This is a genomic window from Bradyrhizobium sp. CCBAU 11430 (assembly GCF_028128855.1).
GTDB lineage: Bacteria > Pseudomonadota > Alphaproteobacteria > Rhizobiales > Xanthobacteraceae > Bradyrhizobium > Bradyrhizobium ottawaense.
Window position 1 is genome coordinate 1 of the sequence record NZ_LBJV01000003.1, and the last position, 115,343, is coordinate 115,343.

A 115,343-nucleotide genomic window follows, 5' to 3' on the forward strand; every position below is an offset into this window, starting at 1 on the left:
GCCGGCAGCGGCGCGCATGACGAGCTCACTGCGGGCCAGCAGGTGCAGGACCAGTTTACGGTGACCAGCCAGGACGGCACCGCGAGCGGCGTCGTGACGGTGACCGTCACCGGCAGCAATGATGCGCCGGTGCTGAACGCCAATGGCGGTTCACTGTCCTATGCCGAGGGTCAGGCCGCGACCGCGATCGACACGGCGCTGATCCTGTCGGACGTTGACAGCACGAATCTGACCGGCGCGACGGTCGCGATCACAGGAAACTTCGCCTCCGGCCAGGATGTGCTCGGTTTTTCCAATCAGAACGGCATCACCGGCAGCTATAACGCCAGCACTGGGGTGCTGACCCTGACGGGTTCGTCGAGCGTGGCGAACTACCAGGCGGCCCTGCGCTCCGTGACGTATTCGAACTCGGGTGACAATCCGTCGGGCGCGACCCGCACCATCAGCTACCAAGTTGACGACGGCCAGACGGCCAGCCACGCCAGCAATATCGTGAGCTCGACAGTCGCGGTCATCCCGGTCAACGACGCGCCCGTGAATACGGTTCCGGGAGCACAGACGACGAACGTCAACGCGACAAAGGCGATCACGGGACTTGGCATCTCCGATGCCGACGCGGACGGCGCCAGCGAAACGGTCACGTTGTCGGTAACCAACGGCACCTTGAGCGTTTCAGGAGGTACCGCAGGGATCACCGGCAGCGGAACGTCGACGGTGACGCTGACCGGAACAGTCAGCGCCATCAATTCTACCCTGGCCTCGACGGTCAACTACGTTCCAACATCAAATTTTGCCGGAACTAGCACTCTGACCATGACGACAAGCGACAATGGCCACACTGGAGCGGGTGGGGCATTGACCGATGTCGATACGGTGACCATTTCGGTCACGAGCCCCAGTCCCTTCGCTCTCACGACCGGCACCGATACAGTCATCTATGTATCGGGCTCCAATACTGTGACCGGCAGCCAATCTCCCCTAACGCTAAACAACGGTGACATGCTGACTGGCGGAAGCGGTACGGACACTCTCGCTGTCAGTGGCGGTGGTCTGGGGCCATTCACCTTCGGCGATGGTGCTGGAAGCATTGGCCTGACAAATTTCGAAACGATTAGTTTAAGTGACGGCAACAGCGGAAATCACACTGACACCCTGACATTCCTTTCGACATTCCAAAATGGAGGAACGCTCACAATTGACGGATCCGGCATCACGGGTAACGGCGACCTGGTCGTGGACGCTAGCGCAGTCACGTCTGGATCGTTTGTCATCATGGGCAGCTCAGGAAACGGCGGTGATGATATCCTCAAGGGCGGTTCAAGTAACGACACGATCAACGGCGGCGCAGGCACTGGCGCGGACAGGATCGTGGGTGGTGGTGGCGCAGATACGCTGACTGGTGGTGGCGGGAACGATACGTTCGCCTATCTCGCTGTCACCGATGCGGGTGACCACATCACCGACTTCAACACCTCAGGGGATAAGCTGGAATTCACGGTAACCGCCGGGCGGTTCGTCATTGGTGATGTGGATACGACCGTTGAAAACGTCAGAACGGGCAACAACGCTGCGTTAAATCTCGCCAACACGGAGGTCGGCATCAAAACAGACGCATCCGTGACGACAGCGACAGTTCAATCAACGATCAATAGTTACTCCAATATCACCACAGGAGCCCTGTTCGTATTCCACAATTCGACAGTCGGCCACGCGCAGGTTTACTACGATCCCAATGCAAGCATCGCAGGCGGCGCAACACTCGTCGCCGATCTGGACAACCTGACCACTCTGGCGAGCATAACCGGTACTTTCAGCGCGGCGGACTTTGCGTTTGGAACGGCGCTTGCTCCTGCGGGCGTGTCGGGGCAGCCCATCAATCTCGGTCTGACGGACTCGTCCGCCAATCAGGGGCAAATCGCCACGGTCACTGTTGCCAGCATGCCCGCCGGCTGGACACTAAATGGTGGGATGCTGCTCCCCGATGGCAACTGGACGATCGAGACGACTGACGTCAGCTCGCTAATGGTGACATCGCCAGTCGATTTCGCCGGAGCATTGCATCTCGACGTGACCGTGACCTGGATGCAGCCGGATGGCTCGGCTGTAATCGAGACATTCGCCGACAATGTTGAAGCTTTTGCAGCGGGCTCCGCCATCATCGCCATTTCCGGCGACGACTATCTCACAGCGTCAAGTGGCAGCGATCTGCTCGTATTCTCCCAGCCGATCGGCCACGACGTCATCTATAATTTCGAGATTGCGCATGATCAGATCGACCTGATTGGCTACGCCGGCTTCAAGACCTTCGCGGACGTCCAGGCGCATCTGTCTGCCAACAACGACGGCAACGCCGTCATTGCGCTGGCCGACGGTCAAACGATCACTCTGGATGGCGTCGATGCCGGCTCGCTCGCAGCGGACGACTTCGTATTCGACTTCAAGCCCATGGTCGACAATTCAGGCACAATGACAATCGGCAACGGCGCATTGCTGCCGTTATCCGGTAACATCCACAATACGGGCACGATCTCGTTGAACTCGACGGGCGCCGAGACCGACCTCCAACTCGTCGGGCACGGAATTTTGCTCGAAGGTGGCGGTCAGGTGCTGTTGTCCGACAACAGCGAGAACACGGTCAGTGGAACTGTTTCCGACGTCACGCTGACCAACATCGACAACACCATTTCGGGAGCCGGACAGCTTGGCGGGGGGACATTGCTCCTTGTCAACCAAGGTACAATCGACGCGACGGGCACCAACGCGCTCGAGATCGACACCGGTAGCAACACCGTCGTCAATTCCGGAACGATTGCGGCCAGCGGCAGCGGCGGACTGGTCATCGACAGCAACGTGGATAATTCAGGGCTGCTGTGGGCGCATGGAGCCAACATCACTCTCAATGGCAGTGTAAGCGGCAGCGGCACCGCGCTGATGGATGGCGTGGCTACGGTCGAGTTCGGAGCGGCTTCATCTGCGCATGTCGCGCTCGATGCCGCAGCGACCGGGACAATCGTGCTCCGTGACTCCTTCGACTTCAGCGGAGTCGTGTCCGGGTTTGACGGAGATGACCACCTGGATCTCCTCGACGTCGCATTCGGGGACGGCACGACCGCTAGTTATGTCGCAAATCAGGCCGGCACTGGAGGAATCCTTTCGGTGACTGACGGAGTTCATACCGCCAATATCAGCCTGTTCGGCCAGTACGATCCCGCGAGCTTCCAGACTGAGGCAGACAAGAACATGGGAACGCTTATCAGCTACCACGAGTATCTCGTCTGACGCGCTGCGAGGAGGTGGCCAAAGGCGCTGACTGCGAAGTCGGTACTTGGTTCGCATGGACAGATGTACCACCGTCGCGCCTCCGCACTTCGCGAAATCTGCTCCAGGCGCGCCGGCCTGGTCGCAGCATCCACTCGATTATATGTGCGTGGATTAATCGGTCGACGCGGCACCACAGTTCAATGCCATCACATAATTCCTGTATCTCCGATAAATAAAATTATGTCGCCTGATTTATCCGTATAATTCCGGTGATTTCCCGTCGACCCAGCCGTAGCTCAGTCTGGGATTCGATTATGGCGGTCAGCTAACGTCTTTTTATCACGACGTTTTCTCTGATTGTGATCTCCATCTTTGATTTTCACGAGCTCGTTCCGGTAGGGTTAATTCAAAATACATTATATATTAAATGTTGACGATAATAAACATTTAATGGATAGTTTATCGCTGGCGGGGCCGGACATAAATCCGCGGCCGCTGGAAGTTGCCGAGGCGTCTGCAAATTCATCTTGAAAGAAGGGATTCTTCCTATGTTGCATCATTTCATCGAGACCAAGGAAGCGTTGAAGCGTCTGCGAACGGACCAGGATGGCGTGGTGTCATTCGAGTACATCATCGTCGCGGTTTGCATCGTCGGCGCAGTGGGTGCCGTGTTCGGTGGCGGAGCCGGCGGGCAGATCGGGGCGGCGCTGACGACCGGGATCACCGCAATCACCACCGCTTTCACGACCGCGATCGCTGGTTGATACCGCCATTTTGGCGCCAGAGGGGGGCAATCCAAGCTGCCCCCCTCCTGCAGAAGTGCTCCCACCAGTTTGCCTTCCACCTTTTTTGAAACGTGCATTTCATGAGTTGGATTGCTCCCACAGCCTCGATCCTGGAAATCCTGTTGTTGCTCTATGTCGCAACGATGGACGTCGCGACGCGCTTGATCCGAAACGAATTTTGTCTTGCGCTGGCGCTCCTCGGGATCGCCGGTCAATTGCCCAGCCCGATTCAAGTCGCTGTGTCGCTGATCGCAGCCGCGATCCTCTTTCTGCTACTTTTTGTCCTGTACGCGCGCGGAGGAATTGGTGGCGGCGATGTCAAGCTGCTGGTTGCCCTGGCGGTTGGTCTCCCGCCGAGCGGCGTGATGCAGTTGCTCACCGTCACCGTGCTGGCCGGCGGCGTTCTTGCCTTGGTGCATCTGATGATGCGTCACCTGCCATATCCCAGACTGGCACCCGCCGGATCGTCGCTCGCGCGCCGGATCTACGCGATCGAGCGTTGGCGCCATTTGCGACACGCCCCACTGCCTTACGGAGCCGCTATCGCCTGCGGCGGTATCTGGACCATTTTGAGCAAAGGATCGTGAAATGTCATCCGCGCTGCGTCTGTCGATCATCGTGGTGCTTTTGCTTGCAACCACAGCGTTCGGACTGATCGCCTACAGCATGAACCTGCCGAAGGCGCAGCCTCCGGTCCCGGTACAGGTGACAGAGGCGCCCCTCGCGCCGGCGGCGCCGACGACCGCCGGATACTTCGTCGCGGCACGGCCATTGCCGAGGGGGACGTTGGCCCGCGAAGAGGATTTCGCCGTCCGCTCGGTGCCGCCGGAGCGCGTTCCCCAAGGGGCTATCCTTGAAACCCCCGAGTCCAAGGCCGGACTTGCCGGTTCACTCATCCGCAACTTCGTCGAAGCGGGCAGTCCCGTTACGTTGCAGGATATCCTGCGTCCGCGGGACCGGGGTTTCCTCGCCAGTGTCCTGGCGCCAGACAGCCGTGCCATCAGCATTAAGGTTGACGAGGAGGCCGGTGTCTCGGGTCTCATCAGGCCAGGCGATCACGTGGACGTCGTGTTGACCCAGGTCTTCGAGAAAGTCGATACCGCGCGCCGCGCCCTCAGCGAAACCGTTCTGCGTAACGTTCGAGTCATCGCGATTGATCAGGAGATCGTGCAGGGCGCGCGACCCATCAGCGGGATGGCAGGTAAGCAAACGCAGACCGTGTCACTGGAGCTTACGCAGGTGCAGGTCAAGAAAGTCACCGTCGCAAAGCAGCTCGGGACGCTCTCGTTCGCCGTGCGCGCAGCAGTCGATCAGTGGGACAAGGCAGACACCGGCGCGATGTCGAGCTGTGACGTGTCGCCTGAACTTGCCCGCCAGTATGCAATTTCCGCACAGAGAACGGCAGTGTTCGTTCATTCAGGCGGTGAGGTCAAGCAATACACGGTCAGGAAGCAAGAGGAAGACGCTCTCGTCAGCTGCGACGGTGCATCGGAAGCCGTGCGCCCGACTGCGACGGCGGCGGGTTACGATAACAGGTTGTCGGAGAAACGTTGATGAGCATCGCCATAGCCACTCCGCCTGAAGAAACGACGTCGATCGTTACGCGCAACCGCATCGTCGGTTTCGTAAACGATGAGCTCAGCGCTGCGGCGTTGCGCAAGGGGCTCGAAGGCGCCAATCTCTCGATCAGACGCGGCACGATCCGCAACGCCATACGGATGCTCGAAACCGACACGGACCTGTTCGCGCTGGTGGTAGACATCAGTGGCGTCGATGATCCCTTTACTGAGCTGGAAAGGCTGGCCGGCGTCTGTCCACCCGATGTCCGCGTAGCCGTGATCGGCGACAACAGGGAGATCACGTTCTACCGTGAGCTCCTGGAGCTCGGCTTGACCGAGTATCTGCCGCGGCCGCTCACGCGCGATCTGGTGCTGGACAAGCTGCGCCCCAAGCTTCTCGGCGACGTCGCAGCCAACCAGATCGATCGTGGCGGGCACGTGGTCTCGATCTGCGGGGCGCAGGGCGGCGCCGGCGCCACGAGCATTGCGATCAATCTGGCGCTGCAACTTGCCGAGACGACCAAGGCCAAGGTGGCGCTGCTTGATCTTCATCTGCAGGGCGGCGAGGCCGCCGTGATGTTGGGTGTTCGTCCCGGGCCAGGGCTGCGTATCGCTCTGGAAAATCCGATGCGGGCGGACACACTCTTCCTCGAGCGCGCGGCAATCGAAGTCAACGAAAGGGTTTGCCTGGTCTCGGCCGACGAGGACCTCGATGCGCAGCTTGAAATTACGGAGGCTGGCGTACGACACGTGCTTGGTCTGCTGCGTCAACGGTTCAACTACATCGTCGTCGATGTACCCGTCCCGTTTCCGCCGTCGATCTATCCCGTGATTGCGCTTTCCCGTCATGTGATGGTGCTGCTCGAATCCGAGGTGACCGGACTTCGCAATGCCCATGCGCTACGCACCGCAGTGATCAACATCGCGGGCAAGGACCGGGTCTTTACCTTGCTCAACCGGGCCGGTCGTCCCGGGGGCCTTCCGAGGGCGGCGGTTGTCAAGGCGTTGGGTGCAGAGCCCGACATCGTCGTTCCCGATCTCGGCAAGGGCATGACTGAGGCGCTCAATCTTGGAATTCCAGCTCTGAAGCACGTCAGGAAATTGCGGCGTCACCTGGCGCCGATCGTACGGGAGATCAGCGGTGTCGCTGCCGAGCGGGGTAGCTGGTGGAGGAGGGTGCTCACAGCACATCTGCGATGAAGAAGTTTGGTAGGCGCGAAGACGACGCACCAGCTCACGTATTGGCGGCAGGCGTCCCTGCATCTGCGATAGGCTTGCCGTTGCCGTCGGCCGGCGCGACTGCAGCCGCACCGAACGTGCCGTCACCTGCGCCAAGGCGCGACGAACCTGCGATCCACCAACCCATCATTCCACCTTCGCTGCGTGAACGGGTGATTGAGCAGATCGAACCCGCGGTGGCCGCAACCGTCTCGCGGGAGGTTCTCCGGCGGCAGATTGAAGAGATCATCCATCATATTGCCAACCAGGAACGGCTCGAGCTGTCGGGCCGCGAGCAGCTGCAGCTCGCGGACGAAATTGCCGACGACATGACGGGCTACGGGCCGCTCCGTCCGCTGCTGCTGGACCAGTCGATCAGCGATATCATGGTGAACGGCCCAAGCAATATCTACGTGGAGCGAAGCGGCAGGCTGGAACGAGTGGCGGTGCGTTTCCGCGACAATGATCACATCGCCTCCGTCGCTCAGAAGATTGCCGCGCAGGTCGGTCGGCGCGTCGACGAATCCAGTCCGATGGTGGATTGTCGCCTGCTGGATGGCAGCCGGGTCAACATCATCCTCCCGCCGCTGGCGATCCATAGTCCGTGCATTTCCATCCGCAAATTTCCAAGCCGTCGTTTGGACATCGCCGGATTGATCGAAAACGGCTCGATGACCCCGGCCATCGGACAATTGCTGGAGATCGCCGCCCGCTCGCGGCTCAATGTTCTGGTCTCCGGCGGCACCGGATCCGGCAAGACGACGCTCCTGAACGCGATGAGTCAGTTCATCGATCACACCGAACGTATTGTCACGATCGAGGACGCGGCGGAGCTGCAGCTTCAGCAGCCCCACGTGATCAGCCTGGAGACCCGGCCTCCCAGCCTCGAAGGCACAGGGCAGGTGACACAACGCGATCTGCTGGTGAATGCCCTGCGCATGCGTCCCGACCGGATCGTCGTCGGCGAGGTGCGCAGTTCCGAAGCATTCGACATGCTGCAGGCGATGAACACCGGCCATGATGGTTCGATCTCCACGGTACACGCGAATAGTACCCGGGATGCCCTGACTCGCATCGAAAACATGGTGCAGATGGGACAGGTCAATCTACCGTCGCGCGCCATTCGAAGTCAGATCGTCGCTGCGCTGGATCTCATTGTGCAGGTCGAACGCATGCGGGACGGACAGCGCCGCATCGTTCAGATCAGCGAGGTGATCGGCCTTGAAGGGGAGGTGATCACCACCAATGACATCGCAGCCTTCGAGTATCAGGAGGAGGATGTGAACGGGCGGATATCGGGCAGCTACAAGTCCAACCTTGCAACCCCGAAGTTCAAGAGCCGGCTTGTCTATTTCGGGCTGGATGGTGCTTGGGCCGAGGCCATGAGGCAAATATGACGCTGGAGTCCGTGATCGTCACTGTTCTGGCGCTCGCGATGTGCGCAGCAGCCGTTTCGTTGTGGCTCGACGCTCGGGAAAGACGCATCAATCGTCGGTTGGCGGTTGCTTTGCCAACGTCGCATCCGGCTAACCTGCCATCCATTCGCCGCTTGGAGGCCGGGTCTCAGGATCAGTTTCTCAATCGGCTGTCCAACTACAATCCCGATATACCTTACACGTTGCGTCCCGCCTACGTGCTGCTTGCCGGTGCATTCGGAGCAGCGGCGATCCTTTATGCGAACAGCCAGCTGGGATATTCCATTGTCTACGCGTCCATTGTCGCGGCAATCGCGGCCCTCATTGTGATACGAGGCCTGTTCGGATGGCAGCAACGTCGCTTCGCTCTTCAGCTTTTTCGACAGCTGCCTGATGCGATCCAGCTGGTGACAAGTACAGTGCGATCGGGTCTGCCTGTGCACGAGGCATTTCGTGCCCTCGCGCGGGATATGCCGCAGCCAACGGCCGGGCAGTTTGCCATCGTATGCAGCGAAGTGAATCTGGGAAGACCTGCAGAGGAAGCGGTTCAAGCTGTCTATCGGCGAACGCAGGTGGCAGAGTATGCGATCTTTGCGGTGACACTTGCCGTGCAGTTGAAGTCCGGTGGCAGCCTGGCCGAGACCTTGCAGAACCTGGGAGACACTGTCAGGCAACGTGTTGCGCTGGCTGCCCGCGCCAAGGCGCTGGCAGGAGAGGTGATCTTTTCCTCACGGGCGCTGACAGTCTCGCCCTTGATCGCAGGTGGGGTCCTGTACGCAGCCAATCCGCAAACGGTCGATCTGTTGTTCACCGATCCGGTTGGAAACAAGCTGCTGGCTTACGCAGTCCTTTCGGTGCTTGTCGGAGCCCTGGTGATAAGCTGGATGGTCAGAAGGGAAACAGAACTATGACTTCTGGTCTCAGTCTGGTGGCCCTTGCAGTCGTGGCTGCGACTGCGTCCTGCATGTTGATCATCCGCGAAATACACATTCGTACATTGGACGCCCGGGTATCAAACGCCGTGATGGGCGTTGCTGGCCGGTCTGCGCCCTTCCAGGACGTGACCGGTTGGTTTTCGTCACTCGGCATGCGCTACCGTCGCTTCTATGCCGAGGAAAATCTGGATCAGCTACGAACCATCCTTCAATCGTCGGGTTTCAATCATCATCGAGCCTTGCCGACCTGGATCGGTGTCAAAGCCGTCAGCATGGCGCTATGCCCGATCATCGCCGGGGGTGCCGCTCAGCTTCTCGGGAAGCCGCTGCTTGATGTACTGGTCTTCACACTTATTGGCGTGGCGATCGGGATTTTAGCGCCGCGATTGATACTGGCGGTGCTGAAGCGGCGGTTTGATGCCGCCATTCGACTGGGCACGCCGGACATGATCGATTTGCTGGTTGTGTGCAGCGAATCGGGAATGGGACTGGAAAGCGGGCTGGCACGCGTAGCGCAAGAAATGCAAGAGACCAATCCCGCCATAGCCAGGGTCATGACCGGACTTCTTGATGATCTCCGGATCCTGCCAAGCCGCAGCGACGCATTCGAGAAACTGGGAGCTACATCGGATGGGCTTCGCCGATTCGGAATCATGGTCGGCCAAAGCCTGCAATACGGAACTCCGGTGGGCCAGGCGCTGCGGAGTATCGCTGTCGACCTCCGGCGCGAACGAATTACCAAGCTTGAAGAAAGAGCACACAAGTTGGGCGCCAAGCTGACCATTCCGATGGTGTTGTTCCTGCTTCCAGCCATGTTCGTCATTTTGGGAGGAAGTCCCATTCTGCATCTCGTGCGTTCGTTCGCCAGCTTCGGTAAGTAGCCATGAGCACGATTGCCCTGTCGAAAACGTCCTCTTACGATCGAACAATGCAACTGTTCGGCGGCATGTGGTTCATGTTGCTGGCGCTTGGCGTGGCCATCAAGATCGGATCATCGGCTCATGATCCTTGGCCGTCGCTCCTGTCAAGTGTTTGCCTCGCTGTCTTCTACGTGCTCCTGGCGCTGTTGATCGTCACGCGGCCCCCGGCGAAGGCGCAAGCGAAGGGCCGTCTCCCAAGGATAGCGGCGTTCGTCGGCACCTATATGCCGTGGACGATCGCTTTCTTCGGCGAAACCGACAAGGCGTTGCCAAACCTGGCCTCCACTGCGTGCGTGTTGATCGGCATGATCATGATGCTGGTCACCATCCGACATCTTGGCAGGTCCTTCAGTCTGGTGCCACAGGCGCGCAACGTGGTGCAAACGGGGCCGTATCGGTGGATCAAGCACCCGCTCTACCTCGCGGAAGAAATCGCGGTGCTGGGCGTGGTGCTGAGAAGCCCGACGCCGCTGACAGCGGTGTTGCTCGTCTTGCATATCGGCATCCAGGTTTGCCGGATTCATTACGAAGAGGACCTGCTTCGGCGCAACTGCCCTGAATATTCCGCTTACGAAGCATCGCGCTGGAGAGTGATCCCTTACGTTTGGTGAGTGCTGTTCCGGTCGACGACCGGAAGGGTGAGTATTGGTCGAGGTCAACTCATGAGCCGCAAGAAGTCGTTCATCGGGGATCAAGGCGGCGCCGTCGCGTTTGAGACATTGATCGTCTACCCAGTTTTGGTGGCGTTCCTGCTCATGCCGCTCGCCGACCTGGCTGCTGCGGGATTCCAGTTTATCTCAGCGTGGAGCGCATTGCGCTCCTTCGGGCAGTATGTGCAGTACGCCAATCCGCTCGCCCCTGACGGCACGGTGAGCTGGAAGACAGGGCTACAGACGACAGTCGCTGGTCATGCGATCAGCAACCTTCAGGTTTTGTGCGGAGACGCAGGGGCCACCTGTTCGCCAGGCAATCTAGCTTCTCCCAAGTACATTACATTCTCGACAACCATCACCTTGGCTCCAATTGTCTGGAGAGGGGTGCTGTGTCCCACCACCTGTACCTACACGCTGCCTTACTCAGAACGCTTCCAGTAGGGGGCTTAAATGCGTAGTCTACTCCGTTCCCAACGAGGCTCCGTCGCATTCGCAACAGTCATCGCTCTCGTGCCGCTCATCGGAGTAGTTGCACTCGGGGCGGAGGCCGGATCGTGGTACGTCACCCGCCAGCATGCGCAGAACGCCGCCGACTCGGCGGCCTATTCGGGCGCATTGCGGCTTTCATGTACGATGGCCGGTGCGGCCTGCGACACGCAGTCCGTGGATTATCGCGGCAAGGAATTCGCGGCACAGAACGGGTTTTGCAACTCAAGTCCCAACGACGCTACCGGCTATCCGGGCAGAAGCTGTCCGACGAGCCTACCGACCAGAATCTCGCGGGCCGTGCAGATCGATATCGGCAACTACAATGCCGGCACGTTCACAACGCCACCTGCAGGCACCGGCAATGCCGTTCGCGCCAGGGTCAGCCAGCAACAACCGGCGTACTTGGCGGCAGTGCTGGGTTTGACCAACATCAACATCCCCGCCCAAGCCATTGCAGTGGTCCAGCAGCCGACCAAGGCCTGCGTCCTGGCGCTTGGACCTGATTTAGGCGCACTCAAGCTTGCTGGTAACCTCAGCAACAACGGAACTGGCTGCGCCTTGATGTCGGATACCAGTGTTCAACTTGCCAGCACTCCAACGTTCACCGGCTCGGGATGGGCCGTTTATGGTGTAAGTGGCTGCACCCCCTCAGGCAGCTGCAGTAATGTTAGCGTGCCGCACAATTATTTTATGACGTACGCTAGCAATCCGCTCAGCAAACTGGACACCGCATCGTTCAACAGCAGGACGGGCAATACAAATATGCCATGCACCCTTCAGGCGGACGGGTGGAAGCATTGCGCGCCGAATAGCGCGGGGACTGGAGCTTACGGCAGTTTCACGGTGCAGAACGGCGACAAGTACGTTTTGGACCCGGGAACATATGTCTTCTACAAAGCAAATATAAAGATGACCGGCGGACAACTGAAAGGCGCAGGCGTAACCCTCGTCTTGCTCGGAGACTCGCAGCTCACCATCAACGGGGGTACGGCTGATCTCTCCGCACCTGCCACTAACACCTTCTCCTCTGATCTAAATGGCGTCCTGATTGATGATCAGGCCCCGAGCAAGACCAGCAACAAGGTCACCATAAACGGTGGCGGCCAGGTTAGCCTGGGCGGGGCTATCTACTTTCCCAATGTCGACGTTAGCTGGGCCGGTACGACTTCAAGTGCGAATACGACCTGTTCGCAAGTGATCGCCAAAACGATCGACATGAGCGGTGGCGGCTACCTCAGCACGGAAGGCTGTGCGCCGGCCACCATCGTATACACCCAGGTTGTCGCTTTGGTGCAATGATGAGAAAGCTCGACAATCGCGGTATGGCGCCGTTTGAATTTATCATGGTGTCCGTGGCGCTTTTCACGTTGATGTTCGCCATCTTCGATCTTGGGCGCTATGCCATCACGATGCAATCCTTGCGGACGCTCGCGAGTGCCGGCGCCCGTGCGGTCATGATCAGCTGCTATACGCCTGCCTTGCTTCAAAGCCCGCCGCAGTCGCCGGCCGGCTGCATCGGGGATCCCCTGTCCACCGCCGCCAAGCAGACCGCGGCGCCCTTCCTGTTTTTTGGAGGTCTCACGCCAACGCTGACCGTGGGGGCCAACAGCAACAGCTTGAGTGTTACAGCTTCCCAGGCAAACTTTACGATGCTGATGCCCATATGGGGCACAACGCTCAACGCGCCGAGCGCCTCCAACCAGATTCCCTTCTAGCGCAAATATGGCAGCACGCCTGACATGTTTCGCTCGACAGCGCTGCGGGGCCGCGGCGGGCGGGCCAAGCGCGCGGGTGCGGAATTACTGGGACAAGCGAATCGCCAAGCGTGCCACCGACTGTCCTTCGATAGCAAAGCCGCGACGGGAGCGCGCGCCAAGAGCGGTCGTGCTGCGGGATAGTTCCCCACAACCAGTGAGAATGATGCGCGCTGGCAACATCGAAGGGTTTTCTTTCTGCTTGCGGCGCTGCGGTAAGTATCTCGTCTTGCAAGCTGCCTGCATGAAGGAGGATGATCTTGGAAACACGAAGTAACGAATTGTAGTGGGACAGATTGTAAACTCTGCGACGTGGTGCGCAGAGGGGAAATGTTGAGGACGTCGAGCACGTAGATTTGCGGGGATCTTCGTGGATCGCAGTGGGGGGACTCGGATGAGTGGCGGTCGCGTTTCGGGTAACAGGGTCGGGAGGCTTCTCGCCTTCGGCGTGATGGGTCTGGGCGCGGCGCTCGCCTCCTCTGGGGTCACGGAGCGCGCGACGGCTGCAGACCGGCGCGGCTCCTCCGGCGGCGTCATCGTCAGCGAGATGAATGACGTCCAGCGGGTCAAGCTCGTCGTCAACAAGTCACGTACCTTCAAGGTCGACACGGCCTTTGCGACGATCGTGGCGGGTTCGTCTGACATCGTCGACGTGAAGTCGCTGAGCGATCATCTCATCTACGTGCAGGGCAAGCAGACCGGCACCACCAACGTCATCCTGTTCGACAGCTCGATGAAGCAGATCGGGATCCTCGACGTCGAGGTCGTGATCGATACCGGCAATCTGCAGCAGAACATCCGGACCAGCACCGGCGGGCAGGGTATCCGCGTGTCGGCTTCCGAGGGCCAGGTGGTGCTCAGCGGGGTCGCCGCCGACGCAGTTACGGCCGAGCGGGCCATGGCGATCGCCACCAGCACGGTCGCGAAAGGAGGCGTCGTCGTCAACGCGATGAGCGTCGCGGCGCCGCAACAGGTGATGCTCGAGGTGCGCTTTCTAGAGGTGAGCCGGGAGGCTGGACGCAACTTGGGCGTCAATCTGTATGCGGCTAATGCTAACGGCACCAATGTGGGCAATAGCGGACTTGGTTCGACGACGGCCGTCGGGCGGGCACCCATCGGTGGCATCAATAGTCTCACGAGGGTACCCACCACCGGCGGCACTAGCAACCTTAGTCCCAGCAGTACTCCTGTTGGCGCCAATCCTGCTGGCAGCCTTCCGATACTCGGAACTCTTGGGACGCTGGCCGGTACTGCTGGAGGCATTGCGCCGGCGCCGTTCGGAAGCTTGTTGACCAGCATTATCAGGACCAGCAGCGGGGGCTCGGTGGACCTGTTGATCTCGGCGCTGGAAACCAAAGGATTGGCACGCCGGCTGGCGGAACCAAATCTGACCACGCTGTCCGGCGATGCTGCCCGCTTTCTCGCCGGCGGTGAATTTCCAGTGCCGATCCCGACCCAGACGCAGAACGGCTTTCCCACCATCACAATTGACTACAAGAAGTTCGGTGTTGAGCTCGCCTTCGTCCCCACCGTGCTCTCGCGCGGTGTGATCAATCTTCGGGTCGAGCCGTCGGTCAGCGAACTTGATTTCGCCAACGCGGTGACGATCCAGGGGACGACCGTTCCTGCGCTGACCCGCCGCGACGCGCGAACCACAGTTGAGTTGCGCGATGGCCAGAGCTTTGCCATCGCCGGCCTGTTGCAGACCCGCAATCGCCAGGACGTCTCGCAACTGCCCTGGATCGGCTCGGTGCCGGTGATTGGAAGCCTGTTCAGCAGCAAATCGTATCAGCAGGAGGAAACCGATCTGGTGATCATCGTGACGCCGCGCCTGGTCGCGCCGGCGGCACCCGGTCAGCAACTGGCATCGCCACTCGACTCCCGCCTGCCGGCCAACGACGTCGATTTCTTCCTCAATGGTCAGATGGAAGTCCGCAAGCGGTACAATGACTACGTCAATTCCGGAGGCGAGGTGAAGGGACCGTATGGCCACATCATCGCGCCTGAAGTCCGGACCCCCGTCGTCGTCCCGGCCGCGAGTGCCGATCAGACGGTCGTCAAAACTCTAAACTAGAGGACGCGCGAGATGACGATCAGGTATCTGGCTCTGTTTGCGCCCTTACTGCTCGGGGGATGTTACGGCGTCGCCGGTCATGACGAGGTGGACCGCTACTTTCAGCGTTCCGACAGCATCACGATGACCGCCGGCGATGCCAAGCAGGTCAACGCCGTGACTCATACAATTCATCCATGGCCGCGATACGTCGGTGATCGCCGGATCGCATACGATGCTCGACGTGTGGGCTCGGCCGTGACGCGTTACGGCAACCAGCAACAGCCGGTGGATCAGCTTCCCGACATGGGCGATCCGACGAAACTCATCGGCCAGCGGCCTCCGGTCACGCAGAATGTCAACGTAACTGGATTGGGTGCGGGAGCATCGGCGGGAGTATCGGTGCCGGTCGGCGGGGCAGGGGGCAGGTAGCGGCTTCTGGTAATTGAGTTGAGGGACGGGACATTTGAGTGCGGTGCAGTGCGTCCGCTGGGCCGGGCGGGGGACAAGATTATGCGACGTGCCATTCTACTGTTGACCTGTTGCTGGCTGGCGCCAGGCCTTGCGGCATGTGACTATACCACGAGGGAGGCTGCCATCGTGGCTCCGGTCGAGCCACCGGGTGGGGACCCGGTGCAGGAGCCGACCGACGTCAAGTACTACCCGTCGGACGAGCCTGTGCGGCTGGGCCTGGAGCATTACAATCGCGGCAGTTACGGACTCTCGCAGCGCTATTTCAAGGACGCCGTCGAGAAATCACCCAAGGACGTCACGGCCTGGATTGGCCTCGCAGCGAGCTACGACAAGCTGCGTCGTTTCGACCTGGCCGATCAGGCCTATGCCCAAGCGATCCGGCTGGGAGGCGAAACCGTTCAGATCCTGAATGACCAGGGATATTCGTACATGCTGCGCGGCAATCTGAATGCGGCGCGACGGAAGTTCGAGAAGGCTTATTCGCTCGATCCGGGTAATCCGGTCATCGCCAATAACCTCGAGCTTCTCAATGGCAGCCGGCGGTTCATTGAAAGACCACCCAACAACCAGCCATAAGTGCTCGACCGGCTACCGCGATCGCGGCCAGTTCTCGTCAATTTGGCCCAATCACAGCATCAGCGTGACGGCTGCCGCTGCGGATGATGACAACAAGGCCATTGCGAACGGTAAATCGCGCGCCGAGCAGTTTCCGCACCTTCTCCGTGATCGGAGAGGGAAAGGGAACGGTCTCTCCCGCGACGGGATCGCCGACTTTTATCGTCTCAGTCGCGGGGCCTGCAACTGGTGCAGGCTTGATATAGTCTCGGATAAGCTGAATCTCTTCACGTGACAGGATGAACGGAGCCGGGTCAGGCTGGGTCTCCGACGGCGGCTTGGGTGTTCCACTGCTTGCCTTTTCACGTATCTCATTGGTGCTTGCGATCTGATCGAGCCTGGCTACGCGTAGCTTGAGCGCGATGATGTCACGTTGCAGTGCTGCGATCTCCAGTTTGCGCGCGTTGACCTGCATGAAGACAATGATCGCGCAAACGCAGCTCACGACGAGGCCGACGCTCAGCAGTGCGATCAACCACCGCTCAAAGTTTCCCATCGACCCTCCGGTCGTCCGGGGGAGTCGATCGCGCTGGAGATGGCGCCGCCAGATGCGACGTCCTCGATCGATCCAATCGGTAGAGCCCGTTCCGCCGGTCGCCGCCTGGCCCGACCCAAAATGCGCGGGCGACGAGGTGGCTTCCTCTCGGTCCGGATCAACTGACGACGCCGTATCGACTTGCTCAAGCCCTAGATTCTCGGGGACGCGATCCCCCGTAGCCAGATGAGCGGCAGGGTGGAAGGGATCCATCTGCTTATCGAGCCGGCCCATCTCCGCTCTCCATGCCGCCATCTATCAACGCAGTTCCGCCGACGCGGCTAGAACAGGGTACCCGAGGATTCGATCAATCGGAACGGAAAAGGCTCCAGGCCCCCGGCGTGAGCCGCTCTAAGGGTAGCTTCAAGAGATCGGGCACCAACTGGATGCCAAGGTTCACCCGCGCGGATGCCGACCACGAGGACGGTAGCCGGTGAGGCGAGGATTGCCGGATGCAAGGGACACCTCCGAAGCCTGCCTAGACTGCATTGCGGTCGGGCGAATTCGGCTGACGGCTTGACTTGAAGGCTGCCTTCGCACGCTCACGCAGGCGCTGGAAAACCACGTAGAGCATCGGCACCATGAATATTCCGATCGAGCTTGCGGCCAGCATGCCGGCGAAGACGGCCGTGCCGACGGCGCGCCGGCTGAGGGCGGCTGCGCCGGTCGCGATCACGAGCGGCAAGAGGCCCAGGATGAAGGCCGCCGAGGTCATCATGACGGCGCGAAAGCGCATATGTGCGCCCTGGATCGCGGCCTCGTCGAGCGGCACACCGGCCTCGCGTTGCTCCTTGGCGAACTCGACGATCAGGATGCCGTTCTTGGCGGCAAGCGCGATCAGGACGACGAGGCCGATCTGGCCGTAGAGGTCGAGATTGAGGCCAGCGATCTTGATGCCGAGATAGGATCCGAGCACGCCGACGACGACCGAGAGCAGCACGGGGATCGGGATCACGGTGCTTTCATAGAGCGCGACCAGGAACAGATAGGCGAAGAGGACGGCGAGCATGAGCACGATGCCGGTCTGGCCGGCCGCCTGCTGTTCCTGGTAGGCGGTGCCGGTCCACGCGAAACCGTAACCCGACGGCAGAACATCCTCCGAGATCTGCGTCATGGCGGCGATCGCGGCCCCGGAGGAGATGCCCGATGCCGGGCTGCCGTTGACGGTCACCGAACGATAGTTGTTGTAGCGGGTGATGACCTGCGGCCCGGTCACGATCTTGAGGCCGGCGAGGGATCGCAGCGGCACCATCTCGCCCGAGTTGTTACGCACATGGATGCGCCAGACATCGGACGTATCGCCGCGATCGAGTGCTTCACCCTGCAGATTGACCTGCCAGGTGCGACCGAACAGGTTGAAGTTGTTGACGTAGATGCCGCCAAGCGTGGCCTGGAGCGCAGTGAAGATGTCGTTGACCGTGACGCCCAGCGCCTGGGCCTTGCGGCGGTCAATATCGAGATAGAGCGATGGATTGGTCGCCGTGAATGTCGAGAACACGCGCGCGAGCCGAGGATCGGCATTGGCCGCGCCGATCAACGCGTTCGTGACGCTGGAGATCGCGGCCGGAGCCTGACCTTCCAGGGCCTGCAATTGATATTCGAAGCCACCGCCGGTGGAGAGCCCGATGATCGGCGGCAGGTTGAACGGCAGCACGTTGGCTTGCCGGATCTGCGCGCCGGCGGCGAAGGTCTTGGCGATCAGCGCCTGTGCGGAATCCGTTGCCGTCTTGCGGTCGGCGAACGGCTTCAGTCGCGCCACCACCAGCGCACTGTTCGGCTCGGAAGCTCCGTCGAGTAGCGAAAAGCCGATCACCGCGAGGACGTGATCGACGGCCGGCATCTGTTTCAAGATGTCCTCGATCTGCCGGGTGATCTTGCTGGTCCGAGCTACCGATGCGCCGTCCGGCAGCTGAACCGAGGTGAAGAAGGCGCCCTGGTCCTCCTCGGGCAGGAAGCCCGTCGGGGTCACCAGCGACAGGCCGAAGATTGCTGCGGCAAAGGCGGCCACCAGGAGAAGCGACAAGGCTGCCATGCGCACGAGCCGGCGGACCGCGCCGCTGTAACGATCCCGCACCCAGTCGATGCCGGTGAGGATGCGGCCGATGATGCCGCGACGCCGTCCTGTGTGACGCAGCAACAGCGCGCAGAGGGCCGGCGACAGCGTCAGGGCATTCAATGCCGAGATCATCATGGCGGCGCTGATCGTCACCGCGAATTGGCGGAACAGCGTGCCCGAGATGCCGGGAATGAAAGCGATCGGCACGAACACCGAGAGCAGCACCAGCGTGATCGCGACGATCGGCGCGGTGATCTGGCTCATGGCTTTCTTGCTGGCCGCGGCCGAAGACAGATCAGGCTCCTCCGCCATGACACGCTCGACATTCTCGACCACGACAATGGCGTCGTCGACCACGATGCCGATCGCGAGCACCATTGCGAGCAGGGATACGGTGTTGGCGGAATAGCCGAGCGCGAGCAGAACGGCGAAGGTGCCTACGAGGCTTACCGGGACTGCGACGGCCGGAATCGCGGTGGCCCGCATGTTTCCGAGAAACAGATAGACCACGATCACAACCAGGACGAAGGCCTCGCCCAAAGTCCACAGCACCTCCGTGATCGTGTCCCGGACGAAGGTCGTGGAGTCGTATTGCACGAGATAACCGAGCCCTGCCGGAAACCGGCCGGACAGCCGCTGCATCGTGTCCGCGACCGCGCGCGCGGTGGTCACCGCGTTGGCGCCGGGGGCGAGGTAGATCGCAATCGGAACGGCAGCTCGCCCGTCGATCCGGGCTTCGCTGTCGAGATTTTGCGCGCCCAGCTCGACGCGGGAGACGTCCCTGACCAGCAGCGAGGATCCGTCCCGATCGGCGCGCAGCACGATGTTGGCGAATTGATCGGCGGTGGCGAGGCGGCCCATCGTCTGCACGTTGAACTGGAACTGCTGATCGTCGCTGATCGGCCGCGCGCCAATGCGGCCGACGGGAGCCTGGACGCTCTGTGCGCGAATGGCGGCGACACGTCCGAGGGGGTCAGGTTGAGGCTGGTGAGGCGCTGCGTATCGAACCAGATCCGCATCGAATAATTCATCTTGGCGAACAGATTGGCCTGGCCGACGCCCGGCGTGCTCGCAATCGCGTCCAGCACGTTGATGATGGCGTAATTGGTGATGAAGAGCGGGTCCTGCCGACCATCTGCACTGTAGAGCACCAGGAACTGCAGGATCGAAGAGGATCGCTTCTGGACGGTCACGCCCTGCTGTTGCACTTCCGTGGGCAATTGCGACAATGCGCTCTGGACGCGATTATTGACGTTGACCGTGTTGATGTCGGGATTGGTGCCGAGCGCGAACGAAACCGTCAGCGTGTAGCTGCCGTCGTTGCCGCTGGTCGACTTCATATAGAGCGCGCGGTCGACGCCGACCACCTGCGCCTCCAACGGCTGTGCGACGCTGCTCTCCACGACCTCGGCGGAGGCGCCGGGAAAGTTCGCGGCTACGGTGACTTGCGGCGGCACGATATCGGGAAACTGCGCCACCGGGATCTGCGTGAGCGCCAGTGCGCCGGCGATGGTGATGACAAAGGCGATCACCATCGAAAGACGCGGCCGGTCGACGAAGACGCTCGATATCATTGGCTGCCGCCCCTGGGGGTTCGGGGCAGGGGAGCGCGCCCCTCTTGCGGAGCCGCCTCGCCGGTTGAATCCTTCATGCTCGACAAGATCAGTGGACTTGCCGGCTCTGGAGAGATGGTTTGTCCGGCGCGAACCCGCTGCAAACCTTCCGCGATCACCTTGTCACCGGCCGTCAATCCGCTGATGACGGCAGCGATCGTGGGAGTCGATTGCCCGAGCTGAATGCGCCGCTGCTCCGCCTTGTCGTTTGCGCCGACGACGAGAACGTAGTCGCCGCGCTGGTCGGACAGCACTGCTGAGCGCGGGATCGCCAGCACCTCGATAGGCTGGACTCCTTCGAGGACGACGGTGACGAATTCGCCGTTGGTGAGCTCGTGGACGGTAACGCCCGCCGCCGAGGGAGCGCGCAGGATCGGGTTGGCGATCTCTCCGCGCACCGTGATCGTGTCGGTGTTCTGCGCGATGGTGTTGTCGACGAAATTCAGCTTGCCGGATTGCCCATACATGCGCCCGTCGGGCAGCCGCAATCGGATCGTCACCGCTTCGAGGCCGCCTTGGGGGCCGTAGCGTTCGCGCAACTCGAGCCCCTGGCGCAGCGGCACCGGGAACGTGACATACATTGGATCCTGGCTGACGATCGTGGTCAGCACGCCCGAATTCGGACTGACGATGTTGCCTTCCGTCACGGCCGTGCGTCCGATCTTGCCGTCGATCGGCGCGCTGATGATGGTGTAGTCGAGGTTGATCTGCGAGGCCTGGACCTGCGCCTGTGCAGCTTTGACTTGAGCCTCGAGGCTGCGCTGGCTCGCGAGCGCGGCATCGTAGGTCGATTGCTGCCCGGCCGGTCCGCCAAGCAGGGTGCGGGCGCGCTCGGTGGTCAATTTGGCATTCTCGAGCGTCGCTTCGAGCTGTGCTACCTGCGCCTGCTTGGCGGCGACATCCGCCTCGAACGGGCCGCGTTCGAGCCGGTAAAGCTGCTCGCCTTTTCTGATTTCCGCGCCCTCGGTGAACAGCCGCTGCTCCAGAAAAGCGGTGACGCGAGCGGCAATATTAACCTGGTTGATGGCCTCGATCCGGCCGAGAAACTCACTGCTCTCGGTGATCGGCCGCTGCGCCGCTTCGACGACGCCGACGGCAGGTGCGGGTGGAGCTGGCTGCGGCCGCGCGGGTTCGCCGGCCAACAATGTCACGAGGCTCGCCGCCAGCAGTCCGAGCCGGACGTCAGCAAGGTTCATCGTCCGCTCCCTGCACCAGGCTCGGAACTGCCGGCGTCAAGCCTCCGCGATTCGACCAGCTGAGCTAGTCCCGCGCGGTTCGGTTACTGCGCGCCGGCTCGTCGTAGCCCTTGCGATGGCTATAGAACATCAGCGCGATCAGGCCGCAGCCGAGCACCAGAACGAGGATCGCAGCCGCCGCCAGCACGATGTTCCCGTATGGCGGCATCGAGGGCGTCGCCCTCCAGACTGACACGCAGAACCAGCTCGCGCCGAGGAAAAGCACTGCCAGCACGGCGACGAGGAGCCATTGGTTCTTGTTGCGTACCATTTCCTCATCCCCTTCGGACTACCAGCGCCATCCGCAATGACGGCGCCCACGATGCCACCAGCAAACCCAGCGGCGGCGTCGGCGCGGTCGCGGGCCCCAGCCAGGACGAGACGGGCCCCAGCCGGGTCGCGGCGGAGGTCCCCATTGCACCGGGATGGCGCGATCCTCCGGTGCCCGGCCGGCCCGAGAGAGATCGGGATCGACCGGCATTGCGTCCGCAACACCGATGAGGTGCGCGCCGGACGCTCCGATCGCGGCGGCGGCAATAGCGTTCATCGCAAGGCTGAGGAAGACGCGGCGACTGGGAGCATCCATGGTTGTTCTCTCCTCTGTTATCCGGTCGTTCGCACCGATTGCAGCGCATAGAGCAGCCATGCCAGGCCATGGGCAATCAGGTCGACGCCCAACAAGAAGCCGAGAGCCCAAGCGCTGATGGTGGGGAAGCCGAACAGGACCAGCACGCCGGCGATCACCGCGAAGACGCCCGAGATCAGCATCATCCATCCGTTCTGCCGCCAATAGGCAAAGCTCAGCACGCATCGAATGACACCCGAAGCGAACAGCACCGCGCCGAGGAAATAGGTCAGGATCAGCGCGCCCGAGACCGGCTGGGTGAGCAGCACGACACCGAAGGCGAGGTAGAGCGCGCCGAGCACGACTTGCCAAAGGAACCCGCCCCATCCCTTGGTCCAGAAGGCGTGGGCAATCTCGAATGCGCCGGCGGCGATCGCGATGAGCCCGATGAGCTTGACACTGACGACGGTGGCGAAGGCAAGGTCGCCGAGCGCGAGCAGGCCGGCGGCGATCAGGACGACGCCGAGGAGTGCACAAACCCACAGCGGCGGAGCAACCACGGCATCGAGACTCCCGCGACTGTCATACACTGTCATGCGATCCTCCTGGGCGGTTACGGCCCGATCGAGCATGCATCGGATCCTAACGTCGAACACCCGACGCCGACATCGGACGAAACCCTGAGCGGCGGGGCGGGAATGTTCTCATCCTCTCCCTGCGCGGACCGGCATCAAGAGCAGACCGAACCGCGGGACCGAGACGGCGGGATCAGAGACCGCCTCGCGGTCCCAATGTCAGATGAGTCACGCCAGCCGCGAGATTGAGCCCGATCGAGCGTTCGACCGAGATCGGCTGCAGCATCACGCTCCTCCGCGAGCCGCCGACCAGGACGTTGGCGCCGAGGCCGGGACCGAATGCAAAATTGCCGCTCGCGCCGACATAACTGCCGCGCAACGTGCCGGGGCCTATCCGCGAGTTCCTGGCGAAGACGGCCCAGGATAGCGCGCCGGCGCTGGTCACACCGATATCAACGCCGACGCGCCGTATCCGTCCCTCGTAGACGTACTGCCGGGGCGGGCGCAGCGCGTTGAACACGCAACGCAGCGCCTGCGTCGATCCAAGCACCAGTCCGACGCGTGGCTCCGAGGAGCACAGGAGCCTGCCGACCCTGAATCTCTCGGCTTGCGCGGGCGAGGTGACGGCGCAAAGAACGACGGATGCGCCGATGGCGGCAAGATATCTCAACGCTTGCATTCAATCCTCCCGTTGGCTCGTGATGTCTCTGGCGGCGCTCTGCGAGGGGCTGCCGTCCTGGCGCCACCAGAACGAGATGGCGAGGCCAATCAGCAGCACCGCCCCGAGCAGGAAGAAGAAGATGGATTGCTTCAGCCAGGATATCGCCGGAACGGCGGCGCCCATCGCAAGGCCAAGGAAGGCGATCTGCAACGACAGCAGGCTCAGGCCCGCAAGGAACGTGCCGAGCGCGAGCAACGTCAGCAGGACGAGTCCCGTTGCAGGGGTCGGAAGCAATTGCTGCACGCCGGAGACCAGCATGATGTTCATCGTGATCAGGACCGCGATCCAGTGCAGGGCCTGCGTCCAGATCAGCCGGATCTGGCCCTCCTTGCCCTCTATCTCCGGCCACTTGGTGACAACGCAGACCACGCCGATGGCGAGCGCCAGGAACTCCCAATAGCCGGTCAACGGCTGGTGCGAGACGTTGGTGTAGGCAACGCCGACGATGGCGAGCAGCAGCGCGACGACATAGGGAAGTTGCTGCCACAGGAAACGGGCCGTTGTCGAACGCGCCGGGGCATCATTCGAATGCGCTTCGAACTCGCTCATGGCTGCTCACTCGCAATCGATCGTGGCTTGGGTCCGCCACCCAGATAGTCCTCGACATAAAACCTGACGATCGCAACCCGACCGATCGCAACCAGCGGCATCGCGACCGCGACGCCCATGACGCCGAACTGAGCGCCGAGAAGGACGATCGCAACCAGCGTCCACGCCGGAGGGGTCTCGACCGCCTGGCGCTGGATCAGTGGGCCGATCACGTAGCCTTCGATCGACTGGATGATGGTGTACACGGCGACCGCCCAGATCAGGAGCGATGCGCCGAGCGGCATCGCGACGAGCGCGATCGGGATCGCGGCAACGATCGGCCCGAGATAGGGAATGAAGTTCGACAGGCCGGCTTGAAGTCCGAGCACGAAGGGACCGGGCAGCCCGATGAGATAGAGCGCGAGCCACACGCACAACGTCATCAGCATGATGCGGATCAATTGTCCGACGAACCACAGCCGCATGACGTTGCCCATCTCGTCCATCACGGCGCGCGCACGGGCGCGATGGGAATGCCTGACCAGCGCGATCACGCTTTCGCGGTGGCCGGTGGGATCGAAAGCGAAGAGAATGCCGAGGAACAGGATCACCAGCACGGCGGTCAAGAGGCTCGACGCTCCGCCGAGCAGAAACTGAGCGTGGCTGAAGAACCGGCCCTGATCGGCGAACAGCCATTGTGCAAAGTCGCGGCCCCATTCCGGGCCGAGCAGGTCCACGCCATACGACAGCAGGTGTTCCTGGAGCAGATCAACCTGCGCATCCATCACTTTCAGAAGCAGGCGTGTCTGTTCCGGCAACTTGCGCGCGCCCCAGGCGAGGCCGAAACAAGAGAGCGCGGACAGAAGCAAGACAACGAGCGTCAACCGCCAGGCTCGTTTGAGTGGAAGGACCGGCGCCAAAGCTCGCGCCAATGCGTCCAGAAAGGCGGCGAACAGCACCCCGGCAAAGACAATCAGAAGGCTGGAGACCATTTGCCAGATCAGGAATAAAGCGACGCCGGCGGCGAGGAGGGTGAGACCGACGGCTAGCAGGCTTGGCCGTCCGGCTTCTCCGGGCTCGTCGGCAGCGTTCTCATGCCGAGGGAGCTCTCGGTATTCTTCGGAGCGCATGCCGGAATCGCTGTCAGGTTGATCCATTGAAGGGGCCACTAGGATGTCTCAGGTGCGAAGGCGGCGGCTGCCATAATGCGGGTGTCTGCCGCCGCGATGACGCCAGTACCGGTGCTTTGTCGGGTTGGTGTTGGTGTTCGGGGGCGCCTCCTTTTTGGATGTGGCGGTCCCGATCTGCTTTGCCATCGCCGCGCTGTCGTCTTTCGATTGCGCGAGCGTGACGGTGGGCGGCGCCGCGACGGCCAGCAACCCGGCAAGGAGCAAGCTGCAACGCGTGATCGTCATGTTCATGTTCGCCTCCCTACAATCAAAGACGCTGGGTCAGATCGAAATGGCACCGACGGCGAGCCCATAGACTCCACCGGCCGCCGCGATTGCGACCGCCGCAAACAGGATGGCTTCGGTTCTCGTGAATGTGCTTTCCTTGCGCTCGCGTTTGGCCATCAGGAACAGCAAGGTTCCGGGCGCGTAGAGGATCGAGGACAGCAGGAGAAACTTTGGTCCGCCGGCGTAGATCATCGCGGCGGCGTAGAGCGTCGCAACGGCGGCGCGGATCCAATCGGTCGTGCGGGCGCGCTCGCCGGCGTAATAGGTCTCGCCGGTCGATGCGAGCTTGAGGCCGTAGGCCGCGACGAGAACGTAGGGAATCAGCGTCATCGCGCTCGTCATCTTCAGTGCGAGCGTGAAGGCATATTCGGCGAACCAGCTGACGAGCAGAAACGCCTGGATCACACAGTTGGTCAGCCAGAGCGCACCGACAGGAACCTTGTTCGCATTCTCACGCGCGAGAAAGGACGGCATCGTGTGGTGCATCGCCGCCGAATGCAGGATCTCCGCGGCGAGCAGCGACCAGGACAGATAGTTGCCGAGGATCGAGATCAACAGGGCCAGGCTGATGAACACGCTGCCCCAGCGCCCGACCATTGATTCCATCACGCCTGCCATCGACGGCGTCGAAAGATCCGCCAGCTCGCTCCGCGGCAACACGCCGTAGGACAGCAGCGTCACCAGGACGAGCAGGCAGAGAACGCTCAAGAAGCCCACCACCGTCGCAATGCCGATGTCGGCGCGATTCCTGGCGTAGCGCGAATAGACGCTCGCGCCCTCGACGCCGACGAACACGAATACGGTAAGCAGCATCGTAGAGCGCACCTGGCTCAGCACCTGCTGGAGATTGGGCGGCTCAGTTCCCCAGAAATTCTGCACCAACAGGTCGCGATCGAGGACGAACGCGGCCACGACGATGAACAGGAGTATCGGAACGATCTTTGCGAAGGTTGCAATCGTGTTGAGCCTGGCCGCGCCCCTGATGCCCCGCAGCACGAGAAAGTGCACACTCCACAAAAGCAGTGTCGCCGATGCAATGGCCGTCGGCGTCGTGCCGTCGCCAAAGATCGGAAAGAACTGCCCGAGTGTGGCCTTGATCAGAATGAGACAGGCGACGTCGGCAAGACAGCAGCCGATCCAGTAGCCGGCCGCCGACGCGAATCCGATGTAGTCGCCGAATCCGGCCTTGGCGTAGGCATAAATGCCGGCATCCAGCTCCGGTTTGCGCTGCGACAGCGACTGGAAAACGAGCGCCAGCATGAGCATGCCCGTCCCTGCGATGATCCATGCGATGATCGCACCGAAGGCGCCGGTGGCACGCCCGAAGGCCGCAGGCAGGGCGAAGATGCCGGATCCCACCATCGATCCGATCACAAGCGCGATCAACGCGTTGCGCGAAAGCTCTTGATTGGCCTCGTTCGACGAAGACGCCATGACGGAGAATGGTCTCCCAATCCGCAACGCGGCGATGGTCGCATCTGCCGACCGCCCCCTGCGGACGACCTTAGAAGTGTCTGCCACATGCGCACATCAGGGATTCTCTGTAGGTGGTGCGGGCAGAAAAATCAGCCGCCGCCCGGGGCTCCGCATGCCGTCTGCGGCGGGCTGGCCACAAGCACGACGCTGCCGCGGCAGAATTCACCGGCCTTGGCGAGCTCGGCGGCAAGGCGTCTGGCGTGCAGGATGGCTGCATCCTGATCTCGGCAGTCCTGTCCGATCCCGTCGGGAAAGAGGCCGTATCTGTCGGCGATGTGAAAGAAGAAGCGCATGGCATGGGTTAGATCGCGACCCGCGCCGGCTTCCAAGTGACAAAGCCGTAAGGAGCATACGCCAAAGGGCTTAGACGTCGTTCCAAGTTCTCGCATCGGTAATGTGCGGCATCCCTGCGATGCCTGCGACAGAGGGTAATTTCCACGGGCGGCATTCGGGTGATTGTCCGATGCCGTTCCGGAAGCCCGAGGATTAGCGTCGTCTCCCCGGCGAAGTCCAGAGGAGGCGGATGTGTCAAATTTCGATCAGAACCTGACTGCGGCAGAGCCGGCTGGCGGCGCGTCTGCGGTGGACGCTGGCCTGCATGAATACATGCTGCGCATCTACGCACACATGGCCGCGGGCGTCGGCTTGACCGCCGTCGTGGCCTGGCTGACCTATCAGCTCACCGGCCCGGCGCTGCTGCAGAGCCCATTGATGTGGGTCTTCATTCTGGCGCCGCTGGGGCTGGTTTTCTTCATCGGCTCGCGCATCAATACGCTGTCCGTGTCGACGGCGCGGCTGCTGTTCTTCCTCTACGCCGCCTTGGTCGGCGTATCGCTCTCGACGTTGTTCCACATCTACACGAACTCGTCGATTGCCCGGGTCTTCTTCATTGCGGCCGCGAGTTTCGGAGCGCTCAGCGCCTTCGGGTATACGACGCGACGCGATCTCTCCGGGCTGGGCACGTTCCTGTTCATGGGGTTGATCGGCGTCATCATCGCAAGCCTGATCAACATCTTTCTGTCCTCGAGCGCACTTGACTGGCTGATCTCGATCGTTGGCGTCGGCGTATTTGCCGGGCTTACGGCCTACGACACGCAGCGTATCAAGGCGATGTACGACAGCGCGGATGACCATACCGCTGCGGGTCGCAAGTCGGTCATCGCGGCGCTGTCGCTCTATCTGAACTTCATCAACCTCTTCATGATGCTGCTGCGGCTTGCGGGCGGCCGGCGCTGAGACAGGGAGGAACGGCGGCTTCAGGCCGCCGGCCGCTCTACTGCACTCGTCAGCGCATCGCGGAGGAGTTTTTCCTTCGTCTCGTCGAGTGACGTCTTGAGCACGACGCCGCCGGCGCTCTTGATCTCGTTGATCACCTTGTCCGCCGTCATGTGCTTGATCAGGACGAACAAGGCCGCGTTGCCGGGCTGGAGGCTGGTCGACAAGCTCTTCATGAAGGCGTCGTCGATGCCGAAGTCCGAGAGCGCGCCGCCGAGCGCGCCGGACGCGGCGCCCACCGCGACTCCGAGGATTGGGTTCAGGAACAGGACGCCGATGAGAAGGCCCCAGAAGCTTCCCGTCATTGCGCCCATCGCAGTGGTATTGACGAGTTGATTGAGCTTGATGCCGCCCGCGTCCGTCTTCACGGCAATCACGGCGTCGCTGATTGTGATCAGATATTCCTTCTGCAGCTTGAATAGCTGCTGGCGCACTTCTTCTGCCTTTGCTTCCGACGGATACACGATCGCGACAAGATCGGACATTGACACCTCCCGTTGATCCAAATGCGAACCGGAGCAGTCGAAGCTACCGTGCAAGGAGACCTGCCGCGATTGGAGGAAACCCCGGACGTTGGCGGAGGAATGTCCCGATGGGGCAGGGACGGTTGCGGCATTCAGGCCGAATCCGGGTGGCGTACGACAACCAACAGCGCGTCATTTACGCCGCCCGGCCGATATCGGACTGAGCGCTGCCGTCAGCGGCGGCGATTTTGCACGCAGGTGCCCTGCCGTCCGCTCACCGATGCGCGGCATTGGGAACGGGTCTCATACATGCAGTTGAGCATTCCCTTGATCTTCGAGCACCATGCCAGATCCTGCGCTTGTACGGGCGTCGACGGGCCCATCGCGCTGAGCGCAATGAAGATGGCGGCGGACAGCAAAGCCAGCTTTCTCATGTCGATCCTCCTAAGGTCGTGTGAATCATTCGGAGCCTGAGCGGCCGGTTCCCTTGCCACCTGCTGCTTTGGCGAGAGCGCCGCGGCGGGAGCAGGTGCAGCCTTAATGCACCGCTTGCGGCGTCCCCGGTATCGGGTGATTGCCTGACGTTGCCCTGGGAATCTTCTGACCGCTGCCGGAAGGTTCTCCGGACCACGATTGCATCGGTGATCGCTCAGTAGATTTACCGATGGAAGGGAGATGATCTATCGACAAGATCGTCGGTGGAGCAGTTGACCGATGATCATGTCATGCCGATGCGGCCGCTGAATATCGCGCTTGTCGCAGCGGTCGCCACGCTGCTGGTTGCCGCTTGTGAAAGGGACCCGGTGGAGGATACGTCCCCGGCGCCACGTCCGGTTCGCACGACCACCGTCGAGAAGCGCGAGCAGCTGACGCCGTTCACGTTCACCGGGCGCATCGAGGCGGAGGACGAGGTAAGCATTGCATTTCGAATCGGCGGGCGGCTGCTTTCGAACAGCACCCGGCTTGGTGATCGCGTCCAGGCCGGCCAGCTTCTGGCGCAACTGGAATCGCAGAACGAAGCGAACGCGCTACGCCAGGCGCAGGCGGCGCTTGCTGCTGCGCAAGGCCAGCTCATTCAGGCCCGCAATCATTTCGAGCGTCAGCAGACGCTGCTGGCGCAGGGCTGGACCACCCGCGCCAACTTCGAAGCCGCGACGCAGGCGCAGCAGACCGCCCAATCGCAGCTCGATATGGCCGAAGCCCAGTTGAGCGCCGCCCACGATCAAGTCGGCTTTACCGAGCTGCGCGCCGATGCGCCGGGCAAGGTCACCGAAACCGGCCCCGCCGCCGGCGAGGTCGTCCAGGCCGGACAGACGATCGCGAAGATCGCTCGCCAGGACGGTCGCGATGCGATCTTCGATGTGCCCGCCCAACTGGTGAGAGCGGCGCCTGCCGATCTGCAGGTCACGGTCGCGCTCACGGACGATCCGGCAGTGACAGCGCAAGGGCGCGTCCGGCAGGTCGCCGCCCAGGCCAACCCGGTCACGCGGACCTTCGAGGTCAAGGTGGGCCTTACCGATCCGCCGGCTGCGATGCGGCTCGGGGCGACCGTGGTCGGGCGCGCCGAGGCGAGCTCCGGACCGATGATCGGCATTCCCGCAACCGCGCTGACCAGGATGAATCAACAGCCGGCCGTCTGGGTCCTCGATCCCTCGGCCAATACGGTCTCAGCGCGGAACGTCGACGTGCTGCGGTTCGACCAGGCGCAGGTGATCGTCGCGCAAGGGCTTGATGCCGGCGAGATCGTCGTGACTGCAGGCGTTCAGGCACTTCATCCAGGCCAGAAGGTGCGCGTGCTCGGGTCGGGGCGATGAGTGGATTCAACCTTTCGGAATGGGCACTGGGGCGACGCTCGCTGGTCGTCTACCTCATGCTGATAGCGGTGGCCGCCGGCGTCCTGTCATATTTCCGGCTGGGCCGGAACGAGGATCCCGCCTTCACGATCCGGACCATGGTCGTTCATGCCGTCTGGCCAGGGGCGACGGCCGACGAGACGATGAAGCAGCTGACGGAGCGCCTCGAGCGCCAATTGCAGGAGACCCCGCATCTGGATTTCCTGCGCAGCTTCACCCGGCCGGGCCTCACGACCATCTTCGTGAACCTCAAGGGAAGCGCCAATGCGCGGGATGTCTCCGATACCTGGTACCACGTACGGAAGACGATCGGCGACATTCGCCATACGCTGCCTGCCGGTGTCGTCGGGCCGTTCTTCGACGACGATTTCGGCGACACCTTTGGCATCGTCTACGGCTTCACCAGCGACGGCTTTGCGCAACGCGAGCTGCGTGACCGGGTCGAGGCGATCCGTTCGCAGCTCCTGGCTGTACCGGATGTCGCGAAGATCGAGCTGCTGGGCGCACAGGAGGAAGTGATCTTCGTCGAGTTCTCCAAGCAGGAGCTTGCAAATCTCGGCGTCGATCGCACGGCCCTGATCGCGGCGTTGCGGGCGCAGAACATCGTGATGCCGGCGGGAACGATTCAGACCGGCACGGAGCGGATATCGCTGCGGGTGTCGGGCAGCTTCCTGTCCGAGCAGGACATTGCCGATATCAACTTCGCCGCCGGCGGTCGCATGCTGCGCCTGAGCGACCTTGCGATGGTGCGGCGGGGTTACGCCGATCCACCCCAGCCACTGTTCCGGATCAATGGCCGTCCGGCGATTGGGCTTGCCATTGCCATGCGCGATGGCGGCGACATCCTCGCGCTGGGCAGGAACGTCAAGGCGGAGATGGTGCGGATCACCGCTGATCTGCCGATCGGGATCGAGCCGAGCCTGGTGGCCGACCAGGCCGTCGTCGTGGGCAAGGCGGTCGGCGAGTTCATGACCTCGTTGTTGCAGGCGATCGCCATCATTCTGGTCGTGAGCTTCATCAGCCTCGGCGTTCGTCCGGGCCTGATCATCGCGCTGGCGATCCCGCTCACGCTTGCGATCGTGTTCCCGGTCATGGCGGTCCTTCAGATCGACATGCAGCGCATATCGCTCGGAGCCCTGATCATTGCGCTTGCCCTGCTGGTCGATGACGCCATGACGACAACGGACGCCACGCTCATTCGCCTGGCGTTGGGCGACAGCAAGGTCGAGGCCGCCAGCTACGCGTTTCGGACCCACGCGCTTGCCATGCTTGCGGGGACGCTCGTGACAATCGCGGGCTTCATTCCAGTCGGCTTTGCCGCCAGCGCCGCGAGCGAATACACGTTCTCGCTGTTCGCAGTGGTCGCGATCGCGCTGCTGGCGTCCTGGTTCGTCGCGGTGATCTTCGCGCCACTGCTCGGCGTTGCCATCCTTGTCCCGCCAACGCAGAAGGGCGCTACGACTCCCGGACGGGTGTTCCGGCTGTATCGACGATTCCTGATATCGGCGATCCGCGCCAAGTGGTTGACCCTCGGTGGGACGGCCGCGCTGTTCGCCGCCTCCGTGCTCGCGCTGCCGCTCGTTCCGCAACAGTTCTTTCCGTCCTCCGATCGGCCGGAACTGCTGGTCGATCTCAGCCTGCCGCAGAATGCATCGATTTTTGCCAGCGAAACCGCGGCAAAGCGTCTGGACAAGATGCTCACGGGCGATCCCGATGTCGCGCATTGGAGCACCAATGTCGGGCGCGGTGCGATCCGGTTCTATCTGCCGCTCAGCGTCGAATTGCCGAACGACTTCTTCACGCAGGCGGTCGTCGTCGCCAGAGACATGGGGGCGCGTGAGCGGCTCCACGGCAAGCTGGAACGATTCCTCGCCGACGAGTTTCCGAACGCGATCTCGTCGGTGTCTCCGCTCGGCCTCGGTCCCCCGGTCGGATGGCCACTGCAGTATCGCGTCAGCGGTCCGGACGTCGAGCGGGTGCGCGACATCGCGCTCGAGGTCGCACGGATCGTCGGGGCCGATCCGGCCGCCAAGAGCGTGAATTTCGACTGGATGGAGCCCGATCGCCAGGTGCGGATTCGCGTCAACCAGGACGAGGCCCGCCTTCTCGGCCTCAGTTCGCAGACGATTTCCACCGTTCTGAACACCGTGATATCCGGCACGCCGGTCACGCAGGTGCGGGACGATATCTACCTGGTCGATGTGGTGGTCCGCGCAACCGACGAACAGCGCGTCTCGCTGGCGAGCTTGCGCACGTTGCAGATGCCGATCGCGGGCGGGCGAACCGTTCCACTGAGCCAGTTTGCATCGTTCGAGTATGATCAGGAGTTTCCTCTGATCTGGCGACGAGATCGCGTGCACACGCTCACGGTTCGGGCCGCCATTGCCGACCGCGTGCTGCCGGAGACGGTCGTCAACAGGCAGGCCGCGGCCATGGCAAAGCTGAAGGCGGCGCTGCCGGCTTCATACCGCGTCGTGGTCGGCGGCACGGTGGAGGAAAGCCGGAATTCGCAGGCGTCCGTCATGGCGGTGGTGCCTGTGATGCTGTTCGTCATGTTCACGGTCCTGATGGCCCAGTTGCAGAGCTTTCCGCGATTGTTGATGGTCGTCAGTGTTGCGCCGCTCGGTCTGATCGGCGTCGTCGCAGCGCTGCTGTTGTCGGGCCGGCCGTTGGGCTTCGTCGCCATTCTCGGTGTGCTTGCGCTGCTCGGCATGATCAGCAAGAACGCGGTCATCCTGATCGGTCAGATCGAGGCGGAGCGTTCACTGGGGAAGGGGCCCTGGCTGGCCGCGGTGGACGCCAGCAGTTCCCGCTTTCGTCCAATCATGCTGACGGCCATCTCCACCGTTCTCGGCATGATCCCGATTGCTCCGACGGTGTTCTGGGGGCCAATGGCCTTTGCGATCATGGGCGGCCTGCTGGTTGCGACCGGTCTGACCCTGGTCTTCCTGCCGACACTGTATGTCGCCTGGTTCGACGGGAAGGAGCAGGCCGAAGCGTCCGGCTCTTCGTCCGCGGCCTGAGAGCGCGTGGGCGGTGAGGGTAATCCCGGACCTCGACTAGGTAATCACCTGATTGGCCATGCGTGCCCCACGGCGCATCGTCCGGGTCGCAGCGAGCGAAGCGGCCGCCGCGCCGACCATCCCTCGCGGTCCGAGGCTTTCACATGAGCGCGACGCCGTCGATCCAGAAGCTCTCGCTATTTGCTCTGACGGCCATGGTGGTCGGCTCCATGGTCGGTTCCGGCATCTTCTCACTGCCGCGCACATTCGGCATCGCAACCGGTCCATTCGGCGCCATCTTAGCCTGGTGCATCGCCGGCGGTGGCATGTACACGCTGGCGCGCGTGTTTCAGTCGTTGGCGGAGCGAAAGCCTGAACTCGATGCTGGTGTCTACGCCTATGCGAAAGCAGGTTTCGGCGATTATCCCGGCTTCTTGTCGGCGCTTGGATATTGGATGGGAAGCTGCATTGGCAACGTGTCGTATTGGGTCCTGATCAAGTCGACCTTGGGCGCGTTCTTTCCTGTGTTTGGTGACGGCAATACCGTCATCGCGATCATCGTTGCCTCGATCGGGATCTGGCTTTTCCACTTCATGATCCTGCGTGGCGTGCAACAGGCCGCCGCGATCAACACCATCGTGACCATCGCCAAGATCGTGCCGATCCTGGTCTTTATCGTCATCCTGATCTTCGCCTTCAAGGCCGACCAGTTCCGCGACAATTTCTGGGGCGGCGAGGGCATGCCGGACAAGGGCCTCTTCGAGCAGATCCGCGCGACCATGCTGGTCACGGTGTTCGTGTTCCTCGGGATCGAGGGCGCCAGCGTCTATTCCCGCTATGCCAAGGAGCGATCCCATGTCGGCGCGGCGACGATCATCGGCTTTGTGATGGTGACCAGCCTGATGGTGCTCGTCACCATGCTGCCCTACGCCGTGCTGCCGCGTCCCGACATCGCCGACATGCGTCAGCCGTCCATGGCAGCGGTGCTGGAGGCCGTGGTGGGACATTGGGGCGCGGTCTTCGTCAGCATCGGACTTCTGGTTTCGGTGCTCGGGGCGTATCTCGCCTGGAGCTTGATTTGCACCGAAGTTCTTTCGGCCGCGGGCCGCACCAGGGATATGCCGGCCCTGTTCGGCACCGAGAACGAGAACAAGGTCCCGGCGGCGGCGCTGTGGCTGACCAACATCGTCGTCCAGCTCTTCGTCATCAGCACCTACTGGTCGCGGGACGCCTTCTCGCTGATGCTCAATCTGACGAGCGTCATGAATTTGATCCCGTTTTTCCTGGTCGCGGCCTACGGGCTCCTGCTGGTCAAGCGGGGCGAGACCTATGAGAAGCGTCCGGACGAGCGTCGAAGCGGGCTGGTCTTTACCGGAATTGCGCTGATCTACACGCTCTTCCTGATCTATGCGGCCGGAATGAAATATCTGCTGCTGTCGGCCATCCTCTACGCGCCCGGCACGGCACTGTATTTGTGGGCACGCCTCGAGCAAAAGGCGAGAGTCTTCACCTTCGTCGAGTGGATCATCTTCATTGTCGTTGCGATCGGCGCGGTCATCGGCATTCATGGCCTGGCCACCGGCTACATCACGATCTGAACGGAGCGGTTCCGGAGATAGGCCCCATGACAAAGCAGACATCGGATGCAGGGATTTCCTTCGGTGTTCATTCGGAAGTCGGCCAGCTGCGCAAGGTGCTGGTCTGTTCGCCGGGGCGGGCTCATCAACGTCTGACGCCGACGAACTGCGACACCTTGCTGTTCGACGACGTCCTATGGGTCGACAATGCCAAGCGCGATCATTTCGATTTCGTGCAGAAGATGCGTGACCGCGGTATCGAAGTCGTCGAGATGCACAATCTCCTCGCCGACACGGTCGCCATTCCGGAGGCGAGGACGTGGATTCTCGACAACCAGGTAATCCCCAATCAGGTCGGCCTCGGCCTGATCGACGAGCTGCGCGGCTATTTGGAAAGTCTCAAGCCGCGCGAGCTGGCGGAGACGTTGATCGGCGGATTGTCGACCCAGGACTTTCCGGAAGCCCGCGGCGGCGAGACGCTCAGGCTCATCCGGGAAGCGGCCGGCATGACCGAGTATCTCCTGCCGCCGCTTCCCAACACCCTGTACACGCGCGATACGACCTGCTGGATCTACGGAGGGGTTACGCTGAATTCGCTGTTCTGGCCGGCGCGCCACGAAGAGCCTATCCTCGCCGCCGCGATCTATAAGTTCCATCCGGATTTCGCCGGCAAGGTCAATGTCTGGTGGGGCGATCCGACACAGGATCACGGTCTTGCGACGCTCGAGGGCGGCGACGTGATGCCGATCGGAAAGGGCAACGTGCTGATCGGATTGAGCGAGCGCACCTCGCGGCAGGCCATCAGCCAGCTCGCCGCCGCCCTGTTCAAGAAGAAGGCGGCCGAGCGCGTGATCGTGGCTGCCATGCCCAAGCTCCGAGCGGCGATGCATCTGGATACGGTCTTCACGTTCGCCGATCGCGATTGCGTGCTGCTTTATCCGGACATCGTCAACAATATCGCGGCATTTTCCTACCGTCCGGCCGACAGCTCCGCAGGCGTCGAACTGCGCAAGGATGAAAAGCCCTTCGTCGAGGTCGTCGCAGAGGCGCTTGGGCTGAAGAAGCTGCGCGTGGTCGAGACAGGCGGAAATGCCTATATGCGCGAGCGAACCCAGTGGGATAGCGGCGCCAATCTCGTCTGCGCATCCCCGGGCGTCGTGTTTGCCTATGACCGCAACACCTACACCAACACGCTGCTGCGCAAGGAGGGCATCGAGGTCATCACCATCGTTGGTGCGGAACTCGGACGTGGTCGCGGCGGCGGTCATTGCATGACCTGTCCGATCATCAGGGACGCAGTCGACTATTAGGCCCGCAGCAGCGGCCCTTGCGGCTGTTTGCGAAACGATGATCGATCTCATCAACCCATGATTTAATCGAATAACATTAACACGCCACAATCGTGTCGCAGCCTGACGCGAATCCCGATGCACGCGACAGCCATCGAGGGACGCCATGCGAAGGTCCAGAATTCTTCTGCCGATCTTTGGTCTGTTCGGCGCAAGCACCGCAGGTGCAGCCGACCTTGATGTCACCGAGTTCAAGACGATCGCGGCCCCTGTACCGTACACCTCCGCACCATCCTGGAGCGTCGTCGGTTCCATCGCGCCCACCTTCACCGACAACGCCCTGTTTACCCGGGACAACCGCAAGTCGGATGTTTACTACGTGCCCGACGTGAGCGTCCGGCTGGACGGGAACCTCAGCAATGACCTGTCGTACCGCCTCTATGCACGCGCGCAATATGAAGCGTTTTCGCGTGAGAAGGACGGCAACTTTGCCGTCGCGCGGATGGGCGGGCGCCTGACCCAAAACTGGGACGGCTGGCGTTTCTCCGCCATTTACGAGCATCGCTACGATTTTGACGGTATCTACCGCGACCTGGCCTTCACCTCGAACGATGTGATGGGCTCGGTTGCGCGTGACTTCCGCTTCGACAACGCGACGTTTTCGCCGTTGCTGCTCCTGACCTATCGATTTTCCGACCTGGCGGAGGCGCGCCGCTGGCGCTTCGACGCCGTGCTCGGTATCGAGGTCAAGCTCGATTCCAAATGGTCGATTGTCAGCACGCCACTGTTCGAGGCTTACTGGTTCACCGATGGGCTCAATAGCGGGCGGCGCGATCAGCTCTATTCGGCAGACGTCGGCCTGAAGTATAATTTTGCGAGCAATGTGTCGCTCACGACGACCGTGCTGTACGAGGCTCGAACGTCGAACGTACCGCTACGGCGATACAGGGACGTTCGCATCGGCCCTCGTCTGGATTTCGCATTCTGAGAGGTATCCGATCGATGCACGCAAGAGGCTTGTCGCTGTTGATCGGCATTGTTGTGGGCATAGCGGCGGTATCCCTTGCCGCCGCCGATCCACGCGATGCCGTCGATCGAAGCCAGCGTCTTGATACCGATGCGCTTCGGGACGATGCTGCGACGAACCGTTTGACGCTGCCATCGCATCCCCTGCAGATTGCGCCACCTCCGACGGCTCCGAAAGCAAGGACGGAACGCAGGAGGAGGTCCGGCGCAAATGGTGGCGGCAGCCGCTAGCGCCTCGCTACGTTGGTAGGCATGGCCGCCTATCGGCGCGGGAGTTCGCTGTCTCGGAATTCCGCATTTTTAATCTCTGTTGCGCCAAATTCGAGCGCTTGCGCAGGACACGAACTGCTTCGCCGCGCAGACGCCGCCTCGCGAATTCGAGATTTTAATCCTAAGGAAATGCTACCTCTTGTTGTGGGGCGATTCCAAGGTGTATAATTGGATCGGCTCCAAGGCGCCGCGGGCCGGCGAGGGGACATGTCCCCGAACAGGCGAGCGGACACAGGTGATGCTGTTGTCAGCGTCGCGATGTCGCCGGAGAAGAGTGAGTGCGTATCGTGAAGGTACATGTCTCCCCCGCCAGCGAGTCGCATCGAACCGGCCTCGGGAACTGGCTGCGGACAGGTTCGGAACAATCGATCGAAGCGCTCTATTGGACGTTTTCGACTGATCTCCTCTTCGTCGTGCGCCCGTCTCCTGAAGGGCGCTTCGTCTATGAGGCGATCAATCCGGAGTTCGGGTCCCGGCTCGGTCTCTCGCCGGAGGACGTTTACGACATGGATGTGTTCGATTGCATGAACGCAGACGACGCTAGAATCGTCTGCCAGGCGCTGGGGGCGTGCGTTGCGGAAGGAGCGGAAATCAGGATCCGGCAGCGTCTCGCGTTCGGCGGCTCGCCCCGGAACGTCGAAACGGTAGTAACTCCGGTCGTTCAATCTTCGTGTGGTGGTGCGGTTCGCTTGATCGGCAGCCACCGCGCCCTGCGCAGCCGCGCGTTCGAGAGCGGGGTCGGACAGGGCAACGGGCTTGACGTGAACCTCGGCCTGGTATCGATCCAGGAAGGCATCCAGCAGCGGATAGCGTCCGATCTCCACGATTCGACCTGCCAGCACCTGATTGCCGCGAGTCTCGGTCTCATGCGGATCCGAAGCAGCATCGGCGAACCGGATTTGGCCGAGCGGCTCTGCGACGAAATCGATGCATCGATCGATGAAGCCCTCCGGGAAATCCGCGCCTTTGCCTATCTGCTGCATCCCCGGAACCTCGCCGGTGAGGGCCTGAAGGCTGCGATCGAGCGGTACGCGGAGGGATTTGCGGCGCGCACGTCGTTGCGCGCGAGTGTCAACATCGTGCCGGATGTGGATCGGTTGCCTTACGAGACGAAACGAACGTTGCTACGGGTCGTCCAGGAAGCGCTGACGAACGTCTTCCGTCATGCGAACGCGACCGAGGTGGCCATCGTTATCGACACCGCGGACGGCCGGTTTCACCTGACGCTCAGCGACAATGGACGTGGGCTCCCGCCGGGTTTCGGCAGGAGCGCGGTCTCTGTTGGTGTCGGAATTCCGGCGATGCAAGCACGGCTGCACGAGATCGGGGGTACGCTCGATATCCAATCCAGTCGCGCGCCCCGGCATGCCGGCACGGTGCTGTGTGCAGTATTTCCGTATGCTCCCTCGGCGAACAGGGCCAATCGCCGCGGGGCCACGACAAATGCAAGGGCCCGCGCAGGCGCACAATCAGCGAAAAAACACTAACTGCGGGGCGGCGGGCCGGGGTCACGGCCCATCGCCGATGCGGATTCGGAGTGCTCTGCCATGAAGCGAATTCTCATCGCGGACGATCATGAGGCGGTACGGTCGGGCTTGCGGGCGGTGCTCGAGCAACGGGTGGATTGGGAGGTGGTCGCCGAGGTGAATGACGGCGGCATGGCGGTAGCAGCCGCGATCGAAAGCCGGCCCCATGTCGCCATCGTCGACTTCTCGATGCCGCGCATGACCGGTGTCGAGGTGGCGCGGCGGATCAGAGAGTATCCGCTGCAGACTGAGGTGCTGATCTTCACGGTGCACAATTCGGGCTTGCTTGCCCAGCAAGCATTCGAGGCGGGGGCGCGTGCATTCCTGGTGAAGTCCGACGCCAACAAGCTGCTTGTCGCAGCTGTCGAAGCCTTGTTGCTGCACCGGCCGTTCTGGCCCCGGAAGACCGAACTCGACCATGCGCCGCGGACCAACGGCGAGCGGCATCACGAACTCACGGCCCGCGAGCAACTGGTCGTCAAGCTGGTCGCGGAGGGATACAGCAACAAGGGCATCAGTGCGATCCTCGACCTCAGCGTCAAGACCACCGAGGCCCATCGGGCAGCAGCGATGCGCAAGCTGGAGGTGAACTCGACGGCGGGGCTGGTCCGGTACGCCGTTCGGACCGGGCTGGTCGAGGCGTGAAACGGCGATATTAGCGAGCAATACGGGCGTCGGTACCTTCGCCGGGAGATATCAGGGTTTTGTGGGATAACGATTCCAGCCACGCTCCCTATGATCGTTCGACTGTGCTGCCGGTTTGCTGCCGGTATCGGCCCGGAAGCGCAAGGGTCGGCCAACGGGAACGACACGGTGAAACGCATCTTGATTGCGGATGATCATGAAGTTGTGCGTTCCGGGCTGCGTGCAATCATCGAAGCGCATTCCAGCTGGATCGTGAGCGGCGTGGCGACCGATGGCGAGCAGGCGGTCGCGCTGGCGCTCGAGACCAGGCCGGACATCGTGATCGTTGACTACTCCATGCCGGTCATGAACGGGTTGGAGGTCAGTCGTCGCCTCAAGGCACTCCACCTTGGCGCGCAGGTCCTGATCCTGACCATGCACGAGAGCGAAGAGCTTCTGACCGAAGCCATTCTGGCCGGGGTGCGCGGCTTTCTGTTCAAGTCAGACGCGCGCAAGCACCTCATCTCCGCCATCGAGGCCCTGCTCGACGGCAGGCCCTACTTCACCAGCATCCTGCTGGAGAGGCTGCTGCACGACTACCAGGGCAACAAGGAGAATCGGGCCGACATGCTGCTGACTTCACGCGAGCAGAGCGTGGTCCAGCTGATCGCGGAGGGGCATACCAACAGGTCGATCAGCTCCATCCTGAAACTGAGTGTGAAGACCGTCGAGACCCATCGCGCCTCGGCCATGCGCAAGCTCAGGATGTCGTCCACCGCTGAGCTCGTCCGCTACGCGATCCGCAAGAAGTTGGTCTTGCCCTGAACAGATGCTGACGTCGGCAGTCGCGAAAGGCGCCGGAGTTTGCGCCTCGACAAAGTGGTCGTGACTGCAACCGCTTACCTTTTCGGGTGCTGACACGGGGTTTCGTGTTGCACGCGATGGGAAGCAGCCGTGATTGGAACCAGCCTCTGTAAATGGGCCATCAGCTACTTCGCGGTCGCAATCGTATGGCTGCTGCTCGCGGAAGTGCTTGTTGTCGCCGGGTTCGGCTTTCCGAACCACGACATCGGCGGGCCGGACACGCTCGTCATCGTGCACATGGTTAGCATTGGCTGGTTGAGCACGGTCCTGTGTGGCGCGCTGTTCCAGTTCGTGCCGGTGCTGGCCGCAAGGCCGCTCTATGCGGAGCGCTGGACACTGCCGGCTCTGGCGCTGCTGACGCTTGGGCTGACCATCCTGCTCGCGGGCTTCCTGACGCTTGGCGGGCACTTCAACGGGTCGCCCCGGCTGCTTCCGGTCGGCGCGAGCCTGCTGATTGCCGGCTTCGCGTTGGTCGTTGCCAATCTCGGCATGACGCTCTGGTCGGCCCGTCCGCTGCCGGGGCCGGCGCGCTTCGTCGCAGCCGGGCTGGGCTGCATCTGCGTCACGGCGGCATTCGGCGGCATGTTCTCTCTGGTGCTGTCCGGAACCGCTATCGGCGCGCAATGGCCGGACCTGCTGGTATCGGGCGTTCCGATCCACGCCATTGCCGGGATTGGTGGATGGCTGACCTTCACGGCCATGGGGGTCAGCTATCGCCTGCTGGCGATGTTCATGCTCGCGCCCGACAGCGACGCGCGGCTGGGCCGGCTGGCCTGGCTTGCCGGCATTGCCGCGCTGGCCGCCGGAGCTGTCGGCGGGGTGCTCGCACTCTGGCGTGCGACCGGGGTGAATTTGGCGCTTCTGCTGGCAGGAGCCGCGGCGCTGCTGTCGCTAATCGCCTACGGCCGCGATATGCTCGGCCTCTACAGAGCCCGCAAGCGTCGCGCGCTCGAGCTCAACACGCGCATGAGCCTCGTTGCGCTGGCGAGCCTCGTCGCAGTCGCAATCCTCGGCGCCGTGTTCCTTACGACCGGTTCTCTCCAGTCGCATGTCGGCGCGCTCGCGTTCCTGGTCGCGTTCGGCTGGCTCACTGGCCTCGTGCTCGCCAATCTCTACAAGATCGTCCCGTTCCTGACCTGGCTCGAGACCTACGGTCCGGTGATGGGCAGAGTGCCGACGCCCCGCGTGCAGGATCTCGTTGACGAGCGCCGCGCGTTGAAATGGTTCGTGCTGTTCTTTGCCGGAAGCTGGGCGGCAACGTTGATGCTCCTGGTCGACGAGGCACCCGGTTTCCGCGTCGCCGTCGCGGTCGTGACGCTTGCGACGCTCGGCCTGGGCGAGGAGCTCATCAGGGCAAGGCGGCTTGCGGACGTGTCGGAGCCGCTGCGCCTGCCGACGGGAGCAGTCGTGCCCCATCTGTTGGTCTCGCGAAACTGAAAGGAGACTGCAATGACCCAATTCATCGACGTCGATGTCCGGCCGATCCTGCGTGCAGGCGGCGAGCCGTTCTCGATCATCATGGCCGCGCTCGAGCGGCTCGAGCCCGGGGAGGGGCTGCGGCTCTATGCCCCCTTCAAACCGGTTCCCCTGTTCGACGTCATGGCGAGCAAGGGCTTTGCGCATCGGGAGGCCGAGCTCGAAGGCGGCGAATGGGAGATCCGGTTTCTGCCGGACGACGGCTCGTCCGATGCGGCTGAACCGGCGCCCGCGGCGGCGAGTGGTGGCGATTGGCCGGAGCCCGCGGTTCATCTCGACAACCGCGACCTCGATCCACCGGAGCCGATGGTCCGGATTCTGGCTGCAATGGAGCGGCTCGCCCCCGGGCAGACCCTCTTCGCCTTGCTCAGTCGTGAACCGGTCTTCCTGTTTCGGGAGCTGACCAAGCGCGGCCATCAATGGCGCGGCGGCTTCACACCGCAGAACGACACCTATCAACTGACCGTGAGGGTTTGCGCATGACGATCAACGACGACGATCTCGTGGCTCAGATAAGGCAGGCGCTGAAGGTCGTGATCGATCCGGAGCTCGGGCACAACATCGTCGACCTCGGCTTCGTCTATGACGTGTCGATCGACGACGGCGCCGCGCACATCACCATGACGGCGACGACGCCGGGTTGTCCCGCCGCATCCTTTCTCAAGGAGGGCGTCGCCAACAGCGCGTGCCTGGTTCCTGGCGTGGAATCGGTCGACGTCACCATGACGTTCGAGCCGCCCTGGCAGCCCTGGATGATCTCGCCAGGCGTCAAGGCGTCGCTCGGTTTTGCTGAGGTGAACTGATCCGGCGAGGCGGCCGGCTAGACGCCTTCGCCGCCCGGGCCGGACCAGGTCCTTGCGGGTGCGCGAAGCTTTGCCAGGTCGAGCAGGTTGATCGCCCGGGCGGCGATCTGGTCGATCACCTCATCCAGCGACTGTGGTTTCAGATAGAAGGCCGGCATCGGCGGGGCGATGATCGCGCCGATCTCGGTCGCTTGCAGCATCGCTCTGAGATGGCCGAGATGGAGCGGGCTCTCGCGGACCAGCAACACCAGCCGGCGCCGTTCCTTGAGCTGCACGTCGGCCGCGCGCGTCAGAAGGTTGTCGAGCTGCCCCCAGGCGATGGCCGAGAGCGTGCGGATCGAGCACGGTGCCACGATCATGCCCGCGACCGGATACGAGCCGCTGGCGATCGCGGCGCCGATGTCGGAATGAAGATAGTGGCGGAAGGCGAGGGCGCGCAGCCGCGCGAGCGCATCGCTCCCCACTTCTTCGCTCAGCGTACGCTCTGCCGCGGGCGAAACCACGAGATGAACCGCGTAGTTTGGATCATCGGCCAGCAGCTCGACGATGCGCAAGCCGATCGCGGCGCCCGAGGCGCCGCTGATGCCGACGATGATGCCTTGCCGCCCGCTCATGTGAGGACCGGTGCCGGCATGCCGGACAGGCCGAGGTTCGCCCACATCGCATCGACACGCGCGACCACGGCGGGATCCATGGCCAGCGGAACGCCCCATTCCCGATCCGTCTCCGGCGGAATCTTCGTGGTGGCGTCGATGCCGAGCTTGCCGCCGAGCCCTGATTTCGGCGAGGCAAAGTCGAGATAGTCGATCGGCGTGTCGGTGAGTGTCACGAGATCGCGCGAGGAATCGCTGCGCGTCGAGACCGCCCACATCACGGCACGCCAGTCGCGGATGTCGATGTCGTCGTCGACCACGATCAGCAGCTTGGTGTAGCTGAACTGCGGAAGCATCGACCACAGGCCGAGCATCAGCCGCCGCGCCTGGCCGGGATAGCGCTTTTTAATGGCCGCAATCGCGATGCGGTAGGAGCAGGCCTCCGGCGGCAGCCAGCAGTCGGTCACCTCAGGGAATTGCTGCCGGATCAACGGCACGAACAGCTGGTTGAGCGCCTCGCCGATCCGCGACGGCTCGTCCGGGGGCCGGCCCGTGAAGGTCGAGAGATAGACCGGCTGACGCCGGCTGGTGATCGCCGTCACGCGCATCACCGGAAACTGTTCGACGGAATTATAGTACCCGGTGTGATCGCCATAGGGTCCTTCGGGCGCGGTTTCGGTCGCGGAGACGAAGCCCTCAATGACGATTTCGGCCTCGGCCGGGATCGCGAGCGGGACGGTGAGGCATGGCGCGAGGTCAGGCCGCTCGCCGCGCAGGATGCCCGAGAAGCGCAGCTCGGACAGCGTCTCGGGCAGCGGCAGCACCGCGGCAAGGATCGTGGCCGGATCGGCGCCGATGACGATCGCGACCGGCATGTCACGCCCGATCGCCTTCCATTGCTGGTGATGCCGGGCGCCGCCGCGATGCGCGAGCCAGCGGATGATGGCGCGGTCAGGGCCGAGCACCTGCATGCGGTAGACGCCGACATTCTCCTCCTGGTCCGCCGTCGCGGATTCCGGCGGCACGGTGATCACGAGTGGCCAGGTGATCAGCGGTGCCGGCTCGCCGGGCCAGCAGATCTGGACCGGCAATCTTGCAAGATCGACGTCGGGCCCCATCGCGACGCAGTCCTGCACCGGGGCCGCCGCGCGTGTGCGCGGGCGCGTCGCCAGCGCAGCGCGCGCAAGCGGGATCTTCTCGAAAGCATCCCTGATGCCGTGCGGTGGTCGCGGCGCGCGGAGCTCGGCCATCAGCGCGCCGAGCTCTCCGAGACGGTTGGGCGTGATGCCCATGCCCCACGCGATCCGCTCGACCGTTCCAAACAGGTTGGTGAGGAGCGGCATCTCCGACGCGTTGCCATCGGCCCTGACGGGCTGCTCGAACAATAATGCCGGTCCGTGCGCACCGAGCACACGCCGGTGGATCTCCGTGATCTCGTGGACGACGGAGACCTTCTCGCGAATGCGTCGCAACTGCCCCCGGCTTTCGATGAAGCGCAGGAAGTCGGACAGGTCGCGAAAGCGCGGCACATCACGTTGCAACTGGGCGAGCTCCCAAAAAATCAGAGCTAGCCGGGTTGTTTTCGGTCTTCATTGTTCCGGCTCAAATACAGCGGCGTGCAATCCGTCCAGATGTGGGGCCATGAATGATCCGTCCGCCGCATCGCCCGGCCCGTTGCCGACGATTCCGCCCCTTGTCGCATTGGCCATGCGTCCCCTGCCTCTGCTGCCGCTGCAGCTCGTTCTCGCCGGCGTCCTGCAGGGGATCCACCGGCGCAACCCCGCAATATTCGACCGGCTCGGTGATCACGCGCGCGCGCGGTTCGGTATCAAGCCGATCGATCTGCCGTTCGCCTTCGTGGTCGAGGCCAGGCCGCCGCGCCTGTCCGTGGTGCGCGACTTGCCGCGAGGTCTGGATGCGCGGATCTCGGCCTCGCTCGCCAATCTGCTGGCGCTGCTCGAAGGCAAGGTCGATGGCGATGCCCTGATGTTCTCGCGCGAGCTCGTGGTCGAGGGCGATGTCGAGGCAGTGCTGGCGCTGCGCAATGCGATCGACGACGCCCAGCTCGATCTGGCCGAAGAGCTGTCCTCGCTGTTTGGCCCGCTGGGCGCGCCAGCGAGGCGCGCCTTCGAAGCCGCCCGTGGCCGCGTGATCGGCTCCTCAGGCCATGGCGAGCAATCGAGATGATGGAGCTGATCTGTCCTGCCGGCACGCCGGCGGCGTTGAAGAGCGCCATCGATGCCGGCGCCGATGCGATCTATTGCGGCTTCAACGACGAGACCAACGCGCGCAATTTTCCGGGGCTGAACTTCAGCCGCGACGAGCTGCGCAAGGGGATCGCGCTGGCGCATGGCCGCGGCGCGAAGATCCTGGTGGCCATCAACACCTTTCCGCGCGCCTCCGCCGTCGACATCTGGCATCGCGCGGTGGACGATGCGGCGAGTGCGGGGGCCGATGCGCTGATCCTCGCCGACATCGGATTGATGGACTATGCCGCAAGGCGCCATCCGAACCAGCGTCTGCACGTCTCGGTTCAGGCTGCGGCCGCCAATCCCGATGCCATCGCCTTCTACGCCGAGACTTTCGGGGCGCGGCGCGTCGTGCTGCCGCGTGTCCTGAGCGTGCCTGAGATCGCCGAGATCACCCGGGAGTCGGCCTGCGAGACCGAGGTCTTCGTGTTCGGCGGCCTCTGCGTCATGGCCGAAGGGCGCTGCTCGCTGTCGTCCTATGCGACCGGCAAGTCGCCGAACATGCAGGGCGTCTGTTCGCCGCCGAGTCATGTGACCTACGAACAGACCGCGGAGGGGACGAAGTCCAGTCTCGGTGGCTTCGCCATCAACCGGTTCGCCGTGAGCGAGCCCGCGGGCTATCCGACGCTGTGTAAGGGCCGCTTCTCGACCTCCCAGGGCTCCGGCTATATTTTCGAGGACCCGGTCAGCCTGGACGCCACGGCGTTGCTTAAAGGCATGCGCGATGCCGGCGTGACCGCGCTCAAGATCGAGGGCCGCCAGCGCGGCCGTGCCTATGTCGAGAGCGTGGTGCGCCACTTCCGCCAGGCGCTCGCCGCGCTCGAGACCGGCAGCGAGGCCGACATTGCGAGCCTGAAGCCGTTCACCGAAGGGCAGGCCTCGACGGTTGGCGCCTATCGCAAGACCTGGCGCTAATCCGTTCGACGATGTGAGATCCGAAAGATGCAACTCAGCCTCGGTCCAGTTCTGTACAATTGGGCGCCGGAACGCTGGCGCGACTTCTATTTCCGGATCGCCGATGAAGCGCCGGTTGACGTCGTGTCCGTCGGCGAGATCGTCTGCTCGAAGCGCTCGCCGTTCTTCGCAGATCACATCCCGGCCGTGGTCGAACGGCTGCAGAACGCGGGCAAGCAGGTGCTGCTGGGCTCGCTGATTCTGGTCTCGCTGCGCCGCGAGCGCCGCCAGACCGAGGAGCTCGCGGCGGTCGAGGGCGCCGTGGTCGAGGTCAACGATCTGACCTGTCTCAGGGCGCTTGCAGGCCGGCCGCACGCCATCGGTCCGTTCGTCAACATCTACAACGAAGCGAGCGCGGCCTTTCACGCCGCACGCGGGGCGAGGCGCATCTGCCTGCCGCCGGAATTGCCGCTGGCCTCGGTGGCCACGATCGCGAAGGCTGTTCCCGACGCCACGATCGAAGTGTTCGCGTTCGGCCGGGTGCCGCTGGCCATCTCCGCGCGGTGCTATCATGCGCGCCTTCACAAGCTCACCAAGGACAATTGCCGCTTCGTCTGCGAGAAGGACCCGGATGGACTTCTCCTCAACACGCTGGAGCAGCAAGACTTCCTGACCATCAACGGCGTGCAGACGCTGTCGCACACCTGTGCCAATCTGCTGGGTGAGGCCGGCCTCTTGCACGAGAGCAACGTCGGATCACTGCGCCTGTCGCCGCAGGATTGCGACATGGTCGTCGTCGCCAAGGCTTTTCGCGACGTGCTGGACGGTCGCGACGATGTCGAGGGTGGAAATCGCCGGCTTGCCGCGGCCTATCCGGGCGTGCCGTTCTCGAATGGCTTCCTGTGGGCCGAGCCGGGGCACGTCTACCGTCAGGCCCGATCAGGGGCTGCGCAAGGCGCGGCGCAGATCGGGACTCGCTAAACGGGGCGACGCTCCGAGCGCTCAGAAAGTCGCGGCCATTGCGGCCAGCCGTCGATGGGCCCTGTCCCGCGCGGCCTCGATCGGCTGTTGCGGTCCCGTGGTTGGCCCGATCGGCACGAAACGGACATTGTCGATACCGATGAAGCGCGGGATGTCGCGCAGGTAAGGCGTTGCCATGTCGATGCGGCCGCGGTTCATGCCGGTGGCGAAGTCGCTGCCACTGGCGAGAATCACCAGCGTCGGCCGGTCCTTGAGCAGTGGGAGATAGCCCTGTGACGGGTCGAACCGGAACGTCAGCCCGGGCTGGACGATGATGTCGAACCACTGCTTGAGCTTGTAGGGAATGCTGAAGTTCCACATCGGCGTCGAGATCAGCACGCGATCGGCCAACGAAAACCGCAGCGCCATTCGTTCGGCCTCGGCAAAGCTGTCGCGTTGCGCGTCGTTGAAGGCTTGCCCGTTCATCCGTGCATATTTGGCCTCGGCGATGGGGCCTGAGAATTCCGGCATCCGCTCCCGCCAGAGGTCCACGACGTCGAGGTCCCAGTCCGGCCGGGCCTGGCGAAAGCCGTCAAGAAAGACGCGCGCGCCGGCACTCGACTCGGAGTCAGGGCGCGGCGAGCAGGAGAGGTGCAAAATCTTTGCCACCGCTCATCCCAACGCCCTGATGACGGCATCCGCCCTCGTGACGATCGCCACGTTCTGCATGGCAAAATTAATCGACGCATTGTGCCAGTCGGCGTTCATGGTCGAGCAGCAATCTTCGGGAACGATCATGAAGTAGCCCTTGTCTGCCCCGGTGCGGGCGGTGTGCTCGACCGACATGTTGGTCCAGGCACCGGTGTTGATGATCATGTCGCGCCCGGTCGCCTTGAGGATTGTCTCCAGCCGCGTGCCCTCCCACGCGCTCATCCGCATCTTCTCGACGATGAAATCGCCGGGCCGGGGCTCGAGGCCGGAGACGGGCGCCGCGCCCCAGCTTCCACGCACCATCGCCTTGCTGTCGACGAGGCCTTCGAACAGCGGTGCGTTCAGCGTGACACCCGGCGCACCCGGCTCGACGACGAACCAGACGTGGATGATGGCGACGCCGCGGGCCCGCGCGGTCTCCGCGAGACGGCGGACATTCTCGACGACATGTTGCTGTTTCGCATGACCGGGAGCGCCGGACTCGGCGAACGCGCCGCCGTCCATGATGACGTCGTTCTGCAAATCCTGGATGATCATCGCGCATCGCTGCGGATCAAGCCGCATGTCGCCGTCAGCGAGGATAGGCGCCGCCGGCGAGGCGCTTGCCGCCTGGCCGCCGCCGCTTCGCCGGCCGGCCATATAGGGCTCGTGCCGCGGACCGACCTTGGTCGGAATGGCATAGACCGAATGTGTCGAGGTCAGATACAGCGTGCGGAAATCCGGCCCGCCCCAGGCGAGGTTGGCGACCATCTCGGGCGCGCGGACCTTGCCGAGCAGCTCGCCGCGCGGCGAATAGACCCAGACGCCGCCGGGCGCGGTGACCCAGATATTGCCGTGCTGATCGCACTTCATGCCGTCGGGCAGGCCGGCTTCGAGCTCGGAGCGGATGCCGCTTGCGAACACCCGCGCATTCGACAGCGAGCCGTCGGCGTTGACGTCGAAGACGCGGATCAGCGCCTGCACGGTGTCGTTGACATAGAGCAGCTTCTCGTCCGGCGAGAAGCACAGGCCGTTCGGCTGGTCGAACAGATTGCGCTCGACCACGAGCTTCGGTTCGCCGCCGGGCACGAGGCGATAGACGCCCTGGAAGCCGAGCTGGCGCGGCCGCTCCACGCCATAGACCGGCATCCGGCCGTACCAAGGGTCCGAGAAATAGATCGCGCCGGAGGAGTGCACGCAGACGTCGTTCGGGCTGTTCAGCTCCTGGCCCTGGAAGTGCGAAGCCAGCACCTCGCGCCGCCCGTCCGGCCGTTCGCGGATCAGCGACGAGGTCGCGTGCTCGCAGACGATCAGATTGAGCTCGGCATCATAGGTCATGCCGTTGCACTTGTTCGAGGGACGCTTGACCTCGGCCACGCCGCGCCGCGCATCCCAGCGCCGGCGCACGTCACCCGGCATGTCCGAGAACAGCAGATAGTGATCGACCGGATGCCAGATCGGTCCCTCCGTGAAGTCAAAGCCGGTGCCGACCTGCGCGACCGGCGCATAGGGGTCGATCAAAGTTTCGAATTCGCTTCGCAAGGTGACGTGCGTCATCGGTCGATCCCCAAGATCATCTCAAGCCGGGAACCAGTTGCGTGCGGGCAAGGACTGCACGATCGGTCCGGGGACCTGATCGTGCAGGCGCCCGACGACGTTGCCGCCTTCGATCTTGGCCGGGCGGTCGTGCACCGGCAGCAGATAGCGCGAATTGCTCAGCAGCTTCTTGATCGAGGCTTTCTCGGCGCGCTTGCTGGTGCCATGATTGCCCGTCGTGCGCGGCTCCCAATCGTGGATCTCGTTGAAGGGCGTCACGATCTGGTCGTTGAAATCGTAGATCACGTCGCCGCAGATGGTCGCAATCCCGTCGGCGGTCTCGACGATGACGTTCATCGAGCCCTCCGTATGCGCATTGGCCGCGTCGCAATAGACGCCGGGCATCAGCTCGATCGGGCCGGTGATCTCTAAGTCGAGGAAGCGCAGCGCGCTCTTGGTGTGCAGCCGGTCGATCAGGTGCTTGATGTCGGGCGCCGGATATTGCGGATGCATCAGGCCGGAGACGGAATACTCGAGTTCCTTGCGGTTGAGCACGACGGTCGTGTTCATCGGGAACAGATCGTCCTTGCCGGCGTGGTCGATGTGCAGATGGGTGTGGCAGACGAAGCGGACGTCGCCCATGCGCACGCCGTGGCGCGCGAGCTGGTTCTCGATCATGTTCTCGTGGTACTGCAGCCCGCGCATGCCCAGCGTCTCCATGATCTGGTTGGAGCGGTAGCCGGTGTCGACCACGACCGGATATTTCCCCCCGAGGATCAGGAAACCGAGGGTGAGGACGCGGCGGGTGCGACCGCAGTCGCGGCCGAGAACCAGAAAGCTCGATTCCAGCTCGATATCGCCATAGTCCAGGATCTTGATCTCCAGCGCCATTCGTTGCCCTCCCTCAACTGTTTCTTGTCTGTCAAAGCCGGTAGACGCGCGTCGCCGTCGTCTTGAAGATAGCGTCCTGCTGCTCCGCGCTGAACGGCGCCGCGGCGGTGCGAAAGGCGCCGACGAGCTCGCGATAGCTGGTCCACAATTTCTCGATGGGGAAATTGGAGCCGAACAGGCAGCGCTCGGCGCCGAAGATCGCGACGGTGTCGATGAGCACGGCGGCGATGTGCGCAGGATCGTTGCGATGGATGAAGGTGCCGAGCCCGGAGAGCTTTGAGACCACGTTCGCGCAGGCCGCGAGCCGGGCCATGCCGCTGCGCCAGGCGGCGCGGCCACCAGGAGAGAGATCCTCCAGCATGCCGGCATGCTGGAGGATGAAGGTCACGTCGGGGCAGGCTTCGGCCAGCGCTGCGGCGTTCGGCATCTGCGGGGTGAACACCTGCAGGTCGAAGCTCCAGCCATAGTCGGCGAGGCGCGCGACGTTGCGGCTGATCATCGGATCGGTGCAGAGATCCGGGCGGGCGGCAAAGCGATAGAGCGGGTTCTCGTGCCAGTGCAGCTGCATGCGCACGCCGCGCACCAGCTTGTAGCGCTTCAGGCGATCGAGCTGCGGACGCACGTCGTCCACGGCGAAATTGGCATAGGCGACGATCGCGTGCGGCCAGCCGTGTTCGTCCGCAGTCTGCTGCACCCACGCGGCCTCGTCCTCGAAGCGGTCGTTGGCCCAGTTGGTTTGCACATAGACCGAACGCGTGACGCCGGTATCCTTGAGGTCGTCGAGATATTCCTGGATCGGATAGTCGCGCCGGATCGGCTCATAGGGTCCGAAGATGCGCGGTTGCATGGGGCCGGTCAGCCAGGGCAGGTCGGCCTGCCGCCAGATGTGATGATGGCCGTCGACAATGTCGGTCACGCCGCTCTCCTTCGTCCCAGCGCCAGAATATGCGCGACGATCGACGCGCTCGAACCGCCATCCACGAGGTCGTCGACGAAGCGCTCGATGGCGATGAGCGCTTCGGTCTGCGGGCGGAAGTCGGGGCCCGTCGCCAGCGGCGTCAGCCAGCTCAGGCGCCAGGCCCGCCGCGACAATTTCGCGACGGCGTCGCGAAGCGCGTCGGTCTCGCCGCGCTCGAGTCCATCGGAGACGATCACCACGGCGGCTCCGCGCGCGTAGCCGCCGAAGCGGGGCACGGCGAGGAAGGCCTGGAGCGCATCGCCGATGCGGGTGCCGCCGTCCCAGTCGCTGACCAGATGCGCGGCGGCGTTCATGGCCTGCTCGCGGCGCTTCAGTCGCAGCGGGCGGGTGATGCGGGTCAGCCGCGTGCCGAAGGTGAAGACCTCGACACTGGGCGCGGCCTGCACCAGCGCATGCGCGAGCTTCATGTTCTCCTCGGTGCGGCCCTTCATCGAGCCGGAGACGTCGATCAGCAGGAGCATCTTGCGCGGACGCTGGCGCCGCTTCATGTGACCGAGCCGCAGAATCTCGCCGTCGCTGCGGACACTGTCGCGCAAGGTGCGGCGGAGATCGGCAAACGGTCCGCGGCGGGCGCGCATGCGGCGATGGCCGCGCCGTCGCGGCAGGCGCCGCGGTGCCTCCCGCGCCAGGCGGCGCAATGCGTCCGTGCTCGAGGCCGCCCTAAAGCGGCGCTCGACCAGCGCCTCGCTTCGGGTCGCGGTGAGGCCGGACTCATTGGCCTCGTCGGAGAGCAGGGGGGCCTCGTCGCCGCGGCCCTCTTCCTGGAGGCGGACTGTCTCGTCGTCCTCGTCCTCGTCGGCTCGCGCGATGGCCTCGCTGCCGCGGAAGTGGAGATCGAACAGCCGGTCGAAGGTCGCACGGCGCTCGGGCGGCGGCGCCAGCGTCGCGAGGGCGGCTTGCCTGACGTGCTCGATGTCGCGCGGGCCGAGCAGCTCGATCGCGGCGAGGAACGTGGTGGTTTGCTCCGGTGCGACGGCAAAGCCGTTCGCGCGCAGCAGCGGGACGAAGGCGACGAAGATGCGCGCGGCGCGCGGGAGCTGCGGTTCGGCGCTCATGCGGTCGCCTCCGCGAGCATGGCGTCGAGCCGCGGCGAGATGAAATGCAGATCCTCTTCGTCCTTCAGCGCCACGCCGATCGAGCGCTTGAACGCATCCGGCCAGCGGGCGCCGCCCTTGTGCAGCAGCGTCGCGGCCTCGGCCCAGTCGACGGCCTCGGCAATGCCGGGCGCCTTGCTCAGGGGCTCGCGCCGCAGCCTCTCCACGGCTGCGACGACGGCGCGGGCCGTGGCCTCGGCGACGCTGGAGGCGCGCATCATGATGATCCGCGCCTCGCGCTCCGCGGTCGGATAGTCGATCCAGTGATAGACGCAGCGGCGGCGCAAGGCCTCGTGCAGATCGCGCGTCCGGTTCGACGTCAGAACGACCACGGGGCGCTCCGCCGCGCGCACCGTGCCGCGCTCGGGAATCGAGATCTGGAAGTCGGAGAGGAATTCGAGCAGGAAGGCCTCGAACTCCTGATCGGCGCGGTCGATCTCGTCGATCAGCAGCACGGTGGAATCGGGCGCGCGGAGCGTGGCCAGCATCGGCCGCTCGATCAGAAACGTCTCGCCATAGATGTCGATGCTCTCGTCGCCGGCCTGGCGGATCGCCAGCATCTGGCGCGGATAGTTCCACTCATAGAGCGCGGCAGAGGCGTCGATGCCCTCGTAGCATTGCAGGCGGATCAGGCGCCGGCCGAGCACGGCGGCAATGGCTTTTGCGGCTTCCGTCTTGCCGACGCCGGGTGCGCCCTCGAGCAGCAGCGGCTTGCCGAGCGCGAGGCCGAGATAGGCGGCGGTCGCGAGACCCTCGTCGGCGAGATAATAGGCCGCGCGCAGCGCCTTCTCCAGCGCCTCGGGGCTGTCGATGCCGACGATGTTGCTGCGAACCGCCACGGCCGTTCCTCTAGCGCCGTGCCTGCGGCCGCGCGCCGCCCTGGGCCTTGATCGCGCGCAGCACCTTTTCAGGCGTGATCGGCAGGTCGTCGATGCGCACGCCGACGGCATTGAAGATCGCATTGGCGACGGCCGGCAGCACCGGGTTGGCGCACATCTCGCCGGGGCCCTTGGCACCAAAGGGACCATCGGGAGCGGGACGTTCCAGCACCGCGATATCGTGCGGGCAGATGTCGCCGGGGCCGGGCATCAGATATTCGACGAAGTCGCGGGGGCCGTGAATGGGATCGGGATAATAGGGCTCCGGGGTCTCATAGAGCGCGTGGCTGACGCCCATCCAGGCACCGCCGACCAGTTGCTGCTCGACCAGACGCGGGTTCAGCGCGCGACCGAGCTCATAGGCGGAATCCATCCGGACCATCGCGACATCGCCGGTCTCGTCGTCGACCTCGACCTCGGCGACGAGGCAGGCATGGGCGTAGCAGGTCGCCGGTGACATCTCGCCGGTCTCCGGATCGACGTTGGAAAGCGGAACCAGAAAGATGCCGCGGCCCGAAATGGTCTTGCCCTGCTTGAACTGCGCGGCAATCGCGACGTCCTTGGTCGAGATCGAACGGTGTGGCGCGCCCTTGACGTGAATATTGCCGCGGCCGTCGGTGTCGAGATCGGCGGCATTGACCTCGAGCTCTTCAGCCGCCGCTTCCATCATCACGCCGCGGGCCTCGCGCGCCGCGGCCATCACGGCATTGCCGACCCGATGGGTGCCGCGCGAGGCGAACGAGCCCATGCAGTGCGGGCCGGTGTCGGAATCCGCCGTGTCGACATAGACGTCCTCGACCGGCACGCCCAGCGTCTCGGCGCAGATCTGCCGCGTCACCGATTTCATGCCCTGGCCGAGGTCGATCGACGACAGCGCCACCGTGAACTTGCCGCTGGGATTGGAGTGAACCAGTGCCTGGCTCGGGTCGCCGCCAAGGTTCATGCCGATGGGGTAGTTGATCGACGCCATGCCGCGTCCGCGATGCCTGGTCATGTCAGCGTCTCCTGGTGCCGAACACCGACGAGAACCGCGTCGCGCCGTGCGATGGTGCGGCCGGGCGTGGTGGGGGAGGCGGCGGTGCCGGCGGGGGTGGATCGCGCGGCGGCTCCCGTGTCGTGGTTACGGGTGCACGGTCGTAGCTCGTGCGCTGCTGTGCAGGCGCAGCCGGACGTGCGCGGGACTCCGTTGCGGTCGGCGGGATCACCGCGCGGCTGCCGCCGCCGTCTTTGCGCGAGGAGGCGCGCTTGAACTCGTCGCGGATCGGCCATTTGGCCTTCTCGGCCGCGACCTGAACGCATTCGATCAGCGCGGTGTTCTTGGCCTCGCGCCGGTGCGCCTTCATGTCGCCGTCGCGATAGGCGTTCAGAATGCGAAACTCCATCGGGTCCATGCCGACGAGGTTTGCGAGCTTGTCCATCTGGCATTCGATCGCGAAGTCCATCGCGGTGACGCCGAAGCCGCGCATGGCGGTCGCGGGCGTGCGATTGGTGAAGACGCAATAGACGTCGCCATAGACGTTCGGGATGGTGTAGGGGCCTGGAAGATGGGCGGCGCACTTCACTGCGGCGTAGCTGGAGAGTCGCGTATAGGCGCCGCTGTCGAAAAAAGCGCGGATCTTGCGCGCGACGATGCGGCCGTCGCGCATCACGCCGTCCTTGATGTAGATGCGTTCGGCGCCGCGCGGCGGGCCGTACTGCATCTCCTCCTCGCGCCCGAACACGTAGCGGACGGGGCGTCCGGTCAGCATCGCGCCGAGGATCGCAAGTGGCTCGGTCAACGTGTCCACCTTGCCGCCGAAGCCGCCGCCAACGGTGCCGCCGATGAAGTGGAACGTATTGGAAGGCACGTCCAGAATCTTGGCGCAGGTGTCGACGGAGAAGAACAGCGCCTGGGTCGAGGTGTAGACGACGTAACGGCCGTTGGTGTCGGGTGCCGCAATGGCGCCGTTGGTCTCGGTCGGCGCGTGCTCGATCGGGGACATCTGGTAGCGCTGCTCCAGCACGTGGTCGGCGCTGGCGAGCGCCGCGTCCGCATCGCCGAAGCGCAGGCGCTGGTGATCGTAGACGTCGTGATAGATGAAGGCGTTCTTCGGATAGGTCTCGTTGACCACGGGCGCGCCGGGCTTCAGCGCGTCCTCGACATCGAACACAGTCGGGAGCGGCTCGTAGTCGACCTTGACCCTCGCGATGGCCTCGAACGCTTCGCGCTCGCTGTCGGCGACGATGGCGAGGATCGGCTCGCCCTTGTAGCGGACCTTGTCGACCGCCAGCGACGGCTCGTCATCCTTGCCGAAGTTGATCAGGCTGAGCAGCGTGTTGAGATTGACCGGCACGTCGGTGCCACGGATGATCCGGCGAACGCCGGCCGAACGTTCGGCCTCGGTGGTATCGATGCGACGGATCCTTGCATGGGCCTGGGTCGAGCGTACGACCTTCAGGTGCAGCATGCCTTGCAGCTTGTGATCGTTGAAGTAGCTCGACGTGCCCGTGACATGGCCGAGCATGTCCTGGCGCTGGGTGCCCTTGCCGATTTCCTTGAGGTTATCGTCGCGCTCGTCGGCGAAAATGTCCTTGCGCAGTTCCAGCATGGTTGACCTCAGGCGCTGACCCGGCCGCTCGCTGCGGCCAGGATGGCATTGATGATCGGCTCGTAGCCGGTGCAGCGGCAGATGTTGCCGGAGATGGCTTCAATGACCTCGTCGCGGCTCGGCGAGGGATTGCGGTCGAGCAGCGCCTTGGCGGCCATCAGCATGCCCGGCGTGCAATAGCCGCACTGGGCCGCGAAATGGTCCGCGAAGGCGCGCTGCAGCGGGTGCAGGTTCGGGCCCTGCTTCATGCCGTCGAGCGTCTCGATGGAACGGCCGGCCACCGTCTCCGCCAGCGTCAGGCAGGAGAGATGAAGCTCGCCGTCGATCTGCACACTGCACGTGCCGCAGCCGCCCTGGCCGCAGCCGAATTTCGGCGTCATGTCGCCGATCAACTCGCGCAGCGCCACCAGCAGATTGGTGCCGCCGTCGACGAAGATCGCGACATCGCGGCCGTTGTGACGAAATTGCAGGGGTATCTTGGACATGGCTCTATTCCTGGCCTGACAGCAGGCGCCGCAGATGGACGCCGACGATCTCGCGGCGATACCACGCGCTGCCGAGCGCGTTGTCGGATGGCGACGTTCCCTCGGTCGCCGCGGATGCGGCGGCCGCGATGGTTGCAGCGTCCAGCGAGCGGCCCTCCAGCGCGCGCTCGGCGGCGCGGGCGCGGATCTGGGTCGGCGCCATCGATCCCAGCGCGATCCGAGCGCCCGCGATCCGGCCGCCGCTGATCGGCAGATGCGCGGCAAGCGTGACGACCGAGCCGCCCTTCGGCTTGATGCGGGCGATCTTGCGATAGCGGAACGCGTCGCTGCTCGCCGGCCGGGTGCAAGAAACCGACAGCACCAGGGTTCCGGCCTGACGTTCGCGCGCCTGCAAGAACTCCTCGATCGGGATGTCGCGGGCACCAAAGCCGCCCGCGACGGCGACGGTCGCATCGAGCGCCAGCAGCGCCACGGTGAAATCGCCGTAGGGAGCTTGGGCAAAAAGATTGCCGCCGACCGTGCCCATGTTGCGCACGGCGGGACCGCCGATCGAGCGGGCGGGCGCGTGCAGGAAGGCGAGGTCCCGCTCAGCAAGGATGCGCGCGAAGGTGACGCCGGCGCCGAGCGTGATGCGCGGTCCCGAGGCGTCGATCCGGGTCAGCGCCTGATCGTTGGCGCGGACCACGATCGAGATCGCGACATCGCCCTCGTTCAATGCCCGCATCACCAGCGTGCCGCCGCCGAGATAGCGCGCGCTGCGGTCCGAGGACAATGCCCCCGCCGCCTCGCTGGCGCTTGCAAACGTCTTCACTGTCACGGCCATGACTATGCGGCCTCCCTCAGATGCCGGCGGATTGCCTCGAATCCAGCCTGGTAAATGTCTTCCGCGACCATGTGGGTGATGCGGTCCCGATCTTCCGGCTTGGTGGTGAAGCGGGATTCCCAGTGCCAGAAGGTGCGGTCGCCGTCGGTGACCGGCAGCAGCCTGACATGGGCGACGTAGTTGAACATCGGCACCGGCGTATCGAGCAGGCAATAGCTGAAGGACTGTTCCAGGTCCGACAGCGCCAGCAATTGCTCGCGCAGCTCGGAGCCGTCGTTGAGCTTGAACCGCCTGATGCAGCCGATCTTGTCGGAGGACTGCGCGCGCTCGATCGACGAGGTCGCGACAACCGGATGCCAGCGATCGTGCCCGTTGAAATCGCGCAGCACGGTCCACACCGTATCGGTCGGTGCGTCCAGGATCGTGCTCTTGACGACATGCGGCACGGTCAGCCTCCGAACACGCGCTTGAGCGCATCAAATCCGCCCTGGAACACGCCGCCGCCGATATTGCTGACGAGCTCGGTCTCCCGCTCCGGCGCGCAGTCGAATTCGGCGGTCCATTCCATGAAGGTCTGGTCGCCGTCGGTGACGGGCGTGAGCCGCAGGGTTGCGACGTAGTTCTCGACGCCCATCGGAGATTCCAGGATCGAATAGGTGCAGAACATGTCGTAGTCGGAGAGGCCGAGCAGCTTCTCGCGGATGCGGTCGCCGTTGCGCAGGCGAAAATCTCGCACACAACCGATCTTGTCGGCGGGCTCGCCGCCCTCGATGCGGCTTTCGGCGATCGCCGGATGCCAGTTCGGCAAGCCATTGAAATCGCGCACCCGCGCCCAGACGCGGTCGTTGCGGGCATTGACGACGGTGGAGACGTAGACGCGAGCCATGGCGCGACCTCAGCTCTTCTTCCGCGGCCCGCGCTCGGCCGGCGGTTCCCCACCTTCGGCCGAGGGGGCCGGCGAGGCCGCCGGCTTGTCGCCGCCACCTCCGCCTCCGCCGCTTTTGCGCGCGGACTCCTTGATCCCCTGCATGTCACGGGCTTCGCGGATCAGGCCCGGCATTTTGGAGAGACTGCCGCCTTCGACGCCGATGTCCGACAGGATCGAGTCGATCAGCGGCGCCTGGACGCGGTAGCGCAGGGCGGAGTCGATGACTTCGTCGGTGGCGCTGCGGCCGCCATTGCCGCCGTGGCCGTTGCCGTTGAGGCCATCGACCTGGAGAATGCGGATGCCCTCGATCTTCTCCATCGGCTTGACGCTCTCGCGGACGATGCCCTCGATCCGGTCGAGCAGCTTGCGGCGGAACAGCGAGTAGCGCGCCTGGTCGGTCAGCACGTTCTCGGCCTCGTTCAGCATCCGCTGCGCTTCGGCCTCGACGGCGGCGCGCACGCGCTCGGCCTCCGCGGCGATCCGGGTCTCCTCGGCCTGTTTCTCGGCGAGCAGCACCTCGACCGTCTTGCGTCGCTTGGCGATCTCGCTCTCGCGCGCGGTGATGACGCGCTCGGTGGCTTCGGTCGCGCGCATCCGCGCTTCCTCGGCCGACGCCTTGGCGGCGGACTCTTCGAGAGACTTCAGATGGATGGCGATGGCCTTCTCCATCAGGACGGTCTCGACCTCCTTCTCGCGGTTGACCTCGAGCTTGCGCAGCTCGCGCTCGCGGCCGACGCGGGCTTCGTCGAGGCCGCGGTCGGATGCGATGCGCGCGCGCTCGACCTCCTCGCGAGAGGCGATCTCGGCCTCCTGCAGCGACTGCACCCGGGCGACTTCGAGTTGCTCGATCGAGCGCCGCCGCTCGATGCGGGCCGCTTCCAGCGCCTGCTCGCGCGACACGTCCGTGGTCTCGACCTCCTTGCGCGCGACGATCTCGGCCTGCCGGACCTGGCGATCGGCATCGATCCGCTCGGACTTCTTGGTCGACAGTGCGATGACGCGGTCCTCGTCGGCGATCTCGATCGCCTTCTTCTGCTCGATGTTGAGCACCTCGCGCTTCTTGGAGGAATTGATGCGCTCGGCCTCCAGAGCCAGATCGACCGTGATGCGCTGGCGCTCGATGGCGTCGCGCCGCTTCAGCTCGGCCGCCTCCAGCACGCCGGTGCGCTCGATCTCGAGCGAACGCGTATCGCGCTCGGCCTGGATGCGCTCGGCCGCGACCGCCTTCTCCTGGGCGATGCGGGCCGCCTCGATTGCCTCGCGCGAGGCGATGTCGGCCTCCTCGACGGCGCGGTTGCGGGCGATCTCCAGCGAGCGCACGCGCTCCTCCTGGGCGATCCGGCTGGCCTCGGTGGTCTCGCGCGCCGCAATGCCGGCGACGTCGAGTGCCTGGTTGCGCTCGATCTCCAGCTGCCGCGTGTTCTGCTCGGCGGCGATGCGCTCGGCGGCGAGCGTCCGCTCGCGGGCGATGCGGGCGGCCTCGACCGCGCGCTGCGCCTCGATCTCGGCCTCCTGGATGGTGCGAACCTGCTGGATCTCCAGCGCGCGGGTGCGCTCGTCCGAGGAGATGCGCTCGACATTGACGATCAGCGTCTGGGCGATGCGGGCCTTCTCGGTGGCCTCGCGGGCGGCAATCTCGGCCTCGTCGACCGCGCGGGTGCGCTCGATCTCGCGGCGGCGCGTTTCCTCCTCGTTGGCGATGCGGGCATCGGTGACGACGCGGTCCTGCTGGATCCGCGCCTTCTCGATGGCTTCGCGCGCCGCGATCTCGGCTTCCTCGACCGTGCGCATCCGCTCGATCTCGCGCTGGCGCACCTCGCGCTCGGATGCGATCCGCGTGGTGTCGATCGAGCGCTGGTTGGCGATCCTCGTCTTCTCGATCTCCTCGCGTGCCAGCAGCTCCTTTTCCTCGATGGTGCGGGTCCGCTCGATCTCCTTCTGGCGGGTTTCGCGCTCGGAGGCGATGCGGGCTTCCGCAATCGCCTGGTCGTTGGCGATGCGGGCGCGCTCGATGGCTTCGCGCGCGGAGATCTGCGCCTGCTCGGCCTCGGTTTCGCGCAGCGCCCGTTCGCGGGCGACTTCCGTGCGCTGAAGCGCGCGGCGCATCTCGATGTCGCGTTCCTGCTCCAGCCGCGCGGTCTCGCTCTCGCGCTCGATCTCGAGCGCCTGCCGCTCGGCCTCCAGGTTGCGGGCGCGGATCTTGATCATCGAGTCCTGCTCGATGTCGTTGCGCAGCTTCCGCTTGGCCTCGATGTCCTGCATCAGCTGGGTCAGGCCTTCGGCGTCGAACCGGTTCGAGGGGTTGAAGAATTCGAGATCGGTCTGGTCGAGATCGGTGATGGCGACCGACTCCAGCTCGAGGCCGTTCTGAGCGAGGGCCTCCGCCGCGTTGGCCTTGACGCGGGCGACATACTCGCCGCGCTGCTCGTGCATCTGCTCGAGGGTCATTTCGGAGGCGATTGAACGGATCGCCGAGATGAACTTGCCGGCGAGGAGGGCATGCAGTTGCCCCGGCTCCATGGTGCGGCGGCCGAGGGTGGCGGCCGCGATGGACACCGCTTCGCGGGTCGCCTGGACGCGGACGTAGAAATCGGCCTCGATGTCGACGCGCATGCGGTCGCGGGTGATGACGGCGTCCTGCCGGGAGCGCACGATGCCCATCGGCAGCACGTTCATGTTGACCGGCGTGTAATCGTGGATGAACGGCAGCACGAACGCGCCGCCATTGATCACCACGCGCTCGCCGAGGAAACCGGTCCGGACGAACGATGTCTCCTTGGAGGAGCGGTGATAGAGCCAGTTCACGATATAGACGCCGACCACGATCACGACGATCGCGACGATCAGCCAGAGGATCAATTCACCGACGAGCATCCCCGACATCTTTTCCTCCCTCGAACCTTCAGGCGTTATCGCGCGCCGATCGCCTTGAATTGACGTACCTGCTCCGTCAGCGCCCGCTCCACGGGCAGCCGCTCCATCGAGGAGGCCCCGTAGAAGCCGTGGCAATGGCGGGTGTTCTTCATGATGAAATCGGCGTCGGCGGGATCCGCGATCGGGCCGCCATGCGCCAGCACCAGGATGTCGGGATTGACGCTGAGCGCGGCGGAGGCCCAGGTGTCGATCTGCGCCGGACAGTCCTTCAGCTTCAACGCGGTCTGCGCGCCGATCGAGCCGCCGGTCGTCAAGCCCATGTGGCAGACGACGATGTCGGCGCCGGCGATCGCCATCGCGGCGGCTTCCTTCTCGCTGAACACATAGGGCGTCGTCAGCATGTCCTTGTCGTGCGCCTTGGCGATCATGTCGATCTCGAGCGCGTAGGACATGCCGGTCTCTTCGAGATTGGCGCGGAAGGTGCCGTCGATCAGGCCGACGGTCGGAAAGTTCTGCACGCCTGCGAAGCCGAGCGCCTTCAGCTGGTCGAGAAACGCGTCCATGTCGCGGAACGGATCGGTGCCGTTGACGCCCGCGAGCACCGGCGTCCTCGTGACCACGGGCAGCACTTCGCCGGCCATCTCCAACACGATGGCGTTGGCATCGCCGTAAGCCATCAGGCCCGCGAGCGAGCCGCGTCCGGCCATGCGGTAGCGTCCGGAATTGTAGATCACGATGAGATCGACGCCGCCGGCCTCCTCGCATTTGGCTGACAGGCCGGTGCCGGCGCCGCCGCCGACGATCGGCTCGCCGCGCTTCGCCATCTCGCGGAACCGCCTCAGAAGTGCTGCGCGTTCAAACCTTGGCATCGCTCACCTCGCTAGTCTCCGCCGCGTGCCGGTGCGGCCGAACAGGGTTCGGAACGCACCGACGATGGCGGCGGCGAAATCGGGATCGTTGATGTTCTTGGGCGTGCGGATGAGCTGGCGATGGCCGGTCTGCCGCACGGTGCGCTCCAGCGTGCGGAATAGCGCGGCATCGGCGTCCGGATCCCAGAACGGTTGGCCCCGCGCGTCGAGCGCGGAGACGCCGCCCTCGGGCAGGAAGAAGCGCACCGGGCCGTCCATCTGGTTGAGCCGCTCGCCGATCCAGCGGCCCATGCGCTCGTTCTCCTCCACGTTCGTCCGCATCAACGTCACCTGCGGATTGTGGACGTGGAATCTGCGGCCGCGGTAGCGCTCGGGAATGGTGTCGGGCGCGCCGAAATTGACCATGTCGAGTGCGCCGACCGAGCCGACATAGGGGATACGCGTGCGGATGATCGCACCGAAGCGGTCCTCGGTTGCGGGAAACACGCCGCCCATCAGGAGATCGCAGACCTCCGTCGTGGTGAGGTCGATGACGCCGGCGAGCTGGCCGGACTCGACGAGTTTCTCCATGGAACGGCCGCCGACGCCGGTGGCATGGAAGACCAGGCACTCGAAATCGTCGCGCAGCTCGGCGGCGATCTTCTGCGCCGCCGGCGTCGTCACGCCGAACATGGTGATGCCGACCGAAGGCAGGCCGCCAGCCTCCCGTGCCGTCGCGGCGCGCGCATCCAGCCGCGCCTTGACCATGCCGGCAAGCGCATGGGCGCCGTTGGCCAGCACCGCGCGCGAGATCGAGTTCAAGCCCTGCACGTCGGTGACCGAGTGCATCATGGTGATGTCGGCCGGGCCGACATAGGGCCCGACATCGCCGGATGCGACGGAGGAGATGATCAGCTTCGGGACGCCGACCGGAAGCGCGCGCATGCCGGGGGCAACCAGCGACGCCGCGCCGGAGCCGCCGGCCGAGATCACGCCGGCGACATTGCCCTGGCGCCGTAGCCAGCTCGCGAACGCATCGGCCATCGCGGTCACGGCCGCGCCGCGGTCGGGGCCGAATACGGCGGAGCCGCCGCGGCCGTGGTTGAGGGCGATCTCCTGCGCGGAGACATCGCAGCTGGAATGCTTGCCGCTGGTCGAGACGTCGACCAGCCGCGTACGCAGGCCGGTTTCGGCGATGATGTCGCGGATGAAGCGCAGCTCGAGGCCCTTGGTGTCGAGCGTGCCGACGACCAGGACGACAGGCGGGCCCGCGGTTTGCGCCGCCATCGGCTCGCGCTTGCGCCTTGCCGTCTCGTCGAGCCGCGCGATTTGCGTCGAGAGCGTGCGGGCTGCGGCCTCCATGCGGGCGATCGGCACCGGCTGCGACCACCGCGTCGGCAATGTCGGATTGGAGACGTAGATGCGGATCGGCCCGTCGCGGCGTGGCGCCGGCGCAGGTTTAGCTTCCGGGCCGGTCGCCGAGATCTCGATATCCGGCTCGAGCTCGGCGTGAAGCCCGACGCCGAGCAGGCGTTGCTGGAGCTCGCGGTCGGCGGCGAGCCGCGCGGAGTCGATGATGCGATTGATGCGGCCGTTGACCATGATCGCGACATTGCGCGAGACCGCGGTGGCGACGCCGATATTCTGCTCGATCACGAGCACGGACATGTCGCCGTCCTCACCGAGCCGCAGCAGTATCTCCTCGACCTGCGCCACGATGACGGGCGCAAGTCCCTCGGTCGGCTCGTCCATGATCAGCAGATGCGGATTGGTGAGCAGCGCGCGCGAGATCGCCAGCATCTGCTGCTCGCCGCCGGAGAGCTGGCCGCCGCCGTGATCCCTTCGCTCGGCCAGACGCGGGAAAGTGTCGTAGATGCGCTCGACCGTCCAGGCGCCGGAGCGCATGCCGCCGGCGAGCTGCAAATGCTCGTCGACGCTGAGCGAGCGCCACAGACGGCGTCCCTGCGGCACGTAGCCGACGCCGAGCCGGGCGATCTGGGCGGGTGGCCGCCTTGTGATGTCCGCGCCGCGGACACGGATCGATCCGCCGCTGACGCCGACCAGCCCCATGATCGCCTTGCACAGCGTGGTCTTGCCCATGCCGTTGCGGCCGACGACGGAGAACACGCCGCTCTCGAGCGTGAGGTCGACGCCTTGCAGCGCGTGCGAGTGCCCGTAATAGACGTCGAGCCCGCGGACCTCGAGCGCGGCGGCGGAGCGGCGGGCCTCATTCATGGCCGCCTCCGAGATAAAGCTCCTGCACCTCGGGGTCGGACTGGATCTCTTCCGGCAGGCCCTCCTTGAAGATGCGGCCGTTGTGCATCATCGTGACGCTCTCGACGACGCGCAAGGCGACGTCCATGTCGTGCTCGATGATGATGTAGCCGATATGCGCCGGCAGCGAGGTCAGGATCTCGATCAGCTCGGCCCGTTCGGTCGGCGACAGGCCCGCGGCCGGCTCGTCGAACAGGACGAAGCGCGGCGCGCCGGCGAGCGCGAGCGCGATCTCGAGCTGGCGCTGCTGGCCGTGCGCGAGCTCCGCCACGCGCTGGTCCTTCACGGCGGCCAGATGCACGGCCTGGACGAGGTTGTCGGCCGCATGCATCAGGGCATCGTTCTGTCCCGGCCGCAGCAACGAGAAGCGTCCGCGCGAGACGCCGCGGCAGGCGAGATAGACATTGTCCTGCACGGTGAGGCCGGGAAACAAGGCCGAGATCTGGTAGGTCCGGCGCAGCCCGCGGCGGATGCGTTCGTAGGGCGGGAAATGCGTGACGTCCTCGCCGAAGAAGCGGATCGTGCCGGAGGAGGGCGCGAAGTCGCCGGTGATGCAGTTGAACAGCGTGGTCTTGCCGGCGCCGTTGGAGCCGAGCACGGCGCGGCGTTCGCCGGGCCGCACGGTGATGGTGACGTCGGTCAGCGCCGCGAGCGCACCGAACAATCTCGTGACGCCGCGCAGCTCCAGCGCGGCGCCGGCCCCGACGGCCGAGAGGCGTTGGGCGACGCTATCCATGGCCGCGTCCTCCGCCCGGTCGATTTGCGGCCGGACGCCGGCTCTGGCGCCAGCGCTGCCACAGGCCGATGACGCCGTCCGAGGACCAGAACACGATGGCGAGGAAACCGAGACCGATCAGCAGGCGGAAGCGGTTGCCGTCGAGGCCGAGCCTGACAAGGAAGTCGAGCGCGAAGGTGCGCAGCAGCACGAAGATCAGCGCGCCGATGAAGGGACCGATCGGACGGGTGATGCCGCCGACGACGGCGATGATCAGCACGTCGATGCAGGCCCCGACGCTGACCGAGCCCGGCGAGATCTGGCGGTAGTTCCAGACCTGGAGGACGCCGGCGAGTGCCGCCACGAAGGAGGCGAAGGCATAGGCGGCGACGCGATGCGCATTGACGTTGAAGCCGAGCGCCGCCATCCGGCGCGGGTTGTCGCGCACGCCCTGAAGCGCGAGCCCGAACGGAGCGCGCGAGAGATATTCGACGGCGAAATAGCACAGCGCGGCAACCGCGAGCACGATATAGTAGAAGGGAATGTCGGCGCGCCAGTTCACGCCCCAGAAGTGCGGCGTCGCCACGGTGTTGATGCCGGTATGGCCGTTGAAGATCGCCCAGTTCTGGTTGGTGAAATAGTAGAAGGCCGCTCCGATCGCGAGCGTGATCATGATGGTGTAGATGCCTTCGGTGCGCACCGCGAGCGCGCCGCCGAGCGTGCCGAAGGCGGTCGCCAGCGCCAGCGCCATGGGGACCGCGAGCCACCACGGCCAGCCCAGGCTGATATTGGCGTTGCCGCTGACGCCGAACACGGCAACCATGTAGGCCGAGAAGCCCGCGATGGTGAGCTGCATCAGGCTGACCATGCCGCCATAGCCGGCAAGGAACATCAGGCTGAGCGCCATGATGCCGAGAATCAGCGTGGTCGCGAAGATCTCGATCAGGAAGAAGCCGCTCGCGATCAACGGCATGATCAGGAGAATGACTGCGACGATCCAGGCGGCGGGATTGTTGATCTCCGGCCATGTCCGCGCCGGGCGCTGCGCAACATCGGCGGGGCGAACGGTAACGCGGGCATCGTGGGCGAGCGACATGTCAGCGCCTCGCCAACAGGCCTTGCGGCCGGATCGCCAACACCAGCACCATGATCAGGAAGGTCACGACGATGGCATAGGTCGGGATGTAGACCGAGCCGAGCTGTTCGGCGAGGCCGATGATCAGCGCGCCGAGCGCCGCGCCGGGGATCGAGCCCATGCCGCCCACGATCACGACGACGAGGGAGGCGAGCAGGAAGCGGATGTCCTCGCCCGGGGATAATGACTGGAAGGTGCCGCCGACGACGCCGGCGATGCCGGCAAGTCCTGCGCCGAACGCGAACACCGCCACGAAGACGAGCTGGATGCGCACCCCGGTCGCGGCGAGGATATCGCGGTCGTCGACGCCGGCGCGGATGATCATGCCGGCGCGGGTGCGATTGAGCGCGAGCCACATCGCCACGCCGATCACGACGGAGGCGGCGAAGATCACCAGCCGCACCAGGGGATATCGGAGATAGACCGGCTCGCCCGAGGATTTGATCGCCGTGACCAGCGGCAGCTCGATGGGGCCGATCAGCCAGTTCGGCGTCTGGATCTGGTAGAAGTCGCCGCCACAGGCCCACAGCATGAGATCGGCGAACACGATCGAAAGCCCGATCGTCACCATGGTCTGCCTGAGGTCCTGTCCCTCCATCCGGCGGAACACGATCAACTGGAGCAGGACGCCGACCAGGGCGGTGAGGATGAAGGCGACGATGAAGCTGAGCAGCCAGGAGCCGGTCGCCGTGCTGACGGCGTAGCCGACATAGCCGCCGAACAGATAGAGCGAGCCGTGCGCGAGGTTGACGTTGCGCATCAGGCCGAAGATCAGCGTGAAGCCGCTGGCGACGAGGAAGTAGAGTCCGCCGAGCGTGATGCCGTTGAAGACCGCGTTGAGGAAGACGCGCTTGCGGCCGATGGCCTCTTCCAGGCCCGGCGGCCAGACCGCGAAGACCAGCCACAGCCCGACGGCAATGGCAATGATCGAGATCAGCGCCCAGGCCGGATGGCGTTCGACGAAGCGGCTCATGCTCTCGCCTCGTATCGCTTGCGGCGGGGCAATGGCATATCGTAAGCGGATTTTCCGCGGCCCATCCTTCGAGACGCCCGCTTTGGCGGGCTCCTCAGGATGAGGGCAGAGTATGCGGCAGCAATTTCAGCGGGGTCGATGCCGATTAGCCTCATCCTGAGGAGACCGCGCAGCGATCGTCTCGAAGGAGGAGGCGCTTGTTCAGGCGGCTCCAGGAGATCGTGTGCGATTGCGCTCGCGCGTGCGGAGAGAGGTCGCGCCGAGCACGCGGGTTCACCCCAACCCTCTCCCTGCAAGCGGGGCGAGGGGGCATGCAAGCCGTTGCCGGCTGCTGCTGGCCCTGCCATGGACGCACGTCCTCCCTGGACTCGCGACCCTCTTTCGGGATCGCGTTGCCCGCATCCTAGCGGGGCTGCGAGGGCGACGTTTGATCGTGAGTATCTTTTCGTGGCCCGCTCTCAGGCGCGCAAAATCTTGGCTGCGCGTCGATAATCGGTCGGGGCCATTCCCACATTGGCGGCGAAGAAGCGGGTGAAGCCGCTCTGCGAGGAGAAGCCGAGATCGAAGCCGATATCGGCGATCGGAGTCTCGCTTGCCACCAGCGCTTCGAGCGCATGTTCCATGATCAGCGTGTTGAGATAGAGGTTCGGCGTCACGCCGGTCTGGACGCGGAACAGCCGGTAGAAATGCGGTCGCGACAGTCCGGATTCCCGCGCGATCGTATCGAGCTCGATCTCGGCGCCGGGGCTCTCCGACATCATCTTGATGCATTTGCGCACGCGGAAATCGGTGACGGAGCCGTTTGCGCGTGGATCGCGCGCGATCTCGGCCTGCTGCCAGCTTTCGTCGTAGCAGATGTCGATCAGCCGCCGCAGCTCGGAATCGAGGCTGGAGAGCGATGGTGCGCCGCACACGAGCGCGGCCGTCCGCCTGATGTGCTTGTCCAGCGCCGGCGTGCGCCGGAACTGGGTGCGGCCGAAACGCATCCGGTGGGTGCCGGAGGCATCGGGTGCAAACCATTCGGCATTGACATAGAGCACGAAGAAGATCGCGCCGCCGTCGAGATCGGCGGGCAGGAAATTATGCGGCTCCCAGGGATTGACCGCGACGACGGACGTCTCGTTGAGATCGTGGTGTCCCTCGGAGACGTCGATGCATGCCGGCATGCCGCCAACATGGAAGATCAGATGACCTTCACGATGGGCGTGGATATTGAAAGGGCGGTTCAACTGATAAACCGTCGCCCGGCCGAACCGGCCGTGGAAGACGGCGAGCGCACGGCTCATGCCTTCCCCTCCCGAATGTTCTTGTCTTTTCGCTCAGCGTTCAACAACGCCGACGAGATTGCAAGAGCGGAGAGCGACCGCGTCAGCAAGTCGCTCCCCGGGTTGTGCATCGCGGAGGTGATGCGTCAGTATTTCTTACATTCCGGCACGGTGCGGCTCGGCAGCCCGATCTTGGAGAAGACGGCCGGATCGTAGCCGAGCGTCTGGTTCACGTTCGGGATCACCTTCACGACCTTGCTGAACAGCGCGCCCTTGCCGTCATCGACGACTTCGGTGACGAAGTTGGTGCCGATCGCCTGCCGGTTGGAGTCGAGCTTGATCTTGCCGTTCGGCGCATCGATTTCGATTTTGGCGAGGGCTTCCTTGTACTTGGCCTGGTTGTTGGAGAGATCGCCATTGACCTCACGCAGCGCCAGGATCAGGGCCATGGTCGAGCCGTAATAGTTGGTGGCGAGCAGTGACGGGCTCGGGAAGCGCTTGTTCGGCGGGAAGGCGTCCTGATAGGCCTTCACGAATTTCTGCCAGCCCGGATCCTCCCAGGTATCGGCCTGGCCGCTCGCCGCGATGGTGCCGACCAGGGCGTTCTTGGCGTTGCCCTTCGACGACAGGATGGTCTGGTCGATCATGATGGAACCGCCCATCAGATGCGCCTTGCCGCCGGCCTGCTGGTACTGGTTGAGGAAGTTGACGGCATCGGCGCCGCCAAGCCCGAGATAGATCGCGTCGACGTCGTCGGGCAGTGCGGCGATGACCGAGGCGAAATCCTTGGTGCCGAGCGGCACCCATTGCCGGTTGGTGACCTGTCCGCCGGCGCCGCAGAACTCGAGCACGAGGCCGAACACCTGGGTGTAGATGAAGGAATAGTCCTCGCCGACGGTCGCGATCTTGCGATACTTCTTGTCCTCAAAGGCGTATTTGCCGAGGCCGACCTGCCACTGCGCGCCGTCCATGTTGTAGCGGAAGAAGTTCGGGGCAGGATCGACATAAGTGGTTTCCTGCGCGCCGGAGGCTGCGTTGATGAAGGTCAGCTCCGGATGGGTCTTTGCGAAGTTCTTCACCGCGATGCCTTCGTCGCCGGAGAGCGGCGACAGCAGGATCTGCACCTTGTCCTGCTCGATCAGCTTGCGCACGGCGCGCACCGCGCTGTCCGGCGTTGCGTCGGTCGAGGCGACGATGAATTCGAGCTCCTTGTCGCCGACCTTCTTGCCGAGGACGTTGAGTGCCGTCTGGTGGCCGCGCATGCCGTCCTCGCCGAGCACCGTGTAGGTGCCTTCGAGGGTTGCGGTCACGCCCACCTTGATCTTTTCCTGGGCGATCGCTGCGCTTGAAAGAAACAAGCTGCTCAGCGCGAGCAGTCCCACACTGCATTTCGACATTGTGCTCCTCCCTGTGTGTCGTCTTTTGTCGCCGCGTGGCTCTCGAAAGGCCCGCGACTTTGATGGGAAAGCTAACCGAAGTCGGATGCGGTGCATCCGTTAGCGCCTCCTTTGGTTTGACGGGCAGTCTCATTTTTGAATGGTGCGGCGCAAATGGTTCCGCGGTGCAACAGGCTGTCACAGGAACGCTTCGGGCGGGGCTCCGTTAGCGGAGCGAATTGCTGGAGCTGTCCATGATCGAATACCCCAAGCCGCCTTATCCTTCGCAACAGCAGCCGATGCCTGGTTCGACGGGTGCGATGAATCCACGCCCCGATCATGGCGAGGAGAGCTACAGAGGCTCAGGACGTTTGGCCGGAAAGAAGGCGCTCATCACCGGTGGTGACAGCGGCATCGGCCGAGCGGTCGCGATCGCCTATGCCCGTGAGGGCGCGGACATCGTCATCTCCTATCTGAACGAGGACGAGGATGCAGCCGAGGTCAAGGCGCTGGTGGAGCAAGCGGGACGCAAGGCGATCCTGATTCCCGGCGACATCAGCAATCCCGAGCACTGCCGGTCCATCGTGCGTCGCACCGTCGAGGAGCTCGGTGGGATCGATATCCTCGTCAACAATGCCGCCCACCAGGCCACGTTCAAGGACATCGCCGACATCAGCGACGAGGAGTGGCAGCGCACGTTCGAGACCAACATCCACGCCATGTTCTATCTGACCAAGGCCGCCGTGCCTCACATGCGGCCGGGCGCTGCGATCATCAACACGGCGTCGGTGAACTCCGACATGCCGAACCCGACCTTGCTGGCTTACGCCACGACCAAGGGCGCCATCCAGAATTTCACGGGTGGGCTGGCGCAGATGCTGGCCGAGAAAGGCATTCGGGTCAACGCCGTGGCTCCGGGGCCGATCTGGACGCCGCTGATCCCGTCGACGATGTCGGAGGAAAGGGTCAAGAATTTCGGCAAGCAGGTCCCGATGCAGCGCGCCGGCCAGCCGGCCGAGCTCGCGACCGCCTATGTCATGCTGGCCGATCCGCTCTCGAGCTTCACCTCGGGGGCCACCTTGGCCGTCACCGGCGGGAAGCCGTTCATCTGATTGAAGGTGCCTCGTCAGCGTCTTGAGAGCACGAGGATCGTGGCGGCGCCGGAGGCCGGGCTGCCACGTCCTGGCCAGCAGATCGATCAGGCGGCGTTGGACGCCTTGGCGTTGACGCCCTTGCGGAGCGCCACCGTGTTCAGCTTGGTGTTGGCGGCCTTCTCTTCGTTCAAATTGGTCGTGAGGAAGCGCACGATGTCGTCGTGGCCGAGCTCCTGCGCCCAGGCGATCAGCGTGCCGTAGCGGCACATCTCGTAGTGCTCGACGGCCTGCGCGTTGGCCACGATCGCGGCATCGAGCACGGCCTTGTCCTCGATCTCGCCGGCGGTCGCGTCGGCTTCCTCGATGAGGCCGTCGATGGCGGGGCACTGCGTGCCGCTGGGCTCCTTGTCGAGCTTGGCGAACACCTTGTTGAGCCGTTCCACCTGCTTGTTGGTCTCGTCCAGATGAGCCTTCAGGCCGGCGACGAGATCCCTGTTGGTCGCCTTGTCGATCATCTTCGGCAGCGCCTTCAGGATCTGCTGCTCCGCGTAATAGATGTCCTGCAGCCCGTGCAGCAGCAGGTCTTCCATCGATTTGATGTCCTTGGTGAAGAATCCCATAAAAGACGCCTCCTTTTCACAATGATGACACTGGAACGCTGCGCGGCCGCAGCTGTTCCATTCCTGTGTGCAGACCAGGAGGGCCGAATGAGCGACGGAATTGATCATCTTGCGGGCTTGCTCGGCCGCGCGGCGATGGACGTGTGGGGCGACATGCCTCGCGACATCCAGGAAGCGCTGTTCGAGACGGCTATGAAGGGGCGCGAGCCCGAGCGCGAGGAGCTCGCGCGGCTGTTGCACGAGCGGCACCCGCGTACGCTTCATCCGGCCCGGCCGGGATGATGCAGCGACTGGAACCAACACACGCGCCGCCGATTGGTAAATTGAGCGACGCGCCGCCGAATGGTCCGCATGAGGCCGCGGGAGGTGCATCGCTCGACGGTTGGAAAATTTGTGAGTCGATCGCCGTGACTGAGATGAACATCGGAAAATGGTACGACCCGATCTCGGAACGGTGGATCGCGCCGCGTGAAGCGCGCACCATCGCCGGCTATGGTCAGTCCGGCGCCGATAAGGTGACGGAGAGCCACGAGAGACGCGAGGCGCAGCGGATCTGGCAGCTGTTGGTGGATTGCTGCGCAGGTGAGTGATGCCGTTCCAAATCGGACGCGCCCCGTGACCGCGCATTGTGTCATCGTGCGATGACGGAGTCATGGCGCGATGACGGACCGCGAAGCACTGGCGATTGGAGATGACGGGATCCTCTCGCGTCGTCGACGCAGCAAGCAGCGAATCCCTTGGCCGCACTATTGCGCGGCAGCTATGGCGGTCATCTCGAGTTTGACACCCGGACCGAGATCGGCCACGCCGATTGCGGCGCGAGCCGGCAGATGAACTTCTGCGAAGTGCGATTTCCAGACCGCGTTGAACTCAGCCTTCTCCTTGAGATCTGTCATGTAGATCGTCACCTGCAAGACGTTGGCTGGGTCGGATCCGAGCGTCTTCAAGAGCTGCGTCAGTTGAGTGAGGACGTCCTTGGCCTGGCCCGACATATCGAGGCTGGTGTCCTCCGGGACGATGCCGCCGATGTAAAGCACGCCATTGTGCTCGACCACTTCGTGGAGCAGACCTTCGTACGGCAAATGGCGTTTGATCATGAGGTGTCCGTTGTCGCTGTGAGAGGAGCGGCATATCGCAAATTTTCGGCGCATTGTCCTGTGAATCGCCGCCGCATGGTCTGGCGACGGTTGCCAGCCCGGGCTTGCGCACGACAGCCCGGCGTTTCTGTCGGCGCTGATCTCGGCGACATCCCGGCTGGGATCGGTATACTGCCGCCACGTACCGGAACAAGGATCAGATGATGGACGATACGATTGGCTTCCCCGATCCCGGGCTCGACCTGTCGGACGGCTTCAAGCCGCACACCTCGCATTGGGGCGTGTTTTCCGCGCGTCAGGGCGCGGCCGGGCTGGAGGTCAGGGCCTATGCGGGCGACCCCGATCCGAACGGCATCATCGACAATTTCCCCGGCGCGCTCCGCCATCAGGCGCGCATTTCCCAGCCGGCGATCCGCCGCGGCTGGCTCGAGCGCGGGCCGGGCCCCGACGATCGCCGCGGCCGCGACGAATTCGTCTCCGTGAGCTGGGAGAAGGCGCTTGACCTCCTCGGCGACGAGCTGTCGCGCATCCGCGATACGCGCGGGCCTGGCGCCGTGTTCGGCGGCTCCTATGGCTGGTCGAGCGCCGGCCGCTTTCATCACGCCCAGAGCCAGGTGCATCGCTTCCTCAACATCGCGATGGGCGGCTATGTGCGCTCGGTCAACACCTATTCCTCCGGCGCGTCCTCGGTGCTGCTGCCGCAGATTCTGGCGGGTTACGAGGACATCACCAAGCGCAATGTCACCTGGGAGCAGATCGCCGAGACCACCGACATCGTGCTGGCCTTCGGCGGCATGGCGCTGAAGAACTCAATGGTGGCCGGCGGCTCCATCAGCAAGCACGTCGAGCGCGGCGCGATGGCAGCGGCGAGCCGGCGCGGTTGCGACTTCATCCTGGTCAGCCCGCTGCATGACGATCTGCCGGTGGAAGCCGGTGCCGAATGGATGAGCTGCGTGCCCGGCACCGATACCGCGCTGATGCTCGGCATCGTTCACACGCTGGTCAGCGAAGGTCTGCACGATCAGGCCTTCCTCGATCGTTACACCGAGGGTTGGCCGGTCTTCCTGCGCTACCTCACTGGCGAGAGCGACGGGCAGGCCAAGCATGCCGAATGGGCCGCCGCGATCTCAGGCGTCGAGGCGGATACGATCCGCAAGCTCGCGCGCCGGCTCGCCGGAAAGCGCGCGCTGATCACCGTCTCGCATTCGCTGCAGCGCGCCGAGCATGGCGAGCAGCCGGTGTGGATGGGCATGGTGCTGGCGGCAGCCCTCGGCCAGATCGGCCTTCCCGGCGGCGGATACGCCTATTCGCTCGGAGCGATCGGCTATTACGGCCGCCGCGTCAACGACGTGCCGGGGCCGACGCTGGGCCAGGGCCGCAACGGCGTCGCCGATTTCATTCCCGTGGCGCGCATCGCCGACATGCTGCTCAAGCCGGGCAGCACCTATCGCTACAATGGCGAGACGCGGACCTATCCGGACATCCGCATGGTCTACTGGGCCGGCGGCAATCCCTTCCATCACCACCAGGATATCAACCGCCTGCGCAAGGCTTTTGCGAAACTCGATACGTTCGTCGTGCATGAGCTTGCCTGGACCGCCACCGCCCGGCATGCCGACATCGTGCTGCCGTCGACGATGACGCTCGAGCGCGAGGACATCGGCTATTCCACCAACGATCCCTTGATGGTCGCCATGCACCAGATCGCCGAGCCGTTCGGCCTTGCGCGCGACGATTACGATATCTTCGCCGATCTCGCCGACCGTTTGGGGGCCCGCGAACCCTTCACCGAGGGCCGCACCTCGCGGCAATGGCTGGAGCATCTCTACGAGCCGACCCGCGCCTCGCTCGCCAAGCGCGGCCTGGAGGCCCCTCGCTTCGACGAGTTCTGGGCGCGCGGCAGCCTGGTCGTGCCGCAGCAGCCCGATGACGGCGGCCGGCTGCGCCGCTTCCGTGAGGATCCCGTCAATCACGCGCTGCCGACGCCGAGCGGGCGCATCGAGATATTTTCGGCCAAGATTGCCGGGCACAACGATGCGGATTGTCCGGGACATCCGGTCTGGCTCGACAAGACCGACATGCCCAAGCCGGGGGCGCCGTGCTTCCTAGTCGCCAACCAGCCGGTGACGCGCCTGCACAGCCAGCTCGATTTCGGCGGGCACTCGCTTGCCGCCAAACATCGCGGCCGCGAGGTCGCGCGGATGAACCCGCGCGATGCGAACGCGCGTGGCATCAAGGACGGCGACATCATCCGCCTGTTCAACGATCGCGGTGCGTGCCTCGCCGCGGTCCACGTCACCGACGGCATCGCGCCCGGCGTGGTGCAGCTTCCGACCGGCGCCTGGTACGATCCGATGGACCCCGAAGACGAGGCGCCGCTCTGCGTTCACGGCAATCCGAACGTGCTCACCCGCGACATCGGGACCTCGTCGTTCGCGCAAGGCTGCACGGGGCAGCTGACGGTGGTCGAGGTGGAGAAGTTCACCGGCAATCTGCCGCCGATCCGCGCGTTCGATCCGGTGTAGCCCTCACGTGCCCCTGACGCTGCACTACGCCGCGGCGCTGGCGATCCAGCCGATCTGCGGGGAAGGGCGGCGCCGCGGCGGCGCTTCGACCTCGAGCCGCTCACCCCTGCTGGCGAGGCGCCAGCGTGCCGGTGACTCGCCGCTGATGCGCTTGAACACGGTCGAGAAATGCGCCTGCGTGCTGAAGCCCACGGCAAGAGCGATCTCCGCCAATGGCCGCTCGGTGGTTGCAAGCAGCGTCTTCGCCTGCTCGGTCCTGTGATTGAGCAGATATTCGCGGGGGCGGTAACCCGTCGCTGCGCGGAATTGTGCCGCAAAGTGCATCCGGGACAGGCCGGCGACATTGGCGAGCTCGGACAGGCTGATGCCGCGGTGGAAATGATCGGCGATATATTGCTCGACACGCCGCAGCCGCCATTTCGGCAAGGCGTTGACCCTGACGCGCGGCAACTCCATCCGGGTGAGATGCATCGCCAGGGTCCGGCCGATGCACTGCGTGAAATGCCGGTCTTTGGCATCACTCTGCTCGATCAGCGCCTTGGCAAGTTCGGCCGCGAGCGGATCGCGGAGCAGCACGAGATCATTGAGCCCGTCAGTCGCAACGACATGGGCCGGAAGATGATCCGTGGAGATGTGGACGTGCAGGAAGGCGCATGGCGACTGGAATTGCACGCCGAGAGATTTCGACGGAGCGGTGACATAGAGCGTCCCCGCAGGCATGGTGCCGTCGAAAATGATCTGGCGGTCCCGTGTCAGCTTCGCGCGCGTGGTCTTCAGGGCGATGCCGATGAAATAGCGATCGTCCGGCGTCGTCGTCTCGTGCGACGAGCTGCTCCGCGTGTCCTCCCATCGCGAGATCGTGATGTCCTGGGTCGCGGCGTCCGGAGTGCGATCGATCTGACGCCATTGGCTCTCCCGGGCGATCACCTGCGTCGGGCGAAGAACCTCGTGATCCCGCGAGCCGGCCGGAAAATCGATCCAGGCATGGGCCGCGTGCAAATTGTTCGACATCGCTCGTCCTCTCCTGGCTTTGCCGCGGTTTGCAACGACCGGCAAACGCGCAAACCCAATGCTTTCCATACTCGGAGGATAGGCGTGAGCTGGCCAGGACGCCCGTTAGTGGTGATTAGGATCTGTTAGATTTTGTGCGCGTGCACCAGGTGCGACAGCCCGCCGCAGTCGTTTGATCAAGTCCAATTTGTCGGAGATTTGCCCGGCTGCCGCTGTTTGAGGGGACCTCAAGGAGGATCGCGTGGGGATCGACGTGCCGGTGTGAGATCCGCGCAGGGCCTTCGCTGGACCTCGCATCGGTGCCGGGTATAGTCCCCGCGCGTTTCGAGGAAGCAGTCGTCAAGATGAGCAAGATGTGACCGACCTCACGGCAGGACATGGCCCCCGCAGCGGCGGCGCCGGAACGATCCCAGATCTCGATGCCGTCTCGTTCGGGCCGTTCTCGCTGCGCTCGCGGCTGCTGGAGAAGGACGGCGTGCCGGTCAAGCTCGGCAGTCGGGCGATGGATATTTTGCGCCTGCTCGTCAGCCGAGCCGGCGAGGTGGTGCCAAAGAACGAGATTCTCGGCTACGCGTGGTCCGGACTCTCCGTCGAGGAGATCTCCTTGCGGGTTCATGTCGCGGAGCTGCGCAAGGTGCTCGGCGACGGCAAGGACGGTGTCCGCTACATCACCAACATCCCGAGCCGGGGTTATTGCTTCGTCGCGCCGGTGCAGCGTGGCCCACGCGCTGAGCCGCCTGCGCTCACGTCGCGGCCGGCCGAAAGGGTGACGCCGTCGCCGTCTCTGCCGCATCGCCTGGACCGGATGGTCGGGCGGGACGAAATCGTGGCCGAATTGGCGCCGCGCTTGCTCCGCGATCGTTTCATCACGCTGCGCGGGCCAGGCGGCATCGGCAAGACCACCATTGCGGTCGCGCTCGCGCATGACCTGTACGACAGGTTCGAGGGCAACGTCCATTTCCTTGAATTCGGTCCGCTCAAGGATGCCGCGTTGGTAGCGAGCACGGTTGCCGCCGCGCTTGGCCTCGTCGTGCATCACAACGATCCGAGTGGCAGCATCGTCAATTTCCTGCGCGGGCGGCGGCTGCTTCTCGTTCTCGACAGCTGTGAGCACGTCATCGACGCGGTCGCACGTCTCGCGGAAGACATCCACCGCGAGGCGCCCGGCGTCGCCATCCTCGCCACCAGCCGCGAGCAGCTGTCGGTGGCGGGCGAGCAGGTTTTCGAGCTTGCTCCGCTGCCCGGCCCGCCGCAAGGCACACGCCTCAGCGCCGGCGAGGTGCTGAATTATCCGGCGGCGCGCCTGTTCGTCGACCGCGCCAGTGCGGCGGGGCATCGCGACGATCTCACCGACGAGGATGCGGAAATCCTGGTGCAGATCTGCGGCAAGCTCGATGGCATCGCGCTCGCGATCGAACTTGCCGCCGCGCGCGTCGGTCTCTACGGGCTGCGCGAGATGGCGGCGCTGCTCGACAGCCGTCTGCAGCTCGAATGGCGCGGGCGGCGAACGGCGCCGCCGCGGCAGCAGACGCTCGGTGCCACGCTCGACTGGAGTTTCGGCCTGATCGGCGAGAACGAGCGCATCGTGTTTCTGCGGCTCGCCGTCTTCGCAGGTCACTTCACCCTGAAGGGCGCCATAGCGGTGGCGGCCGAGGAGGCAACGCCGGAGGATCGCGTCATCGAGGCGCTGGAGCAGCTCGTGGCCAAGTCGCTGGTGTCCTCGCAGCCGGACGGCGCATCGCGGCGCTATCGCCTGCTGGATGCCACGCGTGCCTATGCCATGCAGAAGCTGGCGGATGGCGGTGAGGCCAACACTATCGCGCGCCGTCACGCCTGTTACGTTCAACGCACGCTCGAAGCCGGCCTGACGGCGCAGGGCGGCAGCGGCCAGGTGTCCCGCTCGCAGGAGCGCGCGGGTCTGCTCGCCGATTCCCGCGCGGCGCTGGCCTGGAGCTACGCCCATGATGACGGCGCCGATTTGCGCGTGCCGCTTGCCGGCAGTTGCACGGGGCTGTTCGTCGAGCTCAATTTGCTGAACGAGGCGCGCATCTGGTCCGATCGCGCACTCGCGATGCTCGACGACGCCGATCGTGGCGGCCGATGGGAGCTCGAGCTTCAGTCGACGCTCGGTCACGCCTTCATGTTCACCGAGCGCAACAGCGAGCAGGCGGAAGCGGCGCTCAGGCGCGGGCTGGAGATCGCGCAGGCGCTCGGCGACCATGCCAACACGTTCAGGCTGCTGTCGCGACTGAACATGTTCTACCGCCGGACCGGCGGCTACCGGCATCTGGTGCCGACAGCGCGTCACGCCGAGCGGATCGCGCGCCTGATCGGCGATACCGCGGGCATTGCGGGCAGCAAGGCGCTTCTCGGCGTGTCCTATCACCTCGCCGGCGACCAGGCCGAGGCGCAAGCTCATCTCGACGAGGGCATGCGCGACGACGCCGCGCTGCGGGGCACGCAACCGGGACATTTCGCCTATTCGCGTACGCCGCAAATTCCGCTCGCGCGCGTGTTGTGGCTGCGCGGCTATCCCGATCGCGCGCTCGAATGCGTCCGCCCGCTCGTCGGCGCATCAGCGCCGCGCGACGTGGTCATGCATTGTATCGCGCTGTGCTGGTCCGCCTCGGTGTTCGGTTGGGTCGGCGACTGGTCCGCCGTCGAGACCATGAGCGCTCGGCTGGCCACGCATGCGGGCATGCACGGGCTCGTCCCCTACGAAGCCGTTGCGACCGGCTTTCGGGCGCAGACCATGATTGCCCACGGCGAGGCCATTGGCGGCATCGACCTGTTGCGGAGCGCGCTTCCGCGTCTGCACGCGGATCGCTACGAGCTCTATATGTCGGCGTTCGCCGCGGATCTGTCTTCCGGACTGGTCTCGTTGGGGCGCTTGGCGGAAGGCGCTCAGGTCCTTCACGAAACCATCGACCGCGTCGAGCAGGAAGGCGGCGCCTTCGACATGCCGGAGCTGCTCCGTCTGCGCGGAGAGCTCGAGGCGCAGAGCGGAAAGCTCGACGCGGCCGAGGCTAGCCTTGTTGCGTCGGCAGAGCTCGCCGAGCAACAGGGCGCGCTGTCCTGGCGGCTGCGCACCGAGATGTCGCTGGCGCGGCTACGCGAGCGGCAGGGTGTACGAGATCCGCGCGAACAGCTCGCCAAGACGTACACGCGGTTCTCCGAAGGGTTCGAGACCGCCGATCTCAAGGCCGCACGGCTCATGCTGAATCCGCCTTCCCCCTGATCAAGCCGAACAGCGGCGGCGCCTCCGTAGCGATCCGCCCCGCGGGTTGCTGTCAGCCCTTGTGCCCGTCCAGTCGCGCAAGGAAGCCGCGAACGAGCGCAGCGATTTCGTCGGTGGCTTCATCCAGCGCGAAATGGCCCGCTTCCAGGATGTGAACCTGCGCATCCGGAACGTCGTCGCGATAGGCCGACGCGCCGGCGACCGCGAAGGACGGATCGTATTTGCCCCAGACCACCAGCGTTGGCGGCCGGGTCTTGCGCAACCATTCCTGCCATTCCGGATAGGAGGCGACGTTGGTCCGGTAATCCAGGAACAGCGTGGTCTGGATCTCGGCCTGTCCCGGACGGGTCAGGAAGGCGTATTCGTCGGTCCAGCTATCGGGGTCGTAGCGTTCGGGGTGCGGGCTGGAGCCGAGATGCCGCTGGCGCGTTGCCGCCAGCGAGGTGAAATTGGCCTTGAGCGCCTCGAGCTCGTGGGCCGGATCGGCCCAATATCTGCGACGCGCCTCCCAGAGCGGGCTCAAGCCCTGCTCGTGCGACACGGCATTCTGGATGATGATCCCGCGGACACGTTCGGGATGCGCCAGCGCCATGCGGAAGCCGACCGGGCCGCCATAGTCCTGCATGAACAGGACGTAGTTGCCAAGACCGAGCTTCACCGTAAGCTCGTTCATCACGCCGGCGATGTTGTCGAACGTATAGGTGAAATCGGACGGCGGCGGCGCGCTGCTGTTGCCGAAGCCGGGATAGTCCGGTGCGATCACGTGATATTTGTCGGCGAGCAGCGGCAGCAGGGGCTCCCACATCCGCGACGAGGACGGAAAGCCGTGCAGCAGCAGCACGGTCGGGGCGTCGGCTGGCCCAGCTTCGCGGTAGAATATCTTGAGGTCACGAACATCGACGCTGTGATAGCTGATCGAGCGCCGGCTCGAGCGCAATTCCTGCGCTGAGGCTTGCACGACGGCGCAGGCCATTGCGGCCGAGAGGGCGAGTGTGGCTGGAATGCTCATGTCATTGCTCTTGCACGTGGCGCGAGGGTTTGCGGAAAGTGCTGCGACGCATTCCACGCTTGTGGATGCGTCGCCCGGGTTTCGTTCGAGCACGTCGTGCGTTGCTCGCGAACCCAATCTGCGCTCGAGGCGGGCCGTTGGCTCGTTATGTAATGTTAGACGTTGAGAGCGGCGATATCAGGTGTCGCCGCTATTCGAAGACGGCGTCGAAGATCTCGACGTCCATCAGCACCGGCTTGGCAATCACGGTTCCATCGGGCCGCAATGTCTGCGCGCGCCGAAGTGTCGGCACCAGGATGCCGCCGAAGTTGTCATGAGCCCAGGAAGAATGTGCGACCTTCATCCCGAAGAGATCGTGATCTGTCCGCCGCTGCAGGGCGCTCTCGTCGAAATAGAATATCTGCTCGGGCGCGAGCGTCATCAGGTGAGCCGGGAATCGTGCCCGCAGCCGCCGCCAGGTTTCGGCATTCTCCTGCCAGGGCGACAGCTCCTCGATCACGACATCGGGGTGGGCAAGCAGGAATGGAATCGTCAGATAACTCCAGATCGCGACGCCGCAGAAGAAGACGAGATGCAGTTCATCGGCAAGCGCAGGTGGATCGACCTCGGAGAATGCAAGGCTCGGGTCACGCCAGGACCGCAGGACCTCACCATCCAGGCTCTCGATCGTGATCGCATCCGGTTGAAAGGAGCCGGAGTGCTCACCCCCGGTGATGCCGGTGAAGCGCACCGATTGCGTCCGGGTCGAGCCTTCAGCGGTCACATCCTTGAATTCCCGGGCATGGCCGGCACTGGAGAACAGCGTCCCGCCAACGGAAAGGTGGAGCGTGAACCGGCTCAAGCTGTTCCAGCGGGCCATTCCGCCGCTGGCATCGATTACATCGTCAAGAAGCGCCATGTCCCGCCACATCCACCGTGCAGTGTCTCCACCATGGCGGGGCGCATGCGGCTTGGCGTGTTAGAAGTTGTTAGGAGTTGCGAGCGGGCAGCATGGCAGTATCTCGTTGAAGATACTCTCAATTCAGGGTGCCCAGCAGCTCCCTGGCAGCGATCAGATCGCGGGTCTGGAGGCCCTCCTGGTAGCGCGCAACGAGGGGGTTGAGCAAAGCGCGGACGTCAGCGGCCTTGCCGGCCTGCTCCCAGATGCGGGCGAGGCTGATCGCCCCGCGAAGCTCCCAGCCGACCGCGGATTGACGCCGGGACAGATCGAGCGATCTGCGCAAGGTACTCTCGGCCTCCACAGCGTTGCCCGACCCGGCGAGGATGTCACCCTTGATCCTGAGCATCTCTGGCATGTCGAAGGATTCGCCATGATCGGGAATCTGGGCGATCGCCTCGTTGATCGTCTGCAAGGCCTCGTCGGGCTGGTTCTGGGAGGCGAGACCCTCCGCGAGCGCCGTCGCGAACACCGTTGTCATGATGCGGTGCCGTGTGGCGTACAACGTAGCCTGACTGCGGCGGAGGTGCTCGATACCCCCCGCGACGTCGCCCCGGCGCAGCAGCAGCTCGCCCTTCTGGCCGATGCCGACCGCGTGATAGGGGCCGAGGAAGTGCCGCGCGGAATGGTCGATCAGCCGCTCGATCAGGATTTCGGCACTGGCCCAGTCGCCGACCCAGAGGAACACATAGATCGTCCAGATCAGGGAGATGCCGAGGGTGAGCGGCTGCTCGAGCAACTCGGCCTCGCGAACGGTGTATCTGGCCACCTCGACCGCTCGCTCGGGCCGGCCCGTGAGCCAGAGCCCGCGCGCCAGCGCAACCAGCGCGACGATGCGGTCGTCATAGCCGAGATGCCCGATATTCAGCCGTTGCGAGCCGGGATTGTGCACCATCGCGCTTTCGCAGAACCGAACCGCCTTGTCCTGGTTGCCGATCAGATGATGCGCGACGCCGAGCATCCAATCCACGTTCAGCGTGGCGGCGGAATCATTCAGTTTGCGCGCAACGTCCTCGCCCTGTTCGCCGGTCCCGAGCGCACCGTGGAAATCTCCGACCCTGGTCAGGTAGATGTGCAATCCGCGCAGCAGCCAGAGCTGCCAGTGCAGGTCATTGAGCTGCCGGGCGAGCTCGAGACTGCGCGTGAAGGCCGACCGGACCGCTTCCGTATTGCCTCGCGTGAACATCACGGAGACGCCGAGCGCGGCCTGCAAGGTCATTTCCTGACGGCTGTCCACCGCGCTGGTGTCGAGGGACGCCAGCGCCTGCTGGGTCCATCGGTAGCATTCCGTCAGCAATGTCAGTTCGAGGAAGAACTGCGCCGCCGAGGCCGCCAGATCCACGCCGATCGTCCGGTCGCCGCCGTCCGAAAAGCTGAAGGTCAGCGCGGCCCGGACATTGGGCACATGGTCGGCATAGGGAAGGAAGCCGCCCGCGCTCTGCATGCCCGTGGATTTCAGCGCAATGTCGCGCAGGAAATCGCGGAAATATTCGGCGTGGGCGCGCGCGACGCGGTCCGCTTCGCCATTCTCGACGAGCTTGTCCGCCATGAAGGCCCGGGTGGTGTCGAGCAGGCGATAGCGCAACCGCCGCTCCGCCGGCGAGGTCGCGATCAGGGATTTGGAGAGCAGGTTCGAAATGGCTTCCACACCTTCGCCCTCGCTGATGCCCTGGCAGGATGCGACCGCAAGCGCGGCTTCCAGCGTGAACGGCCCGACGAATACCGACAAGCCGCGCAGGGTCGCGCTCTCGGCCGGCGGCAGCAAATCGTAGCTCCAGGCAAGCGCTGCGCTCAGGGTCTGGTGCCGCGGAATCGCGGTGCGCCGTCCCCGCCACAGCAGCGAGAAGCGGCTGTCCAGCAGCGATGCGGTCCCGGCAATGCCATAGGCGTTGACGCGTCCGGCCGCGAGCTCGATTGCCAGGGCAATGCCGTCCAGCCGCCGGCAGATCTCGGCAACGAGCGGCGCATCCTCCTCGGTGAGCTCGAATTCGCTCAGGCTCTCGGCAATGCGTTCCACGAAGAGCTGGCTTGCGGGATAGGCAAGGATGTCGGCGATGCCGAGGCCTTCGCGCTGCGGCGGGCAATCCAGCGGAAACAGCCGGTGGACGCGCTCACCTTCGGTGCGAAAGGATTCGCGGCTGGTGGCCAGAATATGCAGCTTCGGCGCCTCGCGGACCATGCGCTCGGCCAGAGGGGCGAGCTCATCGAGGATATGCTCGCAACTGTCGAACACCAGCAGCATGCGCCGGCTGCGCAGGACCGTCAGCAGGCTCGGCACGGGATCGTCGGCGTTGACGGTCAGGCCCAGTGCGGCCGCAATCGTGCCGGGAACCAGCCGGACATCCGTCAACGCGCCGAAATCGACGAAGCACACCTGGTCATCGAAGCCGGCAAGCTCGCGATGCGCGACGGCAAGTGCCACCGACGTCTTGCCGATCCCGCCCGGGCCGACGATTGTGACGAAGCGATGCTGGGCAAGCTCGGCCGAGATCTTCTCGACCGCATCGTCCCGCCCGATCATCTTCGCGAGCGGCGCGGGCAGCGAGCGGAGCGAAGCGTCGGGCGGGCTGGTCCGGCTCTCCGAAGGCGCAGCCCGGAGCAGCGGGGCCGCGAAGCAATAGCCGCGTCCGGGGACGTTGATCACGTAGCGGGAGCCTTCGCCGGCATCGTTCAAGGCCTTGTCCTTCAAGGCCTTGCGCAACGTCGTGATGTGGAAACGCAGGCTGCCTTCGTCGACATTCACGTCGGCCCAGATGCGCTTGATCAGCTCCCGCTTGTCAACGACCTCACCCGCACGCTCGGCGAGAAAAATGAGGATGTCGAGCGCACGGCCGCCGAGGTGAAGCGGGACGCCGTCCTTCTCGAGCAGCCGCGACTTCGCGAACAAGCGGAATGGTCCGAAGGCAATGACCGAATCTTGCTCGTTAGTGTCCGGCACGGGCCAATAATTCCAGTGAAAATGCTGAAGTGCAGTCTTGGTCTAACAGAACGAGGCGTCCAGTAAACTGGCTGAAAGTGGCGAAATCGCGTGGCGATCATCGCAATCGGCCGATGCGCGAGGAGCGTCGCAAATCTAACTTAAACGCGAATGGTCTAGCGAGCGATCGGGACAATCCGGCAATGCGCTGGACCGCGATGGCGGATCTGGATCTCGGTCGTCGCGACGGTGATCATAACAGAATCTTGCAACGTCTAACGAGCAACGGGCGCAAACAGCATCCAGTATGGCCTTCGAGTTAGACGCAATTTTCAACGGGAGGCTATGATGTCCGCGATCGGCGCTCGGCCGAACGACCACGTCGTTCGATCTCAATTTGTACCTGGTCTCGATGATCAGTCGCGTGATTGGGAGCTCGTGCTGCGGGAATCCCACCATCGCATGAAGAACACGCTGACGCTGCTGGGTGCGTCAGTCCGTCGCGATTTCACGCGCGCGGGCAGGGGCGATATGTCGCTGGCGGTGGACCGGCTCGAGCGGCGCATCGTCGCCTTCGGCAGGCTCTATCAACTCTTGTCTGATCATGACGATCTGCCGGTCGTCTCCACAGCGGCCTTCTTCGAAAGCCTGTGCGAGGCGATCTCCGAGGCTGTGCTGGAACCGGCAGGTATCCGCTGCGAGGCTGCGATCGAAAGCGGCTCATTGCCGGCGGCGCAGCGTCATCGGCTCGCGCTGATGCTGACGGAGCTGGTCACGAATGCGGCAAAGCATGCTTTCCCGAGCAAGAATGGTGCGTTGATCCGCATCGGCCTGGCCCGGCGCGGCGGCGCCTGGCTCTGCACGGTGGCCGACAACGGCATCGGCGCGACCGGTCCGCTCCAGGGCACCGGTAGCCGGATTCTCGAAGGGCTCGCACGCAGCATCCATGCGCGGCTGCAGGGCGAGGCGGGGGAGGGCGGCACCCGGGTCACCATCGTGATGCCGATTGCTGCGGCGTGACCGCGGGGGAAGCTTCCCCCTGCCTCACAACGGCTAGCGGACCCTAACACTCCATAACGGGCAAAGGTCTGTTGTTTGCGCGACAGTCCTGACGTTCAGAGCGGGTGTCGATTCCGGGCCCGCGGCTAGAAACAAGGAGTTGGACATGGCTGTGATCGAGATCAATCGCGAAGCTGAAACCAAGCCCTCGACATCTCGCGGCGTCGATATGAAGCTCGAGGTCCTCGTGATCCCGGTGTCCGATGTCGACCGCGCCAAGGCGTTCTATGCGCGACTCGGCTGGCGACTGGATGCCGATTTCACGTCAGGCGACGACTGGCGCGTGATCCAGTTCACGCCGCCGGGCTCGGCCTGTTCGGTGATCTTCGGCAGGAACGTCACGGCGGCAGCGCCCGGCTCGGCGCGCGGCCTGTATCTGGTCGTCTCCGATCTCGAGGCGGCACGACAGGATCTGCTCGACCGCGGCGTCGAAGTCAGCGCGCCGTTCCACGGTGCCGGCGACGTTCATGCCGGGCCTGACGAGCCCTATCTGTTCGGCAGCGTTCGAGTCAGTGGTGCTGACCCGAAGCGCGGCAGCTATGCTTCATTCGCCGCGTTCAGCGATCCCGACGGCAATGGCTGGCTGTTCCAGGAAGTCACGACACGATTGCCCGGACGCATCGCAGGCGACGGTACGGCATTCGCCTCAGCGACCGATCTGGCCGCAGCGCTGCGTCGCGCGGCGCTGGCGCATGGCGAGCATGAGGCGCGGACCGGCGGGCACGACGAGAACTGGGCGGAATGGTACGCCGACTACATCGTCCGCGAGCAGGCCGGCCAGCCGTTGCCGACTTGAGCTGCCGCGAAAGGCATCTCCGACTTTAGCCGACACGGCGCGCGATGACATGGTCATCGCGCGCCGTGTCGCATCGCGCGCATGTCATCGTCCTCTTGCGGTGCGCGGACTCGCAACGGCTAACGCAGGCTAACAATCCATAACGAGCAAATTTCCGGGGCCCGCGCCAATCTCTCTGCACACCAACCGACGCGTTGATTTCGAACTCGGTCAGCGTCACCGACCAAGGCAAGGGAGATCCAACATGACCGCGCAAGCACGAACCGAGAGCCTCAATCCCGATCGCCGTCAATTGCTGAGCCAGGCCGCGATGACCGCGGTTGCCGCCAGCGTATCGAGCCTGTTGCCGCTGCATCCGGCCAGGGCCGCCGCAGGCGGCGCCATCCTCCCCTTCCAGATCAACGTGCCCGAGCAGGATCTGCTCGACCTGCGCCGGCGCCTGGCTGCCACGCGCTGGCCGGATCGCGAGATCGTCAATGATCAGTCGCAGGGCGTGCAGGTGACGACGGTGCAACAGCTCGTGCGCTACTGGCAGAGCGACTACGACTGGCGCAAGCTGGAAGCGCGGTTGAACGCCTTGCCGCAATTCGTCACCGAAATCGACGGCGTCGACATTCACTTCATTCACGTCCGCTCGCGGCACGAGAATGCACTGCCGATGATCGTCACGCATGGCTGGCCCGGCTCGATCATCGAGCAGATGAAGATCGTCGGTCCGCTCACCGATCCGACCGCACACGGTGCCAAGGCCGCGGACGCGTTCGACCTTGTGATTCCCTCGCTCCCCGGCCACGGCTTCTCGGGCAAGCCGGCGGTTCTCGGCTGGGATCCCCAGCGCATCGCGCGGGCCTGGGTCGTGTTGATGAAGCGGCTCGGCTACAGCCGCTACGTCGCGCAAGGCGGCGATTGGGGTAATGCCGTGACGGAGCAGATGGCGCTGATCGCGCCGCCGGAATTGCTCGGCATCCACACCAACATGCCCGCGACCGTCCCCGACGACATCGCCAAGGCGCTTCAACCCGGCGGAACGCGCCCGGCGAACCTTTCGGCCGACGAGCGCCTTGCCTACGACCAGCTCGATGATTTCTACAAGCACGGTCTCGGCTACGCGATCGAGATGTCGAACCGGCCGCAGACGCTCAATGGCCTCGTGGATTCGCCCGCGGGCCTCGCGTCCTGGATGCTCGATCACGATGCGCGCAGCGCCGCGATGATCGCGCGCGTGTTCGACGGCCGGACGGAAGGGCTGTCGCGCGACGACGTGGTCGACAATATCACGCTCTATTGGCTCACCAACACCGCGGTCTCCTCGGCCCGCCTGTACTGGGAGAACAAGCTGGTGTTCTTCGCGCCCAAGCACGTCAAGATTCCCGTCGCCGTCAGCGTCTTTCCGGACGAGATCTACGCCGCGCCGCGGAGCTGGGCAGAGAAGGCCTACCCCAAGCTGATCCACTACAACCGTCTCGACAAGGGCGGACACTTCGCGGCCTGGGAGCAGCCGGCGCTGTTCTCCGCGGAAGTGCGCACCGCGTTCCGCCCGCTGCGGCAATCGATCTGAGATGCGAACCCACACATCAGGAGTGCAAGACATGAACCGTCCCGAACCCACCTTCACGACCGAACAGATCCACCTCGAGCGCCGCCTGCCGTCCTACTGGCGTGTCACCTTCGACATGCCGCCGGTGAATATTTTCGGCCCGAAGCAGCTGCCGCTGCTGGGCGACATCGTCACCAGGATCGAGACCGATCCGGACGTGAAGGTCGTGGTGTTCGACAGTGCCGTCGAAGGCTTCTTCATCACCCATTACGACTTCCTCGCGCCGCTGGAGGATTCGCTTCGTATTCCGCCGGGGCCGACCGGCCTCGAGGCGCTGCCCGACATGCTGGTGCGCCTCAGCCGCGCGCCGGTCGTCTCCATCGCCTCGATCCGGGGCCGCGCGACCGGTGTCGGCAGCGAGCTCGCGCTCGCGAGCGACATGCGCTTTGCCAGCCGCGAGAAGGCGATCCTGTCGCAATGGGAGGTCGGGGCGGGCCTCGTGCCCGGTGGCGGGCCGATGGCGCGATTGCCGCGCCTGATGGGCCGCGGCCGTGCGCTCGAAGTGCTGCTCGGCGCCGACGACATCCATGGCGATCTCGCCGAACGCTACGGTTACGTCAACCGGTCGTTGCCGGACGCCGAGCTCGATGGTTTCGTCGAGGCACTCGCCATGCGCATCGCCTCGTTCGACAAGGAGGCGATCGCCGAGACCAAGCGCCTTGTCGATGTCGCAAGCCTGCCGCCGGACGCCGAAATCAAGCCGGAGTGGGACGCGTTCCTGGCCTCGCTCGGCCGCCCCGCGAGCCAGACCAGGATCAAGGCGCTGATGGCGCGCGGCTTCCACCGCTCCGGGGACGTCGAGAACCGGCTCGGCTTCCACGTCGGACAGATCGGCAGCTAACGGAACCGTTGCGACGCGCGGCCGGTTGGAGCGGCGGCATGCGGTCACGCCGATGCCGCCTTCCACCGGTACGGAGTAGCGGTGCTGAAATCAAACAAGGAGAATTGAGATGATCCGCAAGGCAACGGCAGTCTGGAAAGGCACCGGTCGCGATGGGACCGGTCATCTGACGAGCGAATCCAGCGTGCTCGCGCAGACACCCTATTCGTTCAAGACCCGCTTCGAGAACGAGAAGGGTACCAATCCCGAGGAGTTGATCGCGGCGGCCCATGCCGGCTGTTTTACGATGGCGCTGGCCTTTGGCCTTCAGATGGCCGGTTTCACGCCGGACGAGCTCTCGACCGAAGCCGCCGTCACGCTCGAGCCCGAAGGCAAGGGCTTCAAGATCAGCAAGTCCGCGCTGACCTTGCGTGCCAAGGTGCCGAACCTCGACGACGCAGGTTTTGCCAAGATCGCCGGCGAGGCCGAGAAGAACTGCCCGGTCTCGAAGGTGCTCAACGCCGCGATCACGCTCGACGCCAAGCTGGGCTGACTGAACGCAGGGAGTGTTGCCATGTCTCGCCAAAATCCGTCTCGCCAACATCAGCCGGATGAGGACAGGTTCCGGGCGATCCTGCCCGAGGATATCGCATGGCAACCCTTTCCGGCATTTCCGCCCGGTGCGCGATTGGCCGTCATGGTCGGACATCCAGCCGAGCCCGGACCTTACGTGGTCCGGGTCAAGGTGCCCGGCGGCACGAGGTTGATGCCGCACAAGCATCCGGAGGACCGCATCTACACGGTCATGTCGGGCGTGTTCTACATCGGGCTCGGCGAGAGTTTTGACGGCGATAAAGTCAGCGCCTATCCGCCAGGGAGTGTTATCGTGCTGCCTGGCGAGACCTGGCATTTCCATTGGGCGAAGGCCGGCGAGTATGTCACGCAGGTGAGTGCGATCGGGCCGCTGGGCCTCGAATATCACGACGACAAGGATGACCCGCGCTTGCGTGCGGTTGCGGAGCAAAGGTAAGCATCTCGACGAAACCAAGGGAGCATCAAATGACGACGGAGCGCGCAGTTTTGGCCGGAGGCTGCTTCTGGGGCATGCAGGATCTGATCCGCAAGCAACCGGGCGTGATCTCGACACGCGTCGGCTACACCGGCGGTAAGGTGAAGAACGCGACCTACCGCAACCACGAAGGCCACGCCGAGGCGATCGAGATCATGTTCGATCCCGTCAGGACCAGCTATCGGACCATGCTGGAGTTCTTCTTCCAGATCCACGATCCCACCACGCTCGATCGCCAGGGCAATGATCGGGGCACCAGCTATCGCTCCGCGATCTTCTACGCGAGCGACGAGCAGAAGAAGATCGCCGAAGACACCATTGCCGACGTCGAGGCGTCCGGCCTGTGGCCCGGCAAGGTGGTGACCGAGGTCGCGCCCGCAGGCGAGTTCTGGCAGGCCGAGCCCGAGCATCAGGACTATCTCGAACGTTATCCCGACGGCTACACCTGCCACTTCATCCGGCCCGGCTGGAAGCTGCCGCGCCGCGCTGCTGCCGTCGGAGGCTAGATCAAGACGCCGTGCCGTCAGGCCCGCGATCGCGCGATCAGATCGCGGGCCATGCGCATGTCGGCGATATCGGAGCCTTCGGCAAACGTCCCGCAGACGTTGTCGAGAACCACCCGGGCTTCCGCGCCCCGGCCGGCTCCGATCATGGCCCGCGCGAGGCTGGTCGCGCAGCGGAGCTCCCAGAAGCGCGCGCCCTGCTGGGCGGCAATGTCGATGGCCTCGCGAAAGTGCACCTCGGCCTGCTCCGCATGCCGCGCGCTCCTGAGCATCAATTCTCCCTTGATGCGGAGCAGCTCCGGCAGATACCAGCGCTCCTGCCGGTCGTTGCAACGGGTCAGGACGTCTTCGATCACGTCGAGGCCGCGGTCGACCTGGTCGGCTTCGAGGAAGCACGCGGCGAGCTCGCCGAGCAGCGGCAGAAAGCGCGGCAGGAAGCGCGCATCGCCGGCGCGGTTGAGCTCTTCCCGCAAAAGCGGCAGGCCGGTGGCGATGTCGCCGCGCCTGGCCACGACCGCGGCGTTGAAGGCGCGTGCCCATAGGCCCCACAGCCGGATTCCGTGGCGCTCGGTGTGTTCGAGCAGCTCGGCGCCGTGGCGCTCGGCGGCATCGAAATCGCCGGACCAGAACGCGATCGGGCAGGCGGCCTGTCCCAGCACGCTGCAGAAGGTCAGCGCATGGCCGTTGGCGCGGCCTTCCTCGATGTTCTCAGCGGCGAGCGCCTGGGCCTGATCGGCAAGGCCCTGCAGCCAGAGGATGCGGGCCCGGAAATATTGCGTCGATATCCTGAGGTCGAGTGGGAAGATTTTCGGCTTCGCCACCAGCACATGCAGCGAGGCGTTCACGCGGTCGATGCGTTGCCGCGCGTCGTTCTGATCACCCAGGTAATGCAACGCGACGGCCATCAGGCGGTCGCCCAGCATGAGATCGGTGCTGTCAGGCGAATTCGCAGCCGCGTTCGCAAAGCGCTCGGCGAGCACGCGGGCCTTGCCGAACTGCCCGTTGTTGAACTGGTCGATGCACAGGCCCCAGAGCGCCCGCAGCCGGAAGTCCTTGTCGTCGAGGCTCTCGGCCAGCTCGAGCGTCGTCTCGAGGATCGGGCGCGCCTCGCGCGCGCGGCCCTCGCCATACATCAGCGACCAGCCGAGTGCCGACAGGAGCTGCATGCGGACGCGGTCGTTGTCGCCGTCGTCTCCGAGCGCCGCCAGTGCCGTTCTGCTGCGCTCGCGGCATTCGGCGAACAGCGACAGACGCACCCACAGGGTGACCGCGGCCGCCGTCAGCGCAACGCCGAGCCGGGTGTCGCCGTCGGGCGCGAAGGCCCAGTCCAGCGCCGCGCGCACATTGTCGAGCTCCCCACCATAGGTGCTGAGCCATTCGGGCAGCGGCGTCGACGCGTCGGCCCCCGCGCGCTCGAAGAAATCACGAAAATGCTCCGCATGACGCCGCGCGAACTGCCTGGCTTCGCCGAGCTCGTTCAGTTTCCCGAGCGCGTAGGTGCGCGTGGTGTCGAGCAGGCGATAGCGCAGCGTCCGCGAGCCGGATGGCGAGATCAGCGATTTGGTGACCAGGCTGTCGATCGCCTCCAGCGTCTCCGAGGTGCTGAGGCCATCGCCGGACGCGACCGCGGCAGCCGCCTCCGGCGCGAAGGGTCCTGCGAACACCGACAATCGCCGCAAGGTGGCGCTTTCCGCCGGAGGCAGCAGGTCGTAGCTCCAGTCGAGGGCGGCGGCGAGCGTCTGGTGCCGCGGGACGGCCGTGCGCCGTCCCCGCCATTGCAGCGAGAAGCGGCTGTCGAGCAGGGAAGCGGTGCCGGCGATGCCATACGCATTGACACGGCCTGCCGCGAGTTCGATCGCCAGCGCAATGCCGTCGAGGCGCCGGCAGATGCTCGCGACAAGCGGCGCCTCTTCGGCGCTGAGCTGGAACGGCCCGGAGCTCTGCGCGATGCGCTCGACGAAGAGCTGGGCCGCGGGGTAGGCGAGAACCTCGGCGACGTCGAGGCCGTCGCGCTCGGGCGGACAATCCAGCGGAAACAGCCGGAAGATCCGCTCGCCTTCGCTTCGGAACGACTCGCGGCTGGTGGCGAGAACACGAAGCTGCGGCGCTTCGCGAACGATGCGCTCGACGAGAGGCGCCAGATTATCCAGCACATGCTCGCAGCTGTCGAAGATCAGCAGGGCCGGCCCGGTCTTCAGAAATGTCAGCAGGGCCGGCGTCGGATCCTCCGCGCTGACGGTCAGTCCGAGGACGGCGGCGATGCTGGTTGGGACATGGCTCGCATCCCGCAGCGGACCGAAATCGACGAAGAAGACGCGGCCGTCGAAATCCGCCGAGCGGCGATGCCCGACCGTGACGGCGACGGCGGTCTTCCCGATGCCGCCGGGACCGACCAGGGTCATGAAGCGATAGAGCGTCAGGCCGTTCGAAATCTTCTCGATGACCTCCTCGCGTCCGACCATCTTCGCAAGCTGGGCGGGCAGGGAGCGGGGAGGAATGATTTCGGCGGCGGCTGGCGCGACCTGCGAGGGCGCTTGAGCGAACGGGGCGACAAAGCAATAGCCACGGCCGGGTACATTGAGGACATAACGGGCCGATTTTCCGGTATCGCCGAGCACCTTGCGGAGCGCTGCGACATGGAAGCGCAGACTGCCCTCGTCGACATTCACCTCGGCCCAGATGCGCTTGACCAGCTCTCTCTTGTCGATGACTTCTCCGGGGCGCTCGGCAAGCAGGATGAGAATATCGAGCGCGCGCCCGCCGACGTGAAGCGGCTCCCCTTCCTTTTCCAGGAGCCGGGACTTGGGAAACAGCCGAAATGGCCCGAATGAAATGGCCGAGTCTTGGTTGTTATTGTGAGCTGGCACGTGCCATTGCCCCCCGCAACGGGAGTCAAAAGGTATTTTGTTGTGGTCTAGCAGAACGAGGCGTCCAGTAAACTGGCCGAAAGCAGCATGGCTGGCAGACCTGCGCAGATGACTTCAGTCGGCTTTGGCCCCGCCTGAATCATGCTGGAAATGGAAGGGGTTAGGTCGCCGTGGTCTTACCCTTGTCCTTTGTGACGATGTGTGCCGACAGCGTGACCAGACCCATCAGCGCAGCCAGCAGCCAGAACGCCATGGGCAATCCGCCAAAACGTGCGACGAAGCCGACGCCGGCGGGGCCGATGAGGATTCCTGCGTAGCCCGCGGTCGTGATCGCCGCGACCGCAAGCCCCGTGGGCATCACCGTCTGCCGCGCCGCCCGACGGAACAGCACCGGCACGAGATTCGACGCGCCGAGCCCGATCAGCAGGAATCCGCCGATGGCGACCGCTGCAATGGGCGCCGTGAGCAGGACCACGAAACCGGCGATCGCGATGAGGCTGCCCCAAAGCAATGTCGTGCGGTCGCCGATCCGCGCGACGACGGCGTCGCCGCCGAGCCGGCCCGCAGTCATCGCGATCGAGAACACGATATAGCCGGCGCCGCCTTGCGCCTCGGTGACGAGACCTGCACCGATGACGAGCAGGGCGCCCCAATCGAGCATCGCACCTTCGACCAGGAAGGTGATGGCGCCGAGCAGCGCGAGCAGCAGCACCGATCCGTGCGGCAGCACGAACAGCGGGCCCTCCTGCACCTGCACGGAACGAAGCAGGCGCGGCGAGGTCAGGGCCATCGCGAGCAGCATCAGGGCGGAGCAGACCAGCGTGCAGGCGAGCGTTCCGAATTGCAGCGAGAGCAGCGCCGTCATCAGCGCGGATCCGGCAAAACCCCCGATGCTGAACAGGGCGTGGAAGCCGGACATCAGCGGGCGGTGCGCGGCGCGCTCCACCTCCACGGCGTGGATGTTCATGGCGACGTCGATCGAGCCGAGCGCGGCGCCGAATGCGAAAAGCGCCAGCGCCAGCGTTGCGGGCGAAGCCGCAATGGCGAGCAGGGGCAGGACCAGCGCCAGGCCGAACCCGCTGGCAATGATGATCGGCCTGCTGCCGTAGCGCGCGCTCACGATTCCGGTCACCAGCATCGCGATGACCGAGCCGATGCCGAGGCTGAGCAGCAGCAGTCCGAGCACGCCGTCATCGACGCCGAGCCGCGTCTTCGCGAACGGCACCAGCGGCGCCCAGCACGAGATGCCGAAACCCGCGACGAGGAAGGCAAGCCGGGTCGCAAGGCGCGTCGCAGGCCGGTCGGCGGAAGACATGGGAACTCCGGAGAAGCAGAGGCAGGGCGATCGACAAGCCCGAGAAATGCCGCGGCTTTATGTCCGAGGCGCTCCCAAATCGTCGCGGGCGGCCCGCGCGAGCTGCAAGCGGACGCGCAGGCCCTTTGGCGCGTTGTCGAGCAGCTGAAGCGTTCCGCCATGCGCGGTCACGATCGCCTGCGCGATCGACAGACCGAGACCAAATCCTGATGTCTCGTCCATGGTGCGGGCTTCCTCTCCGCGCACAAAGGGCTCCAGCATCGCGGCCTTGCTTTCGTTGGGAATGCCCGGCCCGTCGTCGCAGACGTCGATGACGAGCCGGTCCTCGGCGGTCACCAGCGCGACGTCGATTTGAGTTCCGAATCGCGTTGCGTTCTCGATGAGGTTGGTGACCGCGCGAATGATTTCGTCGGGCCGCAGGACGAAGGCGGCCCTGTCGGGGCCGGAATAGGTCACGGCAAATCCGGAATCCGAAAACTGCTCGCAAACCATCTGAAGCAGCGCCGCGACGTCCACCAGCGTCGGCTTGACCGGGCTTTCGCTGCGCAGGAGCGACAGCACCGATTCGAGCATCGACTGCATCTGGTCGAGATCGCGCACGGTCTGCGTGCGTTGTGCCGGATCCTCGATATATTCCGAACGGAGCCGCAGACGCGTGATCGGGGTGCGCAGATCATGGCTGATGGCCGCGAGCATGCGGGTTCTGTCGTTCATCAACGTGGTGATGCGATCGCGCATCCGGTTCAGCGCCCTTGCCGCGGACCTGATCTCCTCCGGTCCGTTTTCCGGCAGCGGCGCGGAGGACCGGCTCAGGCTGAAATCCTCCGCCGCGCGCGCGAAGGCCGACAGCGGCGAGGAGAGCGCGCGGCCGGCCCAGACGCCGAGCAGCGTCAGGCTTGCCACGAGGAATAGCAGCGTCGAGGTCCAGAGGCCGCTGACGAAGGCCGGCATCTTGGGCGATCCGATCGTGGCTTCGAGCACGTCGTCGCCCGGAAGGTAGAACCAGACGCGCTCGCCGTCCGCGCCGCTGCCGCGAACGAGCTCGGCCCTGACACCAAGCGCAGAGGGGATGGTCAGTGAAGTCCGCATCGACTGCGGCGTGGCGGCGGCGGATACGCTGTCCCGCAATTGGGGCTTGAGCGGCGGAAAGGTCCGGCTGACGCTGTCGAGGACGATCGCGCGCTCGGCCTTCGGCGTGTTGGCGATGATCCGCACGATCAGCTCGATCTGCTCCAGCGGCGTGTCCGCCAGCAGCTTCGGCTGGTTGAGGAGAAAATAGCCGGCGATCAGGACATGGATCAGGACCAGCGATCCCAGGATCAAGGCGGCGATCTGGCCGCTGATCCGCCTGAAGCTGAAGAGCGCGACGAGGTCGGCGGTGCGGCTCATGCTTCCTCCACCCTCGGGGTGAAGACGTACCCGCCGATGCGGACGGTCTTGATCACGGATGCGCCTTCCGCCCGGTCGAGCTTGCGGCGCAGCCGGCTGACCAGCACGTCGATGCTGCGGCCGAAGCTTCCTCCGGCACGACCGCGCGTCATGCTCAGGAGGTTGTCGCGGGTGAGGATGCGGCCGGCCCGCTCGCAGAAGGCCTGCAGCAGATCGAACTCGGCACTGGTCAGTGGCACCTGCGCGCCCTCGGGATCGCGCAATTCGCGCAGGCGCAGATCGATGGTCCAGCCCTGGAACTTGAGACGCGCCGCGGTGGGGCCCGTGAGGCTGCTCGATCGCCGCCGCAGCACCGCGTTGATCCTGGCGAGGAGCTCGCGCGGGTTGAACGGCTTTGGCAGATAGTCGTCGGCGCCCATCTCGAGGCCGAGGATCCGGTCGAGATCCTCGCCCTTCGCGGTGAGGATGATGATCGGCGTCGTGGACTCCATCCGCAGCCGGCGGCAGAGGCTGAGGCCGTCCTCGCCCGGCAGCATCAGGTCGAGCACGATCAGGTCGACCCGCTCGCGGGAGAGATGGCGGTCCATCTCCCTGCCGTTCGCGACCGCGTCGACCGAGAAGTTGTGATCACGCAGATAACGCGAGATGAGGTCGCGGGTCTGCTTGTCGTCCTCGACGATCAGGATGTTCTGGGGGCCGCTGGTCATGATTGAAATCGCATCGGGGTTGCCGATCGTTGGTCGATTTGCGGACGAATGTCTCGCCCGAAGAACTACGGTCATCGTGCAATCCTAAGGTCAGTCGCGGCTCAGTGCCACCACGGGGTCGAGGAAGGCGGCGCGGCGGGCGGGGAAGAAGCCGAAGGCAACCCCGATCCCGGTCGAGGTCAGGAACGCCGCGCCGATCGAGAACGTCGAATAGCTGACCTCGAATCCGGGCACCGCGACGTTGATGGCGACGCCGAGCAGCATCGCGACGAGAATGCCGGCGATGCCGCCGATCGACGAGATCAGGGTCGCTTCCACCAGGAATTGCTGGAGGATGTCGCTGCGCCTGGCGCCGACCGCCATGCGTACGCCGATCTCGCTGATCCGTTCCGATACGGACACCAGCATGATGTTCATGACACCGATGCCGCCGACGACCAGCGAGATCACCGCGATCGCCGCCACCAGGAACGCCAGCGTCTGTGTCGTGCTGGTGATGGTGCGGCGGATATCGTCGGTGTTGAGGATGACGAAATCCCGGCTGTTGTGCCGCTGTGTCAGTAGCGTGGTCACCGCGTCCTGCGCCAGCGCAGTCGAAACGTCGTCGCTGATCCGCAGCAGGATGCTGCGCAGCGCGCGATCGCCCGTGAACTGGGCCTGCACGGTGGTGTAGGGCAGGTAGACCGACAGGTTCTGGTTCGAGCCGAACCCGCCCTGCTGCTGGGCGATGACGCCGACGATGCGACAGGGCACCTTGCCGAGCCAGATCACGCGGCCGATCCCGGAGGTCTGGTCGTCGGCGAAGAAGGTCTTGCGGGTATTGTCGTCGATGACGGCCTGCCGCTCGATGTTGCGGATCGCATCGGTATCGAACAGGCGTCCTTTCGCGAGCTTGGCGCCCTTGACCTGGAAATAGCTCTCGCCGACGCCGTTCACCAGCACGTTGGACTCGTTGCCGCGATATCGCACCGTCGTGCTGGTCGACACCGTCGGCGTGACCCCGGCTGAAATCCTGCCGGCCGAGCGCGCGGGCGTCGCCCAATACCAGCGTCTTGATCTTGCCGGCGCGGGCGTCGCCAAAGTCCTTGCCCGGAAACACCTCGATCGTGTTGGTGCCGAGGCTCGAAATGTCGGACAGCACCTTGCGCTGGGACGCGTTGCCGAGCGCGACCACCGACGACACCGCGGCGATGCCGATGATGATGCCGAGCATGGTCAGGAAGGCGCGCAGCCGGTGCGCGGCCATCGCAACCAGCGCCATCCGCGAGGCCTCCCGCAGGCGCCGCAAGGCGCCGGACCAGCCGGTGCCGCTGCTCCATGACGTCCGCGACACCGGAACCGCCGGCTCCGACGCGCTTGTCGTCTCCGCGCGGCGATCGGAGGCGATCCTGCCGTCGCGCAGCTCGATGATGCGTTCGGCCCGCGCGGCGACATCGGCGTCGTGGGTGACGATGATGATCGTCCGCCCCTCGCGGTGCAGCTCTTTCAGGATCTTCAGGACCTCCTCGCCGCTGCGCCGGTCGAGCGCGCCGGTGGGCTCGTCCGCCAGGATGACCTCGGCGCCGTTGATCAGCGCGCGTGCGATCGAGACACGCTGCTGCTGGCCGCCCGATAGCTGGTTCGGGCGATGGCCGCGCCGGTCGTTGACGCCGAGCCTTGCGAGAAGCTGCTCTGCGCGCGTGCGGCGCTCGCGGGCCTTCATCCCGGCATAGATCGCGGGGATCTCGACATTCTCGCCGGCCGAGAGGTCGCCGAGCAGATGATAGCGCTGGAAGATGAAGCCGAAATGCTCGCGGCGCAGCGCCGCCAGCGCATCGGCATCGAGCTCGGAGACGTTCTTGCCGGCGACGCGATAGGTGCCGGAGGTCGGGCGGTCGAGACAGCCGAGGATGTTGAGCAGCGTCGATTTGCCAGATCCGGACGAGCCGATGATCGCCACCATCTCGCCGGGCCGGATGCTCAGCGAGAAATCGTCGAGCGCGACCACGCTGGTGTCGCCGGCCGTGAACTCCCGCCGAACCTTCTCGATCGCGATGATCGGATCGGCCAAATGAGGGATCATGTCAGGGACCTGCCCCTCCCGGCGGGCCGCCGGGCATGCCGCGTGATGCGGTCTGCTCGTTCGCCTCGCCGGTCACGACACGTTCGCCCTCGTCGAGGCCGGACTTGATCTCGACAGTGGTGCGATCGTTGAGGCCGGTCTTGACCTCGCGCTCGCGGATGTCACCGGACGCGGCGAGCGTGCGCACCGTGCTGCGGCCGTCGGACTTTCGCATCACCGCGAGCGCCGGGATCACCTTCACGCGCTTGGCCTCGCCGGTGACGATGTGCACCTCCGCGGTCATGTAGGTCCGCAGCGAGAGCTCCTTGTTCGGCACGTTGAAGACGCCGATGTAGTAGATCGCCGTGCTGGTCGAGCTCGACGAGCTCGTGCTCGAGGTCGAGCTGGTGGTGGTCGAGGAGAAGCTGGCGTCGTTCTTGATCGATTCGGGCGCCGGCTCGATCTGCTCGAGCCGGGCCTCATAGCGATGGTCCTGGTCGCCGAGGATGGTGAAGTAGAGCGATTGCCCCGGTCTGACCTTGACGATGTCGGCCTCGGAGATCTCCGCCCGCACCGTCATCGTCGCGAGTTGGCCGAGCACGACGATGGTCGGTGCGGACTGCACCGCGTTGACCGTCTGTCCCTCCTGCACCACGGTGGCGAGGACCGTGCCGTCGATCGGCGCGGTGATGCGGGTGTATTCTAGGTTCACGCGTGACGTCTCGACGCTGGCTTCCGCCCCCACGATCAGGGCTTCGAGGGCGGCAATCTGGGCGCGGGTCTGCCGCACGGTCGAATCCGCGGTGTCGAAGTCGCTGCGCGACGTCGCGCGTTGCGCCAGGGTCGCCTGCTGGCGCGCGAGATTGGCCTCGGCCAGCACCAGCGCGGCCTCCTTCTCGATCTTCTGCGCCCGATAGTTCTTCAGCGACGCCTCGGAGCTGCGCAGATCGTTCTGCCTGGTGACGGGATCGATCTGGGCGATGACGTCGCCGGCCTTCACCGTGTCGCCGACGCGGACGTTGAGGGCGGTGATCCGGCCTGACACCTGCGCGCCGACCGCGGTCAGCCGCGCCGGCTTCAGCGTGCCGCTGGCGAGCACCTCCTCGCGCAAATCGCTGACGGTGACCGGCGCCGTGATGTAGGACTGCGCCTTGCTCGACGTCCCCGGAAAGCGCGTGGCCGCGACCACGCCGGTTGCCACGACGGCAACAATCGCTGCGGCGATCTTCAGGCGTCTGGCGGTGATGATCTCGGTCACTTCTGCGCCTCCCGGAAGTGAGGTCCCGTGTTGGTGTCCACGATAACAGGGGTCGACACGTCGACCGGATCGGACCAGCCGCCGCCGAGCGCCTTTGCCAGCGCGATGTAATCCTTGGCCGCCGACACCTTGCTCTGGATCAGCGTATCCTCGGCCGAATAAAGCGATCGTTCGGCGTCCAGCACGTCGATGAAGCTGGCGCTGCCGGTCTCGAACAGCGATCGCGACAGCCGTGCGGCTTCGCGGTAGTTCCTGGCCGCCTCCGTCAGCTTGGTGGCGCGCACGCGTTCGCGCGACAACGAGACCAGGGCATTCTCGACGTCCTCGAGCGCGGTGAGCAGGGTCGAATGGAACGTGGCGAAGGCCTGGTCGCGTTGCGCCTCCGCAATCCTGACCGTGGCCAGGCGCTTGCCCGCGTCGAACACCGGTACGGTGATCGAGGGGCCGACCGACCAGCTGACGCTCGAATATTTGGCGAGATCGCCGGCCCGCAGCGCAGAGGTGCCGACCGAGCCGGTCAACGACACCGCCGGATAGCGGTCGGCCTCCGCGGCGCCGATCTTGGCGGTCGCCTGCGCCAGCTTGCGCTCGGCACTGGCAACATCGGGGCGGCTCATGAGGAGATCGGCGGGCAGTCCCATGGGAAGCGGCATACGCGGCGCCGGCACGGGCGCGGACTGCGCCATCGACGAGGCGACGCCGCCGGGCGGCCGCCCGAGCAGGATTCCGAGCCGGTGAACGTCGGCCGCAAGCGCCGCCTGATAGGTCGGAACGTTGGCTTCCGTGCTTGCGGCCTGCGCGGTGGCCTTGGCGAGATCGACGGCGTTGCCGCTGCCGGCCTCGTATTTGCTGCGCGTGAGCTTTTCGGTGTCGCGCTGCGAGACCGCGGTCCGCTGCGCCAGCGCGATCCGGGCCTGATAGCCGCGCGCCTCGACGTAATAGGCGGCGACGTCGCCGATCAGCGTGACGAGGCTGTCGCGTAGATCCTCCTCGGCGGATTGCGCACCATGCGCCGCGGCCTGGATGCTCCGCTGCGTGCCGCCGAACAGGTCGAGCTCCCAGCTCGAATCGAAGCTTGCCTGGTGAAGTGAGTAGGGCGCACTGTCGACGAGGACGGACGAGGAGCCGGCACTGGACTTGTTGCTGGTCACCGAGGCCGTGCCGCTCACGGACGGAAACAGGCCTGCCGTCGTCTGTTGCAGCGTGGCGCGCGCCTCGCGCACGACCGCTTTCGCCTTCGCGACATCAGGGTTTGCTTCGACGGCCTCCTCGATCAGCCGGCTGAGCAGGGGATCGCGCAAGCGCAGCCACCAGCGGTCGAGCTTGCCGGCGTCCCGATGCGGGGCGGTGTTGGTGCTCCAGTGCGAGGGCAAGGCGAGCTTGGGCGGGCGGGCATAATCCGGGCCGACCGCGCAGCCGGCCAGGGCGCTGCCCAGCATCAGCGCAACGCAGGCTGATCCGGCGCGCGACATGGGGCTGCGCAACGGGGCGGGCTTCGGACGATGCGTCTCCTTGGCCGTTGGCAGGGGACTTGCGGCGAACGAGTACGACGGCATCAAATCGGCTGAAATCCACTGACCTCGGCTCGGAGGGAGCTCATGGCCCTCAGGGGCAGGACGAGGCAGCCGCCACTAGCCGGCCGATCGTGGCCTTTCGGCAGCCGGAATGTTGCTGAATGTAAACAGGTATTGCAGGACGTCTCGGCGCTGCCGAAGCGGTGATGTCCCGCAGCCCGGATGAAGCGAAAGCGTAAATCCGGGACTGCTCGCCCGGCATTTTGCACCGTCCCGGATTCCGCTAGCGCTCCATCCGGGTTACGCGACCGTGCCTGTGTCGCCGCGTGTCAATCCGCTCCGCTAAAAATATTCCACTTTACCGAAATTCGGTTTCGGCGTATGTGTCGCCCATCCCGGCTTGACCTTGAGGGGCGATCGCGCGTCGTCACGTTTCGCGAGCCGGGTTGCGGTGGACGCGGCAGCGTCGGCACGAGATGGTAGCGGGCAGGGCGGGTCGTCCCTGTGAGTCCGAAACCGCGTGCAGACGAGCGACGCTGAACGCGTACGGCAAAACCGTGTGGTCCTGGCCGTCGTTGCTACGGTCAAGCTTCCCCCCCCCCCCCCCCCCCCCCCCCCCCCCCCCCCCCCCCCCCCCCCCCCCCCCCCCCCCCCCCCCCCCCCCCCCCCCCCCCCCCCCCCCCCCCCCCCCCCCCCCCCCCCCCCCCCCCCCCCCCCCCCCCCCCCCCCCCCCCCCCCCGTATGCTGCTGTGCGGTTCTTTCTGCGTGTGCATTTCGCGCAGCGGACCGCGGGTGCGAGCTGGCACCCGGCCTTCCCTGCGCCCTCTTGGATTTGAGGGTGGAGAGTTGAAGCAAAGCTCGGGCGAAATCCGCCGCGAGGCCGCGAAGGTGTGTTTGCGAGCTGAGCTGCGTGCCACAAACTCGACAAAGCGCAGCGTGCCCACCATTCTCGCACCGCAATTGAATTGGTGGGCACGGCGCTGTGCGCCTTTGCCCACCCTACGACACTGCACGCTGGGATGTGCATTGGAGCATCGCAATGACGGTGGAGAGACCGGGCGCCGCACTCCGCTCTCGTGCCCCGGCTCTGCAGCGCAGCGCTCCCGGCGATGCGAAGCATCGTCCGGTGCGGTGCGCTGCAGAGCCGGGGCCCATCTCGCCGCGTCTCGCCGTGTTGCCCTGGGTCCCGGCGCTGCGCCGCAATGCTGCGCGTTGCAGCTTGTCCGGGACATGAACGCCGCGGCGCGACCGGCCGCCCGCACGAAATTCAACGCGTAGAAACAATGCGGAAATCTCAAAGCCACACCGCGGCCACAGGGCTCCCGTCTTCAGGGCATGTGAAGTGCTGCTGAGGTGTGGAATGCCGTTTTTGCGGACCTGGCTGATCGCCGTGGCGATGAGTGCTGTATCGATTGCGAGTTCGCTTCCGCTTGCACTGCTGCCGCAGCCGGCGGCCGCGCAGGCGGCGGAGACGATCGTCGTCGAAGGCAATCGCCGGGTGGAGGCCGAGACGGTCCGCTCCTACTTCAGGCCGGGCCCCGGCGGGCGTCTCGATCAATCCGCCATCGACGACGGGCTCAAGGCGCTGATCGGAACAGGCCTGTTTCAGGATGTGAAGATCAACCCGGCGGGCGGCCGTATCGTGGTGTCGGTGGTGGAGAATGCCGTGATCGGCCGCATCGCCTTCGAGGGCAACAAGAAGATCAAGGACGAGCAGCTCTCGGCGGAAATCCAGTCCAAGCCGCGCGGGACGTTCTCGCGCGCGCTGGTGCAATCCGACACCCTGCGCATTGCCGAAATCTACCGGCGCTCCGGCCGCTACGACGTCCGCGTCACCCCTGAAATCATCGAGCAGCCGAACAACCGTGTCGATCTCGTCTTCACGGTCGAGGAGGGCGCCAAGACCTCGGTGAAGTCGGTCGAGTTCGTCGGCAACAGCGCCTTCTCGGCCTCCCGCCTGCGCGACGTCATCAAGACGCGCGAGAGCAATTTGCTCAGCTTCCTCGGCAGCAACGACATCTACGACCCCGATCGCGTCGAGGCCGACCGCGACCTGATTCGCCGCTTCTACCTCAAGAACGGATTCGCCGACGTCCAGGTCGTGGCCGCGCTCACCGAATACGATCCGGATAAGAAGGGCTTTCTGGTCACCTTCAAGATCGAGGAAGGTGCCCAATATCGCATCGGCTCCGTCGATTTCCGCTCCGGCATTCCCAATTTCGACGCGGGCTCGCTCCGCAGCTATTCGCGCGTCAGTGCCGGCTCGCTCTACAACGTCGAATTGGTCGAGAAGTCGACCGAAGAGATGCAGATCGAGGCCTCGCGCCGCGGCTATGCCTTTGCCGTGGTCCGGCCCGGCGGCGACCGCAATTTCGAGGCGCACACCGTCTCCGTTGTGTTCAACGTCGACGAAGGCCCGCGGAGCTATATCGAGCGCATCAACCTGCGCGGCAACACCCGCACGCGCGATTACGTGATCCGCCGCGAATTCGATCTCTCCGAGGGCGATGCCTACAACCGCGCGCTGGTCGACCGCGCCGAGCGGCGGCTGAAGAACCTCGACTACTTCAAGAGCGTCAAGATCGTCACCGAGCCCGGCTCCTCCAGCGATCGCGTGGTCCTGATCGTCGACATGGAGGAGAAATCGACCGGCGACTTCTCGATCTCGGGCGGCTACTCCACCACCGACGGAGCACTCGCCGAAGTCTCGATCTCCGAGCGCAACCTGCTCGGCCGCGGTCTCTACGGCAAGGCCTCAGTCAGCTATGGCCAATATTCACGCGGCATATCGCTGTCCTTCGTCGAGCCCTATCTGCTCGACTACCGGATGGCGCTGGGGTTCGACACATATTGGAAGCAGCAGAAGTCGAACAGCTATACGAGCTACGGCGTAACCACGCTCGGCTTCTCTCCGCGCATTGGCCTTGCATTGCGCGAGGACCTTTCGCTCCAGCTCCGCTATTCGCTCTATCAGCAGAGCATCACGCTCGCCAGCGCCTACAACAATTGCAACAACAACGCGTCCAACGCCTCGCTGGCCTACAACCCGACGCCGTCCTACATCCAGAACGTCCTGGGCGGCGTCGACCCGACCAACTCCACGAGCTCGGGGGTCTATGGCTACGGCTGCTACGGCGACGGCGAGTCGAGCCTGCCGGTCCGGAAAGAACTGGCGAACGGCGCGACCTGGACCTCCGCGCTCGGCTACACGTTGAGCTACAACACACTCGACAACACCAAGAACCCGACGGACGGATTGCTGGTCGACTTCCGGCAGGATTTCGCCGGGGTCGGCGGCGACGTCACCTATTTGAAGACCGCGCTGGACGCCAAATACTACACGCCGCTCGTCTCCGAGATCGTCAGCGTGATCCATCTCCAGGGCGGCCTCCTCAGCAAGCTCGGCGATCAGGACCTGCGCATGCTGGATCACTTCCAGATGGGCCCGAGCCTGGTGCGCGGCTTCGCTTCGAACGGTATCGGTCCACGCGACATCACCTACTGGAGCCTCGGCGCCAGCGGCGATGCGCTCGGTGGCACGAAATATTGGGGCGCGTCCGCGGAATTGCAGATGCCGTTCTGGTTCCTGCCGAAGGAGGTCGGCCTGAAGGGCGCGGTCTATGCCGACGCCGGATCGCTCTGGGGCTATCAGGGGCCGACCTCGTGGTCGGCCACGGGCGAAGTCAACACCAAGGCGTGCCCGACCTGCGGATTGCAATATGACGACGGCAACACGGTGCGGTCGTCGGTCGGCGTCGGCCTGATCTGGGCCTCCCCGTTCGGGCCGTTGCGCTTCGACTACGCCGTGCCGATCACGAAGGGCAAATATGACGTCGTCCAGGAATTCAGGTTCGGAGGAGGGACGTCGTTCTAGAGCATGATCCGGAAAAGTGTGGAGCGGTTTTCCGAAAGATCATGCCCAAAAAAGGGCGTCAGCCCGCAAGAATCCGCCGGCAGGCGTCGACGTACACCTCCGCGCCGGTGACGATATCGGCATCGGCCGTGTTCTCGGTCCAGTGATGGCTGATGCCGCCGATCGAAGGCACGAACAGCATGGCGGCGGGCATGACGGTTGCCAGCATCTGCGCGTCGTGGCCGGCGCCGCTGGGCATGCGGATGGAACGTCCACCGGCCAGCGCCTTGCTCGCGGCGTCGATTGCGTCCTGAAAGCGGGGATTCATCATGGCAGGCGCACCGGTGCGAATCTTCTCGACGGTCACGGTGCAGGGACCGTTCGCGCTGGCCTCGTCCGCCATTGTTCGCAGCAACTGCTCCAGCCGGGCAATGACGGCCGGATCGTCGTCGCGAATCTGGAACAGCATCTCCGCTCCACCCGGAATGATGCTCGGCGCGCCGGGATCGAGCGTGATGCGCCCGGTGGTCCAGACCGTGCGCGGACCGCAGGTATCAGGAAAACGCTGGTCGATCGCGACGCAGAATTTGGCCAGCGCCAGCCCGGCATCCTTGCGCACGGCCATGCGCGTGGTCCCGGCGTGATTCTGTTCACCGGTGAAATTGATACGGTACTGCCAGATGCCGACGATGGAGGTGACGACGCCGATCGCGAGCTTGCCGCTTTCGAGCGTGTCGCCCTGTTCGATATGGGCCTCGAGATATCCGACGTGGCGGCCCGGCTCGACGCCGAGGCGCGCGCGACCGGCGAGCCCGATCTCGGCGAGCGCATCGCGCATGGTGCGGCCGCTGGTGCGGTCGCGCGCGGCGTCGATCTCGGCTTCAGTGACCTGGCCGACATAGGAACGCGAGCCGAGGAAGCTGCCGAAATGCCCTTCCTCGTCGCACCAGGCGACGACTTCGACGGCGCCTTTGACGGTCGGATCGGCATTGAGCACGCGCGCCGCCTCGAGCGCATAAACGACGCCGAGCGGGCCATCGAGCCAGCCGGCGTAGTTCTGGCTCTCCAGATGCGAGCCGGCCAGCAGTTTCGGCCCGGACTTGGCGCTGGTGCCGAACACATTGCCGATGCCGTCGATCGCAGCGGTAAGACCGGCGCCGGGCAGCTTCTGCACCAGCCAGTCCAGCGACTCCTTATGCGGCTCGGAGAAGGTCGGCTTGTGCACGCCGGTCTTGTAGGTGCCGATGGCACGGAGTGCGTTGAGGTCGGCGAGGACGCGCCGGCCATCGGCGCGCGGCTTGGTGTCAGGCATGCTCAGTAACCTTCAGCGCCTCGGTGCGGATCTCCTCGACCAGCCGTTCCTTGAGCTGGACGAATTCCGGCGTGGTCTTGATCTTGTAGGAGCGCGGATGGGGCAGGTCCACCGTGATCTCGGCCTTGATACGGCCGGGGCGCGCGCTCATGACGATGACGCGGCTGCCGAGGAAGATGGCTTCCTCGATGTCGTGGGTCACGAACAGCACGGTCTTCTGGTCGCGCTCCCAGATCCCGAGCAGCATCTCCTGCATCAATGCGCGGGTCTGGTTGTCCAGCGCGCCGAAGGGCTCGTCGAGCAGCAGGATCTTGGGATCGTTGGCAAGCGCGCGGGCAATCGCCGTGCGCTGCTGCATGCCGCCGGAGAGTTGCTTGGGCCAGTGATTCTCGAAGCCGGACAATCCGACCTGGCGGATGAAGGCGTCGGCGATCCTGTAGCGTTCGTCCTGCGACACGCCGCGCTCGCGCAGGCCGAAGGCGATGTTCTCGCGCACGGTGAGCCAGGGAAACAGCGTGTAGGATTGGAACACCATGCCCCGATCCGCGCCGGGGCCGGTGACCTCGCGCCCGTCGAGCGTGACGCGGCCGCTGGTCGGACGGTCGAGGCCCGCGACGATGCGCAGCAGCGTGGACTTGCCGCAGCCGGAAGGGCCGAGGATGGTGACGAAATCGTTGTTGCCGATGACGAGATCGGTCGGCTCCAGCGCCCTGGTCGGCGCGTTGCCGTGGCGCGCGGGGAAGGTGCGCGAGACCTGTTCGACCTTGAGGATCGTCATGCGAGCCTCCACGGAAACAGCCAGGCGTTGAACGCCTTGAACATGAAGTCCGAGAGCAGGCCGATCAGCCCGATCACGATGATGCCGAAGATGATCTGTCCGGTGTTGAGCAGCGCCTGGCTGTCGGTGATCATGTGACCGATGCCGGAGGACGAGCCGATCAGCTCGGCGACGATGACATAGGTCCAGGCCCAGCCGAGCACCAGCCGCAGGATCTCTGCGATCTCGGGTGCGGAGGAGGGCAGCAGCACGCGGCGGATGATGCCGCGGTCGCGGGCCCCCAACGTATAGGCCGCCTCGACCAGATCGCGCCGCGTTGCGCCGACGGTCACGGCGACCATCAGGATGACCTGGAATACCGAGCCGATGAAGATGACGAGGAGCTTCTGCAGTTCGCCGATGCCGGCCCACAGGATCAGAAGCGGAATAAACGCGGAGGCGGGCAGATAGCGCGCGAAGGAGACGAACGGTTCGAGGAAGGCTTCGACCGGCTTGTAGGCGCCCATGAGAACGCCGAGCGGCACTGCGATGATCGCTGCGAGCGCAAAGCCGCCGACGACGCGCCAGATCGTCATGCCGATGTCGAACACAAACCCCTGCTTGGCCAAGAGGTCATAGCCTTCCTGCACCATGGTCAGCGGGTTGGCGAGAAAGGTCTTCGACACATAGCCGCCGAAGGTCGCCCACGACCAGAGGGCGACGAACACCACGAAGAACGCAAGGCCGTAGGCCACGCGCTGCTTCGATGTAACAGGGTCCAGGGGACGCATCAAACTGTCTATCCGGGCGATGAAGAGAAATGCCGGCCCCGCCGCAAGACGGGACCGGCAGCGCTAGAAGAAGTTACTTGATGAAGCTGGCGTCGAAGAGATCCTCGACCTTTGGTGCGGCCTTGATGATGCCGATCTCGAGCAGCAGCTCGGCAGCCTCCTTGTTGAAGGTCAGGAAGTCGCCGGCGAAGAACTTCTGGTTCGCGGCCTTGTCCTGCCAGCGCAGATATTTCGCCGAGTTGCCGAATTGCTCGCCGCTCTGCTTCACGTCGGCGCCCATGATCTCGTAGGCCTTGGCCTGGTCCTTGGCGATCATGTCGAGCGCCTCGAAATAGCTGTCGGCGAGCGCCTTGGCGGCCTTGGGATTCTCCGTCAGGAATTTCGGCGTGCAGCCGAAGGTGTCCATGACCATCGGATAGTCCAGCGTGGTGGCGATGATCTTGCCCTTGTCGGGCGCGGCGCGCACGGTCGAGAGGTAAGGCTCATAGGTCATCGCCGCATCGTTCTGGCCGGAGACGAAGGCCTGCGCGGCGGCGGCCGGCTCGAGGTTGACGACGGTGACGTCCTTCACGGTGAGGCCGTTCTTCTTGAGCATCCAGGCCAGCGCGAAATAAGGCGAGGTGCCGGGCGCGGAGGCGGCGACGGTCTTGCCCTTCAGGTCCTTGATCGCGGCGACGTCGTTGCGCACGGCCATGCCGTCGGCGCCAAAGCTCTTGTCGAGCTGGAAGATCTGCTTGGTCGCAACGCCGTTGGCGTTCCAGGAGATCCAGGTCTCGACCGTGGTCGCCGCACACTGGATGTCGCCGGACGCGATCGCGAGGTGGCGGTCCTTCTGCGGAATTTTCTTGATGGTGACGTCGAGACCGTTCTTCTTGAAGATGCCAGCCTCCTTCGCCAGCGTCAGCGGCGCGAAGCCGGTCCACCCGGAGATGCCGATTCCGACCTTGACGTCGTCGGCGAGCACGGGAGTGGAGGCCGAAATAGCAATGATTGTCGCAAATATCGTCGAACTACGCATGATTGTCGTCCTCTTGCCGATCGATGGATTGACGTCCTGTTGATCATTGTCGGTCCAGATGGACCGTTGCCCGAAGCGTTGCACGATTTGTGCCGACATATCCTCTCAGCCTCCCTTGAATCGCGCGACAAGGCGGTGAGAGTCACCGGGATAGAGCAGGCGCACGGCAGTGATGGTGCGTGCGCTGCGCCAGGTGTAGCGGTCGATCACGAGGCAGGGCGCGCCGACGGCGATCGCGAGCGCATCCGCCGTGCGATCGTCGGCGACGATGGCGCTGATGGTGTGCTCGGCCTCCGTCCACGGGACATGGTGAAGCAGCCACGACCCCGGCGGTTCGCGTGCGAAATCCGCGGTTGCGGCCTCCGGCACCGAGGACAGATCAATCAGCCTGTCCTCGACCGCAAAAGGCACTTTGTCGGCGCTGTGCCGGCAGGTAATCGCGACCACCTTGCCGGCCTTTTTCACGCCGAGACGGTCACGGTCGGCGGCAGTCGCAGCCCGCAGCTTGCGACCGATCAACTCGTAGCCGTAGCCGCGCCCCAGTGCGGTGATCTCGGCGCGGATGTCGGCGATCTTGAGCACGGCCGACTGATGCTGCGGCCGGCGCACGAAAGAGCCGGCCCGCCGCCGCCGCTCGATCAAATCGGCCTGCGCGAGCTCCGACAACGCCTTGTTGACGGTCATGCGCGAGCAGCCGTAACGGGCCACCAGCTCATGCTCGAACGGAATGCGATGCCCCGGCGGCCATTCGCCGGTCAGGATGCGCGTCTCGATGTCGGCGCGGATGCGCTTATAGAGCGTCGGCTTGTCGGCGGCATCGGTCGCAAGGCTCATGCGAGGAGCCTCCGCACCGTCGCGTTGAAGCGTTCGCGCGCCCCCTGACGCAATTTGTGCCGGCCGCCTTCGACGACCTTGTGGCCGCCGGCCCAGACGCAATCGATCGCGCCACTGCTCGCGGCAAAGATCCAGCCGTCGATGGCTGCGTCGCCGGCGCGCCCCGATAGCGAAGGATGCGCCGTGTCGAGCGTGACGATGTCGGCCCGCGCGCCCGCGGCGAGGCCGACTGTCGGCTGTGCCAGCGCTTGCGCGCCGCCCGCAAGAGCATGGTCGAATAATGTGCGACCGGTGGAACGGCCCGCGCCGCTGGAGAGCACGTTGCGCTCGCGATGCTTCAGCCGCTGGCCATATTCGAGCTGGCGCAATTCGTCGGCGACCCCGACCAGGACGTTGGAATCAGTGCCCACGCCGAACGCACCGCCGGCGCCGAGAAATTCGCGCGCCGGGAAGGTGCCATCGCCGAGACTCGCTTCGGTGACAGGGCAGAGGCCCGCCACCGCCCCGGTCTTCGCGAACGCGGCGACTTCCTCGTCCGTCGTGTGAGTCGCGTGGATAAGGCACCAGCGCCGGTCGAGGGGCGCGTGCTCCAGCAGCCATTGCACCGGGCGCCGTCCCGACCAGGCAAGGCAGTCCTCGACTTCCTTCACCTGCTCTGCGGCGTGGATATGCACCGGCCCGCCGTCGGCAAGCGGAATGATCGCCGCAAGCTCGTGTGGCGTCACCGCGCGCAGGCTGTGCGGCGCGATGCCGATATTGGCGTCGGGCAATGCGCTGATCGCCTTGCGCGACGCAGCCATCAATGCCGCGAACTGATCGACCGAGCAGATGAAGCGGCGTTGGCCGTCATGAGGCGCTGCGCCGCCGAAGGAGCCGTGCGCATAGAAACTCGGCAGCAGCGTCAGGGCAATGCCGGAGGCTTCGGCTGCCTGCGCGATGCGCGCGGCCGTCTCGGCGGGATCGGCATAGTGCGAGCCGTCGCGATCGTGGTGCAGATAATGGAATTCGCCGACGCGGGTAAATCCCTGTTCGAGCATCTCGACATAGAGGAGAGTCGCAACGGCGGCGACGTCATCGGGCGTCATTGCGAGGGCGAAGCGATACATCGTCTCGCGCCAGGTCCAGAACGTGTCGGTGGAATTGCCGCGCAGCTCAGCAAGGCCCGCCATGCCGCGCTGGAACGCGTGACTGTGCAGGCTCGCAAGTCCCGGAAGCGCGATGGCGTGGCGCTCGTCGCCGGCGGCCGGCTGCACACCCGCGGACACCGCCGCGATCGCGCCGGCGGTGATCACCACCTGCACGTCATTGGCCCAGCCCGAGGGCAGGAGCGCGGAGGCGAAATGCAGTCGGGTCATGATTACACGCCGGCTGGACAGAACGGTCCCACGATTATATGTCTAGACATATAAGTCAAGCATCCCACGCGAAGGGACCGTTGCATGGCAGAGCGCTTCGACCGGATCTGGCACAATGCCCGGCTTGCCACGATGCGGGCCGACCGGCCCGATCTCGGCGAGATCGGGCGGGGCCTGATCGCCGCGCGCGGCGGACGTATCGTCTATGCCGGTGCGCAGGCCGATTTTCCGGCGGATGCCGATGCGGCGGAACGGACCGATTGCGAGGGACGCTGGATCACGCCCGGCCTCGTCGACTGCCACACCCATCTCGTCTATGGCGGCAACCGCGCGCACGAGTTCGAGCTGCGCCTGAAGGGCGCGAGCTACGAGGAGATCGCGCGCGCCGGCGGCGGCATCGTCTCCACGGTGGCGGCGACCCGCAAGGCGAGCGAGGCCGATCTCGTCGCGAGTGCGTTGCCGCGGCTCGATGCGCTGATCGGCGAGGGCGCAACCACGGTCGAGGTCAAGTCGGGCTACGGCCTCGACACCGAGACCGAGATGCGACAGCTCGCGGCCGCGCGCAGCATCAGTCGCCAGCGGCCGGTTGCGATCCGCACCTCCTTCCTCGGGGCGCATGCCCTGCCGGTGGAGGCGGAGGGTGACAAGGATCGCTATATCGATCTCGTCTGCAAGGAGATGCTGCCAGCCGTTGCGAAGGCCGGTCTTGCCGACGCCGTCGATGCCTTCATGGAGGGCATCGCGTTCTCGGCGGAGCAGACTGCGCGGGTGTTCGAGACGGCGAGGGAGCTGGGGCTGCCGGTCAAGCTTCATGCCGACCAGCTGTCGAACCTCGGCGGTGCTGCGCTCGCTGCAAGATTCTCGGCGCTGTCGGCCGATCATCTCGAGCATACCGACGAAGCCGGCGCCGCCGCGATGGCGAAGGCCGGCACGGTGGCGGTGCTGCTGCCCGGCGCATTCTACTTCATCCGCGAGACGCAGAAGCCGCCGGTCGAGGCGTTCCGCAGCCACGGCGTTTCCATGGCGCTCGCGACCGATTGCAATCCCGGCAGCTCACCGCTGACCTCGCTCCTGCTCACGATGAACATGGGCGCGACCCTGTTCCGGATGACGGTCGCCGAATGCCTCGCCGGAATCACCCGCGAGGGCGCGCGGGCGCTGGGCGTGCTCGATGAAACCGGCACGCTGGAAGCCGGGAAATGGTGCGACCTCGCGATCTGGGACATCGAGCGTCCAGCCGAGCTTGTTTATCGCATCGGCTTCAATCCGCTGCATCGCCGGGTGTGGAGGGGCCAGTGACGGAGCAGGGCACCGCGATCGTCGTCAAGCCGGGAGCGGTCAGCCTCGACGATCTCGCGCGCGTGCTGGAAGGCGCTTCCGTCGTGCTCGATCCGTCGTTCTGGCCACGCGTCGAGGCGGCAGCCGAAATCGTTGCAAGGGCCGCGCAAGCCGACGCTCCCGTCTATGGCATCAACACCGGCTTCGGGAAGCTCGCCTCGAAGCGCATTCCGCCCGATCAGACCGCGCTGCTCCAGCGCAATCTGATCGTGTCGCATTGCTGCGGCGTCGGCCCAGCCACGCCCGAGCCGATCGTGCGGCTGATGATGGCGTTGAAGATCGTCTCGCTCGGGCGCGGCGCTTCCGGCGTGCGCCGCGCGGTAATCGAGCAGTTGCAGGCCATGCTGGCGCGGGGCGTCACGCCGCTGGTGCCGCAGCAGGGCTCGGTCGGCGCCTCCGGCGATCTTGCGCCGCTCGCGCACATGACGGCGGTGATGATCGGTGAGGGGCAGGCGATCGTCGACGGGAAAACCGTGTCCGGCGGTGAAGCGCTCGCCGCGGCCGGCCTCGCGCGGTTGACGCTCGGCCCCAAGGAGGGGCTCGCGCTGATCAACGGCACGCAATTCTCGACCGCCTACGCTATTGCCGGCGTGCTGCGCGCGTTTCGACTGGCCCGTGCGGCGCTCGTGACCGGTGCGCTGTCGGTCGACGCCGCGATGGCCTCGACGGCGCCGTTCCGTCCGGAAATCCAGGCGCTGCGTGGTCATCCCGGGCAGATCGCCGCAGCTGCGACGCTGATCGCGCTGCTGGATGGCAGCGACATCCGCCTGTCGCATCTCGAAGGCGACGAGCGCGTGCAGGATCCCTATTGCCTGCGCTGCCAGCCGCAGGTCGCGGGTGCCGCGCTCGACCTGATCACGCAGGCCGCGCGCACATTGATTGTCGAAGCCAACGCCGTCACCGACAATCCGCTGGTGCTGGTCGAAACCGGCGAGATCGTTTCCGGCGGCAATTTTCACGCCGAGCCTGTGGCCTTTGCCGCCGACGCGCTCGCGCTGGCGCTGTCGGAAATCGGCGCGATCAGCGAGCGGCGCATTGCGACGCTGGTCGATCCCGCCCTGAATTTCGGCCTGCCGCCGTTCCTCACCCCAGATCCCGGCATCAATTCCGGCTTCATGATCGCCGAGGTGACGGCCGCCGCGCTCTATGCCGAGAACAAGCAGCGCGCGGCAGCCTGCTCGATCGATTCGACGCCGACCAGCGCCAACCAGGAAGATCACGTCTCGATGGCCGCACACGCCGCGCGGCGGCTGTGCGACATGGCCGACAATCTCGCCGCCATCCTCGGCATCGAGCTCCTGGTTGCCGCCCAAGGCATCACGCTGCGCGCGCCGCATGCGACCAGCGCGCCGCTCGTTGCCGTCATCGCCGCATTGCGCGAGCAGGTGCCGGCGCTCGGTGCGGACCGCTACATGGCCGGCGATCTCGCCAAGGCCGCTGCGCTGGTCGAGGCCGATGCGCTGCCGAGCGTGGCGCTCACCATGCTTCCAACTGACCCATTTCCGCGACTTGCCTAAAGAGGTGCCCGCATGAACCGCCGACTGGACAATGACCGCACCATCCGTGCGCCCCGCGGCAGCGACATCAGCGCCAAGAGCTGGCTGACGGAAGCGCCGCTGCGCATGCTCATGAACAATCTCGATCCTGATGTCGCGGAGCGCCCGAGCGAGCTCGTGGTCTATGGCGGCATCGGCCGCGCCGCGCGCGACTGGGAGAGCTTTGACCGGATCGTTGCGGCCTTGCGCAAGCTCGAAGCCGACCAGACGCTGCTGGTCCAGTCCGGCAAGCCGGTCGGCGTGTTCCGCACCCATGCCGATGCGCCGCGCGTGCTGATCGCGAACTCCAACATCGTGCCGCATTGGGCAACGCTCGACCATTTCAACGAGCTCGATCGCCAGGGCCTGATGATGTACGGCCAGATGACGGCCGGGTCCTGGATCTATATCGGCAGCCAGGGCATCGTGCAGGGCACCTACGAGACCTTCGTCGAGGTCGGCCGGCGCCATTATGGCGGCAGCCTTGCCGGCAAATGGATTCTCACCGCTGGCCTCGGTGGCATGGGCGGTGCGCAGCCGCTGGCCGCGACCATGGCCGGCGCTTCGATGCTCGCGGTGGAATGCCAGCCGAGCCGCATCGAGATGCGGCTGCGCACCGGCTATCTCGATCGTCAGGCCGCAACGCTCGACGAGGCGCTGGCGATCATGGCAGAGGCCGCCAAGACGAAGAAGGCAGTCTCGGTCGGCCTGCTCGGCAATGCCGCGGAGATCTTCCCGGAGCTGGTGCGCCGCGGCGTCAAGCCCGACATCGTCACCGACCAGACCAGCGCGCATGATCCGATCAACGGGTATTTGCCGAAGGGCTGGACGCTCGCCGAGTGGGAAGCCAAGCGCGGCTCCGATCCGAAGGGCGTCGAGCGTGCATCGAAGACGTCGATGGTCGAGCATGTCCAGGCGATGCTGGATTTCCATGCGCAGGGCATTCCGACGCTCGATTACGGCAACAACATCCGCCAGATGGCGCAGGACATGGGCCTGAAGAACGCCTTCGATTTCCCCGGCTTCGTTCCCGCCTATATCCGTCCCTTGTTCTGCCGCGGTGTCGGGCCGTTCCGCTGGGCCGCGCTCTCGGGCGATCCCGAGGACATCTTCAAGACCGACGCCAAGGTGAAGGAGCTGATGCCCGACGACAAGCATCTGCACAATTGGCTCGACAT

Annotated in this window: 101 protein-coding genes and 2 pseudogenes (1 of these 103 running past the window's edge); 47 read left to right on the forward strand and 56 right to left on the reverse strand. The window is 64.8% G+C overall.

The window, feature by feature from the left end:
- The 15 genes from XI04_RS00020 to XI04_RS00090 form a co-directional block, all read left to right on the forward strand.
- On the forward strand, positions 1-3,279 hold a 3,279-nt coding region (locus tag XI04_RS00020; RefSeq protein ID WP_271610725.1), incomplete at its 5' end, for a beta strand repeat-containing protein.
- A 530-nt stretch (positions 3,280-3,809) separates the two neighbouring features.
- Entirely contained in the window at positions 3,810-4,025 is a 216-nt protein-coding gene (locus XI04_RS00025; RefSeq protein WP_038949704.1) for a hypothetical protein, read from the forward strand.
- Between the two features lie 101 nt (positions 4,026-4,126).
- Entirely contained in the window at positions 4,127-4,633 is a 507-nt protein-coding gene (locus XI04_RS00030; RefSeq protein ID WP_177237000.1) for an A24 family peptidase, read from the forward strand.
- A gap of 1 nt (position 4,634) precedes the next feature.
- Positions 4,635-5,600, forward strand: a complete 966-nt coding sequence (gene cpaB / locus XI04_RS00035) for a Flp pilus assembly protein CpaB (protein WP_152102542.1) — start codon at positions 4,635-4,637, stop codon at positions 5,598-5,600.
- Complete coding sequence (locus tag XI04_RS00040; RefSeq protein WP_038949701.1) at positions 5,600-6,805, forward strand: AAA family ATPase; 1,206 nt, start codon at positions 5,600-5,602, stop codon at positions 6,803-6,805. Before cpaB ends, XI04_RS00040 begins: the two co-directional genes overlap by 1 nt.
- Complete coding sequence (locus XI04_RS00045; protein ID WP_091962875.1) at positions 6,802-8,220, forward strand: CpaF family protein; 1,419 nt, start codon at positions 6,802-6,804, stop codon at positions 8,218-8,220. The genes XI04_RS00040 and XI04_RS00045 overlap by 4 nt, the downstream gene beginning before the upstream one ends.
- The gene (locus tag XI04_RS00050) at positions 8,217-9,149 is read left to right on the forward strand and encodes a type II secretion system F family protein (protein ID WP_271610369.1); all 933 of its coding nucleotides are present in this window, start codon (positions 8,217-8,219) and stop codon (positions 9,147-9,149) included. Before XI04_RS00045 ends, XI04_RS00050 begins: the two co-directional genes overlap by 4 nt.
- Positions 9,146-10,054 carry a type II secretion system F family protein gene (locus XI04_RS00055; RefSeq protein ID WP_038949697.1) on the forward strand — a complete coding sequence of 303 codons (909 nt, stop codon included), beginning with the start codon at positions 9,146-9,148 and terminating at the stop codon, positions 10,052-10,054. The genes XI04_RS00050 and XI04_RS00055 overlap by 4 nt, the downstream gene beginning before the upstream one ends.
- 2 nt (positions 10,055-10,056) lie before the next feature.
- The gene (locus tag XI04_RS00060; RefSeq protein WP_038973519.1) at positions 10,057-10,704 is read left to right on the forward strand and encodes a methyltransferase family protein; all 648 of its coding nucleotides are present in this window, start codon (positions 10,057-10,059) and stop codon (positions 10,702-10,704) included.
- Between the two features lie 51 nt (positions 10,705-10,755).
- Complete coding sequence (locus tag XI04_RS00065) at positions 10,756-11,187, forward strand: hypothetical protein (protein WP_049806641.1); 432 nt, start codon at positions 10,756-10,758, stop codon at positions 11,185-11,187.
- 9 nt (positions 11,188-11,196) lie between these two features.
- Positions 11,197-12,534: a TadG family pilus assembly protein gene (locus tag XI04_RS00070; RefSeq protein WP_271610371.1), complete on the forward strand. Its 1,338-nt coding sequence runs from the start codon at positions 11,197-11,199 to the stop codon at positions 12,532-12,534.
- Positions 12,531-12,950, forward strand: coding sequence for a TadE family protein (locus XI04_RS00075; RefSeq protein WP_038949691.1), 420 nt, complete (start codon positions 12,531-12,533; stop codon positions 12,948-12,950). Before XI04_RS00070 ends, XI04_RS00075 begins: the two co-directional genes overlap by 4 nt.
- Before the next feature lie 433 nt (positions 12,951-13,383).
- Positions 13,384-15,063 carry a type II and III secretion system protein family protein gene (locus XI04_RS00080; RefSeq protein ID WP_038949690.1) on the forward strand — a complete coding sequence of 560 codons (1,680 nt, stop codon included), beginning with the start codon at positions 13,384-13,386 and terminating at the stop codon, positions 15,061-15,063.
- 12 nt (positions 15,064-15,075) lie between these two features.
- Positions 15,076-15,474: a hypothetical protein gene (locus XI04_RS00085; RefSeq protein ID WP_038949689.1), complete on the forward strand. Its 399-nt coding sequence runs from the start codon at positions 15,076-15,078 to the stop codon at positions 15,472-15,474.
- 168 nt (positions 15,475-15,642) lie between these two features.
- A complete protein-coding gene (locus tag XI04_RS00090) occupies positions 15,643-16,092 on the forward strand; it encodes a tetratricopeptide repeat protein (protein ID WP_240536539.1) in 450 nt (149 codons plus the stop codon).
- A gap of 37 nt (positions 16,093-16,129) precedes the next feature.
- On the opposite strand, the gene XI04_RS00095 is transcribed toward XI04_RS00090, so the two are convergent.
- The 11 genes and pseudogenes from XI04_RS00095 to XI04_RS38730 form a co-directional block, all read right to left on the reverse strand.
- On the reverse strand, positions 16,130-16,900 hold the full coding sequence (locus XI04_RS00095; RefSeq protein WP_038949688.1) for a hypothetical protein: 771 nt from the start codon (positions 16,898-16,900) through the stop codon (positions 16,130-16,132).
- Positions 16,901-17,144: 244 nt separating this feature from the next.
- Positions 17,145-20,296, reverse strand: a pseudogene (locus XI04_RS00100) (efflux RND transporter permease subunit).
- Positions 20,293-21,531 (reverse strand): efflux RND transporter periplasmic adaptor subunit, encoded by a 1,239-nt coding sequence (locus XI04_RS00105; RefSeq protein WP_212429353.1) that lies wholly within the window; start codon positions 21,529-21,531, stop codon positions 20,293-20,295. Before XI04_RS00105 ends, XI04_RS00100 begins: the two are co-directional and overlap by 4 nt.
- A 64-nt stretch (positions 21,532-21,595) precedes the next feature.
- The gene (locus XI04_RS00110; RefSeq protein ID WP_028143801.1) at positions 21,596-21,841 is read right to left on the reverse strand and encodes a hypothetical protein; all 246 of its coding nucleotides are present in this window, start codon (positions 21,839-21,841) and stop codon (positions 21,596-21,598) included.
- Positions 21,842-22,173: 332 nt separating this feature from the next.
- Positions 22,174-22,731 (reverse strand): HdeD family acid-resistance protein, encoded by a 558-nt coding sequence (locus XI04_RS00115; RefSeq protein WP_028143800.1) that lies wholly within the window; start codon positions 22,729-22,731, stop codon positions 22,174-22,176.
- Between the two features lie 172 nt (positions 22,732-22,903).
- Entirely contained in the window at positions 22,904-23,389 is a 486-nt protein-coding gene (locus XI04_RS00120) for a DUF992 domain-containing protein (RefSeq protein ID WP_028143799.1), read from the reverse strand.
- On the reverse strand, positions 23,390-23,980 hold the full coding sequence (locus tag XI04_RS00125; protein WP_028143798.1) for a hypothetical protein: 591 nt from the start codon (positions 23,978-23,980) through the stop codon (positions 23,390-23,392).
- Positions 23,977-25,116, reverse strand: coding sequence for an AI-2E family transporter (locus tag XI04_RS00130; protein WP_333914595.1), 1,140 nt, complete (start codon positions 25,114-25,116; stop codon positions 23,977-23,979). Before XI04_RS00130 ends, XI04_RS00125 begins: the two co-directional genes overlap by 4 nt.
- A gap of 21 nt (positions 25,117-25,137) precedes the next feature.
- Complete coding sequence (locus XI04_RS00135; protein WP_038949682.1) at positions 25,138-25,380, reverse strand: hypothetical protein; 243 nt, start codon at positions 25,378-25,380, stop codon at positions 25,138-25,140.
- A 30-nt stretch (positions 25,381-25,410) separates the two neighbouring features.
- On the reverse strand, positions 25,411-26,850 hold the full coding sequence (locus XI04_RS00140; RefSeq protein WP_038949681.1) for a basic amino acid/polyamine antiporter: 1,440 nt from the start codon (positions 26,848-26,850) through the stop codon (positions 25,411-25,413).
- Positions 26,851-26,981: 131 nt separating this feature from the next.
- Entirely contained in the window at positions 26,982-27,281 is a 300-nt protein-coding gene (locus XI04_RS38730) for a DUF6894 family protein (protein WP_414645265.1), read from the reverse strand.
- A gap of 136 nt (positions 27,282-27,417) precedes the next feature.
- On the opposite strand from XI04_RS38730, the gene XI04_RS00150 reads away from it, so the two are divergent.
- Positions 27,418-28,128: a Bax inhibitor-1/YccA family protein gene (locus XI04_RS00150; protein ID WP_028143793.1), complete on the forward strand. Its 711-nt coding sequence runs from the start codon at positions 27,418-27,420 to the stop codon at positions 28,126-28,128.
- Positions 28,129-28,148: 20 nt separating this feature from the next.
- Here XI04_RS00150 and XI04_RS00155 read toward each other — a convergent pair whose 3' ends face one another.
- Both XI04_RS00155 and XI04_RS00160 read right to left on the reverse strand, forming a co-directional pair.
- The gene (locus tag XI04_RS00155) at positions 28,149-28,652 is read right to left on the reverse strand and encodes a DUF1269 domain-containing protein (protein WP_028143792.1); all 504 of its coding nucleotides are present in this window, start codon (positions 28,650-28,652) and stop codon (positions 28,149-28,151) included.
- Positions 28,653-28,864: 212 nt separating this feature from the next.
- Positions 28,865-29,065, reverse strand: coding sequence for a DUF3551 domain-containing protein (locus tag XI04_RS00160; protein ID WP_152102550.1), 201 nt, complete (start codon positions 29,063-29,065; stop codon positions 28,865-28,867).
- A 273-nt stretch (positions 29,066-29,338) separates the two neighbouring features.
- Here XI04_RS00160 and XI04_RS00165 point away from each other — a divergent pair, with 273 nt between their 5' ends.
- From XI04_RS00165 to XI04_RS00215, 11 genes are all read left to right on the forward strand, one after another.
- Positions 29,339-30,445 (forward strand): efflux RND transporter periplasmic adaptor subunit, encoded by a 1,107-nt coding sequence (locus XI04_RS00165; protein WP_095427036.1) that lies wholly within the window; start codon positions 29,339-29,341, stop codon positions 30,443-30,445.
- Positions 30,442-33,507: an efflux RND transporter permease subunit gene (locus XI04_RS00170; RefSeq protein ID WP_271610724.1), complete on the forward strand. Its 3,066-nt coding sequence runs from the start codon at positions 30,442-30,444 to the stop codon at positions 33,505-33,507. The genes XI04_RS00165 and XI04_RS00170 overlap by 4 nt, the downstream gene beginning before the upstream one ends.
- Positions 33,508-33,650: 143 nt before the next feature.
- A complete protein-coding gene (locus XI04_RS00175; protein WP_095426983.1) occupies positions 33,651-35,084 on the forward strand; it encodes a basic amino acid/polyamine antiporter in 1,434 nt (477 codons plus the stop codon).
- A 26-nt stretch (positions 35,085-35,110) separates the two neighbouring features.
- A complete protein-coding gene (arcA, locus tag XI04_RS00180) occupies positions 35,111-36,373 on the forward strand; it encodes an arginine deiminase (protein WP_271610374.1) in 1,263 nt (420 codons plus the stop codon).
- Between the two features lie 145 nt (positions 36,374-36,518).
- The gene (locus tag XI04_RS00185; protein ID WP_271610375.1) at positions 36,519-37,340 is read left to right on the forward strand and encodes an outer membrane beta-barrel protein; all 822 of its coding nucleotides are present in this window, start codon (positions 36,519-36,521) and stop codon (positions 37,338-37,340) included.
- 586 nt (positions 37,341-37,926) lie between these two features.
- On the forward strand, positions 37,927-39,135 hold the full coding sequence (locus tag XI04_RS00190; protein ID WP_028143786.1) for a sensor histidine kinase: 1,209 nt from the start codon (positions 37,927-37,929) through the stop codon (positions 39,133-39,135).
- A 60-nt stretch (positions 39,136-39,195) separates the two neighbouring features.
- Positions 39,196-39,819 (forward strand): response regulator, encoded by a 624-nt coding sequence (locus XI04_RS00195; protein WP_018318087.1) that lies wholly within the window; start codon positions 39,196-39,198, stop codon positions 39,817-39,819.
- A 168-nt stretch (positions 39,820-39,987) separates the two neighbouring features.
- Entirely contained in the window at positions 39,988-40,623 is a 636-nt protein-coding gene (locus XI04_RS00200; RefSeq protein WP_028143785.1) for a response regulator, read from the forward strand.
- Between the two features lie 129 nt (positions 40,624-40,752).
- Positions 40,753-42,099 (forward strand): hypothetical protein, encoded by a 1,347-nt coding sequence (locus XI04_RS00205; RefSeq protein WP_212475522.1) that lies wholly within the window; start codon positions 40,753-40,755, stop codon positions 42,097-42,099.
- Positions 42,100-42,111: 12 nt separating this feature from the next.
- Complete coding sequence (locus tag XI04_RS00210; RefSeq protein ID WP_212475524.1) at positions 42,112-42,621, forward strand: DUF2249 domain-containing protein; 510 nt, start codon at positions 42,112-42,114, stop codon at positions 42,619-42,621.
- Complete coding sequence (locus XI04_RS00215; RefSeq protein ID WP_038949673.1) at positions 42,618-42,941, forward strand: metal-sulfur cluster assembly factor; 324 nt, start codon at positions 42,618-42,620, stop codon at positions 42,939-42,941. The genes XI04_RS00210 and XI04_RS00215 overlap by 4 nt, the downstream gene beginning before the upstream one ends.
- Before the next feature lie 17 nt (positions 42,942-42,958).
- On the opposite strand, the gene XI04_RS00220 is transcribed toward XI04_RS00215, so the two are convergent.
- Entirely contained in the window at positions 42,959-43,555 is a 597-nt protein-coding gene (locus XI04_RS00220) for a UbiX family flavin prenyltransferase (protein ID WP_271610376.1), read from the reverse strand.
- Positions 43,552-45,075, reverse strand: a complete 1,524-nt coding sequence (locus tag XI04_RS00225; RefSeq protein WP_271610377.1) for a UbiD family decarboxylase — start codon at positions 45,073-45,075, stop codon at positions 43,552-43,554. The genes XI04_RS00220 and XI04_RS00225 overlap by 4 nt, the downstream gene beginning before the upstream one ends.
- A 166-nt stretch (positions 45,076-45,241) precedes the next feature.
- Between XI04_RS00225 and ubiT the strand changes: the two genes are divergently transcribed.
- The 3 genes from ubiT to ubiV are packed head-to-tail and all read left to right on the forward strand — an operon-like array spanning position 45,242 to position 47,658.
- The gene (gene ubiT, locus XI04_RS00230) at positions 45,242-45,721 is read left to right on the forward strand and encodes a ubiquinone anaerobic biosynthesis accessory factor UbiT (RefSeq protein WP_244429168.1); all 480 of its coding nucleotides are present in this window, start codon (positions 45,242-45,244) and stop codon (positions 45,719-45,721) included.
- Entirely contained in the window at positions 45,721-46,698 is a 978-nt protein-coding gene (gene ubiU / locus XI04_RS00235) for a ubiquinone anaerobic biosynthesis protein UbiU (RefSeq protein ID WP_028143778.1), read from the forward strand. Before ubiT ends, ubiU begins: the two co-directional genes overlap by 1 nt.
- 27 nt (positions 46,699-46,725) lie before the next feature.
- Entirely contained in the window at positions 46,726-47,658 is a 933-nt protein-coding gene (gene ubiV / locus XI04_RS00240; protein WP_271610378.1) for a ubiquinone anaerobic biosynthesis protein UbiV, read from the forward strand.
- Positions 47,659-47,679: 21 nt separating this feature from the next.
- Here ubiV and XI04_RS00245 read toward each other — a convergent pair whose 3' ends face one another.
- From XI04_RS00245 to XI04_RS00340, 20 genes are all read right to left on the reverse strand, one after another.
- A complete protein-coding gene (locus XI04_RS00245; protein WP_271610379.1) occupies positions 47,680-48,306 on the reverse strand; it encodes an FMN-dependent NADH-azoreductase in 627 nt (208 codons plus the stop codon).
- Positions 48,307-48,309: 3 nt separating this feature from the next.
- Complete coding sequence (locus XI04_RS00250) at positions 48,310-49,884, reverse strand: isochorismatase family protein (RefSeq protein ID WP_271610380.1); 1,575 nt, start codon at positions 49,882-49,884, stop codon at positions 48,310-48,312.
- Positions 49,885-49,905: 21 nt separating this feature from the next.
- On the reverse strand, positions 49,906-50,754 hold the full coding sequence (locus tag XI04_RS00255; RefSeq protein ID WP_018318076.1) for an N-acyl homoserine lactonase family protein: 849 nt from the start codon (positions 50,752-50,754) through the stop codon (positions 49,906-49,908).
- Positions 50,755-50,785: 31 nt separating this feature from the next.
- A complete protein-coding gene (locus XI04_RS00260; protein ID WP_271610381.1) occupies positions 50,786-51,670 on the reverse strand; it encodes an amidohydrolase family protein in 885 nt (294 codons plus the stop codon).
- Entirely contained in the window at positions 51,667-52,788 is a 1,122-nt protein-coding gene (locus tag XI04_RS00265; RefSeq protein ID WP_271610382.1) for a vWA domain-containing protein, read from the reverse strand. The genes XI04_RS00260 and XI04_RS00265 overlap by 4 nt, the downstream gene beginning before the upstream one ends.
- A complete protein-coding gene (locus XI04_RS00270; protein ID WP_271610383.1) occupies positions 52,785-53,666 on the reverse strand; it encodes an AAA family ATPase in 882 nt (293 codons plus the stop codon). Before XI04_RS00270 ends, XI04_RS00265 begins: the two co-directional genes overlap by 4 nt.
- Positions 53,667-53,676: 10 nt before the next feature.
- Positions 53,677-54,699 (reverse strand): xanthine dehydrogenase family protein molybdopterin-binding subunit, encoded by a 1,023-nt coding sequence (locus XI04_RS00275; RefSeq protein WP_028143770.1) that lies wholly within the window; start codon positions 54,697-54,699, stop codon positions 53,677-53,679.
- 1 nt (position 54,700) lies between these two features.
- On the reverse strand, positions 54,701-56,293 hold the full coding sequence (locus XI04_RS00280) for a xanthine dehydrogenase family protein molybdopterin-binding subunit (protein ID WP_028143769.1): 1,593 nt from the start codon (positions 56,291-56,293) through the stop codon (positions 54,701-54,703).
- Positions 56,294-56,301: 8 nt separating this feature from the next.
- Entirely contained in the window at positions 56,302-56,778 is a 477-nt protein-coding gene (locus XI04_RS00285) for a (2Fe-2S)-binding protein (RefSeq protein ID WP_271610384.1), read from the reverse strand.
- Between the two features lie 4 nt (positions 56,779-56,782).
- Positions 56,783-57,601, reverse strand: a complete 819-nt coding sequence (locus tag XI04_RS00290) for an FAD binding domain-containing protein (RefSeq protein ID WP_028143767.1) — start codon at positions 57,599-57,601, stop codon at positions 56,783-56,785.
- A 2-nt stretch (positions 57,602-57,603) separates the two neighbouring features.
- Positions 57,604-58,047 (reverse strand): SRPBCC family protein, encoded by a 444-nt coding sequence (locus XI04_RS00295; protein ID WP_028143766.1) that lies wholly within the window; start codon positions 58,045-58,047, stop codon positions 57,604-57,606.
- Positions 58,048-58,049: 2 nt separating this feature from the next.
- Positions 58,050-58,487, reverse strand: coding sequence for an SRPBCC family protein (locus tag XI04_RS00300; RefSeq protein ID WP_018318067.1), 438 nt, complete (start codon positions 58,485-58,487; stop codon positions 58,050-58,052).
- A 9-nt stretch (positions 58,488-58,496) separates the two neighbouring features.
- Positions 58,497-61,412 carry a flotillin family protein gene (locus tag XI04_RS00305; RefSeq protein ID WP_028143765.1) on the reverse strand — a complete coding sequence of 972 codons (2,916 nt, stop codon included), beginning with the start codon at positions 61,410-61,412 and terminating at the stop codon, positions 58,497-58,499.
- Between the two features lie 26 nt (positions 61,413-61,438).
- Entirely contained in the window at positions 61,439-62,272 is an 834-nt protein-coding gene (locus XI04_RS00310) for a phosphoenolpyruvate hydrolase family protein (RefSeq protein WP_028143764.1), read from the reverse strand.
- Positions 62,273-62,275: 3 nt separating this feature from the next.
- Complete coding sequence (locus tag XI04_RS00315) at positions 62,276-64,486, reverse strand: ABC transporter permease (protein ID WP_271610385.1); 2,211 nt, start codon at positions 64,484-64,486, stop codon at positions 62,276-62,278.
- Complete coding sequence (locus XI04_RS00320) at positions 64,479-65,261, reverse strand: ABC transporter ATP-binding protein (RefSeq protein ID WP_028143762.1); 783 nt, start codon at positions 65,259-65,261, stop codon at positions 64,479-64,481. Before XI04_RS00320 ends, XI04_RS00315 begins: the two co-directional genes overlap by 8 nt.
- On the reverse strand, positions 65,254-66,336 hold the full coding sequence (locus XI04_RS00325; protein ID WP_038949651.1) for a branched-chain amino acid ABC transporter permease: 1,083 nt from the start codon (positions 66,334-66,336) through the stop codon (positions 65,254-65,256). The genes XI04_RS00320 and XI04_RS00325 overlap by 8 nt, the downstream gene beginning before the upstream one ends.
- 1 nt (position 66,337) lies before the next feature.
- Positions 66,338-67,348: a branched-chain amino acid ABC transporter permease gene (locus XI04_RS00330; protein ID WP_095426999.1), complete on the reverse strand. Its 1,011-nt coding sequence runs from the start codon at positions 67,346-67,348 to the stop codon at positions 66,338-66,340.
- A 458-nt stretch (positions 67,349-67,806) separates the two neighbouring features.
- Positions 67,807-68,634 carry a helix-turn-helix transcriptional regulator gene (locus XI04_RS00335; protein WP_028143759.1) on the reverse strand — a complete coding sequence of 276 codons (828 nt, stop codon included), beginning with the start codon at positions 68,632-68,634 and terminating at the stop codon, positions 67,807-67,809.
- A 125-nt stretch (positions 68,635-68,759) separates the two neighbouring features.
- Entirely contained in the window at positions 68,760-70,010 is a 1,251-nt protein-coding gene (locus tag XI04_RS00340; protein WP_028143758.1) for an ABC transporter substrate-binding protein, read from the reverse strand.
- A gap of 233 nt (positions 70,011-70,243) precedes the next feature.
- Here XI04_RS00340 and XI04_RS00345 point away from each other — a divergent pair, with 233 nt between their 5' ends.
- Positions 70,244-71,101, forward strand: a complete 858-nt coding sequence (locus tag XI04_RS00345; RefSeq protein ID WP_028143757.1) for an SDR family oxidoreductase — start codon at positions 70,244-70,246, stop codon at positions 71,099-71,101.
- Between the two features lie 86 nt (positions 71,102-71,187).
- On the opposite strand, the gene XI04_RS00350 is transcribed toward XI04_RS00345, so the two are convergent.
- Positions 71,188-71,703 carry a YciE/YciF ferroxidase family protein gene (locus tag XI04_RS00350; protein WP_038973240.1) on the reverse strand — a complete coding sequence of 172 codons (516 nt, stop codon included), beginning with the start codon at positions 71,701-71,703 and terminating at the stop codon, positions 71,188-71,190.
- 87 nt (positions 71,704-71,790) lie between these two features.
- Here XI04_RS00350 and XI04_RS00355 point away from each other — a divergent pair, with 87 nt between their 5' ends.
- Both XI04_RS00355 and XI04_RS00360 read left to right on the forward strand, forming a co-directional pair.
- Positions 71,791-71,985 (forward strand): hypothetical protein, encoded by a 195-nt coding sequence (locus tag XI04_RS00355; RefSeq protein WP_038973239.1) that lies wholly within the window; start codon positions 71,791-71,793, stop codon positions 71,983-71,985.
- Complete coding sequence (locus XI04_RS00360; RefSeq protein WP_131233148.1) at positions 71,982-72,293, forward strand: hypothetical protein; 312 nt, start codon at positions 71,982-71,984, stop codon at positions 72,291-72,293. The genes XI04_RS00355 and XI04_RS00360 overlap by 4 nt, the downstream gene beginning before the upstream one ends.
- 156 nt (positions 72,294-72,449) lie before the next feature.
- On the opposite strand, the gene XI04_RS00365 is transcribed toward XI04_RS00360, so the two are convergent.
- Positions 72,450-72,800, reverse strand: coding sequence for a RidA family protein (locus tag XI04_RS00365; protein WP_095427000.1), 351 nt, complete (start codon positions 72,798-72,800; stop codon positions 72,450-72,452).
- A gap of 203 nt (positions 72,801-73,003) precedes the next feature.
- On the opposite strand from XI04_RS00365, the gene XI04_RS00370 reads away from it, so the two are divergent.
- Positions 73,004-75,325 (forward strand): molybdopterin guanine dinucleotide-containing S/N-oxide reductase, encoded by a 2,322-nt coding sequence (locus XI04_RS00370; RefSeq protein ID WP_271610416.1) that lies wholly within the window; start codon positions 73,004-73,006, stop codon positions 75,323-75,325.
- Between the two features lie 24 nt (positions 75,326-75,349).
- Here XI04_RS00370 and XI04_RS00375 read toward each other — a convergent pair whose 3' ends face one another.
- Positions 75,350-76,336, reverse strand: coding sequence for a helix-turn-helix domain-containing protein (locus XI04_RS00375; protein ID WP_271610386.1), 987 nt, complete (start codon positions 76,334-76,336; stop codon positions 75,350-75,352).
- Between the two features lie 355 nt (positions 76,337-76,691).
- Between XI04_RS00375 and XI04_RS00380 the strand changes: the two genes are divergently transcribed.
- Positions 76,692-79,574 (forward strand): ATP-binding protein, encoded by a 2,883-nt coding sequence (locus XI04_RS00380; protein ID WP_271610387.1) that lies wholly within the window; start codon positions 76,692-76,694, stop codon positions 79,572-79,574.
- 52 nt (positions 79,575-79,626) lie between these two features.
- Here XI04_RS00380 and XI04_RS00385 read toward each other — a convergent pair whose 3' ends face one another.
- The 3 genes from XI04_RS00385 to XI04_RS00395 form a co-directional block, all read right to left on the reverse strand.
- A complete protein-coding gene (locus XI04_RS00385) occupies positions 79,627-80,583 on the reverse strand; it encodes an alpha/beta fold hydrolase (protein WP_038949644.1) in 957 nt (318 codons plus the stop codon).
- A gap of 190 nt (positions 80,584-80,773) precedes the next feature.
- Positions 80,774-81,481, reverse strand: a complete 708-nt coding sequence (locus XI04_RS00390) for a hypothetical protein (protein WP_038949643.1) — start codon at positions 81,479-81,481, stop codon at positions 80,774-80,776.
- 118 nt (positions 81,482-81,599) lie between these two features.
- Positions 81,600-84,458, reverse strand: a complete 2,859-nt coding sequence (locus XI04_RS00395) for an ATP-binding protein (protein WP_271610389.1) — start codon at positions 84,456-84,458, stop codon at positions 81,600-81,602.
- Positions 84,459-84,785: 327 nt separating this feature from the next.
- Between XI04_RS00395 and XI04_RS00400 the strand changes: the two genes are divergently transcribed.
- The 7 genes from XI04_RS00400 (at position 84,786) to msrA (ending at position 90,284) form a co-directional block, all read left to right on the forward strand.
- On the forward strand, positions 84,786-85,457 hold the full coding sequence (locus XI04_RS00400; protein WP_028143739.1) for a sensor histidine kinase: 672 nt from the start codon (positions 84,786-84,788) through the stop codon (positions 85,455-85,457).
- Positions 85,458-85,602: 145 nt separating this feature from the next.
- Positions 85,603-86,292 (forward strand): VOC family protein, encoded by a 690-nt coding sequence (locus tag XI04_RS00405; protein ID WP_028143738.1) that lies wholly within the window; start codon positions 85,603-85,605, stop codon positions 86,290-86,292.
- Between the two features lie 244 nt (positions 86,293-86,536).
- Positions 86,537-87,850, forward strand: coding sequence for an epoxide hydrolase family protein (locus XI04_RS00410; protein WP_212475549.1), 1,314 nt, complete (start codon positions 86,537-86,539; stop codon positions 87,848-87,850).
- Positions 87,851-87,881: 31 nt separating this feature from the next.
- A complete protein-coding gene (locus XI04_RS00415; protein ID WP_038949638.1) occupies positions 87,882-88,730 on the forward strand; it encodes an enoyl-CoA hydratase/isomerase family protein in 849 nt (282 codons plus the stop codon).
- Between the two features lie 109 nt (positions 88,731-88,839).
- Positions 88,840-89,262, forward strand: a complete 423-nt coding sequence (locus tag XI04_RS00420) for an OsmC family protein (RefSeq protein WP_038949636.1) — start codon at positions 88,840-88,842, stop codon at positions 89,260-89,262.
- Between the two features lie 21 nt (positions 89,263-89,283).
- Positions 89,284-89,739, forward strand: coding sequence for a cupin domain-containing protein (locus XI04_RS00425; protein ID WP_028143734.1), 456 nt, complete (start codon positions 89,284-89,286; stop codon positions 89,737-89,739).
- 29 nt (positions 89,740-89,768) lie between these two features.
- Positions 89,769-90,284, forward strand: coding sequence for a peptide-methionine (S)-S-oxide reductase MsrA (gene msrA / locus XI04_RS00430; protein WP_271610390.1), 516 nt, complete (start codon positions 89,769-89,771; stop codon positions 90,282-90,284).
- A 17-nt stretch (positions 90,285-90,301) separates the two neighbouring features.
- On the opposite strand, the gene XI04_RS00435 is transcribed toward msrA, so the two are convergent.
- The 6 genes and pseudogenes from XI04_RS00435 to XI04_RS00455 form a co-directional block, all read right to left on the reverse strand.
- Entirely contained in the window at positions 90,302-93,148 is a 2,847-nt protein-coding gene (locus XI04_RS00435; protein WP_271610391.1) for an ATP-binding protein, read from the reverse strand.
- 160 nt (positions 93,149-93,308) lie between these two features.
- A complete protein-coding gene (locus XI04_RS00440) occupies positions 93,309-94,463 on the reverse strand; it encodes an MFS transporter (RefSeq protein WP_028143731.1) in 1,155 nt (384 codons plus the stop codon).
- Between the two features lie 57 nt (positions 94,464-94,520).
- A complete protein-coding gene (locus XI04_RS00445; RefSeq protein ID WP_271610392.1) occupies positions 94,521-95,852 on the reverse strand; it encodes an ATP-binding protein in 1,332 nt (443 codons plus the stop codon).
- Positions 95,849-96,559 carry a response regulator gene (locus tag XI04_RS00450; protein ID WP_271610393.1) on the reverse strand — a complete coding sequence of 237 codons (711 nt, stop codon included), beginning with the start codon at positions 96,557-96,559 and terminating at the stop codon, positions 95,849-95,851. Before XI04_RS00450 ends, XI04_RS00445 begins: the two co-directional genes overlap by 4 nt.
- Before the next feature lie 90 nt (positions 96,560-96,649).
- Positions 96,650-96,976: an FtsX-like permease family protein gene (locus XI04_RS38735; RefSeq protein WP_442869373.1), complete on the reverse strand. Its 327-nt coding sequence runs from the start codon at positions 96,974-96,976 to the stop codon at positions 96,650-96,652.
- Positions 96,977-97,183: 207 nt separating this feature from the next.
- Positions 97,184-98,501, reverse strand: a pseudogene (locus XI04_RS00455) (ABC transporter permease); the annotation flags it as partial.
- Here XI04_RS00455 and XI04_RS38740 point away from each other — a divergent pair.
- Entirely contained in the window at positions 98,449-98,613 is a 165-nt protein-coding gene (locus XI04_RS38740) for a hypothetical protein (protein ID WP_442869374.1), read from the forward strand. The pseudogene XI04_RS00455 and the gene XI04_RS38740 sit on opposite strands and share 53 nt — an antisense overlap.
- Before the next feature lie 9 nt (positions 98,614-98,622).
- Here the strand turns inward: XI04_RS38740 and XI04_RS00460 are convergent, their stop codons facing one another.
- From XI04_RS00460 to XI04_RS00470, 3 genes are all read right to left on the reverse strand, one after another.
- Complete coding sequence (locus XI04_RS00460; RefSeq protein WP_271610395.1) at positions 98,623-99,858, reverse strand: efflux RND transporter periplasmic adaptor subunit; 1,236 nt, start codon at positions 99,856-99,858, stop codon at positions 98,623-98,625.
- Complete coding sequence (locus tag XI04_RS00465; protein ID WP_271610396.1) at positions 99,855-101,297, reverse strand: efflux transporter outer membrane subunit; 1,443 nt, start codon at positions 101,295-101,297, stop codon at positions 99,855-99,857. Before XI04_RS00465 ends, XI04_RS00460 begins: the two co-directional genes overlap by 4 nt.
- Before the next feature lie 417 nt (positions 101,298-101,714).
- Positions 101,715-102,227: a hypothetical protein gene (locus XI04_RS00470; RefSeq protein ID WP_271623358.1), complete on the reverse strand. Its 513-nt coding sequence runs from the start codon at positions 102,225-102,227 to the stop codon at positions 101,715-101,717.
- A 505-nt stretch (positions 102,228-102,732) separates the two neighbouring features.
- Between XI04_RS00470 and bamA the strand changes: the two genes are divergently transcribed.
- Positions 102,733-105,246 carry an outer membrane protein assembly factor BamA gene (bamA, locus tag XI04_RS00475; protein ID WP_271610397.1) on the forward strand — a complete coding sequence of 838 codons (2,514 nt, stop codon included), beginning with the start codon at positions 102,733-102,735 and terminating at the stop codon, positions 105,244-105,246.
- 58 nt (positions 105,247-105,304) lie between these two features.
- Here bamA and XI04_RS00480 read toward each other — a convergent pair whose 3' ends face one another.
- The 6 genes from XI04_RS00480 to XI04_RS00505 all read right to left on the reverse strand — a co-directional run bounded on the left by XI04_RS00480 (position 105,305) and on the right by XI04_RS00505 (position 111,292).
- Positions 105,305-106,537: a Zn-dependent hydrolase gene (locus XI04_RS00480; protein WP_271610398.1), complete on the reverse strand. Its 1,233-nt coding sequence runs from the start codon at positions 106,535-106,537 to the stop codon at positions 105,305-105,307.
- Positions 106,530-107,315, reverse strand: coding sequence for an ABC transporter ATP-binding protein (locus XI04_RS00485; protein WP_028142739.1), 786 nt, complete (start codon positions 107,313-107,315; stop codon positions 106,530-106,532). The genes XI04_RS00480 and XI04_RS00485 overlap by 8 nt, the downstream gene beginning before the upstream one ends.
- Positions 107,312-108,085 (reverse strand): ABC transporter permease, encoded by a 774-nt coding sequence (locus XI04_RS00490; RefSeq protein ID WP_028142738.1) that lies wholly within the window; start codon positions 108,083-108,085, stop codon positions 107,312-107,314. The genes XI04_RS00485 and XI04_RS00490 overlap by 4 nt, the downstream gene beginning before the upstream one ends.
- Before the next feature lie 73 nt (positions 108,086-108,158).
- The gene (locus tag XI04_RS00495) at positions 108,159-109,103 is read right to left on the reverse strand and encodes an ABC transporter substrate-binding protein (protein ID WP_028142737.1); all 945 of its coding nucleotides are present in this window, start codon (positions 109,101-109,103) and stop codon (positions 108,159-108,161) included.
- A gap of 105 nt (positions 109,104-109,208) precedes the next feature.
- The gene (hutC, locus tag XI04_RS00500; protein ID WP_028142736.1) at positions 109,209-109,937 is read right to left on the reverse strand and encodes a histidine utilization repressor; all 729 of its coding nucleotides are present in this window, start codon (positions 109,935-109,937) and stop codon (positions 109,209-109,211) included.
- Complete coding sequence (locus tag XI04_RS00505; protein WP_038949249.1) at positions 109,934-111,292, reverse strand: formimidoylglutamate deiminase; 1,359 nt, start codon at positions 111,290-111,292, stop codon at positions 109,934-109,936. The genes hutC and XI04_RS00505 overlap by 4 nt, the downstream gene beginning before the upstream one ends.
- An 84-nt stretch (positions 111,293-111,376) precedes the next feature.
- On the opposite strand from XI04_RS00505, the gene hutI reads away from it, so the two are divergent.
- The 3 genes in view from hutI to hutU are tightly spaced (at most 12 nt apart) and all read left to right on the forward strand, a layout consistent with a single transcriptional unit that may run on beyond the window.
- A complete protein-coding gene (gene hutI, locus XI04_RS00510; protein ID WP_271610399.1) occupies positions 111,377-112,591 on the forward strand; it encodes an imidazolonepropionase in 1,215 nt (404 codons plus the stop codon).
- Positions 112,588-114,147, forward strand: a complete 1,560-nt coding sequence (hutH, locus tag XI04_RS00515; protein ID WP_271610400.1) for a histidine ammonia-lyase — start codon at positions 112,588-112,590, stop codon at positions 114,145-114,147. Before hutI ends, hutH begins: the two co-directional genes overlap by 4 nt.
- 12 nt (positions 114,148-114,159) lie before the next feature.
- Positions 114,160-115,343: the 5' portion of a urocanate hydratase gene (hutU, locus tag XI04_RS00520; protein WP_271610401.1), read on the forward strand. Its footprint extends 487 nt past the window's final position; the window shows 1,184 of its 1,671 coding nt (coding positions 1-1,184); its start codon is at positions 114,160-114,162; the stop codon falls past the right edge of the window.

Bases quoted from the DNA above. Each gene is read 5' to 3' on its own strand.
- XI04_RS00025 (WP_038949704.1), top strand. From the start codon at position 3,810: ATGTTGCATCATTTCATCGAGACCAAGGAAGCGTTGAAGCGTCTGCGA.
- XI04_RS00030 (WP_177237000.1), top strand. From the start codon at position 4,127: ATGAGTTGGATTGCTCCCACAGCCTCGATCCTGGAAATCCTGTTGTTG.
- cpaB (WP_152102542.1), top strand. From the start codon at position 4,635: ATGTCATCCGCGCTGCGTCTGTCGATCATCGTGGTGCTTTTGCTTGCA.
- XI04_RS00040 (WP_038949701.1), top strand. From the start codon at position 5,600: ATGAGCATCGCCATAGCCACTCCGCCTGAAGAAACGACGTCGATCGTT.
- XI04_RS00045 (WP_091962875.1), top strand. From the start codon at position 6,802: ATGAAGAAGTTTGGTAGGCGCGAAGACGACGCACCAGCTCACGTATTG.
- XI04_RS00050 (WP_271610369.1), top strand. From the start codon at position 8,217: ATGACGCTGGAGTCCGTGATCGTCACTGTTCTGGCGCTCGCGATGTGC.
- XI04_RS00055 (WP_038949697.1), top strand. From the start codon at position 9,146: ATGACTTCTGGTCTCAGTCTGGTGGCCCTTGCAGTCGTGGCTGCGACT.
- XI04_RS00060 (WP_038973519.1), top strand. From the start codon at position 10,057: ATGAGCACGATTGCCCTGTCGAAAACGTCCTCTTACGATCGAACAATG.
- XI04_RS00065 (WP_049806641.1), top strand. From the start codon at position 10,756: ATGAGCCGCAAGAAGTCGTTCATCGGGGATCAAGGCGGCGCCGTCGCG.
- XI04_RS00070 (WP_271610371.1), top strand. From the start codon at position 11,197: ATGCGTAGTCTACTCCGTTCCCAACGAGGCTCCGTCGCATTCGCAACA.
- XI04_RS00075 (WP_038949691.1), top strand. From the start codon at position 12,531: ATGATGAGAAAGCTCGACAATCGCGGTATGGCGCCGTTTGAATTTATC.
- XI04_RS00080 (WP_038949690.1), top strand. From the start codon at position 13,384: ATGAGTGGCGGTCGCGTTTCGGGTAACAGGGTCGGGAGGCTTCTCGCC.
- XI04_RS00085 (WP_038949689.1), top strand. From the start codon at position 15,076: ATGACGATCAGGTATCTGGCTCTGTTTGCGCCCTTACTGCTCGGGGGA.
- XI04_RS00095 (WP_038949688.1), bottom strand. From the start codon at position 16,900: ATGGGCCGGCTCGATAAGCAGATGGATCCCTTCCACCCTGCCGCTCAT.
- XI04_RS00105 (WP_212429353.1), bottom strand. From the start codon at position 21,531: ATGAACCTTGCTGACGTCCGGCTCGGACTGCTGGCGGCGAGCCTCGTG.
- XI04_RS00110 (WP_028143801.1), bottom strand. From the start codon at position 21,841: ATGGTACGCAACAAGAACCAATGGCTCCTCGTCGCCGTGCTGGCAGTG.
- XI04_RS00115 (WP_028143800.1), bottom strand. From the start codon at position 22,731: ATGACAGTGTATGACAGTCGCGGGAGTCTCGATGCCGTGGTTGCTCCG.
- XI04_RS00120 (WP_028143799.1), bottom strand. From the start codon at position 23,389: ATGCAAGCGTTGAGATATCTTGCCGCCATCGGCGCATCCGTCGTTCTT.
- XI04_RS00125 (WP_028143798.1), bottom strand. From the start codon at position 23,980: ATGAGCGAGTTCGAAGCGCATTCGAATGATGCCCCGGCGCGTTCGACA.
- XI04_RS00130 (WP_333914595.1), bottom strand. From the start codon at position 25,116: ATGGATCAACCTGACAGCGATTCCGGCATGCGCTCCGAAGAATACCGA.
- XI04_RS00135 (WP_038949682.1), bottom strand. From the start codon at position 25,380: ATGAACATGACGATCACGCGTTGCAGCTTGCTCCTTGCCGGGTTGCTG.
- XI04_RS00140 (WP_038949681.1), bottom strand. From the start codon at position 26,850: ATGGCGTCTTCGTCGAACGAGGCCAATCAAGAGCTTTCGCGCAACGCG.
- XI04_RS38730 (WP_414645265.1), bottom strand. From the start codon at position 27,281: ATGCGAGAACTTGGAACGACGTCTAAGCCCTTTGGCGTATGCTCCTTA.
- XI04_RS00155 (WP_028143792.1), bottom strand. From the start codon at position 28,652: ATGTCCGATCTTGTCGCGATCGTGTATCCGTCGGAAGCAAAGGCAGAA.
- XI04_RS00160 (WP_152102550.1), bottom strand. From the start codon at position 29,065: ATGAGAAAGCTGGCTTTGCTGTCCGCCGCCATCTTCATTGCGCTCAGC.
- XI04_RS00170 (WP_271610724.1), top strand. From the start codon at position 30,442: ATGAGTGGATTCAACCTTTCGGAATGGGCACTGGGGCGACGCTCGCTG.
- XI04_RS00175 (WP_095426983.1), top strand. From the start codon at position 33,651: ATGAGCGCGACGCCGTCGATCCAGAAGCTCTCGCTATTTGCTCTGACG.
- arcA (WP_271610374.1), top strand. From the start codon at position 35,111: ATGACAAAGCAGACATCGGATGCAGGGATTTCCTTCGGTGTTCATTCG.
- XI04_RS00185 (WP_271610375.1), top strand. From the start codon at position 36,519: ATGCGAAGGTCCAGAATTCTTCTGCCGATCTTTGGTCTGTTCGGCGCA.
- XI04_RS00195 (WP_018318087.1), top strand. From the start codon at position 39,196: ATGAAGCGAATTCTCATCGCGGACGATCATGAGGCGGTACGGTCGGGC.
- XI04_RS00210 (WP_212475524.1), top strand. From the start codon at position 42,112: ATGACCCAATTCATCGACGTCGATGTCCGGCCGATCCTGCGTGCAGGC.
- XI04_RS00215 (WP_038949673.1), top strand. From the start codon at position 42,618: ATGACGATCAACGACGACGATCTCGTGGCTCAGATAAGGCAGGCGCTG.
- XI04_RS00220 (WP_271610376.1), bottom strand. From the start codon at position 43,555: ATGAGCGGGCGGCAAGGCATCATCGTCGGCATCAGCGGCGCCTCGGGC.
- ubiT (WP_244429168.1), top strand. From the start codon at position 45,242: ATGCGTCCCCTGCCTCTGCTGCCGCTGCAGCTCGTTCTCGCCGGCGTC.
- ubiU (WP_028143778.1), top strand. From the start codon at position 45,721: ATGGAGCTGATCTGTCCTGCCGGCACGCCGGCGGCGTTGAAGAGCGCC.
- ubiV (WP_271610378.1), top strand. From the start codon at position 46,726: ATGCAACTCAGCCTCGGTCCAGTTCTGTACAATTGGGCGCCGGAACGC.
- XI04_RS00250 (WP_271610380.1), bottom strand. From the start codon at position 49,884: ATGACGCACGTCACCTTGCGAAGCGAATTCGAAACTTTGATCGACCCC.
- XI04_RS00255 (WP_018318076.1), bottom strand. From the start codon at position 50,754: ATGGCGCTGGAGATCAAGATCCTGGACTATGGCGATATCGAGCTGGAA.
- XI04_RS00265 (WP_271610382.1), bottom strand. From the start codon at position 52,788: ATGAGCGCCGAACCGCAGCTCCCGCGCGCCGCGCGCATCTTCGTCGCC.
- XI04_RS00275 (WP_028143770.1), bottom strand. From the start codon at position 54,699: ATGACCAGGCATCGCGGACGCGGCATGGCGTCGATCAACTACCCCATC.
- XI04_RS00280 (WP_028143769.1), bottom strand. From the start codon at position 56,293: ATGCTGGAACTGCGCAAGGACATTTTCGCCGACGAGCGCGACGATAAC.
- XI04_RS00285 (WP_271610384.1), bottom strand. From the start codon at position 56,778: ATGTCCAAGATACCCCTGCAATTTCGTCACAACGGCCGCGATGTCGCG.
- XI04_RS00290 (WP_028143767.1), bottom strand. From the start codon at position 57,601: ATGGCCGTGACAGTGAAGACGTTTGCAAGCGCCAGCGAGGCGGCGGGG.
- XI04_RS00300 (WP_018318067.1), bottom strand. From the start codon at position 58,487: ATGGCTCGCGTCTACGTCTCCACCGTCGTCAATGCCCGCAACGACCGC.
- XI04_RS00305 (WP_028143765.1), bottom strand. From the start codon at position 61,412: ATGTCGGGGATGCTCGTCGGTGAATTGATCCTCTGGCTGATCGTCGCG.
- XI04_RS00310 (WP_028143764.1), bottom strand. From the start codon at position 62,272: ATGCCAAGGTTTGAACGCGCAGCACTTCTGAGGCGGTTCCGCGAGATG.
- XI04_RS00315 (WP_271610385.1), bottom strand. From the start codon at position 64,486: ATGAATGAGGCCCGCCGCTCCGCCGCCGCGCTCGAGGTCCGCGGGCTC.
- XI04_RS00320 (WP_028143762.1), bottom strand. From the start codon at position 65,261: ATGGATAGCGTCGCCCAACGCCTCTCGGCCGTCGGGGCCGGCGCCGCG.
- XI04_RS00325 (WP_038949651.1), bottom strand. From the start codon at position 66,336: ATGTCGCTCGCCCACGATGCCCGCGTTACCGTTCGCCCCGCCGATGTT.
- XI04_RS00330 (WP_095426999.1), bottom strand. From the start codon at position 67,348: ATGAGCCGCTTCGTCGAACGCCATCCGGCCTGGGCGCTGATCTCGATC.
- XI04_RS00335 (WP_028143759.1), bottom strand. From the start codon at position 68,634: ATGAGCCGTGCGCTCGCCGTCTTCCACGGCCGGTTCGGCCGGGCGACG.
- XI04_RS00340 (WP_028143758.1), bottom strand. From the start codon at position 70,010: ATGTCGAAATGCAGTGTGGGACTGCTCGCGCTGAGCAGCTTGTTTCTT.
- XI04_RS00345 (WP_028143757.1), top strand. From the start codon at position 70,244: ATGATCGAATACCCCAAGCCGCCTTATCCTTCGCAACAGCAGCCGATG.
- XI04_RS00350 (WP_038973240.1), bottom strand. From the start codon at position 71,703: ATGGGATTCTTCACCAAGGACATCAAATCGATGGAAGACCTGCTGCTG.
- XI04_RS00355 (WP_038973239.1), top strand. From the start codon at position 71,791: ATGAGCGACGGAATTGATCATCTTGCGGGCTTGCTCGGCCGCGCGGCG.
- XI04_RS00360 (WP_131233148.1), top strand. From the start codon at position 71,982: ATGATGCAGCGACTGGAACCAACACACGCGCCGCCGATTGGTAAATTG.
- XI04_RS00365 (WP_095427000.1), bottom strand. From the start codon at position 72,800: ATGATCAAACGCCATTTGCCGTACGAAGGTCTGCTCCACGAAGTGGTC.
- XI04_RS00370 (WP_271610416.1), top strand. From the start codon at position 73,004: ATGGACGATACGATTGGCTTCCCCGATCCCGGGCTCGACCTGTCGGAC.
- XI04_RS00375 (WP_271610386.1), bottom strand. From the start codon at position 76,336: ATGTCGAACAATTTGCACGCGGCCCATGCCTGGATCGATTTTCCGGCC.
- XI04_RS00385 (WP_038949644.1), bottom strand. From the start codon at position 80,583: ATGAGCATTCCAGCCACACTCGCCCTCTCGGCCGCAATGGCCTGCGCC.
- XI04_RS00390 (WP_038949643.1), bottom strand. From the start codon at position 81,481: ATGGCGCTTCTTGACGATGTAATCGATGCCAGCGGCGGAATGGCCCGC.
- XI04_RS00400 (WP_028143739.1), top strand. From the start codon at position 84,786: ATGTCCGCGATCGGCGCTCGGCCGAACGACCACGTCGTTCGATCTCAA.
- XI04_RS00405 (WP_028143738.1), top strand. From the start codon at position 85,603: ATGGCTGTGATCGAGATCAATCGCGAAGCTGAAACCAAGCCCTCGACA.
- XI04_RS00410 (WP_212475549.1), top strand. From the start codon at position 86,537: ATGACCGCGCAAGCACGAACCGAGAGCCTCAATCCCGATCGCCGTCAA.
- XI04_RS00415 (WP_038949638.1), top strand. From the start codon at position 87,882: ATGAACCGTCCCGAACCCACCTTCACGACCGAACAGATCCACCTCGAG.
- XI04_RS00420 (WP_038949636.1), top strand. From the start codon at position 88,840: ATGATCCGCAAGGCAACGGCAGTCTGGAAAGGCACCGGTCGCGATGGG.
- XI04_RS00425 (WP_028143734.1), top strand. From the start codon at position 89,284: ATGTCTCGCCAAAATCCGTCTCGCCAACATCAGCCGGATGAGGACAGG.
- msrA (WP_271610390.1), top strand. From the start codon at position 89,769: ATGACGACGGAGCGCGCAGTTTTGGCCGGAGGCTGCTTCTGGGGCATG.
- XI04_RS00440 (WP_028143731.1), bottom strand. From the start codon at position 94,463: ATGTCTTCCGCCGACCGGCCTGCGACGCGCCTTGCGACCCGGCTTGCC.
- XI04_RS00445 (WP_271610392.1), bottom strand. From the start codon at position 95,852: ATGAGCCGCACCGCCGACCTCGTCGCGCTCTTCAGCTTCAGGCGGATC.
- XI04_RS00450 (WP_271610393.1), bottom strand. From the start codon at position 96,559: ATGACCAGCGGCCCCCAGAACATCCTGATCGTCGAGGACGACAAGCAG.
- XI04_RS38735 (WP_442869373.1), bottom strand. From the start codon at position 96,976: ATGAACATCATGCTGGTGTCCGTATCGGAACGGATCAGCGAGATCGGC.
- XI04_RS38740 (WP_442869374.1), top strand. From the start codon at position 98,449: ATGTTGAGCAGCGTCGATTTGCCAGATCCGGACGAGCCGATGATCGCC.
- XI04_RS00465 (WP_271610396.1), bottom strand. From the start codon at position 101,297: ATGCTGGGCAGCGCCCTGGCCGGCTGCGCGGTCGGCCCGGATTATGCC.
- bamA (WP_271610397.1), top strand. From the start codon at position 102,733: ATGCCGTTTTTGCGGACCTGGCTGATCGCCGTGGCGATGAGTGCTGTA.
- XI04_RS00480 (WP_271610398.1), bottom strand. From the start codon at position 106,537: ATGCCTGACACCAAGCCGCGCGCCGATGGCCGGCGCGTCCTCGCCGAC.
- XI04_RS00485 (WP_028142739.1), bottom strand. From the start codon at position 107,315: ATGACGATCCTCAAGGTCGAACAGGTCTCGCGCACCTTCCCCGCGCGC.
- XI04_RS00490 (WP_028142738.1), bottom strand. From the start codon at position 108,085: ATGCGTCCCCTGGACCCTGTTACATCGAAGCAGCGCGTGGCCTACGGC.
- XI04_RS00495 (WP_028142737.1), bottom strand. From the start codon at position 109,103: ATGCGTAGTTCGACGATATTTGCGACAATCATTGCTATTTCGGCCTCC.
- hutC (WP_028142736.1), bottom strand. From the start codon at position 109,937: ATGAGCCTTGCGACCGATGCCGCCGACAAGCCGACGCTCTATAAGCGC.
- XI04_RS00505 (WP_038949249.1), bottom strand. From the start codon at position 111,292: ATGACCCGACTGCATTTCGCCTCCGCGCTCCTGCCCTCGGGCTGGGCC.
- hutI (WP_271610399.1), top strand. From the start codon at position 111,377: ATGGCAGAGCGCTTCGACCGGATCTGGCACAATGCCCGGCTTGCCACG.